Annotated in this window: 83 protein-coding genes (1 of these 83 running past the window's edge); 35 read left to right on the top strand and 48 right to left on the bottom strand. The window is 66.1% G+C overall.

Annotated elements, in window-relative coordinates; genetic code table 11:
* On the top strand, positions 1 to 141 hold a 141-nt coding region (locus AC16HO_RS05965), incomplete at its 5' end, for an ECF-type sigma factor (RefSeq protein WP_484335337.1).
* Between the two features lie 149 nt (positions 142 to 290).
* Here AC16HO_RS05965 and AC16HO_RS05960 read toward each other — a convergent pair.
* The 3 genes from AC16HO_RS05960 to AC16HO_RS05950 form a co-directional block, all read right to left on the bottom strand.
* Positions 291 to 1,649, bottom strand: a complete 1,359-nt coding sequence (locus tag AC16HO_RS05960) for a hypothetical protein (protein WP_395642895.1) — start codon at positions 1,647 to 1,649, stop codon at positions 291 to 293.
* A gap of 155 nt (positions 1,650 to 1,804) precedes the next feature.
* Positions 1,805 to 2,857 carry a hypothetical protein gene (locus AC16HO_RS05955; RefSeq protein WP_395642896.1) on the bottom strand — a complete coding sequence of 351 codons (1,053 nt, stop codon included), beginning with the start codon at positions 2,855 to 2,857 and terminating at the stop codon, positions 1,805 to 1,807.
* Positions 2,854 to 3,588, bottom strand: a complete 735-nt coding sequence (locus tag AC16HO_RS05950) for a CsgG/HfaB family protein (RefSeq protein ID WP_395642897.1) — start codon at positions 3,586 to 3,588, stop codon at positions 2,854 to 2,856. The genes AC16HO_RS05955 and AC16HO_RS05950 overlap by 4 nt, the downstream gene beginning before the upstream one ends.
* 327 nt (positions 3,589 to 3,915) lie before the next feature.
* Between AC16HO_RS05950 and AC16HO_RS05945 the strand changes: the two genes are divergently transcribed.
* From AC16HO_RS05945 to dbpA, 3 genes are read left to right on the top strand one after another with little or no spacing between them, the layout of a single operon-like run.
* Positions 3,916 to 6,510: a serine/threonine protein kinase gene (locus AC16HO_RS05945; RefSeq protein WP_395642898.1), complete on the top strand. Its 2,595-nt coding sequence runs from the start codon at positions 3,916 to 3,918 to the stop codon at positions 6,508 to 6,510.
* 54 nt (positions 6,511 to 6,564) lie between these two features.
* The gene (locus tag AC16HO_RS05940; RefSeq protein ID WP_395642899.1) at positions 6,565 to 7,422 is read left to right on the top strand and encodes an SDR family NAD(P)-dependent oxidoreductase; all 858 of its coding nucleotides are present in this window, start codon (positions 6,565 to 6,567) and stop codon (positions 7,420 to 7,422) included.
* A 3-nt stretch (positions 7,423 to 7,425) separates the two neighbouring features.
* The gene (gene dbpA, locus AC16HO_RS05935) at positions 7,426 to 8,814 is read left to right on the top strand and encodes an ATP-dependent RNA helicase DbpA (RefSeq protein ID WP_395642900.1); all 1,389 of its coding nucleotides are present in this window, start codon (positions 7,426 to 7,428) and stop codon (positions 8,812 to 8,814) included.
* 44 nt (positions 8,815 to 8,858) lie between these two features.
* Here dbpA and AC16HO_RS05930 read toward each other — a convergent pair whose 3' ends face one another.
* On the bottom strand, positions 8,859 to 9,347 hold the full coding sequence (locus AC16HO_RS05930; protein ID WP_395642901.1) for an FKBP-type peptidyl-prolyl cis-trans isomerase: 489 nt from the start codon (positions 9,345 to 9,347) through the stop codon (positions 8,859 to 8,861).
* Between the two features lie 125 nt (positions 9,348 to 9,472).
* Between AC16HO_RS05930 and AC16HO_RS05925 the strand changes: the two genes are divergently transcribed.
* Positions 9,473 to 9,964, top strand: coding sequence for a C40 family peptidase (locus AC16HO_RS05925; RefSeq protein ID WP_395642902.1), 492 nt, complete (start codon positions 9,473 to 9,475; stop codon positions 9,962 to 9,964).
* Between the two features lie 2 nt (positions 9,965 to 9,966).
* Here AC16HO_RS05925 and AC16HO_RS05920 read toward each other — a convergent pair whose 3' ends face one another.
* Complete coding sequence (locus tag AC16HO_RS05920; RefSeq protein ID WP_395642903.1) at positions 9,967 to 10,479, bottom strand: YkvA family protein; 513 nt, start codon at positions 10,477 to 10,479, stop codon at positions 9,967 to 9,969.
* A 477-nt stretch (positions 10,480 to 10,956) separates the two neighbouring features.
* On the opposite strand from AC16HO_RS05920, the gene AC16HO_RS05915 reads away from it, so the two are divergent.
* A complete protein-coding gene (locus AC16HO_RS05915) occupies positions 10,957 to 12,279 on the top strand; it encodes a DEAD/DEAH box helicase (RefSeq protein ID WP_395642904.1) in 1,323 nt (440 codons plus the stop codon).
* Between the two features lie 137 nt (positions 12,280 to 12,416).
* Here the strand turns inward: AC16HO_RS05915 and AC16HO_RS05910 are convergent, their stop codons facing one another.
* The 5 genes from AC16HO_RS05910 to AC16HO_RS05890 all read right to left on the bottom strand — a co-directional run bounded on the left by AC16HO_RS05910 (position 12,417) and on the right by AC16HO_RS05890 (position 18,493).
* Complete coding sequence (locus tag AC16HO_RS05910; protein WP_395642905.1) at positions 12,417 to 12,944, bottom strand: hypothetical protein; 528 nt, start codon at positions 12,942 to 12,944, stop codon at positions 12,417 to 12,419.
* 55 nt (positions 12,945 to 12,999) lie between these two features.
* The gene (locus AC16HO_RS05905) at positions 13,000 to 13,602 is read right to left on the bottom strand and encodes a class I SAM-dependent DNA methyltransferase (RefSeq protein ID WP_395642906.1); all 603 of its coding nucleotides are present in this window, start codon (positions 13,600 to 13,602) and stop codon (positions 13,000 to 13,002) included.
* 159 nt (positions 13,603 to 13,761) lie between these two features.
* A complete protein-coding gene (locus tag AC16HO_RS05900) occupies positions 13,762 to 14,817 on the bottom strand; it encodes a 2-oxoacid:ferredoxin oxidoreductase subunit beta (RefSeq protein ID WP_395642907.1) in 1,056 nt (351 codons plus the stop codon).
* The gene (locus AC16HO_RS05895; protein ID WP_395642908.1) at positions 14,814 to 16,667 is read right to left on the bottom strand and encodes a 2-oxoacid:acceptor oxidoreductase subunit alpha; all 1,854 of its coding nucleotides are present in this window, start codon (positions 16,665 to 16,667) and stop codon (positions 14,814 to 14,816) included. The genes AC16HO_RS05900 and AC16HO_RS05895 overlap by 4 nt, the downstream gene beginning before the upstream one ends.
* Entirely contained in the window at positions 16,664 to 18,493 is a 1,830-nt protein-coding gene (locus tag AC16HO_RS05890; protein ID WP_395642909.1) for an FAD-dependent oxidoreductase, read from the bottom strand. Before AC16HO_RS05890 ends, AC16HO_RS05895 begins: the two co-directional genes overlap by 4 nt.
* 337 nt (positions 18,494 to 18,830) lie before the next feature.
* On the opposite strand from AC16HO_RS05890, the gene AC16HO_RS05885 reads away from it, so the two are divergent.
* The 4 genes from AC16HO_RS05885 (at position 18,831) to AC16HO_RS05870 (ending at position 24,077) form a co-directional block, all read left to right on the top strand.
* Complete coding sequence (locus tag AC16HO_RS05885; protein WP_395642910.1) at positions 18,831 to 20,081, top strand: polyhydroxyalkanoate depolymerase; 1,251 nt, start codon at positions 18,831 to 18,833, stop codon at positions 20,079 to 20,081.
* A gap of 75 nt (positions 20,082 to 20,156) precedes the next feature.
* On the top strand, positions 20,157 to 22,265 hold the full coding sequence (locus AC16HO_RS05880) for an FUSC family protein (RefSeq protein ID WP_395642911.1): 2,109 nt from the start codon (positions 20,157 to 20,159) through the stop codon (positions 22,263 to 22,265).
* 46 nt (positions 22,266 to 22,311) lie between these two features.
* A complete protein-coding gene (locus AC16HO_RS05875; RefSeq protein ID WP_395642912.1) occupies positions 22,312 to 22,863 on the top strand; it encodes a hypothetical protein in 552 nt (183 codons plus the stop codon).
* Positions 22,864 to 22,997: 134 nt separating this feature from the next.
* Positions 22,998 to 24,077, top strand: a complete 1,080-nt coding sequence (locus tag AC16HO_RS05870) for a redoxin domain-containing protein (RefSeq protein WP_484335336.1) — start codon at positions 22,998 to 23,000, stop codon at positions 24,075 to 24,077.
* 8 nt (positions 24,078 to 24,085) lie between these two features.
* On the opposite strand, the gene folP is transcribed toward AC16HO_RS05870, so the two are convergent.
* From folP to rlmE, 5 genes are all read right to left on the bottom strand, one after another.
* Positions 24,086 to 24,988 carry a dihydropteroate synthase gene (gene folP, locus AC16HO_RS05865; protein ID WP_395642914.1) on the bottom strand — a complete coding sequence of 301 codons (903 nt, stop codon included), beginning with the start codon at positions 24,986 to 24,988 and terminating at the stop codon, positions 24,086 to 24,088.
* A gap of 9 nt (positions 24,989 to 24,997) precedes the next feature.
* Positions 24,998 to 26,773 carry a hypothetical protein gene (locus AC16HO_RS05860; protein WP_395642915.1) on the bottom strand — a complete coding sequence of 592 codons (1,776 nt, stop codon included), beginning with the start codon at positions 26,771 to 26,773 and terminating at the stop codon, positions 24,998 to 25,000.
* Positions 26,770 to 27,573, bottom strand: a complete 804-nt coding sequence (locus tag AC16HO_RS05855; RefSeq protein ID WP_395642916.1) for a DUF6090 family protein — start codon at positions 27,571 to 27,573, stop codon at positions 26,770 to 26,772. The genes AC16HO_RS05860 and AC16HO_RS05855 overlap by 4 nt, the downstream gene beginning before the upstream one ends.
* Before the next feature lie 206 nt (positions 27,574 to 27,779).
* Positions 27,780 to 29,705, bottom strand: a complete 1,926-nt coding sequence (gene ftsH / locus AC16HO_RS05850; RefSeq protein WP_395642917.1) for an ATP-dependent zinc metalloprotease FtsH — start codon at positions 29,703 to 29,705, stop codon at positions 27,780 to 27,782.
* Positions 29,706 to 29,783: 78 nt separating this feature from the next.
* Positions 29,784 to 30,404: a 23S rRNA (uridine(2552)-2'-O)-methyltransferase RlmE gene (gene rlmE / locus AC16HO_RS05845; protein WP_395643049.1), complete on the bottom strand. Its 621-nt coding sequence runs from the start codon at positions 30,402 to 30,404 to the stop codon at positions 29,784 to 29,786.
* Positions 30,405 to 30,463: 59 nt separating this feature from the next.
* On the opposite strand from rlmE, the gene yhbY reads away from it, so the two are divergent.
* On the top strand, positions 30,464 to 30,760 hold the full coding sequence (gene yhbY / locus AC16HO_RS05840) for a ribosome assembly RNA-binding protein YhbY (protein WP_395642918.1): 297 nt from the start codon (positions 30,464 to 30,466) through the stop codon (positions 30,758 to 30,760).
* Between the two features lie 9 nt (positions 30,761 to 30,769).
* Complete coding sequence (locus AC16HO_RS05835; protein WP_395642919.1) at positions 30,770 to 31,144, top strand: Mth938-like domain-containing protein; 375 nt, start codon at positions 30,770 to 30,772, stop codon at positions 31,142 to 31,144.
* Between the two features lie 12 nt (positions 31,145 to 31,156).
* On the opposite strand, the gene AC16HO_RS05830 is transcribed toward AC16HO_RS05835, so the two are convergent.
* The 13 genes from AC16HO_RS05830 to leuS all read right to left on the bottom strand — a co-directional run bounded on the left by AC16HO_RS05830 (position 31,157) and on the right by leuS (position 50,133).
* Positions 31,157 to 31,798: a response regulator gene (locus AC16HO_RS05830; RefSeq protein ID WP_395642920.1), complete on the bottom strand. Its 642-nt coding sequence runs from the start codon at positions 31,796 to 31,798 to the stop codon at positions 31,157 to 31,159.
* Positions 31,795 to 33,129, bottom strand: coding sequence for an ATP-binding protein (locus tag AC16HO_RS05825; RefSeq protein ID WP_395642921.1), 1,335 nt, complete (start codon positions 33,127 to 33,129; stop codon positions 31,795 to 31,797). The genes AC16HO_RS05830 and AC16HO_RS05825 overlap by 4 nt, the downstream gene beginning before the upstream one ends.
* Positions 33,130 to 33,328: 199 nt before the next feature.
* Positions 33,329 to 36,121 (bottom strand): reprolysin-like metallopeptidase, encoded by a 2,793-nt coding sequence (locus tag AC16HO_RS05820; RefSeq protein WP_395642922.1) that lies wholly within the window; start codon positions 36,119 to 36,121, stop codon positions 33,329 to 33,331.
* A gap of 240 nt (positions 36,122 to 36,361) precedes the next feature.
* Positions 36,362 to 40,306 (bottom strand): YhdP family protein, encoded by a 3,945-nt coding sequence (locus tag AC16HO_RS05815; protein ID WP_395642923.1) that lies wholly within the window; start codon positions 40,304 to 40,306, stop codon positions 36,362 to 36,364.
* 105 nt (positions 40,307 to 40,411) lie between these two features.
* A complete protein-coding gene (gene rng / locus AC16HO_RS05810; RefSeq protein ID WP_395642924.1) occupies positions 40,412 to 41,944 on the bottom strand; it encodes a ribonuclease G in 1,533 nt (510 codons plus the stop codon).
* A gap of 84 nt (positions 41,945 to 42,028) precedes the next feature.
* On the bottom strand, positions 42,029 to 42,601 hold the full coding sequence (locus AC16HO_RS05805) for a Maf family protein (RefSeq protein ID WP_395642925.1): 573 nt from the start codon (positions 42,599 to 42,601) through the stop codon (positions 42,029 to 42,031).
* Between the two features lie 13 nt (positions 42,602 to 42,614).
* Entirely contained in the window at positions 42,615 to 43,943 is a 1,329-nt protein-coding gene (locus tag AC16HO_RS05800) for an NAD(P)/FAD-dependent oxidoreductase (RefSeq protein ID WP_395642926.1), read from the bottom strand.
* A gap of 67 nt (positions 43,944 to 44,010) precedes the next feature.
* The gene (gene rlmH / locus AC16HO_RS05795; protein WP_395642927.1) at positions 44,011 to 44,481 is read right to left on the bottom strand and encodes a 23S rRNA (pseudouridine(1915)-N(3))-methyltransferase RlmH; all 471 of its coding nucleotides are present in this window, start codon (positions 44,479 to 44,481) and stop codon (positions 44,011 to 44,013) included.
* Between the two features lie 58 nt (positions 44,482 to 44,539).
* On the bottom strand, positions 44,540 to 44,881 hold the full coding sequence (rsfS, locus tag AC16HO_RS05790; protein WP_395643050.1) for a ribosome silencing factor: 342 nt from the start codon (positions 44,879 to 44,881) through the stop codon (positions 44,540 to 44,542).
* Positions 44,882 to 45,217: 336 nt separating this feature from the next.
* Positions 45,218 to 45,865 carry a nicotinate-nucleotide adenylyltransferase gene (gene nadD, locus AC16HO_RS05785; RefSeq protein WP_395642928.1) on the bottom strand — a complete coding sequence of 216 codons (648 nt, stop codon included), beginning with the start codon at positions 45,863 to 45,865 and terminating at the stop codon, positions 45,218 to 45,220.
* A complete protein-coding gene (gene holA, locus AC16HO_RS05780) occupies positions 45,862 to 46,884 on the bottom strand; it encodes a DNA polymerase III subunit delta (protein WP_395642929.1) in 1,023 nt (340 codons plus the stop codon). The genes nadD and holA overlap by 4 nt, the downstream gene beginning before the upstream one ends.
* Before the next feature lie 16 nt (positions 46,885 to 46,900).
* On the bottom strand, positions 46,901 to 47,404 hold the full coding sequence (locus AC16HO_RS05775; protein WP_395642930.1) for an LPS-assembly lipoprotein LptE: 504 nt from the start codon (positions 47,402 to 47,404) through the stop codon (positions 46,901 to 46,903).
* A gap of 5 nt (positions 47,405 to 47,409) precedes the next feature.
* Positions 47,410 to 50,133 carry a leucine--tRNA ligase gene (leuS, locus tag AC16HO_RS05770; protein ID WP_395643051.1) on the bottom strand — a complete coding sequence of 908 codons (2,724 nt, stop codon included), beginning with the start codon at positions 50,131 to 50,133 and terminating at the stop codon, positions 47,410 to 47,412.
* Between the two features lie 193 nt (positions 50,134 to 50,326).
* On the opposite strand from leuS, the gene AC16HO_RS05765 reads away from it, so the two are divergent.
* Positions 50,327 to 51,388, top strand: a complete 1,062-nt coding sequence (locus AC16HO_RS05765) for a glycerophosphodiester phosphodiesterase (RefSeq protein WP_484335335.1) — start codon at positions 50,327 to 50,329, stop codon at positions 51,386 to 51,388.
* A 277-nt stretch (positions 51,389 to 51,665) separates the two neighbouring features.
* Positions 51,666 to 52,004, top strand: coding sequence for a hypothetical protein (locus tag AC16HO_RS05760; RefSeq protein ID WP_484335334.1), 339 nt, complete (start codon positions 51,666 to 51,668; stop codon positions 52,002 to 52,004).
* Here AC16HO_RS05760 and AC16HO_RS05755 read toward each other — a convergent pair.
* Positions 51,994 to 55,497, bottom strand: coding sequence for a protein kinase domain-containing protein (locus tag AC16HO_RS05755; protein WP_395642933.1), 3,504 nt, complete (start codon positions 55,495 to 55,497; stop codon positions 51,994 to 51,996). The genes AC16HO_RS05760 and AC16HO_RS05755 overlap by 11 nt on opposite strands.
* A 245-nt stretch (positions 55,498 to 55,742) precedes the next feature.
* Between AC16HO_RS05755 and AC16HO_RS05750 the strand changes: the two genes are divergently transcribed.
* From AC16HO_RS05750 to AC16HO_RS05710, 9 genes are all read left to right on the top strand, one after another.
* The gene (locus AC16HO_RS05750) at positions 55,743 to 57,053 is read left to right on the top strand and encodes a metal-dependent hydrolase family protein (protein ID WP_395642935.1); all 1,311 of its coding nucleotides are present in this window, start codon (positions 55,743 to 55,745) and stop codon (positions 57,051 to 57,053) included.
* Between the two features lie 169 nt (positions 57,054 to 57,222).
* Positions 57,223 to 57,729 (top strand): hypothetical protein, encoded by a 507-nt coding sequence (locus AC16HO_RS05745; RefSeq protein ID WP_395642936.1) that lies wholly within the window; start codon positions 57,223 to 57,225, stop codon positions 57,727 to 57,729.
* A 182-nt stretch (positions 57,730 to 57,911) separates the two neighbouring features.
* Positions 57,912 to 58,259 carry a hypothetical protein gene (locus AC16HO_RS05740; RefSeq protein WP_395642937.1) on the top strand — a complete coding sequence of 116 codons (348 nt, stop codon included), beginning with the start codon at positions 57,912 to 57,914 and terminating at the stop codon, positions 58,257 to 58,259.
* A gap of 28 nt (positions 58,260 to 58,287) precedes the next feature.
* A complete protein-coding gene (locus AC16HO_RS05735; protein WP_395642938.1) occupies positions 58,288 to 58,920 on the top strand; it encodes a hypothetical protein in 633 nt (210 codons plus the stop codon).
* 9 nt (positions 58,921 to 58,929) lie between these two features.
* Positions 58,930 to 59,772 carry a hypothetical protein gene (locus tag AC16HO_RS05730; protein WP_395642939.1) on the top strand — a complete coding sequence of 281 codons (843 nt, stop codon included), beginning with the start codon at positions 58,930 to 58,932 and terminating at the stop codon, positions 59,770 to 59,772.
* Positions 59,769 to 61,340 carry a hypothetical protein gene (locus tag AC16HO_RS05725; RefSeq protein ID WP_395642940.1) on the top strand — a complete coding sequence of 524 codons (1,572 nt, stop codon included), beginning with the start codon at positions 59,769 to 59,771 and terminating at the stop codon, positions 61,338 to 61,340. Before AC16HO_RS05730 ends, AC16HO_RS05725 begins: the two co-directional genes overlap by 4 nt.
* Before the next feature lie 115 nt (positions 61,341 to 61,455).
* On the top strand, positions 61,456 to 62,703 hold the full coding sequence (locus tag AC16HO_RS05720) for a hypothetical protein (protein WP_395642941.1): 1,248 nt from the start codon (positions 61,456 to 61,458) through the stop codon (positions 62,701 to 62,703).
* Positions 62,700 to 64,382: a hypothetical protein gene (locus AC16HO_RS05715; protein WP_395642942.1), complete on the top strand. Its 1,683-nt coding sequence runs from the start codon at positions 62,700 to 62,702 to the stop codon at positions 64,380 to 64,382. The genes AC16HO_RS05720 and AC16HO_RS05715 overlap by 4 nt, the downstream gene beginning before the upstream one ends.
* Positions 64,383 to 64,490: 108 nt before the next feature.
* Positions 64,491 to 65,486, top strand: a complete 996-nt coding sequence (locus AC16HO_RS05710) for a hypothetical protein (protein WP_395642943.1) — start codon at positions 64,491 to 64,493, stop codon at positions 65,484 to 65,486.
* Between the two features lie 234 nt (positions 65,487 to 65,720).
* Here the strand turns inward: AC16HO_RS05710 and AC16HO_RS05705 are convergent, their stop codons facing one another.
* Entirely contained in the window at positions 65,721 to 68,675 is a 2,955-nt protein-coding gene (locus AC16HO_RS05705; RefSeq protein WP_395642944.1) for a serine/threonine-protein kinase, read from the bottom strand.
* Positions 68,672 to 69,214 carry an ECF-type sigma factor gene (locus AC16HO_RS05700; RefSeq protein WP_395642945.1) on the bottom strand — a complete coding sequence of 181 codons (543 nt, stop codon included), beginning with the start codon at positions 69,212 to 69,214 and terminating at the stop codon, positions 68,672 to 68,674. The genes AC16HO_RS05705 and AC16HO_RS05700 overlap by 4 nt, the downstream gene beginning before the upstream one ends.
* Before the next feature lie 188 nt (positions 69,215 to 69,402).
* Here AC16HO_RS05700 and trxA point away from each other — a divergent pair, with 188 nt between their 5' ends.
* On the top strand, positions 69,403 to 70,269 hold the full coding sequence (gene trxA / locus AC16HO_RS05695; protein ID WP_395642946.1) for a thioredoxin: 867 nt from the start codon (positions 69,403 to 69,405) through the stop codon (positions 70,267 to 70,269).
* Positions 70,270 to 70,297: 28 nt separating this feature from the next.
* Here trxA and AC16HO_RS05690 read toward each other — a convergent pair whose 3' ends face one another.
* A complete protein-coding gene (locus tag AC16HO_RS05690; RefSeq protein ID WP_395642947.1) occupies positions 70,298 to 71,554 on the bottom strand; it encodes an MFS transporter in 1,257 nt (418 codons plus the stop codon).
* Positions 71,555 to 71,933: 379 nt separating this feature from the next.
* On the opposite strand from AC16HO_RS05690, the gene AC16HO_RS05685 reads away from it, so the two are divergent.
* The gene (locus tag AC16HO_RS05685; RefSeq protein ID WP_395642948.1) at positions 71,934 to 72,485 is read left to right on the top strand and encodes a (2Fe-2S)-binding protein; all 552 of its coding nucleotides are present in this window, start codon (positions 71,934 to 71,936) and stop codon (positions 72,483 to 72,485) included.
* Complete coding sequence (locus tag AC16HO_RS05680) at positions 72,482 to 74,752, top strand: xanthine dehydrogenase family protein molybdopterin-binding subunit (RefSeq protein ID WP_395642949.1); 2,271 nt, start codon at positions 72,482 to 72,484, stop codon at positions 74,750 to 74,752. Before AC16HO_RS05685 ends, AC16HO_RS05680 begins: the two co-directional genes overlap by 4 nt.
* Positions 74,753 to 74,868: 116 nt before the next feature.
* Here the strand turns inward: AC16HO_RS05680 and AC16HO_RS05675 are convergent, their stop codons facing one another.
* The gene (locus AC16HO_RS05675; RefSeq protein WP_395642950.1) at positions 74,869 to 75,639 is read right to left on the bottom strand and encodes a hypothetical protein; all 771 of its coding nucleotides are present in this window, start codon (positions 75,637 to 75,639) and stop codon (positions 74,869 to 74,871) included.
* A gap of 163 nt (positions 75,640 to 75,802) precedes the next feature.
* Positions 75,803 to 76,570 (bottom strand): hypothetical protein, encoded by a 768-nt coding sequence (locus tag AC16HO_RS05670; RefSeq protein WP_395642951.1) that lies wholly within the window; start codon positions 76,568 to 76,570, stop codon positions 75,803 to 75,805.
* 184 nt (positions 76,571 to 76,754) lie between these two features.
* Here AC16HO_RS05670 and AC16HO_RS05665 point away from each other — a divergent pair, with 184 nt between their 5' ends.
* Together AC16HO_RS05665 and fusA are read left to right on the top strand one after the other, a co-directional pair.
* Positions 76,755 to 77,813: an NADH:flavin oxidoreductase/NADH oxidase gene (locus AC16HO_RS05665; RefSeq protein WP_395642952.1), complete on the top strand. Its 1,059-nt coding sequence runs from the start codon at positions 76,755 to 76,757 to the stop codon at positions 77,811 to 77,813.
* 114 nt (positions 77,814 to 77,927) lie between these two features.
* A complete protein-coding gene (gene fusA, locus AC16HO_RS05660) occupies positions 77,928 to 79,985 on the top strand; it encodes an elongation factor G (protein ID WP_395642953.1) in 2,058 nt (685 codons plus the stop codon).
* Positions 79,986 to 80,083: 98 nt separating this feature from the next.
* On the opposite strand, the gene AC16HO_RS05655 is transcribed toward fusA, so the two are convergent.
* A complete protein-coding gene (locus AC16HO_RS05655; protein ID WP_395642954.1) occupies positions 80,084 to 80,971 on the bottom strand; it encodes a TIGR01777 family oxidoreductase in 888 nt (295 codons plus the stop codon).
* 79 nt (positions 80,972 to 81,050) lie between these two features.
* Between AC16HO_RS05655 and AC16HO_RS05650 the strand changes: the two genes are divergently transcribed.
* Both AC16HO_RS05650 and AC16HO_RS05645 read left to right on the top strand, forming a co-directional pair.
* Positions 81,051 to 81,722 (top strand): YceH family protein, encoded by a 672-nt coding sequence (locus tag AC16HO_RS05650; RefSeq protein ID WP_395642955.1) that lies wholly within the window; start codon positions 81,051 to 81,053, stop codon positions 81,720 to 81,722.
* 11 nt (positions 81,723 to 81,733) lie between these two features.
* A complete protein-coding gene (locus tag AC16HO_RS05645; RefSeq protein ID WP_395642956.1) occupies positions 81,734 to 82,858 on the top strand; it encodes a prephenate dehydrogenase in 1,125 nt (374 codons plus the stop codon).
* Between the two features lie 162 nt (positions 82,859 to 83,020).
* Here AC16HO_RS05645 and AC16HO_RS05640 read toward each other — a convergent pair whose 3' ends face one another.
* Entirely contained in the window at positions 83,021 to 84,478 is a 1,458-nt protein-coding gene (locus AC16HO_RS05640; protein WP_395642957.1) for an MFS transporter, read from the bottom strand.
* 288 nt (positions 84,479 to 84,766) lie between these two features.
* Positions 84,767 to 85,234 (bottom strand): SET domain-containing protein, encoded by a 468-nt coding sequence (locus AC16HO_RS05635; RefSeq protein ID WP_395642958.1) that lies wholly within the window; start codon positions 85,232 to 85,234, stop codon positions 84,767 to 84,769.
* A 153-nt stretch (positions 85,235 to 85,387) separates the two neighbouring features.
* On the opposite strand from AC16HO_RS05635, the gene AC16HO_RS05630 reads away from it, so the two are divergent.
* Entirely contained in the window at positions 85,388 to 86,077 is a 690-nt protein-coding gene (locus AC16HO_RS05630) for a ribonuclease T2 family protein (RefSeq protein ID WP_395642959.1), read from the top strand.
* A gap of 456 nt (positions 86,078 to 86,533) precedes the next feature.
* On the opposite strand, the gene pgm is transcribed toward AC16HO_RS05630, so the two are convergent.
* From pgm to grxD, 8 genes are all read right to left on the bottom strand, one after another.
* Positions 86,534 to 88,171 (bottom strand): phosphoglucomutase (alpha-D-glucose-1,6-bisphosphate-dependent), encoded by a 1,638-nt coding sequence (gene pgm / locus AC16HO_RS05625; protein WP_395642960.1) that lies wholly within the window; start codon positions 88,169 to 88,171, stop codon positions 86,534 to 86,536.
* A gap of 57 nt (positions 88,172 to 88,228) precedes the next feature.
* The gene (tal, locus tag AC16HO_RS05620; protein WP_395642961.1) at positions 88,229 to 89,308 is read right to left on the bottom strand and encodes a transaldolase; all 1,080 of its coding nucleotides are present in this window, start codon (positions 89,306 to 89,308) and stop codon (positions 88,229 to 88,231) included.
* A gap of 142 nt (positions 89,309 to 89,450) precedes the next feature.
* Positions 89,451 to 90,821 carry a nucleotide 5'-monophosphate nucleosidase PpnN gene (ppnN, locus tag AC16HO_RS05615; protein ID WP_395642962.1) on the bottom strand — a complete coding sequence of 457 codons (1,371 nt, stop codon included), beginning with the start codon at positions 90,819 to 90,821 and terminating at the stop codon, positions 89,451 to 89,453.
* 188 nt (positions 90,822 to 91,009) lie between these two features.
* Positions 91,010 to 94,453 (bottom strand): TonB-dependent receptor, encoded by a 3,444-nt coding sequence (locus AC16HO_RS05610; protein ID WP_395642963.1) that lies wholly within the window; start codon positions 94,451 to 94,453, stop codon positions 91,010 to 91,012.
* Positions 94,454 to 94,708: 255 nt separating this feature from the next.
* Positions 94,709 to 96,421 (bottom strand): bifunctional ornithine lipid synthase OlsF, encoded by a 1,713-nt coding sequence (olsF, locus tag AC16HO_RS05605; RefSeq protein ID WP_395642964.1) that lies wholly within the window; start codon positions 96,419 to 96,421, stop codon positions 94,709 to 94,711.
* 100 nt (positions 96,422 to 96,521) lie between these two features.
* Positions 96,522 to 97,124, bottom strand: coding sequence for a YhgN family NAAT transporter (locus AC16HO_RS05600; protein ID WP_395642965.1), 603 nt, complete (start codon positions 97,122 to 97,124; stop codon positions 96,522 to 96,524).
* Between the two features lie 190 nt (positions 97,125 to 97,314).
* On the bottom strand, positions 97,315 to 98,097 hold the full coding sequence (locus AC16HO_RS05595) for an SDR family NAD(P)-dependent oxidoreductase (RefSeq protein ID WP_395642966.1): 783 nt from the start codon (positions 98,095 to 98,097) through the stop codon (positions 97,315 to 97,317).
* Positions 98,094 to 98,414 carry a Grx4 family monothiol glutaredoxin gene (grxD, locus tag AC16HO_RS05590; protein ID WP_395642967.1) on the bottom strand — a complete coding sequence of 107 codons (321 nt, stop codon included), beginning with the start codon at positions 98,412 to 98,414 and terminating at the stop codon, positions 98,094 to 98,096. Before grxD ends, AC16HO_RS05595 begins: the two co-directional genes overlap by 4 nt.
* 134 nt (positions 98,415 to 98,548) lie before the next feature.
* Here grxD and AC16HO_RS05585 point away from each other — a divergent pair, with 134 nt between their 5' ends.
* Positions 98,549 to 99,127 (top strand): superoxide dismutase, encoded by a 579-nt coding sequence (locus AC16HO_RS05585; RefSeq protein WP_395642968.1) that lies wholly within the window; start codon positions 98,549 to 98,551, stop codon positions 99,125 to 99,127.
* Positions 99,128 to 99,230: 103 nt separating this feature from the next.
* Here the strand turns inward: AC16HO_RS05585 and AC16HO_RS05580 are convergent, their stop codons facing one another.
* Positions 99,231 to 100,370 carry a 5-(carboxyamino)imidazole ribonucleotide synthase gene (locus AC16HO_RS05580; RefSeq protein WP_484335333.1) on the bottom strand — a complete coding sequence of 380 codons (1,140 nt, stop codon included), beginning with the start codon at positions 100,368 to 100,370 and terminating at the stop codon, positions 99,231 to 99,233.
* A 13-nt stretch (positions 100,371 to 100,383) separates the two neighbouring features.
* Entirely contained in the window at positions 100,384 to 100,887 is a 504-nt protein-coding gene (gene purE, locus AC16HO_RS05575; RefSeq protein WP_395642970.1) for a 5-(carboxyamino)imidazole ribonucleotide mutase, read from the bottom strand.
* A gap of 62 nt (positions 100,888 to 100,949) precedes the next feature.
* Between purE and AC16HO_RS05570 the strand changes: the two genes are divergently transcribed.
* Complete coding sequence (locus AC16HO_RS05570; protein WP_395642971.1) at positions 100,950 to 101,216, top strand: Trm112 family protein; 267 nt, start codon at positions 100,950 to 100,952, stop codon at positions 101,214 to 101,216.
* A 7-nt stretch (positions 101,217 to 101,223) separates the two neighbouring features.
* Positions 101,224 to 102,084, top strand: coding sequence for a carboxylating nicotinate-nucleotide diphosphorylase (gene nadC / locus AC16HO_RS05565; RefSeq protein WP_395642972.1), 861 nt, complete (start codon positions 101,224 to 101,226; stop codon positions 102,082 to 102,084).
* Between the two features lie 16 nt (positions 102,085 to 102,100).
* Here the strand turns inward: nadC and AC16HO_RS05560 are convergent, their stop codons facing one another.
* Complete coding sequence (locus AC16HO_RS05560) at positions 102,101 to 103,552, bottom strand: hypothetical protein (protein WP_395642973.1); 1,452 nt, start codon at positions 103,550 to 103,552, stop codon at positions 102,101 to 102,103.
* Positions 103,553 to 103,622: 70 nt separating this feature from the next.
* Between AC16HO_RS05560 and uvrD the strand changes: the two genes are divergently transcribed.
* Positions 103,623 to 105,529 carry the 5' portion of a DNA helicase II gene (gene uvrD, locus AC16HO_RS05555; RefSeq protein ID WP_395642974.1) on the top strand. 286 nt of this gene lie beyond the right edge of the window, so only the first 1,907 of its 2,193 coding nucleotides appear in the window; it begins with the start codon at positions 103,623 to 103,625; its stop codon lies off the right edge, out of view.

The following is a 105,529-nucleotide window of genomic DNA, read 5'->3' as shown; positions in this document are numbered from 1 at the left end:
CGCTACTTCGGCGGCCTCGCCATCGAGGAAGTCGCGCAGGCGCTGGGCCTTTCGCCGGCCACGGTCAAGCGCGACTGGACCATGGCTCGGCTGTTCCTGCGCCGCGAACTCGATGCGGCGCAGGTCGGCCCACCGGTCTGAGCGCGGCTGCTGCACGGGTTACGGCGGCACCGACATCCGCCATGCGCCTCGAGCGGCGTCTGCGGCAGCGCTTCGCTCGAATGAATTCGCATTCCCGGCTGGTCGCAACGCATCAGGCAGGTGGACGGCATGCCCGTGCGGCTGCGGCCTCAGTGCCCGAACAGACCCTTGAGCGCGTCGACCGGACCTTTCTTCTCGCCACGCTTGCCGCGGTCCTCCCCGTCGCCGTCGCGGCCAGCGTCTTCGTCGCGACTGCGGCCACTCATCGATGCGGCGCTCTCACCGAGCATGTTCATCGCCACCGACTTGTTGCGCACGCGTGCGACCCAGTCCGGCGACCAAGTTGCGGGCGCACTCGCCGGCTTCGGCGGATACGAGAAGTTCGCTTCGTTGCCGTAGGCGATGCCCTGCAGCATCGCGGTCCCGGCCTTGGCGAAGATGCCGGCCGGCACCGCACACTCGGTCTGCGTCGGCGCAAGCAGGACCTTCTCGCGCAACCACTTGTCGACGTTCGCGTTCGAGGCATAGTTCATCAGGCCCGTGCCCGGATCGGGCAGCTCGGACGAACTCCACAGGACGAGATCGGGCGCACCGGACTTGTCCTCGCTCGCGCTCGTGGCGGTGAGCAGATAGGCGCGCGCTTGCGCAATCGATGGCCAGTGCACGCGGATCGAATCAGCGAGTTTTCCGCCCGAATCGAGCTTGAGGCTTGGCATGAAATCCTGGTCGCGCGACAGGGTGAATTTCAGGTTGTCCGGCACCCCGTCACCGCGGACGACATGCTCGCCGACGAGCGAAGCGTCGCGCGCGACGCGTGAGTTCTCGCGGTCGTTCGGCCAGATCGCATAGCCCGGTTCGGCACGCGCGCCGCGGTCAGTCACGCCGCGACCCTGCATGAAACCGGCGTACTCCTGCGTGGAGAACTTGCCCATGTCGATCACGCGCGGCTGGCCCGGTTTTACCGTCGCGCTGCAGCCCCAGTAGAACAGGATGCGACCGCGCGGGCGCTCGGGCCAGGACGCCTCTTCGCCGCCGCCGCTGTTGCCTTCGCGCGGCGGCGTGACCAGATGCAACGGTTCCGCACCGACATCGGCACGCTCCGGTGTCTGCTGCGTCGCGCTCGTGCCGGCCGGCTTGTTCGCGGTGTACAGCGCGATATCGATTTGCCTGCCCGGCATGCCAGCGTACTTGGTCATGCCGAAGTTGCCGACGCCCTTGGCGTGACGCCCGTCGCGCCCCGGCGCGGCACGTGTGCCCATCATGCCGCTCATCATGCTGCCGGCGATGCCGCCCATCTGCGGCATCTCGTCCATGCCCATCAGGTTGTAGGTGGCCAGATCCATCCAGTACTGCGCGACAGGGCCGCGCGCTGCGGAAGGCTTCGGCGCGTCGGCGGCACCGGCTGCGCTGGTGACGGCGAGCGCGACCGCAGCGCCCAGCGTGCGCAGGCGGCGCCCCGGCGTACGCGTGGTGCCGGCGGATGGGAAAGCGGACGATGCGTGGGACATGGCGGTTTCCTTATCGGTTAGCGATCCCGAATGGGCTCGCTGCAATCCTCTGAGCGTAGAAAAGGGAAAATCGGCTCATCGGCATTCGCCATGGCCACAGCGGCGTCGGCTTGAGCCATCCCAGGCGTTGGGGTGACTGGCCGACGTTGTGCGCCTCAACGCTGCAGCGAACCGGACGGTTGCAACAAATCGAGCTGTTGCGTCGGCGCGGTATCACTGGGGCGCGCCATCTGCATCGGCGCATAGCCCGGGGGCAATTCGAAGATGCTGGCGTCGATCGCGGTATCCGTGCGAATGCGCAGGCGCGCATGACCACTGACCGCACCATCGCGATGACAGATTCGTTCGATACTGATCGCCGGGGGCCCGACGCGATCCATCTCTGCCTGCGGATACAGACTGGCGACGCCTGCACTCATGCCTTTGCCGACTGCGGCAATGCGCTTGAGCCGACGCTGCGCGCGCGGGTCCAGCCCGAGCGAGTCCACCGCGGCCATGCAGTCCTCCCGAAGCACGACGTCGCCGCGCATGATCCGCTCACGCATGCAGGCATGCGCATCGACGGTTTCGGATGCATCCGCGCGCCGGACCGTGGTCGTCGACCATTTCACCGCTGCGCCGGCACCCTTCGCGGCAGATGCGGCGGGGCGGCCTTCGCGCTGCCTGAGCCGCTGCGCAATCGCCTGGCGGCGATCCACGCCTGCGGCTGCGGGTGCACTTGCCATTTTTTCCGCGCAGAGTTGCGCCGCATCCGCGTAGTCGGGGTCGGAGAAACCGATTCCGGCCATCTCCGGGCACGCGGCAACCTGCATGTCGCGGAACACGGCCATGGCTTGCGCATTGTCCATACCGGTAACCGCTTTCGTCTGCTTTTCGGCGTACAGCGACACGCTGCGGCCGACATCGCTGGTGAAATCGATGGCATCGTCGTCGGACTCCACCGTCATGTACGTGCGCGTTTCGTGCATCAGCTGGTGCATGATCTGCTCACCATCGTCGAACAGGGTCGACATCGGCATCCCTTCCATGCGCATGTCCACGCGCGCACGCAGGCCGTCGATCGCCATGCGTTCGAATTCCGTCGCGCAGTCGCCATCGTGCGCGTATTCCAGCACGGTGGCCGCGTCGGCCGTACCCCAGGCGAGCAGCACGGCAGCGAGCAGTCGCGCCGGTGCAGCATGCAGGCGTCGTGAGCGGGTGATGTTCATCGGTTGCCTCCGTCGAATTTGATTGCCTTGCGCGTACCTTCGATACGGCGCTGTTCCTTGTCCGCGTAAACCGCGATGCAGGCGTCGCGCCTGACCATCGTGCATTCGAGGTAGTCGATGACTTCGATGATCGCCGCACGCACGACTTTGGCCAGTGCCTCGTTGTGCAGCGTTTCGTAGCCAAAGCTGGCGATGCCCGCATCGATGCCGACCGACGATGCGGTCCTGGTCGTACGCCCTTCGATGGTCCGGGCCTGCGCGATTTCGCCGGTGGTCGTATCGACCACGCGCAGGTCGATCGCCAGATACGCCGTGCTCGATTCGCGCGAACCGCCGATGCCGCGGAAGGAACCGCGCGCGCTTTTCTTCTCGACGCCCTCCTCGAACGCGGTGACGGTGCCCATGACCAGGTACTGCGCGCCGGTCAGTTCGCCGATGCGCGCTCCATCGCCCGGGCGCAGGCGACCGGACGTACCGAGATCCTGCTCTTCCAGGATCGCCTGCAGACGCCGGCGCTCGACCACGGTGAAGCCTGGCCGCGCCGCCATTTCGTTGGCGAGAATGTTGGTCAGCACACGTCCGATGCCGCCCTGGAACGGCAGTGCGCCGGTTTCATCCTGGAATTTGAGAACACCGAATACGGGCTTGCCGTCGCTCCCCGCGGAACCTCGCGCAGGAAATAGCAGCAGCAGCGCACAGGCCAGCAGCAGGCGCGCGATCAGAGCCGGCACGGTATGCCCACGGCACCGGTTGCGCTGCAACGATCGATTAAGGAAACTGGAACAATTGGTTTGCGAACACGCCATAAGGAAGTCATTCCGCCATTGGAAACATGGCAACGCCAGGTTGCCTGACAAAGAAGCGAACCTCGTCGGCCGCTTGCCGATGCCTGAAAGTCGCGCAGCCGCTCGTTGCTCCAGGCGCTTCAATTCGAGTTTGCGGCTGCGGATGAGATTCGCTGCAATCGTTTGAGCGTAGAATCACGCCAATCGGTTCATCGGGGTCCGCGGGGGAGTGCGGGGTGAGCCGCTTTGGGTCGCTTTCCGCTTTGGGGAATCATGAATTCCGTACGCTGGCAGAAGCTCACCGACATCGTCGGTGAATGTCTGGACTTGCCGGTCGCCGAGCGCGACGCGCGCGCGCGCGCGCGCTGCGGCAGCGATGAGGCGCTGTGCCGCGAGGCGCTGGCGTGGATCGCGAGTGCCGCGGATGGTGACGATTTCCTCCAGCAACCGCCGCAAGTCGACACCCGCCTGCTGCAGTCCGCCGCGGCCGCGGGCATGAGGTCGAACTGGGTCGGCCGCCGCTTCGGCCCCTACCGCATCGTCGGCGAAGTCGCGCGCGGTGGCATGGGCAGCGTGTTCAAGGCCGTGCGCGACGACGACGAATACCGCAAGGAAGTTGCGATCAAATTGATCCGCTCCGACCTCGGCGGCGAAGCGGTCGCTGCGCGCTTCCGCTTGGAGCGCCAGATCCTTGCAGGCCTCGACCATCCGAACATCGCGCGCCTGATCGACGGCGGCAGCAGCGAGGACGGCCTGCCTTATCTGGTCATGGACTACGTCGACGGCGAACCGATCGACCGCTACTGCGCGCGGCGCGCGCTCGGCGTGCGCGAACGCCTGGAGCTGTTCTGCGAAGTCTGCGCGGCGGTGCAGTTCGCACACCAGCGTCTGGTCGTGCATCGCGACCTCAAGCCGAGCAACATCCTCATCGACCGCGAAGGCATGGTGAAGCTGCTCGATTTCGGCATCGCCCGCCTCGTCGAACCCGGCGCCGACGGCAGGGACGGGACGACCACGATCCACGCCTTCACGCCCGAATACGCCAGCCCCGAACAGGTCAAGGGCGAGACGATCACGACCGCGAGCGATGTGTACTCGCTCGGCGTGCTGCTCTACCGCCTGCTCGCCGGGCGCAGTCCGTACCGCTCGGACAACTCGCAGTTGCACGCCCTCGTGCGCGAGATCGTCAGCACCGATCCGCTGCGGCCGAGCGCGACGGCCGAGTCCAGGCGCGATCCGGCGGCGACCGCGCCGACGCTGGATGCCGAACGTCTGCGCCGCGCGCTGCGCGGCGACCTCGACATGATCGTGCTCATGGCGCTGCGCAAGGAACCGGCGCGGCGCTATGCCTCGGTCGAGCAGTTCGCCGACGATGTGCGCCGCCATCTCGCCAACCGCCCGGTGCGCGCGCGCGACGGTGCCCTCGCCTATCGCGCGCGCAAGTTCCTGGTGCGCCACTGCCTCGGCGTCGCCCTCGGCACGCTCGCCGTCGCCAGCCTGCTCACGCTGTCGGCCTATGCCCTGCAGCAGGCGCGCAGCGCGCGTGCGGAGAAGGCGCGCGCCGAACGGCATTTCGACAGCGTGCGCGGCCTGGCCAACCGCTTCATCGGCGATGTGTTCCTGCAGATCGTCGACGTGCCCGGCACGGCGAAGGCACAGCAGATCCTGCTCGACACCGGCATCGAGTACCTCAACCGGCTCGGCGCGGACGCGGACAACAACCGCGCGCTGCTGCTCGAGATCGCGAGCAGCTACATCAAGCTTGCGCAGATGCAGGAGCGCGCGTACGTGCCACCGGCGCAACGCTCCGATGCTGCGGGCCGCGCCCTCGCTTCGATCAAGCAGGCCGAGGCGCTGGCGCCGCCGGATGCAGCATCGCGGCAACGTCGCATCATGGCGCAAACCCTGCTCGCCGGCAGCGAAGCCGACGCGCAGAAATTCGATGTGGCGAAAGTCCACTTCGAGATGGCCGCCGCGTTGGCGCGCGAAGCGCCCGACGCCGGTGAGCCATCGTCGCTGACCCACGCGCGCGCGACGGCCCTAGCCGAATTCGCCAAATCGCCCGGTATCGATATCCCCGTGAGCCAGCGCCTCGCCCTGCTCAGGGAAGCCCTCGCGGGCTACATAGCCGCGCAACGCACGGCCCGCGACGACAAGGAACGCGACGACACCGGCAACTCGCTGGCGACGACATCGCTCTATCTCGCACGCGCCCAGCTCGAGGACCACGACGACCCGCAACGCCGGGCGAAAGCCCTGGCGTATGCGCAAGACTCGATCCGCCAGCAGGAAGCCCTCTACGCGACGGATCCGCGCGACATCAAGAACCTGGTCAACCTCGTGCTCGAATCGAGCACCGCCGCCACGATCGCGGCGCATTCGGGCGACTTCGACGCGGCACGCGCCTACTATCGCAAGGCACGCGTCTACGACGATGAGATGCAGCGCCAGGACCCGGGCCAGCCGACCGCGATGGTCAACCGCATCGCCATGCGCCTGGAACAGGTGGAAATGGAATTGCGTGCGAATGCGTCGCCGCGCGCGCAACTCGAAGAACTCGCCGCGATCGAACGGGTAGTGCAACAACTGCCCGGCTATCTTTCCGGGCAGCGCCAGATGATCGCGGTACGCGCGTGGATCGACGCGCTCAAGGCCGAATTCGGCTTGCGCCGCAGCGCGGAAGTCGATCTGTTGCTGGCCGAGCGCATCGCGCTCCAGCGCGAAGCGATCGCGCTGTTCGAAAACTCGAACACGCTGGTCACGCAGATTCCGGAAATGATCGACGAGGAAAACCAGGACATCGTCGAACTCGTCCGTACCGGCGCCGCGCGTGCGCGCGGCGCGCTGGCAAAATTGCAGGCGCATTGACGACGGCACGCAGCGCGCGGGGCGATCGCGTGGGATAGCTGATATTCTGCGGAGATGACGAACAACGGTCCCGATCCTGCTGCTGTATCCAACCCACGCCGCGCGCTGGTCACCGGCGCCTCGGCCGGCATCGGCGCGGAATTCGCGCGCCAGCTCGCCGCATCCGGCCACGCCCTCGTGCTGACCGCGCGCCGCGCCGATCGCCTCGCCGCGCTCGCCGCGGAGTTGAAGGCCGCGCACGGTGCGCAGGTCGATTGCATAACCGCCGACCTCGCCGATCCGCACGCGCCGGCGATGCTGTGCGACGAACTCGCGCGGCGCGACCTCGCCGTCGACGTGCTGATCAACAACGCCGGCTACGGCGTGCCCGGCTCGCTGATCTCGCAACCGTGGCAGACCCACGCCGATTTCATCCAGGTGTTGATGACCGCGCCGACCGAACTGGCCTGGCGCCTGTTGCCCGGCATGCGCGAGCGGCACTACGGCCGCATCGTCAACCTCGCCTCGCTCGCCGGGCATGTGCCCGCGCCCGCGGGGCACACGTTGTATGCGGCGAGCAAGGCCTACCTGATCAAGTTCTCGCAGGCGCTCGCGCTCGAAAATCGCGGCCGGAACGTCCACGTCTGCGCGCTCTGTCCCGGCTTCACCCGGTCCGAGTTCCACGACGTCACCGGTTCGCGTGCGCTCGTCGCGCAAATGCCGAAATGGTTGTGGATGCCGGCCGACCGCGTCGTGCGCGAAGGTCTTGGCGCCGTCGAACGCGGCGAGGCGGTCTACATTCCCGGCCGCATCAACCGTGCGATCAAGGCGCTGAACAAGCTGCTGCCCGATCGCCTCGCCCTGCGCATGGCGGCGCGACAGGGCCGGAAATTCCGCGTAGTGGACGCGCCTTCGCTCAATCCCAGTCCCTGACCCATGCCCGACTTCTCCGCGCTCCCGCTTGCCGCGCCGCTGCTCAAGGCGCTGACGACGCTGGACTTCACGACAATGACGCCGGTGCAGGCACAGGCCTTGCCGGCCATGCTCGCCGGCCGCGACCTGATTGCGCAGGCGCCGACCGGCAGCGGCAAAACGATCGCGTTCGGCCTCGGCCTGCTTCAGCGTCTCGATCCGGCCCTGGTCAAACCGCAGGCGCTGGTGCTCTGTCCTACGCGCGAACTCGCCGACCAGGTGGCATCGGTGATACGCCGCCTTGCCTTCGACATCGCCAACCTCAAGGTGCTGACCCTGACCGGCGGCATCGCCCTCGCACCGCAGCTTGCCAGCCTGCGCAAGGATTCGCACGTCATCGTCGGCACGCCCGGGCGCGTGCAGGAGATGCTGCGCAAGCACGCGCTCAGTCTCGTCAAGCTGCGCACGCTCGTACTCGACGAGGCCGACCGCATGCTCGACATGGGCTTCGAGGAGGCGATCCGCGAGATCGTGGGCAAGACGCCGCCGTCGCGGCAAAGCTTGCTGTTCTCGGCGACATTTCCCGAACCGATCCGCGAGATCGCACGCAAAACGCTGCGCGCCCCGTTCGAGGTGACGATTGCCGACGCCGTCGAACGCCCGGCCATCGACGAACATTTTTTCGAAATCGATCTCGCGCGCAAACCGGCCGCGCTCGCCGCACTGCTGCTGCATCACCGGCCCGAGTCCAGCGTCGTGTTCTGCAATACGCGCAGGGATGTGGATGACGTGGTCGAGGCGCTAGGCGGCCATGGCATCGCCGCACTTGCACTGCACGGCGACATCGACCAGCGCGATCGCGACGAGGTACTCGTGCGCTTCGCCAACCGTTCCTGCCGCGTGCTCGTCGCCAGCGACGTCGCGGCGCGCGGGCTGGACATCAAGGACCTGGCCGCGGTGGTCAACTACGAGTTGCCACCCGATATCGACATCTACCGCCACCGCATCGGCCGCACCGCACGCGCGGGCAAGACCGGGCTCGCGCTGAACCTGGTCACGCCGCGCGAAATGCACCGCGCGCACGAACTGGAAAAACGCGAGCTGGAACGATACCCCGACGCCAGGCTGCAATGGTCGAAACTGCCCGCGCCGAACGCGAAGGCGAAGGACGGCCTGCCGGCCACGATGGCGACACTGCGCATCGACGGCGGCAAGACCGACAAGCTGCGCGCCGGCGACATCCTCGGCGCGCTGACCGGCGACGCCGGCCTCGCCGCCGATGCGATCGGCAAGATCGACATCTTCCCGACACGCTCCTACGTCGCCATCGCGCGCGGTGTCGCCGACAAGGCGCTGAACCGGTTGCGCGCAAGCGGTATCAAGGGTCGCAGGTTTCGCACCGCGCGCATTTGAACAAACGCTACTGCGCGCGGCCGGGCGCCGGGGTCGGTGCCGGCTCAGTGGTGGTGCCCGCCCTCGCCGTGCACATGCCCGTGCTCGACCTCTTCGGGCGTGGCGTCGCGCACGTCGGTGACCTCGACGTCGAACTTCAAGGTCTTGCCGGCCATCGGATGGTTGAGATCCACGTCGATCACGCTGGAGCCGACCTTGAGCACAACGACCTGGCGATAGCCGCCCCCCTGTACGCTGAGCACAGTCGCATCGCCCGACTTGAGATGGTCGGCGTCTCGGAAGTATTTCTTCGGCACGCGCTGGGTGAAATCCTCGCGACGCTCGCCATAGCCGTGTTCGGGTGGCACGCTCACGTCGAACTTGTCGCCCGCCTCGTGGCCTTCCATCGCCTGCTCGAGGCCGGGGATGATCTGGCCGTGACCGAACAGGATCGTCAGCGGCTCGGCGCGATCATGCGAGGAATCGACCTTCGTTCCGGTCTCGTCGGTGAGGTGATAGTGAAAGGTAACGACCTTGTTTTTTTCCGCCTTCATCGCTTTTCCTTGAATGGAATCATTGTCTGCAAAGTGCGCGATTATACAGGCAGGCTGAACGCCCATTCGGTGCGGGGACGCAAACGATTGACAAGGCCTCGGGTTTTGCCGGAACGTGCGCGGCGATGCGCTGCCTTCGTTCCCTCCCGCTGATCCTGGCGATCGTGTTGCTCGCGGCCTGTGCAGGGCCGCGCACGCGCCCCGCTCCCGCCCCACCACCCGCACCGCGCGGGATCGCAAGCCCGAACGACATCCTGTTCCGCGCGATCGGCCTCGTCGGCACGCCGTACCATTGGGGTGGCAACACGCCCGAGAGCGGTTTCGATTGCTCCGGCCTCGTCGTCTACGTGTTCCGCACGATTGCGGGAGTCGCGCTGCCACGGACCACGCAGGACATGTACGCGCTCGACCTCGCCGACGTGCGCCGCGACCGGCTGCAGGGTGGCGACCTGGTTTTTTTCAACACGTCCGGCCGCGACATTAGCCATGTCGGCATCTATGTCGGCCAGGACCGTTTCGTGCACGCGCCGAACGAAGGCGGCACGGTGCGGCTGGACTATCTGAGCAACGTCTACTGGAACAAGCACTACAGCGGTGCGCGGCGCGTACGCCTGTAACCCTACGCCGCGCGCCGGCTTCGGCCAAGCCTCGCGCGCAACGCGTCGCGCTTGCGCGCGAGGCTCGCCGCATACTCATGCCGCGTCGCGGGTCGCGTCGCGGCGAGTTCGTCGCGGAACTTGCAGAAATCGGCGTAGGCGCGCAGCACGGGGGCAAGCTTGCGCAGCAGCAGTTCGAGCATGATCGCATCGTCGAGCAGGCCGATCACCTCGATGTCGTCGGGAATCAGGTCTTCGGGGTCACTGAAATACACCAGCGCCTCGAGCACGTCGATGCGGCACGGCGCCGGCAGCGCCCAGGCGTCGTCCTCGAGCATCGTGATCAGACGTTGCACGCCGCCGATGCGTTTGCGCACATAGGTCGGCGCAGTGGCCAGCGGCGCCGAATCCAGCGCCTGCTTCGCCGCATCGAGAATATCCGCCTCGTCGGCTTCCTGCGCCACATGGCGCGAGCGCTTCAGCGACTGGTGGAAGCGCGCAAGGTCCTTCGTTTCGATTTCGATCGTGATGCGCATGATGCCGTGAACGATTCCGTGCTTATCCGATCAGTTGCCAAAAGCAGAAGAGCCTCGGCCGTGAAGGACACGAAGAAAGGCTGCAAATCAATGTTTTTCTGGCTTCGTGTTCTTCGTGGTTCGATCTTTTCATCCGCGAATTGCCGACTGATCGCACGGGCATGGATTATTCCACGACTCCGCCTTGCCGGAGCAGCCACGGACCGCCAGCTGGAGGACGCGGCTACCTGCCCCGCTCGCGGCCATTGCGGCAGATTGACCGCTGCGGTATACTTTATCCACTGCGTCGCTTCTCTTTCCGTTTCGGGCTCGACTCGAGTCCGCATCCTCCGGCTACGACGCCCTTGCGGCAGGCACCTGGATTCGTCCGGCCCGCCGCCCAGCCCACGGCGCGGCTTATCGGAAACGCTGAGGATTTTTTTATCGGTCCGCATTGCGGGCCGATCGCGCTTGTGCGCGAATTTTAGGAACTGAAACATGTCATTCGAAGCCCTGGGCCTCTCGCCCGCCATCCTGCGCGCTCTCGCCGAACAAGGCTACGACGCGCCGACGCCGATCCAGCAGGCCGCCATCCCGCTCGTGCTCGAAGGCCGCGACCTGCTCGCCGGCGCGCAGACCGGCACCGGCAAGACCGCCGCGTTCACCCTGCCGCTGCTGCAGCGCCTGTTCGCCGACGCCGCGCCGGTCGGCGGCAAGCGTCGCCCGCGCGTGCTCATCCTCACCCCGACGCGCGAGCTCGCCGCGCAGATCCACGAGAACGTGCGCGCCTACGCCAAGCACCTGCGCGTGTTCGCGACGACGATCTTCGGCGGCGTCGGCATGGGGCCGCAGATCGACGCGCTGCGCCGCGGCGTCGACATCCTCATCGCCACGCCGGGCCGCCTGATCGACCACCTCGAACGGCGCACGGTCGACGTCTCGGGCATCGAAATCCTCGTCCTCGACGAGGCCGACCGCATGCTCGACATGGGCTTCCTGCCGCAGATGAAGCGCGTGCTCAATGCGCTGCCGAAGCAGAATCGCCAGACGTTGCTGTTCTCGGCCACGTTCGCCGACCAGATCAAGGCGCTCGCGCGCGAGTTCATGCGCGATCCGGCCGAAGTGCAGATCGCCGCGCGCAACAGCGTCGTCGCGACGGTTACGCATCGCGTGCATCCGGTCGACGCGTCGCGCAAGCGCGACCTGCTGCTTGAGCTGCTCAGCCGCGACAGCCGCCGCCAGACGCTCGTGTTCGGCCGCACCAAACACGGTTCGGACAAGCTCGCCAAGTTCCTCGATCAGCACGGCCTGCGCACCGCCGCGATCCACGGCAACAAGAGCCAGAACGCGCGCACGCGCGCACTCGCCGATTTCAAGAACGGCAAGATCACCGTACTCGTCGCCACCGATATCGCCGCGCGCGGTATCGACATCGACCAGTTGCCTCTCGTGATCAACTTCGACCTGCCGATGGTTGCCGAGGACTACGTCCACCGCATCGGCCGCACCGGTCGCGCCGGCGCCGAAGGCCTCGCCGTCTCGCTCGTCTCGCACGACGAAGCGCGCCTGCTGCGCGACATCCGCCGCCTGCTCAAGCAGGACATCGCGATCGAGAATGTCGAAGGTTTCGAGCCGAGTTCACCGCTGCGCCTCGACGGCAACGGCGGTGGCGGACAGCCGAAGCCTAACCAAGCTGCGCGCAAGCCGAATCATGCGCGTCGTCCGCATGCACAGGGGCCGAAAGGCCAGCAGCCAAAGCCGCATGCGGCGGCTAACAAGCAGCGCAGCTGGCGCGGCGGGCGCGACGCGCGGAAGGCTTGATGCTCAAAGCCCTCCCCTTCAAGGGGAGGGTTGGGTGGGGATGGTTTGACTCCAACGCAATTTGCAAACGAAGCAGAGTGGTGAGCGCATAGCTCATGCCAGGCGATCGAGAATGATGCTAGGTTTTGCAGCCGGTCTTAGCGCTCCGAAATATCCACCTCGATAGAAACCTCCGGATAACCCACGTAGAACGAGGCACCGTCGCACGTCAGTTCCCGGTTGTACCCGTTCGGACGATAGCCGATGAGGATGTTGTAGATACCGGACGTTTCAATTCCAAGTTCAGATACGGCTATGGGATTCACTTTTTCCACCGTCTGTCCAGGCTCCAAATTGCGCATATCGTCACATTCTCTGCCCGGCAAGGACGGTGGCAGCCGCATTTCGCGAATAGGGTTGGCAACCAATCCTTTGCCAGACGAATCTTCGGCGTAGAGAGAAGTAGTTGCGATCCAAGCATTCGGGATGAGAACCGGCTTCTTCCCTATGTTCTTCAGACTGATCGTAACCGGGAGATTCTCGTGAATCTGATGTTTCCCCGAGGGTATTCTCGCAGCGAGGCGTACATCGCCTTCTTGCCTATCGAGTTTGCGAAGGTGAGCAGTTCCCATAGAACTGCAAGCGTTTAAGGCGAATGCAAGAACGAACACAACAAACAGCCGCATCACTCCTCCTCGAGATTGGCGTGGTAGCGTGCGCGAAACGCACGCTGAGGACGCCTTATCGAATTGACATTTCCAACGCAGCGACCGACGCTTCGAGCTTCGGCCCGAGATAGCAGTGCGAGCCGCAAGCAGTCAGCCCTGCTTGCGAAAATGTGGACAAATACCATTTCGGCGAGCGCGCGATGAAACCGTGCTTGTCGCCGTCGAGCGCGTCCTTCGACGTGAACAACTCCAGGAATGCGACGCCGGCAAGCATGTCGGCGATGCCGACGAGTCCACGGCGCAGTTCGGCCGACGGCAGGTAGTGGATCACGTCGGAGCAGACGACCAGATCGAAGTCGTCGCCGAAGCGCAGTTCGGCGAGCTGGCCGAAACCGACCAGGCGCAGGTTGCGTGCACGACCGTAGCGCGCGATCGCGTATTCGCTCGAATCGATGCCGAGATAGTCGATCTTCGGCCGCAACTTTTTCAGCGGCGCGCGCCAGGCGCCTTCGCCGCAGCCGACGTCGAGCACGTTGCGCACGCGCCGGCCGAGGTAGTACTCGGCGACGGCAATCGCCAGCGCGGCCTTGCGTTCGAGCAGCGCGGGCGTATTGACCGAATGCTGAGAGTGGCGATACCAGCGGTCGAAATAAGCGCGGTCGTAGAGTTTGGTCATTGCGTTCGATTTGGATTCCCTTCCCCCATCGGGAGAAGTCGCGTCACTGAAGCGCCGGACGAGGGGCAAGCGTTTCGGTCTAACTACGCGCGCGAATATTGGAGCGCCTTTCCCTCATTCGCCCTTCGGGCATCTTCTCCCGGCGGGAGAAGGGAAGCTTCACCGCAGTGAGTTGTTGATCTTCGCCAGCACCTCCGCGCCCGGACTCAGCTCCTTCGCACCGAGGCGATTGATCGGCACTTCGGTCGTGTTGAAGTGCTCGTGCAGGTCATGCGCGTCGGGATCGACGTAGAGCAGGCCGGTGACGACTTCGCCCTTGGCCTGATGCGCGTGCACGTAGTTCATCGCGGCGACGCGATCGTGCGTGTTGAAGTCGGCGCGCAGTTTGCGCAGGCGGATGATGTTGCCGTCGTGCTGGGTCACGTCGACGATCTCGCCTTCGGCATAGTCGACCGTGATCTCGGCGCGCACGTCGATGAAATCCAGGCGATTCACCGCCTCGTTGTGCTCGCGCACGTATTCGTAACTCTTCGTGCTGCCGGCATGGTTGTTGAACGCGACGCAGGGACTGATCACGTCGATGAAGGCCGCGCCCTTGTGCGCGATCGCGGCCTTGATCAGCGGCACGAGCTGTTTCTTGTCGCCGGAGAATCCGCGCGCGACGAAGGTGGCGCCGAGCTGCATCGCGAGGCCGACGAGGTCGAGCGGGCTGTCGGTGTTGACCACGCCCTTCTTCGACTTCGAGCCCTGGTCGGCGGTCGCCGAGAACTGGCCCTTGGTCAGACCATAGACGCCGTTGTTCTCGACGATGTAGACCATGTTCACGCCACGCCGGATCGCGTGCACGAACTGGCCGATGCCGATCGAAGCCGAGTCGCCATCGCCAGATACGCCAAGATAGAGCAGGTCGCGATTGGCGAGGTTCGCGCCGGTCAGCACCGAGGGCATGCGCCCGTGCACCGTGTTGAAGCCGTGCGACTGGCCGAGGAAATAATCCGGCGTCTTCGAGCTGCAGCCGATGCCGCTCAGCTTGGCGACGCGGTGCGGTTCGATGTCGAGCTCCCAACAGGCCTGGATGATCGAGGCAGAAATCGAGTCGTGGCCGCAGCCGGCGCACAGCGTCGAAATCTTGCCTTCGTAGTCGCGGCGGGTGAAGCCGATCGCGTTGCAGGCGAGCGTGGGGTGGTGGAGTTTGGGTTTGGCGATGTAGGTCACGCCATTTTCTCCTTCGCCTTGGTCGGCCGGATCTGCGCCGCGATGGCAGCGGCGATTGACCGCGCCGTGATCGGTGTGCCGTCGTAGTGCAGGATCGCCACGAGCCGCGCCGGGTCGATGCCGAATTCGTTGATCAAGAGCGTGCGCAGCTGGCCGTCACGATTCTGTTCGACGACGAAGACGCGCTCGTGCCGGCGGATGAATTCGCCGACGCTGTCGGGGAACGGGAACGCGCGTACGCGCAGCGTGTCGAGCACGAGGCTTTGCTTGCCGAGCAGCTCGATCGCTTCGGCCATCGAAGGACTGGTCGAACCGTAGAAAATCACGCCGTCCTGGGCTTCGCCGCCGGTACTGCGCAGGATCGGCTGCGGCACCAATGATTTGGCTGTCTCCCATTTTCGCAGCAGGCGCTCCATGTTGTAGATGTAGTCCGGTCCGCGCTCGGAATAACGTGCGTACGGATCGCGCGACGTGCCGCGCGTGAAGTAGGCACCACGCTCGGCGTGCGTGCCGGGATAGGTGCGGTACGGGATGCCGTCGCCGTCGACGTCCTTGTAGCGACCGAAATCGCGGCCCGCTTCGAGTTCTTCCGCAGTCATCACCTTGCCGCGGTCATACTCGCGCGTATCGTTCCACGCGAACGGCGCGGTCAGGCGCTGGTTCATGCCGATGTCGAGATCGGTGAGCACGAAAATAGGCGTCTGCAGGCGATCGGCGAGATCGAATGCCTGCGCCGAAAACTCGAAGCACTCGTGCGGGTCTTCGGGCAGCAGCAGCACGTGCTTGGTGTCGCCGTGCGAGGCGTAGGCGCAGGCGAGCACGTCGGACTGCTGCGTGCGCGTCGGCATGCCGGTCGACGGGCCACCGCGCTGCACGTCGATGATCGTGATCGGGATCTCGGCGAAGTAGGCAAGGCCGATGAACTCGTTCATCAGCGAGATGCCCGGCCCGGCGGTCGTGGTGAACGCACGCGCGCCGTTCCAGCCCGCGCCGACGCACATGCCGATCGAGGCGATCTCGTCCTCGGCCTGCACGATCGCGAAGCGGTTGCGCCCGGTCTCGGCATCGACGCGATACTTCATGCAGTATTTCTGGAACGCCTCGGCCAGCGACGATGACGGCGTGATCGGATACCAGGCGCAGACCGTGGCGCCGCCGTAGACGCAGCCGAGCGCGGCGGCGACGTTGCCATCGACGAAGATCTTGTCGCCGACGTTGTCCGCGCGCTGCACGTGCAGGCCGATCGGATCGAGATGCTGCGCGGCGTGTTCGCGGCCGAGTTCCAGCGCCTGCACGTTCGAATCGAGCAGCTTCTCCTTGCCCTTGTACTGCTCGGCGAACAGACGCTTGATCTCGCGTGCGTCGATGTCGAGCAGGATCGACAGCGCGCCGAGATACATGATGTTCTTGAACAACTGGCGCTGACGCGCGTCGGCGTAGGTACGGTTGCAGATCGCGGTCAGCGGCATGCCGATGACGTGGATGTCGTCGCGGAACTTCGACGCCGGCAGCGGCCGCGTCGAATCATAGAACAGGTAACCGCCAGGCTCGATCTCCTTGAGGTCCGCATCCCAGGTCTGCGGATTCATCGCGACCATCAGATCGACACCGCCGCGCCGACCGAGCCAGCCGCGCTCGCTGACGCGCACTTCGTACCAGGTCGGCAGGCCCTGGATGTTCGACGGGAAGATGTTGCGCGGACTGACCGGCACGCCCATGCGCAGGATCGCGCGCGCGAACAGTTCGTTCGCGGAGGCCGAACCGGAGCCGTTGACGTTGGCGAACTTGACCACGAAATCGTTGGTCGCTTCGATGCGCGGATGCCGCCTGGTTTCGATTTGCGCGTTCATGCCGCCGTCCTCTGCGCCGCGCGCTTGTGGCAGCCGGGGCCAGCCTGGGTGGTTTCGAGCAGGAACTTGCGCATGTCCCACGCGCCGGTCGGGCAGCGTTCGGCGCAGAGACCGCAGTGCAGGCAGACATCTTCGTCCTTGACCATCACCCTGCCCGTCTTCAGCGCGTCGGACACGTACAGCGATTGCGCCAGGTTCAGCGCCGGCGCGGTCAGGTGCGTGCGCAGCCCGGCCTCGTCGTCGTTGCCGGTGAAGCTGATGCAGTCCATCGGGCAGATGTCGACACAGGCATCGCATTCGATGCAGGCATCCTTGGTGAACACGGTCTGCACGTCGCAATTGAGGCAACGTTGCGCCTCCTGTACCGCAGTCGCCGCATCGAAACCGAGCTCGACTTCCACTTTTATACTTTTCAGCGTCGCGGCTTTCTCGCGCCACGGCACGGCGTAACGCTGGTCGTTGGAAATGTCGTTGTCGTAGCTCCATTCGTGGATGCCCATCTTCTGCGAGATCAGGCTGACCGCGGGCTCGGGGCGCTCGCGGATGTCTTCGCCGTTGAGCATCCTGTCGATCGACACCGCGGCTTCGTGGCCATGCGCGACCGCCCAGATGATGTTCTTCGGACCGAACGCCGCATCGCCGCCGAAGAACACGCCCGGCAGCGTCGACTGCATCGTCGCCTTGTCGACCTGCGGCATTCCCCACTCGTCGAAGGCGATGCCGAGGTCGCGCTCGATCCACGGGAATGCGTTTTCCTGGCCGACCGCGATCAGTACCTCGTCGCAGCCGAAGAACGCGTCGGGTTCGCCGGTCGGCACGAGCTGGCGGCGGCCTTTCGCGTCGCGCTCGGCGCGTACCTTCTCGAACGTCATGCCAACGAGTTTCCCGCCGCGATGTTCGAACGTCTTCGGCACGAGGTAGTTGAGGATCGGGATGCCCTCGTGCATCGCGTCCTCCTTCTCCCACGGCGAGGCTTTCATCTCCTCGAAGCCCGAGCGCACGATCACTTTCACGTCCTCGCCGCCGAGCCGGCGCGAGGACCGGCAGCAGTCCATCGCCGTATTGCCGCCGCCGAGCACGATCACGCGCTTGCCGATGCTCTTGATGTGCTCGAAATAGACCGAGGCGAGCCAGTCGAGACCGATATGGATGTTGGCCGCGGCCTCTTTGCGCCCCGGCAGATCGAGATCGCGGCCGCGCGGCGCGCCGCTGCCGACGAAGATGGCGTCGTAGTTCTGCGCAAGCAGGTCGCGCATCGACTCGATGCGCGCGCCGCCGCGGAATTCGACGCCGAGATCGAGCACGTAGCCGACCTCCTCGTCGATCACTTCCTCGGGCAGCCGGAACCGCGGCACCTGCGTGCGCATGAAACCGCCACCCTTCTTCTCCGCCTCGAATACGGTGACGTGGTAGCCAAGCGGCGCGAGATCGCGCGCGACGGTCAGCGCCGATGGCCCCGCGCCGACACAGGCGATGCGCCTGCCATTCTTCTTCGCCGCCGGCTTCGGCATGCGCGCGCGCACCGCGGCGCGGTCCTTGTTGTCCGCGGCGACGCGCTTCAGGCGGCAGATCGCGACCGGCTCGGGCTTGTTGCCGGCATCCTCGACGCGCCCGCGCCGACAGGCCGGCTCGCAGGGGCGATCGCAGGTGCGGCCGAGAATGCCGGGGAAGACGTTCGATTTCCAATTGACGAGATAGGCATCGTCATGCCGGCCCGCGGCGATCAGTCGGATGTACTCGGGGACCGGGGTGTGGGCCGGGCAGGCCCACTGACAATCGACGACTTTGTGGAAATAGTCGGGTACGCGAATATCTGTCGCTTTCACCAACACCCTCCGCGATGCGGTCTTGACCCGGTCGGGGTTCCGGTTTGCCGCTTGAGCCGGAGTCTACTCGCGTGAAACATTCCTGAAAAGAACGTTCAAAAGCATGAGCCTGACCACGAAGACACGGAGCGCACAGGGGGGTCACGAAGAAGAGTCAAGGATGAGGATGAAACCTGCACCGCAAACAAGCACCTTCACCCTTCTTCGTGGCTTTTCCGCCGTGATCTTCATGGCTTCGTGGCGGTGTTCCGATTTGGGTGCGTCTCCGGTCATGATTGTTGCGGTGCAGCGCGATGCGGACTAGCATAGCGTTTTCGCGTGCCGGACCCCCCAAGCGATGACGATGTTTCTGTACCAACTGCACGAACTCAACCGCGCGCTGCTCAATCCGCTGATCACGTTCTCCGAGAGCAGCGCACGCATGTTTTCGTCGAAGGAAAGCTGGCTGTCGAAGCTGCCCGGCGCCAGTCGCGCGGCGGCGAACTACGAGCTGCTCTATCGCCTTGGCAAGGACTACGAAAAGCCCGCGTTCAACATCAACACGGTGCAGGCACACGGCAACGCCGTACCCATCGTCGAGCAGCTCGCGCTGGCCAGGCCGTTCTGCAACCTGATCCGGTTCAAGCGCTACAGCGACGAGATCGCCACGCTGCAGCAGTTGAAGAACGATCCCGCCGTGCTCGTCGTCGCCCCACTGTCCGGGCACCATTCGACGCTGCTGCGCGACACGGTGCGCACGCTGCTGCAAGACCACAAGGTCTACGTCACCGACTGGATCGACGCACGCATGGTGCCGGCCGAAGCCGGTCCGTTCCATCTCGACGACTACATCGCCTACATTCAGGAATTCATTCGCCACATAGGCGCGAAGAACCTGCACGTCATCTCGGTCTGCCAGCCGACCGTACCCGTGCTCGCCGCGATCTCGTTGATGGCGTCGGCCGGCGAAACCACGCCGCGCACGATGACGATGATGGGCGGCCCGATCGACACGCGCAAGAATCCGACCAAGGTCAACGACCTCGCCACTACGCAGCCGATCGAGTGGTTCCGGACCAACGTGATCAACCCGGTGCCGAACAACTATCCAGGCAAGGGCCGCAAGGTCTATCCGGGCTTCCTCCAGCATGCCGGTTTCGTCGCGATGAACCCGAGCCGGCATTTCTCCTCGCACTGGGATTTCTATCAGGACCTGCTGCGCGGCGACCTCGACGACGCCGACGCGCATCGCGAGTTCTACAACGAATACAACGCCGTGCTCGACATGCCGGCGGAGTACTACCTCGACACCGTGCGCACCGTGTTCCAGGAGCATGCGCTGCCGCGCGGCACGTGGAAGGTCAAGGGCAATCTGGTCAAGCCGGCCGACATCAAGCGCACCGCGCTGCTGACGATCGAGGGCGAGCTCGACGATATCTCCGGCGTCGGCCAGACCCAGGCCGCGCACGACCTGTGCAAGGGCATTCGCGCCGCCGACCGCCAGCACCTCACCGTCAAGGGCGCAGGCCACTACGGCATCTTCTCGGGACGGCGCTGGCGTGAGAGCGTCTATCCCGAAGTGCGTTCCTTCATCCGCCAGTATTCGTAAGCGACTCGTCGCATCCGCTTGCGGCCGCGCCCCCGGGGTGGCCGGTGTCGTGCGCACCTGGCTTAGAATCACGCCATGCTCCGCACCCTGATCCAGCTCAAGCCGCGAGATGTGCCATTCGGCGTCGCGCTGCGCAATACCGCGGGCCTGGTGCTGCCGCTCGGCATCGGCATTGCCACGGGACATGTGGTGATCGGGTTAGGCATCGCATCGGGCGCGCTGAACACGATGTTCCTCGATCAGCCGGGACCGTACCGGCTGCGCATGCAGCGCATGTTGTTGGGTGCGCTCGTTGCGGGCCTGTCGGGATTCGCCGGAAGCCTGCTCGGCGCAAATGCGGTCGCAATGGCGATTGCCGCGCTGATCTGCGGCATCGCGGGCGGCATGCTCGTGGCGCTCGGCCCGAACGCCGGACGCGCCGGCCTGACCAGCATCATCCTCGTGCTGGTCATGGGCGCCGACCCCCAGGACTTCAAAGGCGCTGCGAGCACCGGCCTGCTGATCTTCGCCGGCGGCCTGATCGAGATGCTCCTGGCGCTCGCCGCCTGGCCGCTGCAACGCTATCGCCCCGAACGCACCGCACTCGCGCGCGTCTATCGCGAGCTTGCCGCAATCACCCACCGCCCGTTCTCCAGCAACCGGCTCGAAAAGCCGCCACCGGTTACCCAAGGCCTGCTCGACGTCGAACAACTGCTCAACGGCGCGCATCGTGCGCGCGGCGCCGAAATGGAACGTTTCCGCGTCCTTGCACGAATCGTCGAGCGCGTACGCCTCGAACTGCTGGCGTTCGGCGATGCGATCGACGCCCTGCCCGAAGGCGACGCACGCCACACCTTGCTGCGCCTGCGCGAATACGCGTCGCGCACGCTCGACGGCATCGGCGAAGCGCTCGAGCAAGGCACCACGGCCGAAGCGACGAGCGGCTCGATCGAAGGCTTCGATGCAGCTCTGGCTTCACTCGACGATCTGGGTTCGCACGCCGATCCGTCGCACCGGCGCACGCTGACGGTTGCGCTGGCGCGTGCGCAGGCGTTGGGCGGACAACTGCGCGCCGCAATCCGCAATGCGGGCTTCGCCGGTTCACGCGGCGAGATCGAAGCCGAAGCGGAGGAAACGCGCCTGCCTGCGACGCTGCGTACGCTGAGCCCGCTTGCGACGTTGCGCGCCAACCTGCACCTGCAGTCGGTCGCGTTTCGCCACGCGCTGCGTCTCGGCGTCTGCGTCTGCCTCGCCGTGGTCGGCGAGCGCTTGTCGGGCTATGCGCACGGGTTCTGGGTTCCGATGACGACGGCGATCGTGCTCAAGCCCGATTTCGCCGGTACCTTCAGTTTCGGCCTGCTGCGCGTCGCCGGCACGCTGGCGGGCCTGGTGCTGACCACGGCACTCGTGCACTACGCACTCAGCAACGTTTGGGCGCAGCTGGCCTTTCTCGCCTTGCTCAGCATCGGTTTCCGCATGCTGACGACGATGAACTACGGCCTCGGCGTGATGATGCTGACGGGCTTGATCGTCCTTCTGCTCGCGTTCTACGGCATCGCTCCCGGAGACACGATGTTCGTGCGCGGCATCGCAACGACGATCGGCTGCACGTTCGCACTGACCGCCTACGCGCTATGGCCGACATGGGAACAACTGCGCCCTTCGCTCGCGACGCTGATCGAATCCTATGGAGTGTACTTCGCCACCCTGCTCGACGGCGACGCCACTGCGCGGCGCGAAGCGCGCACCGTCTCGCGCAGCGCCCGCACCAATGCGCAGGCCTCGCTCGATCGCTCGCGTGGCGAACCGAAGCCGGACCTCGAACTGATCGCCCTTGCCGAAAGCGTGTTCGCCAACGCGAACCGCTTCGTGCGCGCGAGCATGGCGCTCGAGGCGGTGCTCCAGGACAGCCGCGAACGACCCGCGCATGCACAGGTCATCGCATTCGCGCAGCGCGTCGATGCCGCGCTCGACGACATCGCCGATGGCCTGCGCCACGACCACCCCGTACTTGTCGAAGGCCTGCGCACCTGCGAACGAGAGCTAGCCAGGACCCTGGCTGCCGTCCCGCCGGACGCCGCCGCGCATGCCGTCGCTCTGGCCATCGCCGATGCCTGCGACCGCGCCACCGATTCTGTCAACACGCTCGCACATCTGCTCGATCGCAAGGCGGCAACCCATACCGGCAGCAGCGAAGTCGGCTAGACTGCGCGCCGGCTCCTTGCCTACGTCGCATCGCTCATCGATCGCAATGACATCCCGAACGAGAATTCTCATCGCCTGCGTCCTGCTGGCCGCTCTGCCCGTTTGCGCGGCCGCCGCACAGCAAGGCAAAGCCGGCGACCCCGGCACGGTTTACGCGTTGTACGAAGGCATGGTCAAATTCTCCGCCCCGCCGAACTGGCCCGCGATCATGCAGAAGACCGAAGGCACGCCACAGTTCATCGCCTTCCTGATCAAGGACCCGGCCGAGCCCGGCAGCGGCGAAGCCGCCCAGGTATCGGTCGAAGCGAAATTGCTCAACGACGCCGCGGTATTTCCGGCCCTCGTCAACGCGGGCATCAACAAAGCCAGGCAATCTCCGGGCTACGAAGCTCGCACCGAGGGCGGAACCGACGCCGCTCACTACGTCGCGCTCGACGGCAAGCAGCGTTACGAATACCGCGAAGCCTGGTATCTCGCCTCGAAGATCCTCATCCACGTACGCTGCGCTCGCCCGCTGCTCGCGACGACGAGCGCGGACTGGACCGCAGCCTACGAAACCGGCTGCGCCCAGGTTTTGCATACGGCCAAACCGCACTGAGCCCCTCTTCGACTCGGTCGCCGATCGGTTCGGGTGGCAGCAGATTGGCACTATAAAAAACTGAAAAATCGGATCGTGCGCAGAACCAAATGTCGCGTAGCCTGAGCGTGCCCGCACCGACCGACGCCGCCGCCATGCCCGCCCTTGTTCGCCGCCTTCTCATCCACCTTCCGCGCCTGACCGCTCTGCTCCTCGCTGCCACCATGTCGGGCACCGGCCTTCCCGCTCGCGCCGAAACCGGACAGGATTTCGCCGCCGAGGCCGGTGGCCGCCTGGTCGGCCAGATGGCGCCCGCGGTCAGGCTGGGCACGATCGATGGCAAGACGATCGATCTCGCCGCATTGCGCGGACACAAGGCCGTCTATCTCAAGTTCTGGGCGACCTGGTGCGTGCCCTGCCGCGAGCAGATGCCGCATTTCGAGAATGCCTACCGCCATGCCGGCGCCGATCTCGAAGTCGTCGCGATCAACATCGGCTTCGACGACACGCTGGAGCAGATCCGTGAATACCGCCGCAAGCTCGGGATCACGATGCCGATCGTGCGCGACGACGACGGCCGCCTCGGCGAACTGTTCGGCCTGCGCGTGACGCCACAGCACGTGATCATCGACCGCGCCGGACGCATCGCCTATGTCGGCCACCTCGCCGACGCGCGCCTGGACGCGGCGCTCGCGCAAGCGCGCCAAGGCATCGCCGCCGCTCCGGCAAAAACGCGGTTGGCGGTCGAAACCTCTGCGCAGTCCGCGGCGAAAGCGAAGACGCTGGACGGCGGCCAGATCGCACTGGCTGACCCGGATGGCAGGCGCCGCACCGTGCTCGCCTTTCTCTCGCCGTGGTGCGAGAGCTACTTCGAGAAGTCGCGTCCCAAATCGTCCGCCCGGTGCAAGGCCGTACGCGAGCAACTGGTCGCGCACGGCGGCGATGCGAGCGTGCGCTGGATCGGCATCGCCGCCGGGCTATGGGCCTCCGCGCAGGACCTGCGCGACTACCGCGACGAATACGCCGTGAAGGTACCGCTCGTGCTCGATGGCGACGGCGCGCTGTTCCGCCGCTACGGCGTGCGCCAACTGCCGGCCGTGATCGTGCTCGACGCAAACGGCCGCGTGCTGCGCCGGCTCGATCCCGACGCGCTGCAAGGCGCCAGCCTGGTCGATGCGGCGCGCGCCTCCAATGCGCGATCGCAGCCTTCGAATCCGCCCGAGAGGCGCCGCTGAGCGCGCGCTCAGTCGTCGTCGTCGAAGCGCTGCGAGCCGAACTGCTTTTGCGCCTTCTTCGCCGGAACCGTGCCACTGACAACACCGTGCCAGATCGCGAGCGCGTCGCGCGTCGCGGCAACGTCGTGCACGCGCACGATCAGCGCGCCTTTCTGCACGGCGATCAGCGCCGCAGCGGCGGAACCGGCGGCGCGGTATTCGACATCGCGGCCGGTCAGCGCGCCGATCATGCCCTTGCGCGACAGCCCGGCGAGCAGCGGCACGCCGAGCGCGGCGAGCTGATCGAGTCCACGCAGCAAGGCGAGATTGTGCTCCAGGGTCTTGCCGAAGCCGAAGCCCGGATCGACGACGATGCGCTTTCTGTCGATACCGCTCATCTCGCAGGCGAAGATGCGGCCGGCGAGGAAATTCTTCACCTCGCCGACGACATCGTCGTAGTGCGGCGCATCCTGCATCGTGCGCGGTTCACCCTGCATGTGCATCAGGCACACCGGCACCTTCAATTCCGCCGCGGCATCGAGCGCGCCGTCACGACGCAGCGCGTACACATCGTTGATCATGCCCGCGCCCGCGGCAACCGCTGCGCGCATTACTTCGGGTTTGCTCGTGTCGATCGAGATCGGCACCTCGACGCGCTTCGCCAAGGCTTCGATCACCGGCACGACGCGTGCGATTTCCTCATCTGCCGAAACCTCGCCCGCACCGGGCCGCGTCGACTCCGCGCCAACATCGAGCAGGTCCGCACCCCGCTCCACCATCGCCACGCCCTGCGCGACGGCGGCATCGATGTCGCCGCGCAAACCGTCGCCGGAAAACGAATCGCCGGTCAGATTGAGGATGCCGGCAATGCGCGCGCGATCGAGTTTCAGCGCGCGGCCGGCGCAGTCGAGGATGGGAGTGGTATCGAACATGCGTGAAGCTTACGGCATCGTCTTTGCGTCAGCGACGGGCGGCAACCCGATCTTCTTCGCGAAGGCGACGAAACGCGGATCGGCGCTGTAATCCATGACGAATGCGGCATAGCGCAGCGTCGGCACGCCCGGATCGCGCACGGAGAGCCCGCGATCGAGCCATTCGAACATCTTGTCCGACTCCTTACGCAGCGCGTAGACCTGCGCGATCTGGAACGCGCCGCTGTCGCCGTACTTGTCGATCAGCCCCTCGAGCCCGGCATCGGCTTCGGCTTGGTCGCCGTGGGAGAAATGAGCGAGAGTCAGCGCAAAACTACGCCAAAACGGATCGGTTTCGCGCTGCGCGAGGTCGATGGCAGCGGCCGCGTTGCCGCGCAGGATTTGCAGGATCGCCAGCTCGCACCCGGTTTGCGCCCCCATCGGATTGATTTCGAGCGCCTTGCGCAGGGTGGATTCGACTTCGTCGTAGCGACCGAGCGCACGCAGTGTGCGTGCGAGATAAACGTAGTTGATGCTGCTCAACGGATCGAGCGCGACCGCCTGCCGCCCGAACATCGCCGCTTCGGCAAGACGACCGAACGATGCATTCACGATGCCGAGCGAAAACACGTTGCCGGCGTCTTGCGGCGCGAGTTCGGCGGCGCGCCGGTATTCGGTTTCCGCCCCGATCAGATCGAGATCGCCGACTTGCAAGATGAACGCACGCGACTGATGCGCGCGCCCGAGATCCGGCTGCAGCGCCAATGCGGTCGCCACCGCCGCACGCGCCTTCGTGATCAACGCATCCCGCTCATTGCGATCCGTTACCGAGAAGACGGTCGGCAGCGTCATCTCGGCCCGCGCCAACATGGCATAAGCCAGCGCATAGTGCGGATCGAGGCGGATTGCTTCCTCGTAGTGCGCGATGGCCTCGCGCATGCCCGCGTCGGTGTTGCGTCTGGCAACGAAGACGCCCTGCAGATAGGCGTTGTACGCATCGAGGTTGCCGCTGGGCGGACGATCGCTTTGCGCATTGGTGGCGGTACCTTCGAGCAATTTCGTTTTCAACGCCTCGGCGACTTGCCGGGTGATGTCGTCCTGCAATGCGAACAGATCGGTGTACGGCCGGTCGTAACGCTGCGACCACAGCGTGCGGCTGTCCGCGGCATTCACCAGTTCCGCCGTGACCCGCACCATGTCGCCGACGCGCCGCACGCTACCTTCCAGCAGATGCGCCACACCGAGTTTTGTGCCGATGGTCCGGCTGTCGTCGCGGCTGTCGCGAAACTGGAACGAAGAGTTGCGGCTAATGACCTTCAGGCCCGTGAATTGCGACAGCGCGTTGATCAAGTCCTCCGACAAACCATCGGAAAAATACTGCTGATCCTTGTCGCCGCTGTCGTTGGCCAGCGGCAGCACGGCGATGGACTTGTCAGCAATCGCGGCAGCAGCATCGCTCTTGCGCATCGCGAAACGATCCGTCAACAACAGAATCACCGCGACCGCGAGCACGCCGATGATCCAGAAATCCAGCTTGCGTCCGGTCGAGCGCGTGATCGATGCGTCCGCGGCGATTTCACTCTCGCGCTTGAGCCCTTGCGGCGTCCACTCGTAGAACCACGCGAACGCGAGCCAGAACGGAAAGCCGATCACGGCGGCAACCACGAACCCGCGTACGAGCCATTCCGGTGCACCGAACGACGGCCCCAGTTGCGCGATGCCCTGCGCCAACGCCCACACCGCGCCGATGTAAAGCACGCCCGCGCGCAGCACATTGCGGCGCTTGAGTTCGGCGAACAACCTCACCGCTTTTCCTTCGCCAGCCGCTGCAGCGGTTCGCGCAAATTCTGCAAAGGCCCGCGCATGTATGGCGCGAAATAGTCCGTCATGTTGCCCAAGTCCGTTGCTATATCGGCCATGCGCAATTGCAGCAGCTCCACGAACTTGGGGTCCTTGCGCAGAGTGGCGGCGCCGGCGGCGATGGCGTCCGGCGCAAGCCCGGTCGAGCAGGGATAATCGAGCGCTGTCGCGATACCCGCGTAGTCGCCGACCAGCACGTTGTGGTCGCCGCACTTTTCGGCCAGTGCGCGCTGGATTTCGTAGGCAAATGCCATGCGGAACGCACGACGATATTCGGACTGCCGACCATCCCGCTCGATCTGGTCGACCACCGGCAGGGTGTAGACATCTATGGCGAGCGTGCGCAGCCCCTGATCTCGGATCAGACTGATCTCGCCAGTCGAGGTCAGTTCATCATAGGTGGCGCGGCGGCGCGAGTTGACGTTGAGCTGCGTGGCGCGATAGGCAGCAATCAGCAGAGCTTCGTCGGCAAGCGGCGCCTTGCCGGTCAGTGCGTCGACCGCGCGCTGCGCATTGGCCAGCACTTGTTTGTTGTACTCAATCTGGAACTCGTAATTCCAGGCCTCCACGCGCAGATCGTCCTTGAGCCGCGCGGTGAACTCGACGGACTTCCGGTCTTTCTCGCGATCCTCGTTCCAGTTCGCTGCCTGCACGCCGAGGAACACGCCGATGACGACGACCGCCAGTTCGACGACAACGGCCGTCCAGTCCTGGCGACGGATATTCGCGACGACACGACGCAACATTCTGCTGCCCCCCGGCGGATTCACGGCATCGGCGATGCTCGCCGCCGCCACTCCGACATCGCGTGGACACGATGCTGCACAGTGTCGTGTTCACGCCGTACCTTGACGTTCGTGGCGAGTTTCGGCAATTCGTCGCCGCGGCGCAAGCAACAGCAACAAAAAAAGCCGCCCGGAGGCGGCTTTCAAATCGATCTGCCGGCAAACGTTCAGTGCTGCGCTGCGGTGCCGCCGATCGGTGCGGCCGGCTTGCTGCCGGCATTCGAGGCGGAGCCGGAACCGGTACCGCCGTCGTTCGATTTCTGCCAGTCCTTTGGCGGTCCGGGCTCGCGACCTTCCATGATCGCGGTGATCTGCTCGCTGTCGATCGTTTCGTACTGAAGCAGCGTCTTCGCCATCGCGTGCAGCTTGTCGATGTTCTCGGTCAGCAGGCGCGTGGCGTCCGCGTAGGCCTTGTCGAGGATGTTGCGCACGACTTCGTCGATCTTGCGCGCCGTCTCGTTGGACACGTTCTTGTGCTGCGTCACCGAGCGACCGAGAAACACTTCGTCTTCCTGCTCGCCGTAGGTGATCGGGCCCAGTTCCTCGGACAGACCCCACTTGGTGGCCATGTTGCGCGCCATCTGCGTGGCGCGCTCGATGTCATTCGATGCGCCCGTGGTCACCTTGTCGCTGCCGAAGACCAGCTCCTCGGCGACACGTCCCCCGTACAGCGAGCACAGGTTGCTGTGGATGTAGGTGCGGTTGATGCTGTAGCGGTCGGCTTCGGGCAGGAACAGGGTCACGCCCAGCGCGCGACCGCGCGGAATGATCGTCACCTTGTGCACGGGGTCGTGCTCGGGCATCAGGCGCCCGACGATGGCATGGCCGGCTTCGTGGTAGGCGGTGTTGCGCTTCTCGTCCTCGCTCATGACCATCGAACGGCGCTCGCTGCCCATCATGATCTTGTCCTTGGCGCGCTCGAAGTGGTCCATGGTCACATCGCGCGAGTTGCCTCGCGCGGCAAAGAGCGCAGCTTCATTGACCAGGTTGGCAAGGTCTGCACCCGAGAAGCCCGGCGTACCACGCGCGATCACGATCGGATCGACGTCGGCCGACAGCGGCACCTTGCGCATGTGGACTTTCAGGATCTGCTCGCGGCCGCGCAGGTCGGGCAGCGGCACGACGACCTGACGGTCGAAGCGGCCCGGGCGCAGCAGCGCGGGATCGAGCACGTCGGGGCGGTTGGTCGCGGCGATGACGATGATGCCTTCGTTGCCCTCGAAGCCGTCCATCTCGACGAGCAACTGGTTCAGCGTCTGCTCGCGCTCGTCGTGACCGCCGCCGAGGCCGGCGCCGCGATGGCGGCCGACCGCGTCGATTTCGTCGATGAAGATGATGCACGGCGCGTGTTTCTTCGCCTGCTCGAACATGTCGCGCACGCGCGAAGCGCCGACGCCGACGAACATCTCGACGAAATCGGAACCGGAAATCGTGAAGAACGGTACCTTGGCCTCGCCGGCGATCGCCTTGGCGAGCAAGGTCTTGCCGGTACCGGGCGAGCCGACCATCAGCACGCCGCGCGGGATGCGTCCGCCGAGTTTCTGGAACTTCGACGGATCGCGCAGAAATTCGACCAGCTCCTGCACTTCGTCCTTGGCCTCGTCCACGCCGGCGACGTCGGCAAAGGTGATCTTGACCTGGTCCTCGCCCTGCAGGCGCGCGCGCGAACGGCCGAAGCTCATCGCCCCGCGTCCGCCGGCACCGGCCTGCATCTGGCGCATGAAGTAGACGATGACGCCGAAGAACAGCAGGATCGGCACCCAGTCGATCAACAGACGCGTGATCAGGCCGCTGTTGTCCTTGGCCTCGACCGTGAACTTCACGCCCTGCTTGTCGAGGATCTTGTCGAGCGAGCCGTCGGTCGGCACGATCGTCGTATTGAGTTTCTGCCCGTCCTTGAGCTTGGCGTTGACGGTCTGCAGGTCGTTGCGCAGCACGACCTCGCTGACGTTGCCGTTGTTGACCTGGGCCATGAAGTCCGAATACGGCACGGTGCTCGGTTCGGCGCCGCCGAACTTGAAGCTCTGCACCACCGTGATCAGCACCACCGCGATGACCACCCAGATCACAAGATTCTTGATCATTTCGTTCATTTGCCTTGACTCATCGTGCGGCCGACTGCCGCTTTGCTTCCCGTCATTCCGGCTTGCGCCGGAATGACGGCAAAAAACCTACTTCTTTCCCGTCGCCAGCGCGTAAACCTCGGGGCTGCGCGCGCGTGACGCCTTCGGCTTCCGAATGCTGACGCGCTCATAGCCCTGGCGCAAGCTTTTCAGGTACGCGTCGTAGTCGCGCCCCTGGAAAAGCTTTATCAAAAACGCACCGCCGGGTTTCAAGTGGACGGACGCAAAATCTCTAGCTAACTCAGATAGATGCATGGCCCGCGCCTGATCGGCCACGGTTACACCACTCATATTGGGCGCCATGTCGCTCAAGACAAGGTCCACCGGCGCGCCGTTCAGCAAGACCTCGAGCTGGCGAAGCACACCCTGCTCGCGAAAATCGCCCTCGATGACATCGACGCCGGCGATGCCCTGCATCGGCAGGATGTCGAGCGCGACCACGCGCCCGCGCTCGCCCAGCTTCTCGCGCACCATCTGCGACCAGCCGCCCGGCGCGGCCCCGAGATCGACCACGACCATGCCCGGCTTGAGGATCGCATCGCGCTGCAGCAGCTCTTCGAGCTTGAACACGGCACGCGAACGCCAACCCTCGGCCTGGGCACGCTTGACGTAAGGATCGCTGAAGTGCTCCTTCAGCCAACGGGCACTGGATTTGCTGCGGGAGGCCATAAATTCGGTGCGCATGATACCCTGTGCGCCTGCGCGACGCTTTGATTTTCCATCATTCCATGGCCTTGACCAATTCCCAGATCCGCTACCTGCGCGGCCTCGCGCACGACCTCAATCCGGTCATCCTCGTCGGCAACAAGGGCGTCACGCCTGCGCTGGTCAAGGAATTCGGCGCGGCGCTCGACCAGCACGAACTGGTCAAGGTGAAGATCGCCGGCGACGACCGTGAAGCGCGCAAGCGGCAGATCGACGAACTTGCCGGACAAGCCGGGGCCGAAGTCGTGCAGCGCATCGGCCATGTCGCAAGTTATTTCCGCCGCAATGCGGATGCGCCGAAGATCGCGCTGCCGCGCTGAATCTTTTCCATGCAGTTGACCGAACAACGCAACGAACAACAACTGTTCGTGCGCAAGGCCGATGCCACGAACGTAGTCGTCATCGATCGCGCCTTCACCACCAGCCTGCTGTTGAGCAGCAGCGAAGCGGTCACGGATTTTCCGCCGCGCACGGTCGACCAGCTCGATGCGACGGCGATCGACACCATCCTTGCCCTGAAACCCGAAGTCGTGCTGCTCGGCACCGGCATGCGCGCCGTGTTTCCGGCGCAGGCGGTGCTCGGCGAATTTCTCCGGCGCGGCATCGGCCTCGAAACGATGGACAACGCCGCCGCCGCGCGTACCTTCAACGTACTCGCCGGCGAGGGGCGCAGGGTCGTGGCGGTCTTTCTCCTTCCGGGCTGAGCCCTCACGCGCTCAGGCGTCGATCAGGCCATTGCGCAACGCGATCAAGGTCAACTCGGCCTGGTTGCCCGCGCCGAGCTTCTGCTTGATGTTGTACAGGTGCGTGCCGACCGTGTTCGGCGACAACGACAGCACCTGCGCGATCGTCTGCACCGATTCGCCGTGCGCGAGCTTGAGGAATACGCTGAATTCCCGCTCCGACAGGCCTTCGAGCGCGTTGCCGGCTCCGATCCCGCCCGCTGCCAGCTTGCGCGCGATTTCGGCGTCGACGTAGATGCGCCCGGCCGCGACCGCACGCAGCGCGTCGATCAACTCCTCGGGCGCGCTGCGCTTGGACAGGTAGCCGAGCGCACCAGCCTTGAACACGCGCTGCGGATGCGTCGTGTCCTCGTGCGCCGACAGCACGAGGATGCGCGCCTGGTCGCGCAGGACGAGGCGGCGCACCGCTTCGATGCCGCCCATGCCCGGCATCGACAAATCCATGATCACGACGTCCGGTGCGACCTGCGCGAACTCGCGATACGCCGCTTCGCCGCTCTCGGCTTCGCCGACCACCTCGACCTCGCCACCGGTCTCGAGCAGCATGCGAAAGCCGACGCGCACGACGGCATGGTCGTCGACGAGCATCACGCGGATTCTGCGTTGCGTGTTCATCGCCGCAGTGGAATCTCCACCTCGATCGACGCACCGCGCGGCTCGCGATTGCCTATGCGTGCCTCGCCGCCGAGTGCCTGCGCACGCTCGACGATGCCGCGCAAGCCGTAGTGGCCGGCCAGGCGCCAGTCGACAGGCAAGCCGATGCCGTCGTCACTGACGCGCAGACACAACGCGGAAGATCCGGCTTCCAGCGTGATGCCGATGTGCCTGGCATCGGCATGGCGCAGGGCGTTGGTCACCGCTTCCTGGGCGATGCGATAAACAGCGACCGTCGCCGTCTCGCCCAGCGCCGGCAACAGCCCGAGGTCGAGCGCGATCTCGACTGCCGGATGCCGCCGTCGCCAGTCGCCGACCTGCTCGCGCAATGCATCGGCGAGACCAAGCGAATCCAGGGTCAGCGGACGCAGGCGCGGGATCAGGCCGTGCATCGCCGCGTACAGCTTGCCGGCCGTGTCGGCGATCAGCTGCGCGGCACCGCGCGTCGTCTCGTCGCTGTCCGTGCGGCGCACCAGCGCGAGCGCGAGCGATTTGATCGCGGTGACGCTCTGCCCGGTTTCGTCGTGCAGCTCGCGCGCGATTTCGCGGCGCTCATCCTCGATGCGCGCGCGCACGGTGTCGGCCAACTCCCGATTCTGTTCGAGGCGCAATTGGGCCTCGAGCGCCTGTTGGCGCGCGTCGATATTCTCCTCGATCGTTCGCGTCATGCGGTTGAACGCAAGCGCGATCGTGCCCGCCTCTGCGCGCCAGTACGCGGGCAAGCGCGCGCGCAGGTCTCCGCGCTGCACCTCGTCGAGGCCGCGCACGATGCGCGCGAACGGCTGGGTCGCGCGCCACACCAGCCAGTAAACCAGCAGGTTGCCGAGCACGAAGATCACCGCACCGAACTGGAACATGTGCAGCGCGCCGTCCCAGCCGTCGCGGACCGCGCTGGTCGGATCGGCGTCGATGTCGAGCACGCCTTCGGGCGTCTGGAAGCTGCGATGCACGGGCTCGGGCGCAACCATGTCCGCATACCAACGCGGCGGCTCGCGCCCGGGCTTGCGTACGTCGGGCGGTGAGGCGTAGATCAGGCCGCCGTTGCGGTCGTGCAGGCGGATCATCGTCGCTCGGACATGGCCGAGGCGCGAGAGGAATTCGCCGAAGCCGCGCCCGTTCACGCCGTCGTCGGGAACGAGGTTGGCGAACAATTGCGTGGCGACGCGGTTGCCCGCCTCGACCTCGGCACGCACGCTGCTGCGCGTCGTTTCCAGATGCATCGCCAACAGGGCGACGACGAAGATCGCCGTCATCGCCGCGACGAGCAGGTTGAGCTGCATGCGCAGGCTCATCGTGCCGGCACGCCCGATACCACGCGCTGGCGCGAAAAGAGCCGCGATGCCGGGGACGGAGCGGGAGCGCCCATGCGCCTGATGCTAGCCGAAATCCCCCAGCTTCGCGCGGGCGACGACACGGCAAAATGGCCCCCGCCCGCCCCGCCGCTGTTTGATCGCCTGCGCGTCGCAAACAGCAACGGCCGCACGACCCTCCTCACTGTCCCGCGAACCAGCCCACCACATCGACCACCACCTGGGTTGACCCCGCACTGCCCACGTACAGGGCGACCTTGCCGCCCGCGCCGACCTTGGCGATGACGAGGTTCGGGACGCTTTGCCCGGCAACGAAGTTGATATTCGATGCCAGTGGTTGGCCGCTGCCGCTCGGCCACACGGTCAGGTAACCCGGCGCGGTCGGGCCGGTCACGGTCACGTTCAGCACCACGGAATCGACTCCGCTCGCCGGCACGCCGCCCCGATTCGACACGGTCAGGTTCGTGGTGCTGCCACCGGCCAGCGCACCGATGCCGGCAAATGCGTGGTCGATCGTGTCGAACCCCGGCCGCGTATCCATCAGCCGCGCCGGTTGCAGCGGCGTCAGTTGCGAGGCGGTCGGAAACCAGCCGGCCACGTCCGCGATGACATCGGTCTGGCCGGCCGAATTGAAGATCGCGATCTTGCCGGCGCCGCCGAGCTTGCCGATCACCAGGTTCGGGACCACGTCGCCTGGCATGAAGTTGAGGTTCGAGGCCACCGGCTGGGCCGTACCGCTGGGCCACAGGGTCAGATACCCCGGCGCGCTGGGCTGCACCGCGGTCACGTTGAGAATCGCCGCGCCGACGCCGCTGGCGGGAATGCCGTAGCGGCCGGCAACGGTCAAATCCAGCCGCACGCCGGGACCGAGCGCACCGCCGCCCTTGAACTGGTTGTCGACCGTACTGCCGATGGCGCGCGTGTCCAGCAGGCGACCGGGACTCAGCGGCACGAGGTCCGCCGCGCTGCCGAAGTAACCAGCCACGTCGGCGATGAGCTGGGTGTTGCCGCTCGAGTTGTACAACGACACCTTGCCGTTCGTGCCGAGCTTGGCGATGACCGTGTTGGCGATGGTCTGCCCGGCGCTGAAGTTGAGATTGGAGGCGAGCGGCTGCGCGCTGCCGCTCGGCCACACGCTGACATATCCGCCTGTGGTCGAGCCGGTCGCGGTCACGTTCAGCACCACCGCGCTGATCGCACTGGCCGGCATGCCGCCACGGCCGGCGATGGTGAGATCGAGCTTGGCACCCGCGCCCAGGGCGCCGCCGGCCGCGAACTGGCCGTCGACCGTGCTGCCGATCGCACGCGTATCGAGCAGGCGCACAGGGTTGATCGAGACGAAGCCCGCCGGCAGTGAGAAACTCGCGATCACCGTGCAATTGCCGCTGACCGGGTTGGTCGTGTACGTCGTGCCGCTGAGATAGCCACCGCAGGTTCCGCCCACGCTCGCGACATATCCGCCGTTGGCAGCCACGGTGAAGGTGGCGCGCGCGCCGCCGGACACCGGCTGCGGCGTGTTTGGGGAGATGCTGCCGTTCGCGCCGGCGCTCGGCGTCACCGTGTAGCTGGCGGCACTGGCGCGATACGCCGCGATGTACGGCGCGTTGGCGTTGATCGCGGTGGCGCTGTCTGCACCGGTGGCCGAATACGTCGTGCCGGATACGTTGACGGAATACGTCGTGCCGATCGGTACGCCGCAGGAGCCGCCGTTGCACGAAGCCGGCAGCGCCGGATTGGAAAAATACGGCACGATCGGCGCGCAACCGGGGCTGCTCGAATAGGCCATGACGGTGCCGGCCGAGCCGTTGCAGTAGCCGCGGTTGTAGGCGGGGTTGCCGTCCGGACTGCCATGCCCCAACCCGGCTGCGGTGGTGGTGTACAAGTCATGTGCGGCGCCCATGTTGTGACCCAATTCGTGGGTCGGCGCCGTATCGCCCGCGCTCGTGGCTCCGCCGTCGCACGCGGCGGCTCCGCTCGAGCGGACGTCCGAGACGAGCGAAAACGCATACGCGCCGATCGCGTCCTGCGACGGGTCGTCCAACCACGCCAGACCGCAACTGGGATCGTTCGAGTAGTAGACGCGCAACATGTTGACCATGTCCGCACCGCTGTTGTCGCGCAACGCGGCAATTGCGGTGCTGGTGCTGTTCGGTGTCGGATTGCCGGAGCTATCCACCCCGGTAATCTCACGCAATGCGGTGGAGTTGGTCTTCCCGTTGGCATCGGCATAGCTGAAGGAAGTGACTGCCACCGCACGCAGCATGACGTTGATGCCGCTGTTGATGTAGACGTTGTTGCTCGTGGCGATCAGCACGTTCACGCGCGCGATCGCGGCGCTGTCTCCGCCGAGGGCGCTGGCGAAACCCGGCGTGTACAGTTCGAGCACGTCGATTTGCGCCGGCCCCGCGCTCGCGACGACCGGCGCCGGTCCGACGCCGCCGGCCGGAGCGCCGACCTGCTGCCCCGGAGGCACCAGCTCGTCGTCCACGCTCGGCACGACCTCCTCCTCGCCGGCGGCACGCGCGTCGATCAGTTGCGCATGCTGCACGTCACCGCGCAGGCGATGCTTGCCCTGCGGCGTCGCGATCGTGCCGTCGACCTTGCCGCGGTAGGTGGAAATCAGTACCGGATAGCTCTTGCCGAAGTCCGTGAGATACCCCACCCAGACCTTGCCGCCGTCGTAACCCGCTTCGGTTCTCTCGTAGGTCAACGTGTAGGCCGTGCCCGACGGGGTCACGATCCTGGCCTTGTCGCCGCCCTGCATGGCCGCCATGGCGCCCGTATCGAGCGCGATGATCCTGGTCGCGCCCGTGGCGGCAGCCGTGTCGATGCCCCGCGAGGCCTTGTCGGCATCGGCGTCGCGAAACAACTCCACCGCGTCCCGGGGCGGGTGTCCCTGTGCCAATGCGGAAGCCTGCCAGACACAATGCAGACACGTCGAAACGATCAACAAGCACTTCCACGAGATTCGCATGATCGCCGCCTGTTCTGGTGGAGGGAAAGCCGCGCCCCGACCGAGGCGTGTATGGATTATTGCGTATTCGGAACTTGAAGCGAGTAGTTCCCGGGAAACCCGAAAATTCCGGGTGCGGCTGAGCGCATCCGCATCGATCTATCCGCGCCGGGGAGAATGCAAGGATTCACGCTCCTTTGTCGATAGATTGCCATGTATCGGCTCGCCGCCCGGGCAACCGGATGCACAAAGGCATCTGCATCACCGAGTCGTCGGCTTCGCCTTCTCGCCCGCCGACGCCCGCGGCTCGACGCGCCGGCTGCCGAGCTTGACGATCTCGGGCTTGTCCCAGCTGCCACTGACCTTGTATTCGCTCTGCGTCGCCTGGTTGATCGCCTTGCCGAGCACGCCGCCGACCAGCGCACCGGCCGCCGCGCCGACCGGGCCGCCGACCAGCGCGCCGGCACCGGCAAACACGGTCGCACCGACATGCGGAGTCACTTCGACGCGCATGTTCCATTCGCTGGTCTTCAGGCCGATCGCGCCCTGGATGCGCATGTCCGCAGTCGGACTCTTCACCTCGAAACCGTCGGTGTAGGCGTAGCCGTCGGTCATCGTGAACACGCCCTGGGCGAGGTCGAAGCTGAAGCCTTTGTTGAACAGATCGCCGAAGTCGAACGCCAGACGGCGTGGCAGCGCGGCGAGGTTGAGCAAGCCGGCGAGCCGGCCCGCGCCGGGTTCGAGATTCGGGATGCGCCCGTCGGCGATCTTCATGTGCAGCGCACCGCCGTTGATCCGGTTGAGCGCGAATGCCGACGGCGTCCCGGCCCAGCTCGCGTCGATCGAGGCGGTGATTTCGCCGCCGGCGAGTTTGCCACCGTAGCCGAGCGCGTCGAGCATCGCGCCGAAGTCGCGCGCCTTGAGTTCGATGCCGAAGGTGGATCGGTGATAGCCGTTCTTGCGCGTCCACACGCCGTGCGCCTGCATGTCGATGTCTTTCGAATGCGAATTGACCTTGTCCAGGCTCATGCCGTCGGCCATCGGCCGCGTCTCCACCGAAGCCGCGCCGTAGCTGGCCTTGCCGAGGCGGAAGTCGCCGATGTCGATGCGCAGCGGCGGGATCGCCGCCGGATTGAGCGCGTCGTCGCGCACCGCGCCGATCGGCGTGGCGTTTGCTGGCGGTTCCGGCGCCTCGGGCCAGTGCAGGCGCTTGAAGTCGGCGACGATCGTGGCGGTGCGCAGGTTGTTCTTCGGTACGCTCAGGCTGCCCTCGATGCGCGCACCGTCGAAATCGACGCGCACCGCGTCCGCGCCGAGGCCGACGCGCACCTTGGCTTCGCCCAAGTCGCGGTCCCAGGCGACGAGCGAACTGGTGCGCAGGTCCACGCCCTGGAGCACGTCGCTGCCGCCATCACTGCTGCCGTCGGCGACGAAATTCATCCAGCCGGAAAGGTCGATCGCGCGTGCCACGCCGCCGATCGCGATGCCGGCCTTCGGCAGCACGCCGGTCGCCTCGCCGCCGAAGATCACGTTCGCGGCGAATGGCGCGGTCGGCGTCGGCAGCTTGCCGCGCAGATTGAGGATGTCGCCGAGGTTCGCGTCGATATTCGCGCCGACGGGCGGCAGGCCGACCGTGAGCTTGAACGACAGTGCACTGTCGGCGGATTTCTGCAGCGGCACGGGCAGATCGATGGCAACGCCGCGCAAATCGGAAGTCAGGGTCAAACGCTGGCCGTTGTCGACCGCGTTGCCCTTGTCCGGATCGCGGTCGACGCTGAACTGCGCGTTCCAGTTCGTCTCGCCCGAAAGGTATTTTTTGTAACCCTTGAGCGCCGAGGCGTAGCTGTCGATCACCGCGCCCACCGGCAGGCGCGTATCGACCTTGCCTTCGACCACGTGCTTCGCATCGCCGACGTAGTCGCCGATCGCGAGCGAGAGCTTCGCCGGCTTGCCCTTGAACGTGGTCGCAAGCGCGTCGGCGGAGAAGCCGCTGCGGTTGAAACGCAGCGGTCCGGAAGCCTTGTCGAATTTCAGATCGTACTTCGCGTCGGCGAGGTCGGCATCGGCGAGCTGCACCTTGCCGTCGATCTGGAAATTCTCGATCGGTTTCATCGGCGCGCGCAGGGCGAAGTCGACCTTGCCCTGGCCGCCGACGTCGACGCCCTGCAGAGGCGCTGCGAACTGCGTGCCCAGCGGCGATGCCTTGACGAAGCCGAGCAACTCGCGGCCGCCGCCCTGCGCGTTGGCCGAAACCTCGAGCGTGCCTTCGCCATAGTCGCTGATTTCGACGCCGGCCTTGTTCACTTTTACGCCCTGGATACTCCCGCCGTCGGTGTCGGCATGCAGGCCGGCGTTGACGAAATCGACGAGCGCATGCGTATGCTCGACTGCCGGCCAGTCGCCGAGATAGCGGAAGCGCAGGTCGGCGACTTCGGCGCTCGCTTCGAAGCGCCCGGCGTTGTTGCGGAACGGCCAGTCGGCAAGGTTGCCGCGGAACACCGCACGCCCACCGATCACCTCGCCCGCATCGAGCGCGCGATCCAGCCATTCGATCGCGTGCGGCGACATCACCGCGATCGGCCAGAAACGCTTGGCCGCCACCACGTCGGCATGGTTGACGACCGCGGCGAGGTCGAGCGCGGGTTTGCCGCCGGCATCGAAGATCTCGACACCGCCACGCAGTTCGCCGCCATAGCTCTTGCCCGGCGTCGTGTTCTCGAAATGCAGCGCACCGGTCTCGATGCGCCAGGCATCGTCGGCATGATACGCGCTGACGCTGCCGTCGAATTCGGCGAAGCTCAACGGTTCACGGAATACCTTGGGCAGCAGCACGGCGAACGGGTTGTGCTGCGGCAGGTCGAACGTGATCGCATCCTGGTCCGCGAACAGCAGGCCGGAAAGCCCGCTCACTCCGGGGACCTTGCCGAACGCGTGCACGTCCAGCCGGTCGAGCCGCGCGGCGGCATCGAAATCCTTCGCGCCGGCGAAGCGCAGCGTCGCACGTGCAAGCGTGCCCGCAGGGTTGCCGGCATACAGCCAACGGCGCAGGTCGGCCGGCAGCGTGTCGACGAGCATGGCCGTGCTGGCGACGGTGCCGAGATCGAGCGCGCCGATGGCGATCGTGTGCTCGGGCGTCGCATGGTAGTCACCCTCGGGATAGCGTCGGCGCAGATGCAGTTCCGACGACGCCAGCGGATCGCCCTGGCGCACGATCTTCAGGTCGGCGACGTCGGCGCTGAACCCGTCTTGCTCGCGCCGCCAGCGCATGCCGAAGGCGAGGCGATCGATGCCGACATGCGGCAGGAAATCGTGCCTGTCGTCGAGCTTGATCGAGGTATGCGTGGTCAGCACGAGACTGGAGAGATCGACTTCGGCGCGCACTTCGCTGATTTCGCCGTTCTTGAGCCAGGCCCAGACCTGCAGTTTGCCGCCGCCGCGCTCGACGACGAGTCCGTTCAGTGGATAGTTGCGCAGCACCGCCGCGAGGTCGACATCGGCGCCGCCCGCGTAGGCACGGCCTTCGCGTCGGCCGCGGTCGTACTCGACCACGGCGTTGACGGGCGCAGAGTCATTCTCGAGATTCCTCACGCGCGCGAGCACGCGCAGGAAGTCGCCGCGCGCGATCAGGCGCAGCTCGTCCGCGCCGAGCTTGAAGTGTTTGTCATTCGGCAGGTCGTCGATGTTGAGCGTGGCCTCGCGCACGACGACGGTGCCGAGGCTGAACGGCACATTGTCGTCCACGGCGGAATTGGACGCCGCGTTGCCGGTGTCGAGCCCGCGCAGGTGCCACTCGCCCTGCGCGTTGCGCACCAGATCGAGCTCGATGCCGGACAGGCGAATCTCGGTCCAGCTCGCGCCCGGTCGCGCCCAGGCGAAGAAGTTGATCTTCAACCCGGCGCTGGCGAGATTCAGCATCTGCTCCGGCGCCGCCTGCGCATCCCCTGCCGGCGAGGCGCCCAGATGCACGCCGGTCAGATTGAGCAATGGTCCGGTGCGCTCCCAGCGCGCGTCGAGCTGGTCGATCGTGACCGCGCGTTGCAGTGCTTCGGCAAGCTTCGCGCTGACCCATTGCGGATGGTCCGTCAGCCACGGCAGCACGACGAGCTGGGTCAGGCTGCTCGCGATCGCCATGAGGATCGCGAAGGCCGCCAGCAGCCCGAACAGCCACCATTGCGCACGGTGCAGATGGCGGCGCCAGGGAGTCATGGAATACGGGACTCGGGGCCCGCGACGCGGGATTCGGAAAGATCAAAAATGCACGGAAACCCGGCTCCCGCCGAGTCCCGGGCCCCGAGTCCCGAATCCCGGCTCTTACAGCAGCACCACATCGTACTGTTCCTGCGCGTAGTGTTCCTCGGCCTGGAAGCGGATCGTCTTGCCGGTGAATTCCTCGAGTTCCGCGACCGACGCCGACTCCTCGTCGAGGATGCGCGTGACCACCTTCTGCGCCGCGAGCACGAGCAGACTCGACGCCTCGAACTGGCGCACCGCGCGCGTGATCTCGCGGAAGATCTCGTAGGTAACCGTTTCGGCGGTCTTGACGCTGCCGCGGCCGTCGCAGGCCGGGCACGGCTCGCACAACTGGCGCTCGAGGCTTTCGGTGGTGCGCTTGCGCGTCATCTCGACGAGGCCCAGGCCCGACATCTCGTACACGGTCGTCTTCGCGTGATCGTGGGCAAGCGACTTCTCGAGCATGCGCAACACCTGACGCTTGTGTTCGGCATCGATCATGTCGATGAAGTCGATGATGATGATGCCGCCCAGATTGCGCAGGCGCAATTGGCGCGCGGCTGCCTGCGCCGCCTCGAGGTTGGTCTTGTACACCGTCTCCTCGAGGTTGCGGTGGCCGAGAAACGCGCCGGTGTTGACGTCGATCGTGGTCATCGCCTCGGTCTGGTCGACTATCAGATAGCCGCCCGACTTCAATGGCACTTCCTTCTTGAGCGCACGCTGAATCTCATCCTCGACGCCGTAGAGGTCGAAGATCGGGCGCTCGCCGGAATACAACTCGATACGTTCGGCCAACACGGGCATGAATTTGTGCGTGAATGCGATGGTCTTGTCGTAGGTCTCGCGCGAGTCCACGCGCACCTTCTCCACGTCCTCGCGCAGCAGGTCGCGCAGTGCGCGCAGCGGCAGCGCAAGTTCCTCATAGATGCGCGCGCGCGGCTCTGCGCGACGCATGTTCTCCTGAACCACGCGCCAGACGCGGCCGAGGTAGGCGACGTCGGCGGCGAGCGCCTCGCGCGACGCGCCCTCCGCGTTGGTGCGCACGATGTAGCCAAGCTGAGGGCTGACCGCCGAGGGCTGAGGGCCGGAATCCGTCGGCTGCGGAACGGTCAGTTCCTGCATGATTTCCTTCAACCGCACGCGCTCGGCCTCGTCCTCGATGCGCACCGACACGCCGATCATCTTCGCGTACGGCAGCAGCACGAGATGGCGCGAAGGTATCGACAGATGCGTGGTCAGGCGCGCGCCCTTGCTGCTGATCGGATCCTTGACCACCTGGACGATGATGTCCTGACCTTCGTGCACGAGTTCGCTGATCGGCGGGGTCGGCGGTGCGGCAATGTCGCCGTTCTCGCCTTCGTGGCCGTCGCCGTTGCCTGCCGGCGCGGAGCGGACGATGTCGTTCGCGTGCAGGAACGCCGCGCGCTCCAGCCCGACCTCGACGAACGCCGCCTGCATGCCCGGCATGACCCGACTGACCCGGCCGCGGTAGATATTGCCGACGTAGCCTCGCTTCAGCGCGCGCTCGACATGCACTTCCTGCAGTACGCCGTTTTCCACCACCCCGACGCGGGTCTCGCGCGGGGTGACGTTGATCAGGATTTCCTCAGACAAGGCCGCAGCTTCCGCAATTTTCCTCAGCGTGGTTATAGCTTGGCAGGCGGGGCTTGTCGATCTTGCATTCGCCCGCGGGGCCGGTCAGCCCGCGGAAATACCGAAGCGCCGCAGCAAGGCCGAGGTTTCGAATAGTGGCAGGCCCATCACGCCCGAGTAGCTGCCGTCGATGCGGCTGACGAAGGCTGCGGCACGGCCCTGGATCGCGTAGGCGCCGGCACGACCCATCGGTTCGCCGCTGGCGACGTAGGCGGCGATGGCCACCTCCTCGAGTGCGGCGAACGTGACCCGAGTGCGCGATAGCGCATGCTCCTCGCGTCCCGCGCTGACCAGCCAGACCGCAGAGATCGCCTCATGTGTGCGCCCGGCCAGCTTGCGCAGCATCGCAATCGCGTGTTCGTGGTCCGCGGGTTTGCCGAATACCTCGTCGTCGAGCACGACCTCGGTGTCGCCGCCGAGCACGACCGCGTCTCTCACTCCGGACAGCTTGAGCAAGCCCGCGCCGGCCTTCTCGCGCGCGACGCGGCTGACGTAGTCCGCGGGCGGCTCGCCCGGCGCGCGCACCTCGGGCAGGTCGAGTTGAATGGTGCCGAAGTGCACGCCGATCTGCTCGAGCAGTTCGCGGCGGCGTGGGGATTGCGAAGCGAGATAGAGCATGCCTGCGCCGGCTTCAGGCCGGATCAACCGGCGTATCGCCGCCGCTGAACGCGACCCGCGCCTGACGCCGGCGCGTGCGCCACTCGCCAATCCAGCGGCGCGCATCGGCCAGGCCGACGGCGGCATAGATCAGCTTGAACGCGGCGATGCGGCGCATCACCGACGCGTTGTCGAACACATCGCCGGCGAGCAACGAGACGACGCCGTCCTCGATGCGCCAGGTGTTGCGCGGGCTGGCGAACATCTGCCGCATCACCGGCGAATTGAAGCGGTAGATGAACCAGGAGAACACGCGCAGTCCGCGCTGGAAGCGCCTGGCGTATCGTGCCTGCAACGCCGCCTCGCGCTGTGGTTGCGCGAGGGCGGCGTCGATCATCACGGCGGCGCGCTCGGCACTTTCCATGGCCAGATAGACGCCCGAGGAAAACACCGGATCGACGAAGGCGTAGGCATCGCCGACCATGACCCAGCCCGGCCCGCTCATCTGCGTGCACGAATACGAATAGTTGCCGGTGACGCGGATATCGGACACGCGCTCGGCTTGCGCCACGCGTTCCCACGCCTGCGGCATCGAACGCAGCGTCGCGTCGAGAAAGCCGGCGTTGTCGCCGCGGCGCTGCCTGAGGTGTTCGGGCCAGCAGACGCAACCGACGCTGGCCAGACCGTCGCGCAGCGGAATGATCCAGCACCAACCCTGCTCGAAGCGGTAGATGCTGATGTTGCCGGCGTCCTCGCCCGCGCGCAACCGCACGCCGCGATAGTGGGCGAAGATCGCCGCGCTCTGGTGCTTGTCGTTCTTGCGCTTGAGCTTGAGCTGGTTGGCGAGCAGCGTGTCGCGCCCGCTCGCATCGACGAGATATTTCGCGCGCACGGTCAGCTCACCGCCGTCGCCGTCGCGCGCATGGGCGCTTACCTGGCCGATACCGTCCACGTCGACGCGCTCGACCTTGACGCCCTCGCGCGCGTCAACGCCGCCGGCGCGCGCGTGCTCGAACAGCATCTGGTCGAATTCCGCGCGCGTGACCTGATAGGCGTGCGGCGGCGTCGCCCCCAGCGCGTTGCGGAAGCGAAAGGTCTGGTGGCCGCCGCTGCCATCGGGAAAGTCGGCACCGGCCTTGTACACGCCGAGCGCGCGCACCTTGTCGGCAACGCCGAGCCGCTCGAAGATCGGCAGGTTCGCAGGCAGCAACGACTCGCCGATGTGGAAGCGCGGGTGTCGCTCCTTCTCCAGCAGGATCACGCGTCGACCTGTGCGTTGCAGCAGCGCCGCGGCGGTCGAGCCGCCAGGTCCGCCGCCGATCACCAGCACATCACATTCCCACTCCTGCCCGCCCACCGTCATGCCCGCTCCCCGGAATTCACGGCTGCGATGGTAGCAGTTGCGGCGGCCTCATCGCGCCGCGCGGGTCTCAGCCACGATGGTAGGGGTGGTTGCCGAGCAGACTCGCCGCACGATAAAGCTGCTCGGCGATCAGGATGCGCACGAGCGGATGCGGCAGCGTCGCCGGACCGAGCGACCAGCACTGGTTCGCGCGCTCCCGCACGGCGGGCGCAAGCCCCTCGGGACCGCCGACGAGAAAGGCGATATCGCGCCCGCCCATGCGCCAGCGCGCGAGCTGCTCGGCCAATTGTTCGCTGCTGTATTGCTTGCCGCGGCCGTCGAGCGCGATCGCGTTGACGCCTTTGGCTAGCGCCGCGAGCATCAGCGTACCCTCGTCGGCGATCACGCGCGCCGCGTCGTTCGTGCGCCCGCGCAATTTGCTCGTGACCTCCACGAGCTGCAGCGGCAACTCGTGGGAGAGGCGTTTGACATATTCGTTGTAGCCCGCGGTGACCCACGAAGGCATCTTCTCGCCGACGGCGATCAGGGTGGCGCGCATGGCTGCTCCGCTGGATGCGGCGCGCTGCCCGTCATTCGCCCAGGCCCGGCAACCCGGCTCAACCGGCGATCGCCGCCCGCGTCATGTCGTCGCCCACCGTCCACAACCGCTCCAGGCCGTAGAACTCGCGCACGCGCGGCAGCATGACATGGACGACGATATCGCCGAGATCGACGAGCACCCATTCGGCCTCGCGCTGGCCCTCGACGCCGAGCGGCGGCATGCCGGCCAGCTTGGCGAACTTGACCACTTCATCGGCCAGCGACTTGACGTGGCGCGTCGAAGTGCCGCTCGCGACGATCAGATGATCGGCGATCGAGGTCTTGCCGCGCACGTCGATCTCCTGCACGTTCTGCGCCTTGAGGTTGTCGAGCGCATCGAGCACGCGCACACGCAACAATTCGACGGGGTCGGTGGGAAGCTGGGGCTTTTTCGGTTTCGGTGCCGAAACTTTTTTCGGCTTCGCCGCGGCGACTTTCTTCGCGGGCTTCTTCACCACCTTGCTCGTCGTTTTCACGGCGGCTTTTTTTGCGGTGGATTTCGCTGCGGCGCGTTTCGCCGCGGGTTTCGCGCCAGCCGTCTTGCGCGGCGCGCGGGTCGCTGGAGTTTTGGTCGGAGTAGGCAAAAACGTGTCACCTCGGTCGAATGCACAGGCGGCACGAAGGTCCGCGCGGCCAGAATATACGCCGATTTGGCGGCGAGGGAAGTGTCGGCCGGACGACGGTCCGGCAGGGGTTCAGCCCTTGCGTCGATACGGGGCAAGGATGGCCGGATCGGCCAGCAACGCCTCGGGAACCAGCCAGCGCGGCTCGCGTCCAGCGGCGAGCAGCGCGCGCACCTGGCTCGCGGAAATGTCCAGCGGCGTGACCGGAATGCTGAGCACCTTGCCGGCCGGCACCGCCTGCAACTCGCGTGGCGAACGCGCACGGCGCGGCACCGCTTCGCCGATCAGTTCGCCCGACCAAGGCTCGGTACGGCCGGGCCGGGTCAACATGACGATGTGTGCGAGGCGGAACAGCTGGCGCCATTCGCGCCAGGTCGGCAGTGAGCCAAACGCGTCGGCACCGACGAGCAGGACCAGCGGCTGCGCCTCGCCGAACTCGGCGCGCAGGCCACGCAGCGTGTCGACCGTGTACGAGGCACCTTCGCGGCGCAGCTCGCGCGTGTCGACGACGAGGCGCGGTTGGCCCGCGAGCGCGCGCTCGAGCATGTCCACGCGCTGCGTGGCCGTGGCGAGCGGCGCGGGTTTGTGCGGCGGCACGTGCGCGGGCATCAGGCGCACCTGCGCATCGAGCGTCTCGGCCGCCTCCCAGGCAACGCGCAGGTGGCCGTTGTGCACGGGGTCGAATGTGCCGCCGAGGATGGCGATCGGCCTGCCGTTCATCCGATCTTCGCCAGCAGCCCGGCGCGCGGCTGCGCGATCGCGACGAGCAGGCGTTCGAGTTCGAGCCAGGCATCGCCGGCACCGCGGCCCTTGCCGATGCGGTCGACGCGACCGGCCTGGATCAGGCACGCATCCCAGTGCCTGCGTTCGGCACGCGACAACGCTTTTTTGTAGATCGCCTCGCGCGCCGGCCAGATACGTTCGGCCTTGAACGCGGCGGCCTGATTGCCACGCGCGTTCGCCAAACGCGTGAGCAGTTGCAACTGGTTGAGCAGCCAGCCGAGCAGGCCGACGACCTGTTCGCCTTCGGCACGCAGCCCGGCGAGGATGCGCAGCGCACGCGCGGCATCGCCCGCGAGCGCCGCGTCGGCGAGCTTGAACACGTCGAAGCGCGCGCTGTCGGCGACGAGATCCTCAAGCGTGGCCGCATCCAGCGGCTTGTCGCCCTGGAGCAGGGTGAGCTTGTCGATTTCCTGCGCGGCGGCGAGCAGGTTGCCCTCAATGCGTTCGGCCAGCGCCTCGATCGCCTCGCGCGTGGGTTTGAGCCCGCGCGCGGCCATGCGCTGCGCGATCCAGTCGGGCAATTCGTTCGGCTTGAGCGGCCACAGCGGCACGAACACGCCAGCCTTCTCGGCCGCGGCAACCCAACTCGTTTCGTGCGCCTTCGACCATTGCGTCGCGGTGATCAGCAGCACCGTGTCGGGCGGCGGGTTTTCGCAGTACTCGATGATCGCGGCGCTGCCTTCCTTGCCGGGTTTGCCGGTCGGAATGCGCAGGTCGATCAGCTTGCGCGTGGCGAACAGACTCATCGCGCTCGCGCTTTGCACAAGCTGGTTCCAGTCGAAATTCGCGTCTGCGTCGAGCACCTCGCGCTCGACGTAGCCCAGCTCGCGCGCGCGCGCGCGCAGCGCGTCGGCGGCTTCGAGCAGAAGCAGATGTTCTTCGCCCGCGAGCAGGTAGACGGGCTTGAGTTCGCCCGTCGCGAGTTGCTTGCGCAGCGCCGGCGGCGGTGTGGGCATGTTCCCGGGCGCGAAACTACTTCGCCAGACGCCGCTCGACCGAATCGATCTTGCGCATCACGGCCTGGGCCATGTCGCGCTCCATCTCGCGGCGGATCACGTCCTGCTGCGCGCCTGCGCCGGCAGCCTGGGTCTGGTCGAAGGTGTAGCTGCGCGTCTGCTCGATCGGCTGCTTTTCGAGCACGGTCTTGCCTGTTCCATCGACGATCTCGAGATCGACGTGGTAGACCATGTTGAACTCGTTCACGCGTGCGTTGGCACCGACCGAGCCAACCAGGGTCTGTACGCCGACCTGGGTCATGCGGATTTCACCGACACCCTCGCCGGGTGCGGGCGCGATCGTGGCTCCGGCGCGCCGCATCGCATCCTCGACGCTGTGCCTGAGCGGGCCGGTATCGGAGCTGGTCACGACCACGCGCTGCAGGCTCGGCGCGAGCTTGACTTCGCCGCGCAGGTGGAAGCCGCAGGCGGCAAGCAAAGCCGCGGCGAATACGGCGAAGAAACGAACGATCCTCTGCATGCGCTTCATCCTACGACAATATTCACGATCTTGCCCGGCACGATGATGATCTTCTTCACCGCCTGCCCGGCGACAAACCTGGCCACGCCCTCATCGGCAAGAGCCGCTTTTTCGATTTCCTCGCGCGCCGCGTTGACCGCGACTTCGATCTGGCCGCGCAGCTTGCCGCTAACCTGGACCGCAAGCGTGACCGCGTCCTTCGTCAACGCGGCGGGGTCGGCCTTCGGCCACGCCGCGTTGATGACCGCTCCGGTCCGGCCGAGCGCGCTCCACATCGCATGACAGATGTGCGGCGTGATCGGGTTGAGCATCAGCACGATCGCCTCGAACGCCTCGTGGCGCACGGCGCGACCCTGATCGCTTGCGTCGTCGAACTTGCCGAGCGCGTTGAGCAGCTCCATCAGCGCCGCAATGGCGGTGTTGAACGAAAGGCGGCGGCCGTAGTCGTCGCCGACCTTGGCAATCGTCTCGTGGACCTGCCGGCGCAGCGTTTTTTGCGCGGCATCGAGCGCGGCCGGGTTGACCTCGGGATGATCGGGCCGGGCAACGTGCGCGTGCAGGTCACGCCACAGGCGGCGCAGGAAACGCGCCATGCCCTCGACGCCGGCCTCGCTCCAGACCATCGACTGCTCGGGCGGCGCGGCGAACATCGAGAACAGACGCACCGTGTCTGCGCCGTACTTCGACACCATGATCTGCGGATCGACACCGTTGTTCTTCGACTTCGACATCTTCTCGACGCCGCCGATCGACACCGGCTTGCCGTCGGCCTTGAGGACCGCGCCGACGATGCGCGCCTTGTCGTCGCGCTGCACTTCGACGTCGGCGGGGTTGAACCAGTGCTTGCCGCTCGCGTCCTCGCGGTAGAACGTCTCGGCAATCACCATGCCCTGGCTGAGCTGGTGCACGACCGGTTCGTCACTGACGAGCATGCCTTCGTCGCGCATCAGGCGGTGATAGAAACGGAAGTACAGCAGGTGCAGGATCGCATGCTCGATGCCGCCGATGTACATGTCGACCGGCAGCCAATGGTTCGCGCGCCCGTCGACCATCGTCGTCGCCTGCGGCGAGGTATAGCGCGCGTAGTACCAGCTCGACTCCATGAAGGTGTCGAACGTGTCGGTCTCGCGCTCGGCCGGGCCGCCGCATTGCGGGCAACTGGTTTTGCGCCACTGCGGATCGGCCTTGATCGGCGATTGCACGCCCATGAACTGCACGTCTTCGGGCAGCACCACCGGCAGTTGATCCTCCGGCACCGGCACCGCATCGCACTTCGCGCAGTAGACGATCGGGATCGGACAGCCCCAGTAGCGCTGGCGCGAGACGCCCCAGTCGCGCAGGCGGTAGTTGATGCGCTTGGTGCCCTTGCCTTCGCGCGACAACTTGTCGGCGAGCCAGTCGAACGCCTCGCGGTAGTTCTTGCCGTCGAGTTCGCCGGAGTTCACCACCGTACCGTATTCGGTGTACGCGCCTTCGGTGATGATCCTGTTTTCGAATTCCTCGACGATGGAAAGCGCGCTCGGCGCTTCGACCACGTCGATCGCGCGGCTTTGGCCGAGCGCGGCGGACATGGGATCCTGGTTGCCTTCGGCTTCGCGGCCGAGTTCACGGATCGCATCGCGCACAGCGTCGCTGACGATGACCATCTTGATCAGCAGGTCGTACTTGGTCGCGAATTCCCAATCGCGTTCGTCGTGACCCGGCACGGCCATCACCGCGCCGGTGCCATAGCCCATCAGCACGAAGTTCGCCGCCCAGATCGGCAGCTTCTCGCCGCTGAGCGGATGGATCGCATGCAGACCGGTGTCCACGCCCTTCTTCTCGGCGGTTTCGACTACAGCCTCGGAGGCGGCAACGTGGCGGCATTCCTCGATGAACGCCGCCAGCTTCGGATTGTTCTTCGCCGCCTTCAGCGCAAGCGGGTGTTCGGGCGCGATCGAGACGAAGCTGACGCCCATCAGCGTGTCGGGACGCGTCGTGAACACGGTCAAGGGCTCGCTCTCGCCGTCGACGCCGAAGTGGATTTCCAGGCCTTCCGAGCGCCCGATCCAGTTGCGTTGCATGGTCTTGACCGCATCGGGCCAGCCGGGCAGCGTGTCCAGGCCGCCGAGCAGTTGATCGGCGTAATCGGTGATCTTGAGGAACCACTGTGGAATCTCGCGCCGTTCGACCAGGGCGCCCGTGCGCCAACCACGGCCATCGATGACCTGTTCGTTGGCGAGCACCGTCTGGTCGACCGGATCCCAGTTCACGACGGAATTCTTGCGGTAGGCCAGGCCCTTCTTGAACAGACGCACGAACATGCGCTGCTCGTGCACGTAGTAGTCCGGACGGCAGGTGGCGAATTCGCGCGACCAGTCGATCGCGTAGCCCATCGTCTGCAACTGCGCGCGCATGTGCTCGATGTTGGCGTAGGTCCACTTCGCCGGCGCGGTATTGTTCTTGATCGCCGCGTTTTCCGCCGGCAGACCGAACGCGTCCCAGCCCATCGGCTGCAGTACGTTCTTGCCAAGCATGCGCTGGTAGCGGCTGATCACGTCGCCGATCGTGTAGTTGCGCACATGGCCCATGTGCAGCGCGCCCGACGGATACGGCAGCATCGACAGGCAGAAATACTTCGGCCTGGCCGGATCTTCCTTGACCTCGAACGCCTTCGTCTCGTTCCAGTATTTCTGCGCGGCGGCTTCGACGGCAGCGGGATCGTAGATGTTTTCTTGTTCTTGCATGATCAATCGCGGGAAAGGCGCGTGCACGCGCCGTTGGGAGACCGCGCAGGGTAGCGCACAGAGACGCCGGGCGCCATTGCCGACGATGCGTCCGCCCCGGCCGCGGCGATCGTGTCGATGTCGATTTTTCGCGTTTGCGCGCTATTCTGGCGTTATGCTGAACCTGCGACTGCCCGCCCTGATCGCTCTTGCCTGCATGGCCGCCACCAACGCCACCGCCGAGCCGCCCGCGAAACCGCTCGCCGAAAAGATAGTCGTGCTCGGCCATCGCGGTGCGAGCGCGCTGCGCCCGGAACACACCCTTGCCTCCTATGGTCAGGCGATCGCGGACGGCGCCGATTTCGTCGAACCCGACCTGGTCATGACCCGCGACGGCGTCCTCATCGCCCGTCACGAGAACGAGATTTCGGGGACAACCGACGTTGCCAAGCATGCCGAATTCGCCGCGCGCGCGACAACCAGGATCATCGACGGCCAGCCCATCACCGGTTGGTTCACCGAAGACTTCACCCTAGCCGAACTGAAAACCCTGCGCGCACGCGAACGCCTGCCCGAGCTGCGCCCCGGCAATGTGAAGTTCGACGGCCGATTCACCGTGCCGACCTTCGACGAGATCATCGACTTCGTCGCCGCCGAAGCGAAAAAGCGCGGCCGCCTCGTCGGCATCTATCCCGAGATCAAGCATTCGACCTACTTCCGCGGCATCGGCCTGCCGATGGAAGACGCCGTGCTCGCCGCGATCCGCAAGCACGCCTACGCCGCGAAGACCGCACCGCTGTTCGTCCAGTCGTTCGAGATCGGCAACCTCAAGTACCTGCGCGGCAAGCTCGGCGACCTGCCGAACGTCAAGTTGATCCAGTTGCTCGGCGAGGCGAAGGAACGGCCCTACGACGCCGTGGCCGCCGGACAAGCGCTGACCTACGCGCAGATGATGCAGCCACAGGGCCTGGCCGAAATCGCTAAATACGCCGACGCGATCGGCCCGAACAAACTGTCGGTGATTCCGCGCACGGCCGACGGCAGGCTCGGCACGCCGACCACGCTCGTCGCCGACGCGCACGCGGCGAAGCTGCTCGTCCACCCCTGGACGTTCCGCCCCGAGAACCATTTCCTGCCGACCAACCTGCGCGCACCGGGCACCCCGGCCACGCGCAACGATGCCGGCCTCATCGCCGAGATCCGCGCCTACCTCAACGCCGGCATCGACGGTTTCTTCACCGACGATCCGGCCCTGGGGCGCAGGGCGTTGAAAGGGTGAGTAGTTGCGCTCTGGCGGCGTAACGCGCTCTGCGCACCCCCACGCCTTCTTCTTGACCCACGAACGCAGCATTCCCGGTCGATTCAATACGGCATGGCGCTTGCTTGAGGGAAATACCGCGGGCGACCGGCAAATACCTCCGCGGGCAGTGCCGACCGAAAGTCTTGTCTTGTAATCATTGCCAGGCTTTCCGGAAGCGTTGTATATGACGTCGGGCGACGCTCGTTTTCCGGCCCGTTTTGCGCAATCCCACCACCAACCGAAGAGGGCATCTGCAATGTCAACAACGATAGTAACGACTTGCAACTGTGGCGGCACCCGCGTCATGGACAGCGGCGGGCATGATGGCGGCGGCACCCACGTCATGGACAGCGGCGGCCACGACGGGGGCGGAACACACGTCGAGCTCGACGTGGCTTCGCTTCTGGCTTTGGGGGCCGACAAGGACGCCGTATTGGCCTCTGCCAAAGCGCTGGCGGCACTCGCTGCTGGAGAGGCTTACCTCAATGCATCGATGCGGTTCGGACAAAGGCATCAAGAGCTGAAGCAGAAATTGGAGGCCATTGGCCTGGGGCTTATCCAGGAAGCCGCAAACGCGGGCCGCATCAGGTTCTAGGTGCGCCGACTTGCAAACGCGCAAGTATCCAGCCGAACTTCATCTTTCGCGCCGCCCGTTCGAGATTCGCACGCGCCCCGGCAACTGTCGGGGCGCCGACAACCTCCTGGGCTTGCAGTTGCGTCAATTGCGCTTCGAGAACATAGGCACCCCAATGCCGTCTTTCCGCATCGGCGCCAAGATCCTTGGCCTTGTCCGCCGCTTGGCGCGGCGACAACGATAGTCTCGCCAACGTAAGGTCGGTCAAGAAGATTTCACGCTGCACGTTGACTCTTTCTTTCGATTTCAGCACCTCGGCAAGCAATTGATCGCGTTCTCGCGTGCGGCCAAGCTGTGAATAACAATCCGCAAGAATTGTGCGTACATTGATCTCGGTCGTGGCGCTCATGCCGCTATCCGCGGCCGCTACGGTTTTGCCCAATCGATCTACCGCTGCCTGACAATTGCCCTGGACCAGTTCGATTTTCGCCAACTCGCCATCGATCTGCACAGACAAATCGTAGTTGTTGTGCGCAAGAGGCTTTGCCTCGTTGAAAATGGCGACGGCTTCCGCCACCTGACCAAGCCCAAGAACAATCCGCGCACACGAAACCAGAGCACTGGCGGAAACGAACGGGTCGCTCAGCGCCTTCAATTTCCCGCGAACCTCCGTGCAGAGCGCGGCGGCCTGCTCGATGTCGCCGCGCACGTACAAAGCGGTGGCATAGTCGGACTGGGCGCGGACCTCCTGCGTGGCAGCACCCATGCGCCGGTCCAATTCGATTGCATGACGAAAGTGCTCCAGCACCTCGTCGTCCGCATTTTGATCCAGCAGGTAGCTGGCAAGAGCAGCTTCACTCCAACCCTCGCCCTTCACGTCGCCGGTTTCCCTGCGGATACGCAACGACTGGCGCGCCGCGACTTCGGCCGCATCCCTGTCGCCATCATTCCACAGCAACACGCCCAGGTTCGCGTATACCAGGGCAATTCCACGTTGGTCACCTATGCGTTTATACAAATTCAGGGCACGCGTGTATTCCGCCCGCGCCTCTTCGCGATGATTGATGTCGTCCTCGATATTCGCCAAGTTCAACCTAGCCCGCGCTTCTGTGCGCGGGTTGTTCAATTTCTGAACTTCCGGCATGAGTTCTTTCAGGCTGGCTATCGCCTCGTCGTTCTTGCCAAGAATGTTTTTTGCACTCGCCAGGAGGATTTCGGCTTCGACAGCCAGCGCCGGGTGATTGTGCACCCGTGCCAGCTTCAGGCTGCTCTCGGCAAACGCGGCCTGACTCTGCGCGTCACCCTTCCGATACGCGATGTTGGCAGCCTCGATGTCGATGCGTGGATTTTCCGCGTTTCCCGGGAATCTTCGCCAATCGGCGAGAACTGCTTCCGCTCTGGCGAGGTCCCCGGCCTGCTCCAGATCGGTAATCTGCGCGAAGAGATGTTCGGGGTCCGCAGGTTCGAGGGCCACGATCTTGTCGTCGAACTCCAGAGCAGCTTTCCAGTCCCCTTTCTGGATGGCCACTTCCCGGCCTATCCGCAATCGGAGCACCTCGGGGAGACCTTCGCTGTTCGCCGCAGCCTGCTCGGCCGCGGAGAGAGCCTTGGCGTCGTATCCAAGCGCTTTCCAGGCCTGTGCGAGATACAGACGAGCGGGCGCATAACCCGGCGCTTGAGCAATCGCCACGAGCAGAACGTCGCGTGCGCGCGCTGGATCGCTTTCGCGAAGCGCCTGCAGCGCTTGGCCCATCAACTTGGCGATATCCGTACTCTGGGGCAACGCCTTGGCTGTCTGCGCCTGCTCCACCGCCGGCACCGCGCCCAAATCGAGCTGGGCACGCAGCTTTTCGCTGGCGCTGCTGATGAGACCCGGCAGATCCGCGAGCACACCCGACTGGACGCTGCGTGCACGGGCAACGCCGCTGCGCGCATCCTGTACGGTTATGTCCAGGCGCAATGCGGAGTCGTTGGAATTGCCGTTGACGAAGTATCTGCCGCTGAGAACATAGTCCGCGTTGAGCCGTTGGCGCAGGGTGGCGAGCGTGGCCGGTGTGTAACCGCCTGCCCCTGGATCGGACAAATCCGCGCTCGCGCTGCGCACCAACCCGTCCGGCAGGATATGCAGCTGACCACCGAGACCCAGTTCGGTGGCGAGCATTTGCGCAAGCGCCGGTGAAACCCAGGCGGCATCCTTGTTCTGTGTCAGATTGTTGAAATCGACAATGGCCAATGTGGCATCGGTGACGGCGACGGAACGCCATCTGCGCTCATGGACGACGAATGCGACCGCGGCCAGAGCAACCAAAGCCGCAGCGACGATCACCGTTGCATTGAAGCGATGCCGGCGCAGGAATTTGTAACCACGATAAAACACATGATCGCGGCGCGCCGCGATCGGCTTGCCGTCGAGATAGTTGCGCACGTCGGCAGCGAATGCGGCGACGTCGGCGTAGCGCCGCTCGGGCTGCGCGCGCAGCGCGGTCAGCATGATCGTGTCGAGGTCGCCGCGCAGACTGCCGCGCGGAACCGGCAGCGTTGCCGGAGCGAGGCGGCTGGGCGTGGCCGGATCGGTCGCACGGATGATGCCGAGCACCGCGCCGGCATCCGGCGCGGTGGAGAAGTCATGGGCCAGGCGCCCGGTCAGCAGTTCGTAGAGCACGCCACCGAGCGCGTACACATCGGCCGCAGGCGTGACGGGTTCACCCGCAATCTGCTCGGGCGCGGCGTAGGCCGGCGTCATCGGCCTGCCGCCTCCGGCGCGGGTCAGCGTGACCACGGGTTCTTCGTCGTGCTGCAGCACCTTGGCGATGCCGAAGTCGAGCAATTTGACCGTGCCGGCCGCGGTCACGAGCACGTTCGACGGCTTCAGGTCGCGATGCACGACGTGGCGTTCGTGCGCGAATTGCACCGCCGCACAGATCTCCAGGAACAGGCGTAACCGCGTCTCCAGATCCGCGTTCGACTGGCTGCAGTAGTCGAGTAGCGGCTGGCCCTCGACGTGCTCCATCGCGAAGTACGGCCGCCCATCCGCGGTAATGCCGCCGTCGAGCAAGTGCGCGATGTTCGAATGGTCGAGGCGGGCGAGAATCTGCCGCTCGCGCAGGAAACGCTGCAGGACGGCTTCGGTATCCATGCCGCGCTTGATCAGTTTCAACGCCGCGCTCTGGTGGAATTGGCCGTCGGCCCGCTCGGCCAACCAGACCACGCCCATTCCACCGGCGCCAAGGCGCCTGACCAGTCGCCAGGGCCCGATACGGCTATCGATGGCTTCGCTGTCGCGCTCGAGCGCCGCGCGAGCCGCGGCGAATTGCTTCTGCGCGACCGTCTTCGCATCGAGCGCGCCGGCCCCGGGACGGCCGGACTCCTGCGAATCGAGCATCGAAACAACGACGCCGCGCAGTTCGGCATCGTCGCCGCAGAGAGTACTCAGCAGCGGTTCGCGCTCCGACGTCGGCACATCGAGCAGCTGCTCGAAAATATCGCCCGCGAGTTGCCAGCGCCGGGTGTCCATCGATGTCATCCGCAACGCCATGAAAACGCTGCCCGCAAAGCCTGCACGCGTTCGCGCAGGCCATCGCCACAGCGGGCAAAAGCGGATGAAGCCCCCATCGTCACGGCACCCGATGCAGTATCCTCGCCGCGACTATAGAACCGGCATCGACGACTCTCAAGAGACAGGCGCGGCAGATGCGGCGGTGCAGATGGATTGCCTCGGCAACAACCGCTAGCATGCCGCGACATTCCTGGAGCCCCCCCATGCGCCTGTTGCCGATCGCCGCCGCCATCGCGTCCACGCTTGCCCTTTGCCCTCCCGTCGCCGCAACCGACCCGGCCGCAGCGGCGCCCGAGATCCGAACGATCCACTGCGCCCGCCTGATCGACACCGACGCGGGCAAGCTGCTCGGCGAATCGACCATCGTGGTCGAAGGCGCGCGCATCAAGGCAGTGCGCTCAGGCAACGCCGACGTGGCCGGCGCGAAACAGCGCATCGACCTGCCGACGAGCACCTGCCTGCCCGGCCTGATCGACAGCCACGTGCACCTGACGATGGAATTCGGCCCGACCACCTACAGCGACAAGTTCCGCCTCAACATCGCCGACTTCGCGATCCGCGGCACGGTGTACGCGAAGCGCACGCTCGACGCCGGCTTCACCACCGTGCGCAATCTCGCCGACATCGACGGCGAGTCGATCGCGCTGCGCAATGCGGTCAACGCCGGCACCATTCCCGGTCCGCGCATCTTCACCGCGGGCAAGGCGATCGGATCCACCGGCGGCCATGCCGATCCCACCGACGGCTATCGCAACGACCTCGCCGGCGATCCTGGCCCGAAGGACGGCATCATCAATTCGCCGGAAGATGCGTGGAAAGCCGTGCGCCAGCATTACAAGGACGGCGCCGACGCGATCAAGATCATGCCCTCGGGAGGCGTGCTCGACGAAAGCACCAGCGTCGACAACGCGCAAATGACGATCGAGGAGATCAAGGCCGTGGTCGCCGCCGCGCACGACTACGGCTTCACCGTTGCCGCGCATGCGCACGGTGCCGAGGCAATTCGTCGCGCGATCCTCGGCGGCGTCGACTCGATCGAGCACGGCACCTACATGGACGACGCCGACATGAAGCTGATGAAGGAGCACGGCACCTGGCTCGTGCCGACGATCATCGCCGGCAAGACCGCCGAGGAACAGGCGAAAATTCCCGGTCGTTATCCGCCGCAGGTCGCGACCAAGGCGCTGCTCGTCGGACCGATCATCCAGACCACGGCGGGCAAGGCGTACAAGGCCGGTGTCAAGATCGCCTTCGGCACCGACGCCGGGGTGTATCCGCACGGCCAGAACGCCCGCGAGTTCCAGTACATGGTCGATGCCGGCATGCCGCCGATGTTCGTGATCCAGGCGGCAACCACGCACGCGGCGCGGTTGCTGAAGAAGGAGAAGGATCTCGGCAGCATCACGCCCGGAAAATTCGCCGACGTGATCGCAGTCGATGGCAACCCGCTCGACGACGTCGCGCTGCTGCAGAAAGTCCGCTTCGTGATGAAGGCGGGCGAACAGTTCAAGTAACACGCCCAAAGCAGACGCGGACCCCGCTCCGGTTGTTCCGCCCGCATCGCGCTTGTCGGCGCCGACCGCGAACAGGATCTGTCAGTCCGCCGCACCAAACGACGTAACTCCCGGAACAGGCAATCGGGTCGATCTGTCCGTCGACCCTCACCAACCCGGAGAGACTCGCGTGAGCATTTCCATCCCGACACCCGAAACATCCAGACAATCCTGGCGCAACGCCTTGCTCGCCGCTGTCGCGAGCGCCGTGCTGGGCACTGTGTCCGCCCATGCGGAAGGCGGCTGCCCGCCCGGCTACCGGCCGGACCCGAACTACAACCCCAATTCTCCCGTCGCTCACACACACCCGCAGCGTTGCGTTCAGGCGCCCCTGCCGACGGCGAAATTCGCCGGCACGCCCAATCCCGCCTTCGACCATGCAAGAAAACCGCCTGTGTCGAAGCCGCACTACGAAGTCGCGCCGCACGTGGGACCCATCGGCCCCGGACCGATCGAATCCTCCGGTGGTGTCAGCAGCGGAGCCCACGCCTTCCGGCCGACCGGAACGGCGGCGATCAATTCGCAACCAAATCCATCCGCAAAGGTCGCGTTGAACCCGCAACCGATCCCGCCGGGGCGCACGCTGCGACGCGTGCCACAACCGGGGGCCCCGATCGAGAAGACGATCGGCCACTGACCCGTTTCGCTCGCGGCGCAGAAATCCACCATCGCGCCTGCGCGGGAAGTCCGCACCGCACGCTCCGGCGTCACCGTGCGGCCGCGCAGCGCGTGCGCCGGGACATGTCCCGCCGCGGTGTCAGCAACTCGCGCCGGACGACGTAACCATGGATACAGTTTCAAAACCCGATGGAGAAACCGATGCTGCACAAATTCCTGTCTTCGCTCGCCCCGCTTCTGCTTGCATCGAGCGTTGCGCTCCTCGCGCCGCCGGCAAGCGCCGCCGTTGCCGTGCCGAGCTATCCCAACGCCGTCAACAAGAACCCGGAACTACCGCGCGGCTCGCCGATGTTCCAGCTGGAAACCGCCGATGCGGCAAGCGCGGTCGATGCCTGGTACGGCGCGCACCTGCCGAAAAGCTGCACGCACCAGACCGCGCAAGGCGGCGCGAAGTATGCCTGCCCGAACGCGAGCATCATGATCACGCCACACGACGGCAAGACGTTGATCACGCACATGTCGCCGATGGGCGGCATGTTCGGCCACTGAATCCCGACACCTGCCGCGAGGACACACCATGATACCGAAACGTCTGCTCGTCGCCCTGGCACTGGCTGCAACTCTTGTTGCGGGCTGCTCGAAAAGTCCGGCGATTGCCGTCCCGGCAGCGGCGAACGCCCACCCGACCGTAGCCGAGACGGCGCGGGACGGCGCCGTGGCAAACGCCGCCAAAGGCGGCGCGCCGACCCCGTGCGAGACCGATTTTTCCGCACGCGATGCCGCCGAGATTCTCACCGGCTCCACGGCGCTGAACCGCTATTCGATGAGCGCGGCGCTTGGCGAACCCGAAAACGGTTGCGAGATGGGCGACGAAAACGCCCTGATCGATTTTTCGATACGTACGCGCCCGCAGCTCACGCGCGGCGGCAACCAAGCCCTGTTCGAGTCGGAGACGAAATACGGCAAGGGCGTACATGCCTGTGCGGGTGTCGGCGACCGCTGCGCTTGGTTCGACGTGACCGACTCCAATATCCCCGGCAGAAGCGAGTTCCGAACCATCGCACTCAAAGGCGAAATGTTGTGCATGGTGGAACTGCACTTCAAGCAGGGTCCGCAAGGCGATAAAGCGATCACGCCCGCGCGCGGCGAGGAGTTGGCGAAAAAGCTCGGCATGTTGTGCAACAAGTCGTTCGCCGTGCGCGGCGGCTGAGCGCCGGACATGACCCGCTCCGCCCGCCGCATCGCGATGGTTCTTGCCGTATTGCTCGCGACTCCGCTCGCGGCGCGCGCCGATGTTTCCGTCGGCGCAGGTTCGACCCTGCATTTCGCTGACGCCAAGGTCGATTTCGGCTGCGGCAGGCTCGGCGTCAACGGCACCGCCGACGCCACCGCTGCCACGCTCTCCGACCTTGCGAGTTTCTCGCTCGTCGGCGGCACGTTCGCGCTCGGTTCCGGCACGCTCTCGCTCGGCGGCGATTTTTCCAATGCCGGCGCGTTCGCGGCGGACACCGGCACCGTCGCCGTCGGCGACGCCTGTGCCGGCGGCAGTTCGATCTTCAACGGCGCGAATACGTTCTACGCGCTCTCGATCGCAACGAGCGCCGGCAAGCAGGTGATCTTTCCGGTCGGTCTCGCGCAAAGCGTCGAGCATGCGCTGATTCTGCAAGGCGCCCCCGGCCGGCTACTGCGCATCACCAGCGCGAGCGCGGGCCGGCAAGGCGTGCTCGCGCTCGCCGCGGGTGCGACGCAGACCGTCGCCTATGTCGATGCACGCGACAACCTCGCCAGCGTGACGCCGATCGCACCGGGCGCGCCGTCGCTGTACCAGTCGATCGACGGCGGCGATCTCACCCACTGGTTCGACGCCGTCGGCGGCGGAGCGGCGGGCGGCACCGCCGTGCCCGCACCCTTGCTCGGCCGCTGCGCTCTGCTGCTGCTCGCCGCGCTGCTCGCCGCATCCGACGCGCGACGGCGCATCGCCCAGGCCGCAACGAACCGAGATCGACGACCGCAGCGCCGCAGTGCCGATCCGCTCGACATCGACGACAGGAAAATCCCATGACCTTGCGCACCCGTCCATTCGCGTTCGCCATCGCCGCGTTTCTCGCCGCAGACGCAACGGTCGCGCTTGCCGCCGATGTGATCGTGCAACCCGCCGCCGGCAGCGGCTTCGTCGTCACCGACGCGAGCGGTACGAACGAACGCCTGCGCGTGCAGGAATCCGGTGCGGTCACGCTGCCGGGCGTACCCGGCGCGACCACACAATCCACGGCGCTGTGCATGAACGGCACCGGTTTGCTCGGACCGTGCACTGGCGGCGGTTCGCCCGCGGGCTATTCCGCCGGCACGGGGCTGGCGTTGTCGGGCTCCACGTTCTCCGTCGCACCGACATACCAGTTACCCCAGACCTGCGCGACGAACCAGGTGCCCCAGTGGAGCGGCGCCGCTTGGGGTTGCGTCGCGCTGCCGGGCGCGGGAAGCGCATTCACGTTGCCCTACGCGGCAACGATCAGCGACGGCGCGGCAGCCTTCGCGATCACGAATGACGGCGGCGATGCGCTCGACGGCTTCACCAGCCAACTGCACAACAGCGGCGTGTATGGCCTCAACACCGGCGGCGGCAAGGGCGTGTTCGGCGTCGGCAATTCCGGCAACGGCGTCGAAGGCGCCAGCACGAGCGGCAGCGGCGTGAAGGGCGTCGCGGCGGGCAGGAGCGGGCAATCGGGCGCCGCCGGCGTGTGGGGCGACAGCCACGACTACTATGGCGTATGGGGTACGAGTGCAACCTTCCACGGCGTGCACGGCGACAGCGATTCGCAGTCCGGCGTGTTCGGTGGCAGCAACACCGGCGCGGGCGTGTGGGGCGAAAGCAAAAACTACGACGCCATCCACGGCCATACCAGCAATCCTGCCGGCACCACCAGCGGCGTGGCCGGGTTCGGCGACGGCAAGAACAACGGCGTCGCCGGCATCAGCACGAGCGGCAGCGGCGTATTCGGCACCAGCGCCGGCGCCGGCATCTGGGGCGAGAGCACCGGCTACGACGCCATCCACGGCCACACCAGCAATCCCGCCGGCAACACCAGCGGCGTGGCCGGATTCGGCGACGGCTACAACAACGGCATCGCCGGCATCAGCGCGAACGGCAACGGGGTATTCGGCACGACCCAGACCGGACCCGGCATTTACGGGCACAGCGACTCCGGCTACGGCATGGCGACGGACGGCCCGGTGCAGCAGGCGCGCAGCCAGAACGGCTGGGTCAAGGCGATGGTGCACGCAAAACCGGTCAATCTCGGCGGCAGCGGCATCATCAGCTGTTTCAATTCGCAGTTGCCGGCAGACCAGGCCAGCGTCCCGCCTTGCGGTTTCACTTACGGCGAGCCGACCACCGGACTCGTCACCATCGACTTCGGCTTCCGCGTCGACGACCGGTTCTATGCGGCCACCCCGATGACTCAGGACTACTCGGTCGCGGTAGGCCCGCAATCGACCAACGTGATCGGCCTGTCCTTCAGCCATTACGTGCTCAATTGCACCACCGACTACAGCAAGTATCCGCCGAAGACGACGTGCTCCATCGACAACATCGGCCGCGACGACGGCGAGTTCGACCTGATCGTGTTCTGAAAACCGGGTTCCACACACTTAACGACAAGCGGAGAGCCGGCATGGTCCAAATCGACATTCGCCCGCGGCGATCGATCGCACCGAGCTGTGCGAACAGCCAACGCGAGACCTTCCCATGAACACCGCCGCACCCGCACCGGCTTCGCGCCCGCCTTCGACCCTCAAGCGCGACCTGGTCTGGCTGATCGCGCTCGTGCTCGCCTTCCTGCTCGGTTATCTGGTCGCGCTGCTGATGCGGCCGCCGCTCACGCCGCCGCTATGTCCGCCGCCGGCAGCGGGAGCATCGCCTGCGGGCAGCGGCGGAGCAGGCGGGGGAGCCGGGGGCGCAGGCGGCGGCAGTCCGGGCGCGCCGGGCAGCCCCGCGAAACTCGGCGCCAAGGGCGGCGGCGACGGCAGCGTGATCGGCACGGCCGGCACGACGAGCGGCGGCGGCGCACCGGCGAAAATCGGCGGCAGCGGCAACGGCAACGGCGAAGTCTCTGGCGGAGGCAATCTCAGCGCGAGCGGCACCACGGTTTCGAGCGGCGGCGACGGCAGCGTTTCCGGCGGTGGCGGCGATCTCGACCTGAGCGGTGGCGGCGGCGGCAAGCTCAAGCTCCCCACCGACCCGGACCGAACTGCCACCGACGCCGACAAAGCCAAACCCATCGCCGGCAACGGCGCCGTGCCGCCGGGCGGCGAAGCCGGCGACGAGGCACTCGACGACATGCCCGACATGAAACTGCCACCGGGCCAACCCGGCAGCCGCATGCTCGCCGCGCGCGATTTCCGCTACGACCGCAGCAACCTGCCGCATTACGCGGGCGGCGTCGACAAGATCGCGAGCGCAATGGCAATTCCGCCCGGCGGTACAGTCGCCGACGGCAACACCACCGTCGCCGAGATCGTGACGAACGATGCGCCCGAAGCGGTCGCCGCGTGGTATCGCGCGCAATTGCCGCAGGACCAGTGGCAGATGCAGGCCGCGCCGTCCGCGGCGGAAGTCGATCAGAACATCGCGCAGACCGACAAGCCCGCCGCCGACTTCGACCAGCTCGCGAAAGACATGGAGAAGACCCAACAACCCGGCGGCGGCGGCCAGGCGGCGGCAATGGCAATCCTGATGAAAGGCATGATGGCCGGCCAGCATAGTGCGAACGGCGATGCCGGCATCCAGGGCACGCCGCTCGACAGCATGTTCGGCAAGATCGCCAACATGCAGTTGCGCGGCGCGCAGGAAGGTTTGAACAGGATGCGCGAAGCGCATCTGACGATGTTCCAGTCGACCGACCGCGCGCACGACTCGCGCATGATCCTGATCCTGCGCGATGCGAAAACCGGCAAGACCGCCGTGGTCATCATGAAGAAGGCGACGCAGGCGTGAACGCCGGCGTGTCGACGCAACCGCGCCGGGCGCAGCGCGTTGTGCGAATCGCCGGTGCATTCGCAGCGACGCTGTGCGTGCTGGCGGGATGCGGCTCGCACGCGCCTGCGCCGCCGGGCGCAGCTACGCAGGCAGCGCAGGCCGCGGCCGCGTGGGACGGCTTTGTCGCGGGCGCGCCGGTCGTCGTCGGACATGCGCTCAAGCTCGGCGATCTTTCGCCGACCGAGTTGAAATACGGCATCGCGCCGAAGCGCGTGCCCGGTGTCGTCTACCAGGACAATATCGTCCTGCTCGAAAACGGCGACAAGCTCGTGCGCGCCGCCGCGAGCGACGGCATCGGCTGGACGCTCGACGCGAGTGATGCGCACGTCGCCGCGCTCAAGACCGGCGACGTCGTCTTCGCCACGAGCCGCTGTGTCGGCCGCGTACTGTCGGTCGCGCGCGAAGGCAACGAAGTGAAATTGCTGCTCGGACCGGTGCAGATCACCGACCTCGTCAAGCAGGGCAATTTCAGCTACGAGCAGCCGCTCGACCTGCATTCGCTCGTGGTCTATTCGGTGCCGGACTATCCCGGCGCGCCGAACTCGGCCGCGGCCAACCAGATGTCCCAGGACGGACAAACCGCGATCGGCGACGCCGGCATGTGGCGGCATGCCGACTACTACGTGGTCGAACCGAACGGCGCCTGGACGCCGTTGCCGGCGATCGGACGGGACGGCACCGCGGCGCGCTTTATCCACACCGACGTACCGGTGCCCGGCGTGCCGGGCACGGCCTTTCCGGGCGCGCCGCCCGGCTTCGGCGACATCGCCGCGCAGGCACCGCCGCCGACGGTCGACATGGTCAACGGCATGCAGATGTACGCGTGCTCGTTCGATTGCGGCGGCCTCGGCCTGAAGCTGTACCAGAAGAAGGCCGGCGTGCAGGTATGGATCAACGCGATCTTCCACCTGCAAAGCCCGACACTGGTTTTTCATCTGAGCATCAACTCGGGCGCGGTCAACGCGCATGTCGAATTGCGCGGCGGCGTCGGCTTCTCGCTCGGCTTCGATGCGCTGGCCGCGCAGGACATGCAGGCCAACCTCAAGGAGATCGGCGTCGTGCCGGTCGACCTCACGATTCCGCTCGGCGGCATGGGCGTGCCGCTGACCGCGATGTTCCAGCAGAGCCTCAACCTCGGCAGCGGCTTCAGCGCGAAGACTTCCGTGCTGCACGCGGTCGGCGACTTCAGCGCGAGCGGCGCGATCCTGATGGACTACGTCAACGGCCGCTGGAACATCCCGCCGCTGCAGATGACGCTGAAGAACAACCTCGCCGCGGCGGTCAGCGGTGTCTCGGTCGGCATCAACTCGCTCGTGTTCGCGATCGACCAGCGCCTGCTCGTCGGCGTCGGTGCGCTCGGCTTCGCGGCCGGTCCTTACGTCAACCTGGTCTCGAGCATCACCGCGCTGAAGCAGGCATCGCAGGCGGTCGACTGCCGCCAGGGCACGTTCGGCATGCAGCTCGGCGGCGGCATCGGCTATGCGATTCCGAAGGTCGTTGCCAAGGTGATCAATTTCTTCCTCGGTCTCGTGCACGTCGATCCGGTGCCCGCTTCGGGCTTCATCGTGCGCCTCAAGGACATGATCCCGCTGGTCGACCTGAGACAGCAGATTCCCGAGGGTTGCGCCGGAAAATGACCGTCCATTCCTTGTCACGCCCCGGCGCCATTCGACGTAACCTTGGATGACGCCGACATCGCAAGCATTGCAGCACGGCACAGCCTCCGTCTCCATCGGGTGATCCACATGATCGATTTCAGAACAGGACAAATCCTCGGCCTGCTCGCGCGTACGACACCGTTCCTGCTCCTGCGCCTCGTCGTCTACATCGGCATCACGCTCGCCTACATCCTCGCGGTCGGCGTCGGCGGCGGCCTCGGCGCGCTGTTCGGCAAGATCGGCGGCAGCGGCGCGGGCGGCGGCGCGTTCGGCGGTCTGCTCGGCTTCGGCATCGTCAGCGGCCTGCTGTGGTGGGCGCGCGAATACCTGCTCTACCTGGTCAAGGCCGGGCACATCGCCGTGCTCGTCGAATTGATGGACGGCAAGCCGGTTCCCGGCGGCAAGGGTCAGATCGACTACGCGAGCGGCATCGTCAAGCAACACTTCACCACGTCGTCGATGCTGTTCGGCTTGAACCAGCTGATCCGCGGCATCCTGAAAGCGTTCAACCGATTGACGTTGAGCATCGCATCGATGCTGCCGATTCCCGGCCTCGATGCCGTGGTCAAACTCATCGACGCGATCATCAACACCGGCTTGAGCCATCTCGACCAGGTCATCCTTGCGCAGATCCTGCGCGCGCGCGACGGCAACCCATGGGCGGTCGCGCGCGACTGCACCGTGCTCTATGCGCAGAACGCGAAGGGCGCCCTCAAGAATGCCGTGTTCCTGACCTTCCTGGTCTGGGGCCTGACCCTGCTGATTCTCTTCCTCGTCGCCGCGCCGATCGCCACTGCAGTCGGCCTGTTCCACGTGCACGCCGGATTCGTCACCTTTCTGCTCGCCGTGATCGCCGCGCTGAGCCTGAAGGCTGCGCTGATCGATCCATTCGCCACCGTCGCGCTGATCCAGGTCTACGACAAGATCACGCAAGGGCAGACGCCGAATCCCCAATGGAGCGCGAAACTCGAATCGATGTCGGCGAAGTTCCGCGAGCTGACGCAGAAGGCGCGCGAATTCGGCGCGCCGGCCACGCCGGCCGATGCCGCCTTGCCGCCGCCCGCCGCGGCGGACCGGGGCTGATCCGGGACTTCATCGCCCGATGCGGGCGGCTCGCGCCGGTGCACGTATCGATCACGGACCGATGCGACCTTCGTCGAAGCGCGCGATCGAAGCGGGATGGCCAGCCGCCCACGACGCCGCGGCACAAGGGACGACTCGATGCCGTGCGCGCGGCAGCCGGCCGTTCGCCGACGACCTCGTCGAAGCGCCCGCGGGCAACCCAGATACGTCGCCGGCGCGCAGGCATCGATTCGGCTACGGCGAGGCAGCTTTCAGGTAGCGCGACGTGGCCGGACCGGTATCGATGTCGGCGCCGGGGATTGCGTGCAGTCTCGCCAGCGCGACGGCGACGGACTTCGCCGCGCCCGCGTTCGCGGTATCGGCTTCTGCTTCGCACAGGCTCGTCAAGAAGATCGCTTCCGCCTTGTTGATGTCCTTCGATTCGTTCACTTTCGCAAGTTCGGCGAGGGACAGAGCGATCGACGGCGCCGCTTCCGCGCAGCGATGCCGGCCGACGAGAAAGTCGGCCCAGGCCAGGTGCCAGTTGAAGCGGTCGATGCCATGCGTCGCCGAAATGTAGTCGCCCAGAGCGAGGCTCGCGCGGAAATCGGATTCCGCCGCGTCGGCGTCGCCTGCGACTTCTTCGGCAAAGCCCAGCGAGCGCAATGCGATCGCCAGGTTGGCCGACGCTCCGGCCCGCGCCGCCTGCAGCGCCACGGCCTTGCGCGCCCAGGTCACCGCTTCCGCACCACGCCCCTGCATGCACAGGACGGTCGCCAGATTCTGCGCTGCCGTCGAATCGGCGCCCTGGCCATTGTCCGCGCCGGTTCGGGAAAGCACGTCGCGCAGCAGGTGTTCGGCCTCGTCGTAGCGATGATCGTGCAACAGGACGGCCGCAAGGTTGTTCGTGATCGTCAGCGTGTCCGGATGGTTTTCGCCGAGCGTCTTGCGCGAGCGCAGCAGCAGTTCGCGATACGAAGCAACGGCGCCCGCGATGTCGCCGCGCTCGTACTGGAAACTCGCCAACATGTTGATCGCCTCGCTGATCTTCTGATGTTCCTGCGGCAGGCTGCGGCGGAAGATCGCGAGCGCGCGCTCGGCGAGGTCCAGCGCGCGTTGTGCCTGCTGGTCCCCGTCGCAGGCATCCGCCAGCGCGAGCATGCTGATCGCGGTCAGCGGGTGCTCCGCGCCGTAGATGCGCGCGCGAATCGCCTGCGCGCGTTCGAGCAATGCAACCGACCTGGGGTAGTCACCATCCTGATCCAGATGCACGCCGAGGTTCTGCAGCGATACGGCGGCCTCCGCGGAATCGGCCCCGAACCGCTTCTCGCGTATCGCCAGAGCGCGGCGATACGCCGCTTCCGCGTCCGGCCGCCGACCCAGGTCGTCGAGGTTGGTCGCGTAGTCGTCGAGGCGGCGTGCGTGCTCGGCGGAGTCTTCGCCGAAGCGCCGCGCGCTCGCGTCGAGCGCCTGCCGGTAGAGCGGATCGGCGGCGGCGAAATCGCCGCGATCCTGGAGCAACAAGGCGACATTGCCCAGGCTGGCGATGACCGCGGGATCGTCCGATGCCAGTTTTCCGCGGCGCGTTTGCAGCGCTTCGCGCAACAAGGGTTCGGCCCGGTCGTAATCGCCTTTGGCGAGCTGGATCATGCCGAGTTCGTCCGCGCTTTCCGCCGTGTCCACGGCAGTGCCGCCGGATTGTCCGCGGCGCAGGGCGAGAGCCTGCTCTTCCAACGGCGCGGCGCGGTCGTAGACCCCCAGCGCCGAATACGTGTGCGCGATCGTATGCAGCAGGCGTGCCCGCACGTCCGGCCCGATATCTGTCTGCGCGTTCAATTTTTCCGTACCCTGGTCGAGCAGATCCTGCGCGCTCGGCCTGGAACCCCGGGCCAGCTCGGGATCGGCACCGGCGAACAGGCCGGCGAGGAAGTTCGTCACTTCCTGCGCCTCGCGTGCCTCGTCCGCTTTCTGCCGTGCCTGCCACAACGCGAACACCGCGCTCGCGAACAGGAGCACGACCGCCGCGGCGGACGCAACCACGCCGGCGCGGTGCCGGCCGACGAACTTTCCTGCGCGATAAGCCGTATTGTCGCGCCGCGCGGAGATGGGAAGGCCGTGCAGATACCGATACAAATCCGATGCAAGCGCCTCGACCGTCACGTAGCGCCGTACCGGATCGCGATGCAGCGCCTTGAGCACGATCGTGTCCAGGTCGCCGCGCAGTGCTTTCGCCGGTACCGGCGCATCGTGCGCCGCGACGGTACTCGGCGCACGCGGCGCGGTCACCGCGAGCAACTTCTGCAGCTCGTCGAGCGTGGGCATATCGCCGACGTCGAACGCGCGCCGCCCGGCAAGCAGTTCGTACAGCACGCAGCCGAGGCCGTGCACGTCGGTCGCGACGGTGACCGGGTCGCCACGAATCTGCTCCGGCGCCGCGTACGCCGGGGTCAGCGGGCGATCACGCCACAATGCCGTCGCCGTGGCGTTGCCGCCCTGCCCGATCGCCTTGGCGATGCCGAAGTCGAGCAGCCTGGCCTCGCCCGCCGGCGTGATCAGGATGTTCGACGGCTTGATGTCGCGATGCACGACGAGCTGGCTGTGCGCGAATTGCACCGCGGCGCAGACCTCGAGGAACAGGGCGATGCGCTGGTCCAGCTTTGTGCCGTGGGTGCGGCACCAGTCCAACAGCGGCTCGCCCGCAACGTACTCCATCGCGAAGTACGGCCGGCCGTCGCCGGCGATGCCACCGTCGAGCAGGCGCGCGATATGCGGATGTTCGAGCCGCGCGAGGATCTGCCGCTCGCGCAGGAAGCGCGCGAGGATGGCCTCGCTGTCCATGCCGCGCTTGATCAGCTTGAGCGCCGCCTGCTGTTCGTACTGGCCGTCCGCGCGCTCGGCGAGCAGGACGACGCCCATGCCGCCGCGGCCGATCTCGCGCACGACGCGCCACGGACCGACGCGCCGTCCCGCGGTTTCGCTCTCGGCTTCGTCGTGCCAGGCGCGCGCCGCCGCGCCGCGCGCGGAGTCGATGCCGTCGTCGAATCCTGCGGCGGCGGCGTCCGCGCGCAGCAAGGCCCCAACCTCGGCGCGCAACGCGGCATCGGCGCCGCACAGTTCGTCGAGCAACGACTCCCGCCGTTCCGGCGGCGCATCGGCGACGCGATCGAACACCTCGCCGACCTGCCGCCAACGCTGCCCGCCCGTACTCATATCGCCGCGTCGACGAGGCCGAGACGCTGGATTAGGAAGGCGCGTGCACGCCGCCAGTCGCGAAACACCGTGCGCTCGGCCAGATTCTGCAGGCGCGCGATATCGGCGATTTCCAGACCCGAGAAAATGCGCCATTCGACGATGCGGCCGGCGCGCGGATCGAATTCGGCGAGGTCGTTCAGCGCCGCATCGAGCGCGACCAGATCGACGACCTCGTCCGCGCAACCGACCTCGCCGCTGAGCCCGGTGATGACGCAGCCGCCACCGCGCTTGAGCCGGGAGCGGCTGCGCGCGTGGTCGACCAGGATCTGGCGCATGGCGCGCGCCGCGAGCGACAGGAAATGCACGCGGTCCATGCCGCGCGCCGCGTCGCTCGCCGCGAGCTTCAGGTAGGCCTCGTGCACGAGCGCCGTCGTGTCGAGCGTCGATGCGCCGCCGCGACGCTGGCTGCGTGCGATGCGACGCAGTTCCTCGTAGACGATCGCGAACAGATCGTCGTCGGCAACGCCCGGATTCGACACGCTGGACTCGCTGCCCATGACAGAACCCTTTCGCTCCCGGCTTCGTTGCTCTCGCAAGCGACTGCACCACTATAGAATCCGCGACGCGCGGCAACAAGCACGCGCGTGCCGGCACGGCACGCCGCGCGGCCTCCGCGGGTTGCAATCGCGCGCGGCGCCGCCATCTTCCGCTATTCTTGCGCCCCCTGCCGCAGCGTGAACAGATCATGATTGCACCCGCCCACACATTCGATGCCACCGAAACGAACTTCGAAACCGACGTCATCCAGGCTTCGCTGAGCACGCCCGTGCTGGTGGATTTCTGGGCCGAATGGTGCGGCCCGTGCAAGTCGCTCGGGCCGATTCTCGAGAAGGTCGTCGACAGCTACGGCGGCAAGCTCAGGCTCGCCAAGGTCGATACCGACAAGGAGCAGCAGCTCGCCGCAGTGTTCGGCATCCGCAGCCTGCCGACGGTCGTTCTGGTCAAGGACGGGCAGATGGTCGATGGTTTCATGGGCGCGCTGCCGGAGTCGGGCGTGCGTGCATTCGTGGAAAAGCATCTCGGCAAGGCGCAGGCGGCCGCCGAGCCGGAACCCGCCGTAAGCGAAGTGCCGGCGAACGAAACGCCGCAGCAGGCCGTCGTGCGCCTGCGCGAGGAAATCGCGGCGAACGCGGACAAGCCCGAACTCAAGCTCGACCTCGCCGCGGCGCTCGCGGGCGCGGGCGAGGCCGACGCGGCGCAGGCGCAGCTCGATGCGCTGCCGCCGAACCTGGCAAGCGATGCGAAAGCCCGGCGCGTCACCGCGCAACTCGATTTGTCGCGCGCGCTGAAAGACGCGCCCGATGTCGCCGCGCTGCGCGCGCGCCTCGCGCAGGACCCCGCGGACCACGCGGCGCGCGACCTGCTCGGCGTGCGCTTGCTGCTCGGCGACGAGCCCGCGCAAGGCCTCGACGAGTTCCTCACCCTGCTGCGCAACGCGCGCGACTGGAACGAGGGACAGGCGAAGAAGCGTCTGATCGCTGCGTTCAACGTGCTCGATGACGAGGAACTGGTGGGCGCCTACCGGCGCAGAATGTCATCGCTGCTGTTCTGAGGAAACGACAGACGAGACAAGAGGCGGGTCAGGGCGCGGATCGGCGAAAGCCGAGCTGCAGCAACAATCCGATCACCACGAACAACGCCGCCGCGCTCAATGCCAGCGAGGCGTGGATGCCGATGCGTGCGCCGGCGATGCCCACGGTGACGCCACTGAACATGCGCATGCCCATCGCGAACATGCTGAACACGCCAATCGCCCGGCCGCGCATGTCCGGTGGCGCTTCGAGCTGCACCAACGTCTGCGCCATCGAGTTGAACGAGAGTTCGACGAAACCCGCGACAAACAACACCACCAGAGCGAGCGGGTAGCTCGAGGTCAGCGCGAAACTCGCCAGCGCGATGCACCAGATCATCGCCAGCACACAGGCCGTTTGCGCGCGCGGCGGCAGCAGGCCGCGGCTTTCGAGCACGAAGCCCGCGGTCAGCGCACCGGCTGCATCGGCGCCGAGCAGCATGCTGTAGAAGAAATCCGCCCGCTGCTGGCCGAAATCATGCGCGAATCCCGGCATCTGCGCCTGATAGGCGTTGCCGATGAACAGCGAAGCGCAACCGGCGAGTGCCGTCATCGCGAGGATGACGCGGTGGTGCGCGATCTCCTTCATCGCGCGCCAGATGTCGCCGAGGCTGCGCACCGCGCGCACTGCGGCCGTGGCACCGGCCGCGCGAAACTTCGGCCCGTACGGCGCGACGGCCAGCCAGAGGACGAACGGCAGGTACAGCAGCGCGTTGGCGAAGATGCCGAGGTTCGGGCCGAGCCAGAGCAGCAAGGCGCCGCCCACGCCGGGGCCCATCAGCATGCCGAGCTGGCGCGCGGTCGAGTTCAGGCGCACCGCGCTCTGCAAGTGCTCGCGTCCGACGATGTCGTGCAGCAGCAGCTGCGACGGCGGCCCCCAGAGCACGCCGGCCACGCCATGCGCGATCAGCAACGCGCAGGCATGCCAGACCTGCAACGTGCCGCTGACGAACAGCACGCCCCAGGTAGCCGACACGGCCATGAACAGCGCCATGCCGAGCTGGATCATGCGGCGCGGATCGAACTTGTCGGCCAGCGCCCCCGAGTACACCGAGAACAGCAGGAACGGCAGCCAATGCGAAACGACGGCAAAGCCGCCCAGCGCGGGCGAGTTGAACTTGCCGAACATCACCCAGTAGCTGATCACATGCTCGATGTTGTCGGCCATCATCGCCAACGCCGAGAGCAGGAAATAGGCACGGAAGCCGCGGTGACGCAAGGCAGCGAAGGCAACGTGGGAAGCGCTGCCGTAAGGTGCGGCGGTCATGGATGTCCTGTGGTCGAGGTCAAGCGAAAGCGCCTCGTGTATCGCGTTGCCGACGGCGCCGCGATCCGGCAATCCGCAGACGGTGGGCGCGTCGGTTGACGTGAACGCTTGCGGCGGCCACGTGTTCGTGGCGCGGGCGAATCATACGGGCGGCCAAGTCGGCGTGGCAAGGTCGCAAGGTCGATCTTGCTTCACGCAGCCGCCGGCGACGCGATCGCACGCGTGGGCGAGCAAATTTGCCTGCGGCACAAGCGTGCGACGCAGAGTCGCAAAAGCACCGCCGCGCCCCGCCATGGTTCCGGTTTCGGCCTTTGATCCCGGCAGGTATGCGCAACGCGCCAGTAATGCGAAAATGGCCGCCTCCGATGCGAGGCGATCCATGCAAGCCACTCCGATTCATCCTGCCAAGCCGCCCGTGGCGCCAACCGCGGCCAAAGCCGACGACGACAAGACGGTACCGCTGCGCATCAACGGCCGCGCCTACAGTTTCGACGGCGACGAGACAATGCCGCTGCTCTGGTATCTGCGCGACGTGCTGCGCCTGACCGGCACCAAGTTCGGCTGCGGCATCGGCGCCTGCGGTGCCTGCACGGTGCTCGTCGACGGCAAGGCGCAGCGCGCCTGCCTGACGCCGATGAAGGCGCTCGCCAAGCGCGAGGTGACGACGATCGAAGGTCTCGCCGGCAGCGAACTGCATCCGCTGCAGCAGGCCTGGGTCGAGATCGACGTGCCGCAGTGCGGCTACTGCCAGGCCGGGCAGATCATCGCCGCCGCCGATCTGCTCAAGCGCACGCCGAACCCGAACGACGACGAGATCGGCAAAATTTCCAACCTGTGCCGCTGCGGCACCTATCCGCGCATCCGCAAGGCGATCAAGCGCGCGGCGGAAATCACCAGGGAGCGCGCCGCGCGCGAAGGCAGCAAGTCGTGAGCAAAGATAGGACCATCGCCAATCCTTCGCGGCGCAGATTCCTCGTCGTCGGGGCCGCGGCGTCGGGCGCGCTGATCGTCGGTTGGCGCACGGTGCAGGCGCAACAGGCGTTGCCTTACCTCGGCGCACGCTTCGAGCCGGTCTCGCTCGGCGTTTTCGTGCGTATCGAGAAGGATGGCGAGGTGATCATCGGCGCGCGTGGTTGCGAAATCGGCCAGGGCGTGAAAACCTCGCTGCCGATGCTGATCGCCGAAGAACTCGACATCGACTGGACCCGCGTGCGCGTCGAGCAGTTGCCCTACGGCTACATCGACACCGACAAGGGCCCGTCCGACAAGTACGGCGACCAGGGTGCCGGCGGCAGCACCAGCATTCCGACCGCGTGGAAAGATCTGCGCCAGGCCGGCGCCGCCGCACGTTGGCTGCTGCTCGTCGCCGCGTCGGCGAAGCTCGACATTCCCGCGGGACAGTTGCGCACGGAGTCGGGCAGCGTCATCGCACCGGACGGCACGAGAACTCTTTACGGCGACCTTGTCGATGCCGCCTCCAAGCTCGATCCGCCGACCGAACCGCGCACGTTGAAGAAACCGGAAGAGTTCAAGGTCGTCGGCAAGCCGGCGCCGACGGTCGACGCGCGCGAAATTGTCACCGGTCAGACGCAGTACGGCATCGATGCGTATCTCGCCGAAACGCTGATCGCAGTCGTCGCACGCTCGCCGTGGATCGATGGCGAAATCACCAGCCTCGACGATGCGGAAGCGCGCAGGGTGCCCGGGGTTAAGGACATCGTGCGCATCACCGGCCCCAAGCCCGGCGATGCCATCGACGGCGCGCTCGCCGACGGCGTGGCCGTGCTCGCGACGAGCACATGGGCTGCGCTCAAGGGCCGCGAGAAACTCAAGATCGAGTGGAAGCCCGGCGCGTTTGCCGAGGAATCGACCGAGTCCCTGCGCAGACAGGCGGACGAACTGCTCAAGCCCGCGAATGCGGACAAGGCCGTCGCCGTGCGCCGCGACGGCGACGTCGACAAGGCGCGCAAGGCCGCGCGCAAGACGATCGAGGCGCGCTACGGCGTGCCGTTCCTCGCGCACGCGACGATGGAGCCGCCGGCCGCACTGATCCATGTCGAGAAGGACAAGGTCCTGCTGATCGCTTCGCTGCAGGACCCGAACGGCGCTTCCGAAGTCATCAACGCAGTCACTGGCATCGCACGCAGCAAGATCGAGATCCGCATGCCGCGCGCGGGCGGCGGTTTCGGCCGACGTCTGAAGAACGACTACATCGCCGAGGCCGCGCTGATCGCCAGGCAGGCCGACAAGCCAGTCAAGCTGCTGTGGACGCGCGAAGACGATATCCGCCACGACTTCTACCGCCCATTCTGCGTGTTCCAGATGGCGGCGAGCCTCGACCGCAAGAACGAAGTCAGCGCCTGGTCCGCGCATTGCGCGGCGACGCCACGCAACCATCGCGACAGGGGGATGAAGGAACGCCCGCTGTGGAATGGCACGCTCGCGCCCGACGATTTTCCTGCGGGCCTCGTGCCCAACTTCGACCTGTCGCTGCTGCCGCTGGAATCGGGCCAGCCGCGCGGCTGGTGGCGCGCGCCGGTGAGCAACGCAACCGCATTTGCCGTGCAGAGCTTCATCGACGAGATCGCCGTCGCGCTGAAGCAGGACCCGCTCGCGCTGCGCCTGAAACTGCTCGGCGAGCCGCGCGAGCTGCCCTACCACGGCCACGGCGGCCCGGTGTTCGACACCGGCCGCATGGCAGCCGTGCTCAATGCCGCGGCGGAAAGGATCGGCTGGAAGCGCAAGCCGGAGAGAGACCGCGGCCTCGGCATCGCCGGCCACTTCACCTTCGGCGGCTATGCCGCGCACGCGTTCGAAGTCTCGGCAATCGACGGCAACGTAGTCGTCCATCGTGCGGTCTGCGCAATCGACGTCGGCCATGTGGTCAATCCGCTCGGTCTCGAGGCGCAGATGATCGGCGGCACGATCGACGGCCTGTCGACCGCGCTCAACCTGGGCATCACGCTGAAGGATGGAAAAGTACAACAATCCAATTTTGGCGATTATCCACTTTTGCGCATGGCTCAGGCGCCGATCGACGTCGAAGTGGTCATCATCGATTCGGGCAAGGAACCGTCCGGCGCCGGCGAGATGGGGCTGCCCAGCGCGCTGCCCGCGTTGACCAACGCGATCTACGCCGCGACGCGGGTTCGCATCCGCGAGCTGCCGATCGGCGATCAGTTGCGCAAAATTCTGTAGGCGCGCGCTCCGTTTCCCGTCCGGTGCGAATGTGATGTTCCCGGAGCTGGCGACTCCGGCCTCCGCCGGCTCGCCCCCCCGCTCCGTCCATCTCGCCGCGCGAAAGAGCGGAGTGGCTATTTCTCGTCCAGCACCGTAGCCGGTTTCCATTTTTCCTCCGGCGGCTCGTAGGGTTTCGGCGGAACATCCACGCAACCACCACCAGCCATGACGATCATGAAAGCCGCCTTGCACTTGACCTTGCCCAGAGGCGTGTTGAATTCCTTTTCGACGCTGAGGTTCTTGTCGACAAACTCGGCCGTCTTGCGCAATGCTGCGCCGAGCAGATTTTCGCTCTCCGGTGCCTTCCATGCGCCGGCGAAATGGTTGGGACGGATCTTCACCGGCCGCTTCAGCGTCATCAGCGGCGACGGCTGCGTCGATCCGGGAATGAAACGCGACGGCGGTGCGGCGTCGAACTGGTCTGCGACTTCAGCGGGAATGTCGATGCTGCCGTCAATGTTGAAGATGTGCGGCGGTGCGGTCGGCTCGACCGACGCAGCGGAGGTGACGACAGGCGGATGTCGCGCGGCTGGCGCGCGCTGAGTCGCCACGGCAGCCGATGTCAGTGGAGGCGGCCGTACCGACGGCGGTTCCGGCAACACGGGTTCCGCAGGCGCTGCATCGAGCAGACGCACTTCGATGCGATTTTCATCCAGTGTCGGATGCGGTTGCATCAGCAGGTAAAGACCCCCCGCCGCTAGCAAGTGCAGGAGAATGGCTGTGGCGGTGGCGAGCACGTGCAGCGAACGCGGTCCGCTCCCTTCTCGCATGCGCGCGTGCGAGAGGGCGCGCGCGCGGATGCCTTCACTGCGATCGTCCGTGAGATCTCCTTCGGATGGCAGCATGCCAGGTGCGCCTGTGGCTGAACTCATGGACCGCAAAGAGCAAATCGGTCGCGCGACCTTATCGCGTCCGACCTAAATCGGGACGGAACGCGCAGCCGTCATAGCAACAGCAAGGACGAAACATTCCGGCGGAACCGAAGGGTTCGCCAGCCTCGTCGTCCGTCTACCGCGGCGTACGCGGCTCACGCGCCTTCGGCGGCGGCCGGCGATAGAACGCATCGTCGCAATCCTGACCGATCATCGTCAGATTCTCGATCGTCGAGTCGGACGAATAGGCCGCATCGATATCGACCTGCGACTCGCGTTGCGCCGGGACTTCCCAGGACCGCGACGTCGCGAATGCGAGCAGGCGCGTAACTCGCGCCGCCTTGGCCGCACGCTCGTTTATCGTCGGCCCGGACGATTCGACCAGCGTGCCGCGCGCGCAGCGCAACACGTTGTGGCCGCGCGCCAGCAACTCGCGCGCGCGCTCGATGCCCTCCTCGTGTGGCGTCCGCGGGGGGGCCGGGGGCAAACGTACCGAACCGTCGGAATTGAACAAGCGAGCGGACGAAATCGCGGCGGGCGGGGCCTCCCGCGCGGCCGGTGCGTTCGTCATCTCCGGCGGCGTCGACGTCATCGCGGGCATCGCCGGCTCAATCGGCGCGCGTACTACGGCATTCGCCTGCACCGGCGGTTCCGGCAGGCTCGGCTCCGGCGCCGCGGCGTCGAGCAAGCGGACTTCGATACGGCCTTCATCGGGCATCGGATGTGGCCGCATCAGCAGGTACAGGCACAGCACCGCAATCAGGTGAAGGAGAATTGCAGCGGAGATCGCTGCAATGCGCAACGGACTCGACCCGCGCACTCCGCGCATGCGCACATGCGCGAGGGCGCGCGCACGAATGCCATCACTCCAGTCGTCCACGGCCCGCCTTTCGGATTGCAGCATGTCGGGCATACCTGTGACTGGGCTCATCTGCGGGAAAGCGGCAAATCGGTCCGCGACCTTATCGCGACCGGCCTAAATCAACGCTGAGCGCGACTTGCCGTTACGTGGAGCCGGCCGACTCTTGAGTTCCGGAAAACCCTGCCCCACCTCGCATGACTCCGGATTTCCGACAGGACGAAACTCCATGGCTCTGTTCACGCCTCTCACGATCGGCGACGCCACGCTGCGCAACCGCATCGCCATCTCGCCGATGTGCGAATACTCGGCCATCGACGGGGTTCCGAACGACTGGCATCTCGTCCATCTCGGCAGCCGCGCCGTCGGCGGCGCCGGGCTGGTTTTCACCGAAGCCTCCGCGATCTCGCCCGAGGGGCGCATTTCGGCGGCCGACACCGGCATATGGAACGAAGCGCAGCAGGCGGCCTGGGCGCGCATCGTGCGATTCATCCAGACGCAAGGCGCCGCCGCCGGCATCCAGCTCGCCCATGCCGGACGCAAGGCGTCCACCGACCTGCCGTGGCGCGGCGGCAAGCCGCTGGTTGGCGTGAGCGGCGCGTGGACGCCGCTGGCGCCGAGCGCGATCGCGTTCGATGCCAACTACGCCGTGCCGACCGCGCTCGACGAGGCCGGACTGCGCAAGGTCGTCGCCGATTTCGCTGCCGCGGCCACGCGCGCGCGCGACGCCGGATTCGACGTCGTCGAAATCCACGCGGCCCACGGCTACCTGTTGCACGAATTCCTGTCGCCGCTGTCGAACCGGCGCACCGATGCCTACGGCGGCCCGCTGGAGAACCGCGCACGCCTGCTGCGCGAAGTCGTCGCCGCCGTGCGCGGCGTGTGGCCGCAGCCGCGGCCGCTGTTCGTGCGCGTCTCGGCCACCGACTGGGCCGACGGCGGCTGGGACATCGACGAATGCGTCGAACTCGCGCGCTGGCTCAAGGCCGACGGCACCAATCTGATTGACACATCTTCGGGCGGTAACCTCGCGCACGTGAGAATTCCCGTGGGACCGGGATTCCAGGTGCCGTTCGCGGCACGCATCCGCCGCGAGGCGGGCATCGCCACCGGCGCGGTCGGGCTGATCACGACGCCATCGCAGGCAGAGCAGATCATCGAACGCGGCGACGCCGATCTCGTCCTCATCGCGCGCGAGTCGCTGCGCGACCCCTACTTCCCGCGCCGTGCCGCGGCGGAGCTGGGCGCGAGCATCCCGGCACCCGAGCAATATCTGCGCGCCTGGTAGAAACGCAGGCGCCATTGCCGCGGCAAGGTCCTGCGGCGGCGCCCCTTGACCGGCGCGGACAAAAGGAGAAACCTGACGCCCCGGCTCGACGCCGGCACATCGAGGAGGAGCGTCGTGGCATACACCACCGAAGGCATCCGAAACATCGCGCTCGTCGGCCACTCCGCCGCGGGCAAGACCACGCTGTTCGAAGCCCTGCTGCACGCGGGCGGCGCGATCCAGAGTCCCGGCACGATAGAGCGCGGCACCACGGTTTCCGACCACGATCCGCTCGAAAAACAACGACAACATTCGCTCAACGCGAGCATCGCCTCGATCACGATCACCGATCAGAGCCGCGGCGACTGCCACATCAATCTCCTCGACACACCCGGCTCACAGGATTTCCGCGGGCCGACCCTGACCGCGCTCGCTGCGGTCGAGACCTGCGCCGTCGTCGTCAACGCGCACGCCGGCATCGAGTACGGCACGCAGCGCATGATGCACCACGCCAGACAGCGCGGCCTCGCGCGCATGATCGTGGTCAACAAGATCGACGGCGGCAACCCGCGTGCGCTGGTGGAACAGTTGCGCGAGACCTTCGGCCCGGAATGCCTGCCGATCAACCTGCCGGCGCAGGGCGGAAAAGCGGTGGTCGACTGCTTCTTCAAACCCGACGGCGTCGCCGACTTCGACAGTGTCGCCGCCGCGCACCAACGCATCATCGACCAGGTCGTCGAGATCAACGAGACGGTGATGGGCCACTATCTCGACGCCGGCGAGGAATCGCTCAGCGGCGCCGAACTGCACGACGCGTTCGAGCAGTGCCTGCGCGAGGGCCATCTGGTTCCGATCTGCTTCGTCTCCGCACGCACGGGCGCGGGCGTGCGCGAGCTGCTGCGTATCATCGAACGACTGCTGCCCAATCCGCTCGAAGGCAACCCGCCACCATTCGTCAAGGGTACCGGCGCGACCGCGACGCCGATCGAAGCGAAACCCGATCCTGCAGCGCATGTGATCGCCGACGTGTTCAAGATCATCAACGATCCGTTCGTCGGCAAGCTCAGCGTGTTCCGCGTCTATCAGGGCACGATCAAGAAGGATTCGCAGCTGTTCATCGACGACGGCAAAAAACCGTTCAAGGTCGGCCATCTGTTCAAGCTTCGCGGCAAGGACTACGTCGAGATCGAGCAGGCGATTCCGGGCGACATCGCCGCGGTTGCCAAGGTCGAGGAGATCCATTTCGACGCGGTGTTGCACGACTCGCACGACGAGGACCAGATCCATCTCACCCCGCTCGCGTTCCCGCAGCCGATGTTCGGCCTCGCGGTCGAGCCCGCGCACAAGGGCCACGAACAGAAGCTCGCCGCGTCACTGCACAAGCTCGCCGAGGAAGATCCTTGTTTCCGCTACGAGCACAACAAGGAATTGAACGAGTCGGTGATCCGCGGTCTTTCCGACCTGCACCTGCGTTTGATGATCGAACGCCTGAAGGAGCGCTACGGCGTCGAGGTGAAGACGCGACCGCCACGCATCGCCTACCGCGAGACCGTCGGCGTCAAGGCCGAAGGCCACCACCGGCACAAGAAACAGACCGGCGGCGCGGGGCAGTTCGGCGAAGTCTACCTGCGCATCGAACCGCTGCCGCGCGGCACGGGCTTCGAGTTCGTCGACGAAGTGAAAGGCGGCACGATCCCCGGCCAGTTCCTGCCCGCCGTGGAAAAAGGCGTGCGCCAGGTGCTCGAGCACGGCGCCGTCGCCGGCTACCAGATGCAGGACCTGCGCGTCATCGTCTACGACGGCAAGTACCACACCGTCGATTCGAAGGAAGTCGCCTTCGTCGCCGCGGGCAAGAAGGCGTTCCTCGACGCGGTCGCCAAGGCGCAGCCGCAGGTGCTCGAACCGATCGTCAACCTCGAGGTGTTCGTGCCCGATGCGCACGTCGGCGACGTCACCGGCGGCCTCGCCGGCAAGCGCGCGCAGATCAGCGGCACCGATACGCTGGGCAGCGGCGAACTCGTCATCCGCGCGCTGGCGCCGCTCGCCGAAGTCGCCGACTACCAGACCGAACTGAAATCGATGACCGGCGGCAAGGGTCGCTACGCGATCGAATTCAGTCACTACGACCCGGTGCCGGCACAGGTGCAGAAGAAGCTGATCGAGGCGTACAAGCCGAAGGTGGAGGAAGATTGAGCACCCGTCGAGCACGAAAGTCGTAGGATACGGTGGGTAACGCGACCCGTATCCATTGCGAACGACGCGGCTCACTGCGACCGCATCCTTCTGCGGCGCTACCCCAGAATCGCGTTCAACGTCGCCGCCAGATCGCGGTGGCGAAACGCAAAACCTTGCGCCTGCGCGCGCACCGGCAATACGCGCTGGCCGGTCAGCAACAGGTCGGCCATCTCGCCAAGCATCGCACGCAGCGCAAACGCGGGCATCGGCAGCAACGCCGGGCGATGCAGGGCGGCGCCGAGCATGCGCGTGAAGTCGGCATTGATCGCCGGTTGGGGCGCGGTCGCGTTGTAGGCGCCCTGCGCGGCGGCGGTATCGATCAACCAGCGGATCAAATCGACAAGGTCGCTGCGCGCGATCCAGCTCATCCACTGCCGGCCATCGCCGAGGCGGCCGCCGACACCGAGGCGGAATGGCAGCAGCATCTTCGCCAGCGCGCCGCCACCGGTGTCGAGCACGACGCCGGTACGGATGCGGCAGACGCGCACGCCGAGCGCACCCGCCTTTTCCGCCTCGGCTTCCCAGTCGCGGCAGAGCCGCGCCGCGAAATCCTCGCCGGGCCTCGCCTCCTCGTCGAGTTCCTCATCGCCGCACGCACCGTACCAGCCGATGGCCGAGCCGGAGACGAGTGCGCGCGGCTTGTTCGATTGCGCTGCCATCCATTCGATGAGCGCGCGCGTGGTACCGATGCGCGAAGCGCGGATAGCCTGCTTGCGCGTCTCGGTCCAACGCCGCTCGGCCAGGTTTTCGCCGGCGAGATTGACCACGGCATCGACTTCGCCCGCCTCGCCCAGCCGTTCGATCAGCGCGACCTGCTCCGGCAGGCGCGACCGGGCGCGCTGCGCGTTGCGCGTCAGCACGACCACGTCTGCATCGTCGGCGACCAGCGAGCGGCACAGCGCGCTGCCGATGAAGCCACTGCCGCCGGTGATCAGGATGCGCATGCGTTTGCTCCCGCCCGCCACATCTATTGTGTCAGTCTACGCCCTTGCGGCAAGCTTGCAGCCTGCCGAGAGTCCAGACATGATCGATCCGACCGCCCAGAATGCCGCCGAAATTGCCCCCTTCCCCGCCTTGAACGAGATCGAGGCGCGCATTCTCGGCAGCCTGATCGAAAAGGCCGCGATCACGCCCGACGTGTATCCGCTCACGGTCAACGCGATCGCGCAGGCATGCAACCAGAAGACCAGCCGCGAGCCGGTGATGCATCTGCAAACGGGTGAAGTCGGCCATGCCTTGCGCGAGATGGAGGCGAAGGGCCTGGTCAAAGCAGATCCGTTCGCGCAGCGCGTGGCGCGCTATGCGCATTGCTTCGACGCGGTCTACGCCGTGATGCCGCGCCAACGTGCGTTGCTCTGTGTGATGCTGCTGCGCGGCCCGCAGACGCTCGGCGAACTGCTGACCCGCTGCGAGCGGCTCGCCGATTTTCCCGACCTCGCCGACGTGCGCGATTCGCTGGATCGCCTGCTCGCACGCGCGCCCGCCCTGGTCGTGCGCATTGCGCGCAGCAGCGGCCAGCGTGAGGATCGCTACATGCACCTGCTCGGCGGCCCGGTCGACATCGAAGCCTATGCCACGGCAGCGGTCGCCGCGCAAGCCGCAACCACGATCGACGGCGATCTGGTCGAGCGCGTGGCCCGGCTCGAAGCCGAAGTCGCCACGCTCAAGGAGCAGCTCGCGCTGCTGACCGGTTGATCGCGAAGCGCATGGCCTCGACCCCGATTCCCGAACGGCCCGTCATCGGCATCGTCGGCAGCGCCGGCGCGTTCGGGCGCTGGCTGCGGCAGTTCTTCGAACAACGCATGGGCCTTGCGGTGATCGGCCGCGATCCGAACGGCGACGAGGCCTTGTCGCCACTCGACCTGATCGAACGCGCCGACGTGCTGATCTTCTCCGCCCCGATCCGCGCGACGGCAGCACTGATCGCGGAATACACCGCGCTCGCCGCAGGCCGCGAGCGCGGCAAGCTCTGGCTCGACTTGACCTCGATCAAGGCCGCGCCGGTCGCCGCGATGCTGCGCTCGCAGGCGGAAGTCGCCGGCCTGCATCCGATGACCGCGCCGCCGAAGACGCCGACACTCAAGGGCCGCGTGCTCGTCGTCTGCGCGGCGCGCATCGACGCGTGGCGCGCGTGGCTGGAGCAATTCCTCGCCGCCACCGAAGCCGACTGCGTGAGCGCGCAGCCCGAGCTGCACGACCGCATCATGGCCGTCGTGCAAGGCATGACCCACGCCACGCACATGGCGCAAGCGGCGACGCTACGCGAACTTGCACCGGCCCTCGGTGGCCTCGATGCGATCCATCCGTTCCGCACGATAGGCTACGAACTCGACGGCGTGGTCACGCGGCGCATGCTCGCGAGCAATCCGGCGATCTACGAGGACATCCAGTTCGAGAACGCGCACATCGGCGCGATGCTCGAACGCCTCGCGGCGCATATCGATTTCCTGCGCGACCGCGTGCGCGAGGGCGGCGATGCGGCGCGCGCGGCCATGCGCGAAAGGCTGCTCGTGCAGCCGCGCGAGTTCCACGGCGGCAAGCTGCTCGCCGAGGGCAGCTACGGTTTCGAGCGGCTCGGCTACCTGCTGTCGGACCTCGTCTCGCCTGCGCACATCAGCGTGTTCCTGCCGCTGGACCAACCTGGCTCGCTGCGCGCGCTATTGCAGGTGTTCGAGACGCACGCGATCAACCTCGACTCGATCCACTCCTCGCGCACGCCCGAGGGCGAGCTGCATTTCCGCATCGGCTACGATCCGGCCAGCGATGCGGGGAAAGTGCAGGCCGCGATCGTGGCGATAAACGAGCGCGGTATCGGCCGCGTGCTGATATAGAGATAGTGTCTTGACGCAGATAAAAGCGGATAACAACGGATAAGAGCGGATCAAGAAATTTTCATGAATCCGCTTTTATCAGCTCTCAATCGGCTTTTATCCGCGTTTAGATCGCTTTGGATTTCGCCGCCGCGACGATTCGCGGCGGCGCAGATGCAGACGTCAGTGGCCCGCGCCCGCGGCTAGCTGGTCGAGATCAATGCCCTGCTTTTTCAGGATCGCCGTGCTGCGCCAGGCGTAGAACGCAAGGTAGGCAAAGCAGGCGACGCCGACGATGTAGCTTGCGTGGATACCGATCGCCTCGGACACGAAGCCCTGGAACCAGCTGACGAAGCCGCCGCCGCAAATCATCATGATCAGGAAGCTCGAACCTTCGTTCGTGTTCTTGCCGAGGCCGGCGATCGCGAGTGCGAAAATGCACGGCCACATGACGCTGCAGAACAAACCCGCGGCAGTGAACGCGAACACCGACACCATGCCGCTGCTTGCCATGCCGATGACCAGCGAAAGAATTCCGCCCGCAGCGAAGTTGAACAGCATGCGCGCCGGATTGCCGCGGGCCAGCAGGCCGGCGACGATCATCGCGACAATGACGCCGGCGTAGACGAGGAACAGGCGCACGTCGTGTTGCGCGATCGTGTTGACGATCAGGAATACGCCGAACGCGAGATACGGCAGCACGAAAGTCAGAATTTTCTTCGCCGACGCACTCACATCGAACGCACCGGCGGCACCCGACCAGCGGCCGATCATCAGACTCGCCCAGTACAGCGACACGAACGGCGCAATGTGCGCGGTTTGCATGCCCAAGCCCTGCTCGAGATAGGCCGGCAGGTTCGCTACCGTGGAAACCTCGACGCCGACGTAGACGAAGATCGCAATCATGCCGAGCACGAGCTGTGGATACTTGAACGCAGCGAACATGGAGTTGCTGTGGATCAGCTTGGTGCTGTCCCCGGCTTCGTCGGCGGCGACGTGTTCGAGGTCGATCTTGTTCGGCACCGGCGAGAAATACAGAAACAATGCGACGAGGATGAACACGATGCCGAGCACGAGATACGGCGTCTTCACGTTCTCGATGCTGGCCTCGGTGCCGCCTGCGGCGACCGCGCCGAAGATCGCGATGCTGACGATCAGCGGGCCGATCGTCGTGCCGAGGTTGTTGACGCCGCCGGCCATGGTCAGGCGCTGCGCGCCGGTGCTCGGATCGCCCATGACGATCGCGAGCGGATTGGCCGCGATCTGCTGCAGCGAGAAGCCGAGGCCGACCACGAACAGGCCCGAGATCATCAGCGTGAACGAGCCGAGATTCGCCGCTGGATAGAACAGCAGCGTGCCGAGCGCCGAGATCACCAGGCCCACGCAGATGCCGTTCTTGTAGCCGATGCGGTTGAGTACATCGGCACCGGTGGCCTTGGAAACGAGGAAATAGATGATCGAGCCTACCGTGTAGGCGACGTAGAACGCCACCGAAACGAGCTGGCTTTGCGCCTGGCTCAGGCTGAACGCCTTCTTGAACACCGGGATGAGGATGTCGTTGCTCGCCGCGACGAATCCCCAGAAGAAGAATACGGTGATCAGGGCGCCAAACTGCGACCACCGGGTTTGTTGTGTCGTCATGAAAATATCCGCCGTAATGAGAATTGCCCGGCATGCCGGGGCGTGCGCGGATTGCGGGCCACAAGACGTCTCCGGCGTGCCCGGCGGATGACGCCGCTGGGCTATCGTGCTTCGGGGCGGGCGGCGATTCTTGTGTGGCGATCGCCTGCCGGGGTGCGCCGTTGCGCGAATACAACCATCTTGCCGCCCACGAATCCCTCCCTCGTGGAACTTGCGGACTCTAACATCCGTCGGCGCCGCTGCAAACGTTTACCTCCCGTCGGCGGCAATCCCGCGCTGGCGGCGGGTTCAGCGTTTGGGCTTGAGCAAGGTGCCGGTGCAGTTCTTCGCCCCGCAACGGCAGGCCCAGATCGCCTTGAGGCGCGCGGTATGGCGCTCCTCGAGCTTGATGCCGTAATCATAGGTCAGCTCCTCGCCGGCCTTGATCGCGCGCCGGGTCTCGATGACGACCTTGTCGCGACGCTTGTCGCCGCCATCGTCCTCTACCATCCACGCCTCGCAGTTCGGCGCACAGCTGTGGTTGAGCCAGCGCGCGTCGTTGCCGCCATCGCCGCCGTCGATCAGGTACTTCTCGTTGAGCGTGAACAGGAAGGTGTGGCCCGAATCGCTGTCGTTCGCGTACGTCTTGTTCGCCTGCGCGTGGGTCAGCAGGCGTCCCTTGTACTCGATGACGCGCACGCCCTTGGCGAGGTCCTGCGCGGCGAACACGCCGTTGCCGTGGATCGGGGAAGAACGGCGGACAAAACGTTTGGCCATGCGACGACTCGATGTTCGCGAAAAAGGGAAGCGCGAATGATAGCGCGATCGCTGCATTCGCGCGCCGGTTCGCGCCGGCGAATTGCCGCTGCGCGGCCCTGCGCTTATCATCTGCTGCGTCACTCCAACAGGCGCGTCCGCGCAAGGAACACCATGCTGCCCAAGTCCCGGCTCACCTCGTTCTGCATCGTCGCGATCGGACTGCTGCTCGCATTCGCCGCCGCGACCGGAGCGGACGCTCGCGGCAAGGGCAAGCACGCCAACTCCGGCGAGGGTCGGCCCGGTCGTTTCGACTACTACGTCGTCTCGCTGTCGTGGTCACCGAGCTATTGCGCGGTACATCCCGGCGAGACACAGCAATGCGGCAAGGGCTACGGCTTCGTCCTGCACGGCCTGTGGCCGCAGTACCGCAGCGGCGGCTGGCCGCAGAACTGCTCGACCAGCCGCGAACCCGATGAAGCCACGGTCACGCAGATGCTGCCGATCATGCCGAGCCGGCACCTGGTCGAGCACGAATGGCAGACCCACGGCGCTTGTTCCGGCCTGGACCCGAAGGGTTATTTCGCCTTGGCCGAAGACGCGTTCTCGCGCGTGACGATCCCGCAGGCGCTGAAGACGCCGGCCACGTCACCATCGCTGAGCGCCGACGATGTGGCCAAGGCCTTCATCGACGTCAATCCCGGCCTGGAAGACAACATGATCAGCGTCCAGTGCAAGGACGGCGGCACGCTCGAGGAAGTGCGCATCTGCGTGGACAAGGACAATCTTTCGGTGAAGTCCTGCGGCGGGCGCGTGCGCAATTCCTGTCGTGCGGGGAAGTTGACGATACCGGCGGTACGCTGACGTCGTTTTGCTCGTCATTCCGGCAGGGACTGCCGGAATCCGACATATTCGCACATGCCGGCAAAGCCGGCATTCCATTTATCTTTTTTTATCTCTCTGACCGCATCCATTCGCCTTTCCGCTCGTATCCCGCGCGCGGGTCACTTTCTCGTCAGCAGCGACGAGAAAGTAACCACTGCGCCGCAGGAGCGGCGCGAACGGCGGAGCCGGCCGCGAAGCGGCGAAGGGCAGGATGCCCGGAGTCAAGAAACGCCGCCCCGGATGCCGCGCCCTCCGCGCTTCGCGCTCCGGGTGCGCAAGGTCATGCCGGGGTTCGTTGACTGAACTTCCCTGTCCAGGCAACGAACTCGCGCGCAGCGTGCGCGCGATCCTGCGGACATTTCACGGCATGCCCTCGCCGCGGCAAACGGGGCCCCGAAGATCGAAAGCCGGATCAAAAGCGAGGTTGCGTGAGCCTCAGGCCCCAATGGTCTTGTCAACCACCGCCTGCGCCTCGGCGAGCAGGCGTTTCAGATGCGCCTCGTCGATGAAGCTTTCGGCGTAGATCTTGTAGATGTCTTCGGTGCCCGAGGGGCGTGCGGCGAACCAGCCGTTCGCTGCGATCACCTTGATGCCGCCGATGCGGCCGCCATTGCCGGGGGCACGGTCGAGCACGTGTTCGACCTTCTCGCCGGCCAGTTCGCTGATCTCGATTTTGTCGGGCGTGAGCTGGGCGAGCTTCTTCTTCTGCGCCGCGTTGGCGCGCGCGTCGACGCGGTTCGACAGCGGCTCACCGTATTTCTGCGTCAGATCGCGGTAACACTCGCCGGGGTCGCGCCCGCTGCGCGCGGTGATCTCGGCGGAAAGCAGCGCCGCGGCGATGCCGTCCTTGTCGGTGGTCCACACGCTGCCGTCGATGCGGCTGAAGGTGGCGCCGGCGCTTTCCTCGCCGCCGAAGCCGAGCGAGCCGTCGAGCAGCCCGGCGACGAACCACTTCAGGCCGACCGGGGTTTCGTAGAGGCGGCGTCCGAGGCCGTTGGCGACGCGGTCGATCATTGCGCTCGACACGACCGTCTTGCCGACACCCGCGTCGGCGCGCCAGCGCGGGCGATGACGAAACAGGTAGTCGATCATCACGCTGAGGTAATGGTTGGATGGCATCAACCCCGAGCTGCGCGCGACGATGCCGTGGCGGTCGTGGTCGGTGTCGCAGGCGAAGGCGACGTCGTACTTGTCCCTGAGGCGGATCAGGTGCTGCATCGCGAACTTCGACGACGGATCCATGCGGATGCGGCCGTCCCAGTCCAGGGTCATGAAGCGGAAGGTCGGATCGACCGTTTCGTTGACGATGTCGAGATCGAAGCGGTACGTGTCCGCGATGCGCCGCCAGTAGTGCACGCCGGCGCCGCCGAGCGGATCGACGCCGAGCTTCAAGCCGGCGCCGCGAATCGCGTCGAAGTCGATCGCGTTGCCGAGGTCGGCGACGTAGGCGCCTAGGAAATCGTGCGCGTGCGTGCTCGCCGCGGCGCGCGCGCGCGCGTACGGCATGCGTTTCCCTTCGGCAAGACCGCCCTCGATGAGGCGGTTCGCCTCCTGTTCGATCCAGCCGGTCACCTCGGTGTCCGCCGGGCCGCCGTTCGGCGGGTTGTACTTGAATCCCCCGTCCTCGGGCGGATTGTGCGAGGGCGTGACGACGATGCCGTCGGCAAGGCCGCGCGTGCGGCCGCGATTGTGGACGAGGATCGCGTGCGACACGGCCGGCGTCGGCGTGTATTCGCCGCCCGCCGAGATCATCGTCTCGACGCCGTTCGCGGCGAGCACCTCGAGCGCGCTCGCAAACGCCGGTTCGGACAGCGCATGCGTGTCGATGCCGAGGAACAGCGGGCCATCGATGCCCCTGGCTTTGCGATACGTGCATACGGCTTGGGTGACGGCGAGGATATGCGTCTCGTTGAAGCTCGCGCGCAGCGAGGAGCCACGATGCCCGGAGGTGCCGAAGGCGACGCGCTGGGTCGGCTCGGCCGGATCCGGGATCAGCCCGAAATACGCGGTAACGAGGCGTGGAATGTTTTCGAGCAGGGATGCCGGCGGAAGTTGGCCTGGAACGGCGGTCATTTGGGCTTCGTCCTTCAATTCCGTCATTCCAGCGAAAGCCGGAATGACCGGCAAAAGTTAGGCGGCAGCGAGCGCCGCGCTCTTCGTCGCGATGCGCCGCATCAGTTCGTTCCAGGAATCGACGAAGGCCTTGGCGCCGTCGACCTGCAGCTTCGTGGCGAGGGCATCGACGTCGACTCCGGCGCGCGCGTATTGGGCGAGCAGCGCTTCGGCGTCGCCGCCATCCGCGGCCATCGCCGCGCCGACCTTGCCGTCCTTCGCGAACGCGAGCAGGGTTTTCTCCGGCATCGTGTCGACCGTACCTGGCGCAGCGAGTGCCTCGACGTAGAAGTTCGCCGAGAGTTTCGGATCCTTGGTGCCCGTGCTGGCCCAGAGCAGGCGCTGCGCATGCGCGCCTTGCGCCGCGAGTTTCTTCCAGCGATCCGAGGCAAGCAGATCGAGATAGGCGCGGTAGGTAAGCGCGCTTGTCGCAGTGCCGAGCCGGTTGTGCAGTTCGGCCGGCACCTCGGCGCCGAGCGCGCGGTCCCAGCGGCTGACGAACACCGAGGCCACCGATTCGACGACCGCATCGAGGCCTGCGGCGAGGCGCCGCTCGATGCCGCGCAGGTAGGCTTCGGCCGCGGCGAGATACTGCTCACGCGAGAACAGCAGGGTGACGTTGACCGGCACACCTTTGAGGATCGCTTCCTCGATCGCCGGAATGCCTTCGGGCGTGCCCGGAATCTTGACGAACAGGTTGCGTCGCTGCGCGGCCGCGAAAATATCCTTCGCGGCCGCGATCGTGCCGGCGGTGTCGGCAGCGAGCAGCGGCGAGACTTCCATCGATACCCAGCCGTCGACGCCGCCGGTCTTCGCGTGAATCGGTGCGAACAGGTCGGCCGCGCGACGCAGGTCTTCCAGCGCGATGTCGATGAACAGTGCCTCGCCGGCCTTGCCGGCCTTCGCCTTCGCACGAATCGCGGCGTCATAGTAGCCGCTGCCGATCGCCTCGTTGAAGATCGTCGGATTCGAGGTCAGACCGGTCACCGACAGCTCGGCGATGTGGCGCTGCAAGGTGCCGTTGTCGAGGATCTCGCGCGTGATGTTGTCGAGCCAGAGGCTCTGGCCGAGATCGTGGAGTTGTTGTGTCGCTTTCATCCGGTGTCTCGCACTTCTATGCAGAAATTTTAACGCAGATAACAGCCGATCAAGACGGATCAGAGCGGATGGATCACGACGAGAAACATCTTCATCCGCTTATATCCATCTGGATCCGCTCTGATCTGCGTTGAACACTATTTCAAGTCTTCACGCGATAGCACGGCACGTAGGCCGTGCCCGGCAGCTTCATGCGCTGCTGCTCGACGAAACTCGTGAGCATCTTGTCGAGCGCGCGCATGATCTCGGGATCGCCGTCGATCACGAACGGGCCGTGCTCGGCGATCGCGCGCGTGCCCTCCTCCTTGACGTTGCCGGCGACGATACCGGAGAACGCGCGACGCAGATCGGCCGCAAGCAGGTGCTTGGGCTGCTCGCGATGCAGGTTGAGCGCGGCCATGTCCGCATGGGTCGGCCGGAACGGCTGCTGGAACGGCAGCTCGATGTGCAGACCCCAGTTGAAGAAGAATGCATCCTGGCTCTCGATGCGGTATTCGCGCACCTTGTCGATGCCGCGCGCGATCTGCTTGGCGGTTTCCAGCGGATTGTCGATGACGATGCGGTACCGTTGCGCGACGTCGTCGCCGAGCGCGAGACGCAGGAACGCATCGATCTGCTCGAAATACGCGGCCGACTCCCTGGGCCCGGCGAACACGAGCGGGAACGGCAGGTTCGCGTTCTGCGGATGCAGGAGAATGCCGAGCAGATAGAGGATTTCCTCGGCCGTGCCGACGCCGCCCGGAAACACGATGATGCCGTGGCCGAGGCGCACGAACGCCTCGAGGCGCTTCTCGATGTCCGGCATGATCACCAGTTCATTGACGATCGGGTTCGGCGATTCCGAGGCGATGATGCCCGGCTCGGTGATGCCGATGTAGCGCTTGCGGCGCAGACGCTGCTTGTCGTGCGCGATCGTCGCACCCTTCATCGGCCCCTTCATCGCGCCCGGGCCGCAGCCGGTGCAGATGTCGAGTCCGCGCAGGCCGAGGTCGTAGCCGACCATCTTCGTGTACTTGTACTCGGTGCGGTTGATCGAATGGCCGCCCCAGCAGACGACGAGATTCGGATCGGTGTTCGAGCGCAGCACGCGCGCGTTGCGCAGGATCTCGAACACGGCGTGGGTGATGCCATACGAGTCGCCGAGACGGAAGCGCCCCGCATCCATCTGCGTCGCGACGTAGGCGATGTCGCGCACGACCGCGAACAGCAGCTCGTTGATGCCACGGATGATCCTGCCTTCGACGAAGGCGCGCGCCGGCGCGTTCTTGAGTTCGAGCTTGACGCCGCGATCCTGTTGCAGCACCTGGATGTCGAAGTCGGGATAGCGCTCGAAGATGCTGCGCGGGTCGTCGCCGATCTGCTCCCCCGACACGAGCACCGCCAGCGCGCAACGCTGCAGCAGGGTATGCAGCCCCCCCTGGCTGGCGTCGCGCAGGCGCGTGACCTCGTCGCGCGAAAGTACGTCCATGCCCGCGACCGGGGAAATGCGCGCGTTTACCGTGAGCTGTGCCATCGTGTTTTTTCCTAGAACTGAACTTTACGCCCGCGCGACCGGCGAGGCGATCGAACCGTCGCGAAACGGCGGAGCGACTTCGTAGTATCTGGGCGTGCGCGGCGACGCGCAAGTTTCGCCAATGAAAAAGGCCGGCGCCCTTGCGGACGCCGGCCTGCCTTCTCAACGTGTTCTGCGTACGCGGACGGTCAGAACGTGTACTTCGCCGTCATCATCACCGACCAGCGCTGGCTCGGGATCGACGTGCCGCCGCCACCGGTTTCGTTGACGAGCAGCGACTGCGGCTTGTAGTTGCCGTTGGCGTCCTTGTACTGCGCGCCGGTGATGTCGTAGATGTATTTGCCGGTCGCCGGATCGATGCCGGAAACGTTCGCGAGTTGGCGGAACAGCGGGAATTGCGCGCGCTTCTCCACGCCCCACTTGCTGTTGAGCAGGTTGCCGAAGTTGAAGAAGTCGAAGCGTAGTTCACCCTTGTTGCCCTCGAAGATGCCGGGGATTTCCTGCTTGAACGACAGGTCGATCTGGTTGACCCAGGGCGAACGCACGGCGTTGCGGCCGGCGATCTGGCCCATGTGCTCGCTCAGATACGGATTGCCCTGCACGTAGCTCATGAACTGCTGGATCTGCGTGGCCGTCGTGCCCGCCTTCCAGGCCACGTCGGTCGCCGACTTCGGAATGTAGATCAGATCGCGCGAATAGCCGTCGCCGTTCATGTCGTTGCCGGCAATCCAGCTGTACGGCGCGCCCGAATGCAGATCGGCGAACATGCTGATCTGGGTCTTGTAGTCGCCGAAGAACTTGTGCTGCCAGGTCCCGCCGGCGATGAAGCGCTTGGGCACGTCGTAGTTCGACGTCGCGATGCTGTCCTGGTTCGGGTTGACCCACATGTTGGCCTGGATGTTCGAGTTGGCCACGCTCGACGCACCCGCGTTCGCGTCGGTCGAATGACCCACACGGAACGCCATCATCGCGCTCCAGTCGTCGGCCATCGGCTTGGTGAACGACCAGGTCAGCGAGGTGGACTGGCCGGCGTGCGAATTGGTCAGTTGGGTCACCGTGCCGAATGCCGAGTTCGCATTGGCCCTGGACGTCGCGAACGTGCCGGAGATCGTCTTGTAGTACAGATTGCGACCGTCCGGGCCGACACCGGTCGGCGCACCGTAGTTGAGCATCTTGTACAGGATTTCGTCGTTGGTCTTGGTGTAGTTCAATTCCACCGAACTGATGATGCTCATCCACGGCAGTTCGCGATCGAAAGCGAGCGCGATCTGTGTGGTGCGCGGCATCTTGAAGTTCGGATCGATCGTATCGACCGCCATCTGCGCGCCGCTGGCGCCCGGAGCCGCGGGAGTCGTGCCGCCCGGAATCAACGGATTGGCCGCGCTGTAGGATGGCGCCTGCTTGACGTAGGGAATCTGGCCAGTCGGGCAGGTCGCTCCTGCCGCCTTGGTGAACGAGGTGCCGTTCGCACTGCACAGCAGCGTACCGACCGGATTGCTGCTCAGATCGGTGATGCTGTAGGTGACCGCGGTGAGGCCGGAGTTGCCGAACGAGTTCGAGTACCACACCGTCGGCACATCGGAGACGAACACGCCGACGCCGCCGCGCAACTGCGTCTTGTATTCGCTGTCGAAATCGTAGTTGAACGACACGCGCGGCTGGAACATCGGTGCGGTGGTCGGCAGCGTGTTGTTGGCGTAGCCGAAGCCGCCCCGGGCCGCGGTACACAGCGTCGAGCCGTTCGAGTTCTTCGCGGTGAACGCCGTACCCGGTGCGGAGGCGAAACACGGGTTGTAGAGCGGGCTCGCCGGGAAACGCGGAGCGTCCAGACGCAGGCCGTAGGTCAGCGAGAGGCGATCGGTCGCCTGCCAGGTGTCCTGCAGGAACGCGCCGTACTGCTGCTTCTTGAAGTTCGCCTGCGAACCAGGGAGATCGAAGCCCGGCGCCGGCTGCTTGATCGAATAGGCTTCCCACGCGCCGTTGGCGAAATTGTCGATCGAACCGTTGCTTGGCGCCCAATACGTGTAGCTGCCGTAGTAGCCCTGCATGAAGGCGTTGTAGACCTTGTCCTGCGCGCCGTTGATGCCGGCCTTGACCGTATGCTCACCCAGATGCCAGGTACCGGCGAAGTATCCGGAAACCTGCTTGATGTCGAGCGCATTGACCTGGCTGGAAAATTCGGTGCCGAGAGTGACGTTCGGCGTGGAGGAAGTCGTCGAGTTGGATACCGCAACCGAGGGCTGGTAACCGCCGACCAGCGGCCCGCGCGAGGTCACGATCTTGGTGAACTGCAAATTGGCCTCGGTCGAGAACACGTCGCTCCAGTCGCTGAACAACTGGCCGAGGTAGCTCTTGATGTTGCGGTTGTTGTAGTACCAGTTGCTGTTCGCGGTGACGCTGGTCGCGCTGCCGGTCGTCACCGGCTGGAATTCCTTGGTTTCGCTGTAGCGGAACACTGCACGGTGCTGGTCGTTGATGTTCCAGTCCACTTTGGCGAGGTAGCGCTTGTTGGTCAGGTTGGCGAGCGAGCGATCACCCGGGTTGAGGCCCAGGCTCTGCGCCTTGCTGAGCACGCTGTTGTAGAACGCGCTGTTGATGCCCTGCACGGGCGAGGTGCCGGCACTGGTCGCATCGCTCGGCCCGGACGATGGGCCGTAGCCGATGCGCTTGCTTTGCTCGTAGCTCAGGAAGAAGAACAGCCTGTCCTTGACGATCGGACCGCCGACGTTGAAACCCGACGTCCACTCGCGCTTCCAACCCAGGTACGGGCTGTCCACGTCGCTGCCGACCGGGGCGATCTCGCCCATGAACCCGTCTTTGGCCGTGCGATAGCCGTAATAGACCTCGCCGTGATACTCGTTGGTGCCGCTCTTGGACACCATGTTGACGTTGGCGCCGACGCAACCGCGCTGCGACACGTCGAAGTTCGAGGTCGAAACCTGCACCGAGTCGATCGCGTTCATCGAAATCGGCGAGCCCGTGATCGTCGCCAGGCCGTTGCCGTTCAGGCCGAACGGATCGCCGGCGTTGACGTTGTCGACCGTGATGCAGTTGTAGCGGTAGTTCTTGCCGTTCGCGGAGACGTTGCCCGAGTCGCGGTCGGTGACCGAAACGCGCGGATCCATGCGCGCGATGTTCTGGAACGAACGGTCCGCGTTGACCGCGGCTTCGAGCTGCGCGTGCGAAATGTTGGTCGAGAGACCCTTGTTGTCCGAGTTGAACACGGCGATCTGCGCGGCGTTGGCCGTGACGGTGACTCCTTCGAGCTGTGCGGCAGCCGCGGCGGGCTCGGCCAGATTGACCGTGGAGACCTGACCCAGGTTGAGGAATACGTTGTCGGCATCGGCTTCCTTGGCGATGTCGCCGCCGGTCGCTTCGATGTGGTACGGGCCGCCGACGCGCAGGCCCTGCGCGACGTAACGGCCATTCGCGTCCGTCGTGGCGCTCGAGGTGGTGCCCGACGGCACGTGCACGATCTTCACCTTCGCGCCGGCGACAGGTGCACCCTTGGCATCGACCACGCGGCCGGTCAGGCCCGAAGTGGTGTCCTGTGCGTACACGGGCAGCGCAACGACCAGCGCGGACGCAATCACGCCCGCCAACAGCTTCACTCTCAACGGATTCTTCATCATCTTGATTTTCTCCCGAACTGTTACAGCTCTGTTCTCTCAACCGAAAAGCTACCCACAGCGCACACGCACGCTGCCTGAATTTCGCCATTACCCCGAAGTGGTTTGCAAACCGACGCTCGGCCGGTTCGATGTCTATCGCACACTGTCTGCGACGCGCGCATGACGTGTTAACACGAGCTTAACTACACTTTATGACAGTTCTCTAACGTTTGCCAGTTCTGCCGCAACTTTTACAAACATGAACTGGGCCAAGGCTCAAGCCGCTTCGAGATATCGAGAACGCTTGGCCGCACGCAAAAAACCGAGATCGAGCCGGATCAGGCCGTCAACGCAGTGACTGAAGGCCGGGTCGGTGCCGAAGGCGAGGAAGCGCACGCCTTCCGGCTCGCACAGATCGACGTAGTGCTTGTACAGGGTCGGCATCGTGCAATCCGACTGCGCAAGTTGACGCTTGAGAAGCATCAGGCCGGCCTTGGCGCCCTTGTCGGCCCATGCCTGCGCAGCGGCGGCCTCGACGTGCGGCGAGATTTTCAGCGGATTGCGCGGCACGGCCAGACCCTCACCGTCGCCGAAATAGTGGCGATGGCAATGCACGATCCATTCGCGCGCCGCCGGTGGCAGCGACGCACTGATCGACACGGGACCGAACAGGTAGCGCAGGTCGGGACGATGGCGCAGGTAGGCGCCGATACCCTGCCACAGGTAATCCAGACTGCGCGAGTTCCAGTACGCCGGCTGGACGAAGCTGCGGCCAAGCTCGACGCCTTGCGCGATGAATTCGCGCGCCGAAGGCGCATAGTCGAACAGGGTTGAGGAATACAGGCCGGACACGCCCCGCGCGGCGAGAATGCGCGCGCCTTCGCCGAGCCGATACGCGCCGACGATCGCCAGTGCCGGCTCGTCCCAGAGCACGAGATGACGGTAGTGCGCGTCGAAGCGGTCGAGGTCGCGACGCAAGCCCGAGCCCTCGCCGACGCGGCGGAACGACAGCTCGCGCAGGCGGCCGATTTCGCGCAGTATCGGGCAGTCGGGCTGCGCGTCGATCAACAGGATGCGCTTGCCGTCCTGGGTCGCGCCGAGTTCCTGCGCGCGCCTGAGCGCCCGGCGGATCGCCAGCGGCGATTCCGGATGCGCAATCGTGCGCGACGTAGCGAACACGGTCGGCCTGTGCCTGGCGAGCTGATAGACGTGGCGGCGCATCGCCCGCGCGACCGACTCGGCCTGATCCGCTCCGAGTTCGGTTGCTGCAACTTGCTCGCCGACGCTGATGCCGAGCTGCGCCTGTGGCACGAACATCTCGCGCGCGAGCAGCAGCGAGGACAACGGCCTCGCCAGCATCGACACGCCATAGAACGTCGGCGAGTTGTGCGCGGCGATATGCACCGGCAGCACGGGCGCCCGCATGCGCCGCGCCATTCGCACGAACCCGCAGGACCAGCGCCCATCGCGCACGCCGCCAGGCCCCATGCGCGAGACTTCGCCCGACGGAAACACGATCAGCGCCTGTTCGTGGTCAAGCGTGCGGTAAGCGTCGCGCAGGCGTCCGGCCGACGCGCCGTTGCCACCGAACACATTGATCGGCAGCAGCAGCGAGTCCAGTTGCGAGAACTGCGCGAGCACGTCGTTGGCAAGGATGCGCACGTCGCGGCGCACGCTGCCGACGAGGTGCAGCAGGACCAGCGCATCGAACGCGCCGAGCGGATGATTGGCGACGACGACGAGGCGGCCTTCCGCCGGAATATTCTCGCGGTCGGTGTGCGCGATGCGATAGCTGACCCCGAATTTCGCCAGCGCCTGCTCGACGAAATCGAAACCGGCCAGTGGCGCAAACTCGGCCAGCGTGCGGTTGATCCGATCCTCGCAGGCAACTTTGCGCAACAGCTCGACGACCGGTTGCGAGAAGCTGCGCGCACGACCCACGGCCAGGCGTGGAAACTTCTCGAAAAAACTGCGTTCGACGCTGATCATGGTGTCGCCCTCTCCCTTGGCGACACGCTAGCGGCGGTTTGTTACAGACCGGAGAATCCTGTGTTTCCCTCATCCCGGCGGGAGGAGTGAAGCAAGGCCGTCAGCTCCATTTCATGTAGGTCGCAACACCGTCGAGAAACATCTGCACCGACAGCGCCACGAGCAACATGCCGACCAGCCGTTCGATCGCCGACAGCACGCTTTGGCCGAGCAGGCGAAACAGCCAGGTCGAGGCGAGCAGGATCAGCGCGGTGGCGAGCCAGGCGCAGAACAGGGCGATGCTCCAATCCGCGGTGCGGCCGGGTTGCGAATTGGCCATCAGCATCAGCGCGGCCATCGCCGATGGGCCTGCGACACCCGGTATCGCCATCGGCACGATGAACGGCTCGCCGCCTTCCGCATCGCCGAACACGCCGCCCTCGCGCGGGAAAACCATCCTCACGCCGATCAGGAACAACACGATGCCGCCGGCGATGCTGACCGACTCGATGCGCAGTTGCATCAGCCTGAGCACGGTACTGCCGCAGAACAGGATGCCGAACAGGGTGATCAGCGCGATCACGAGTTCGCGCACGAGCACGTAGCGACGTCGCTGCGGCGCAACGTTCTTGAGCAGGCTCAGGAAAATCGGAATGTTGCCGAGCGGATCGAGGATCAGGAACAACATGATCCCTGCCGATAACGTGGTGATGCTGGTGCCCATGGGTTCCCCTTGCTCGTCATTTCCGCGCGCTTCTGGCGGGGCCTTCAACAGCCGCAGGGCTGGCCACCCAACGGCTTTCGCTCTTCATTCTGCCGCGCGCCTTTCAAGCCGTTCGCGGCGCGAATGTCCGCTTCGGCATCCATGCCTGCGCCGTCCCGCCAAGAACATGCAGAAACGACGAGCAAAAACATCAACGCAAATCCAACACCTTGCCGCGCGCCTGCGCGCCATCGTCGCCGAGCAGATAAACCACGGCCTGCGCCGCGCCGTCCGCCGGCGGCAGCTCCAGCGTATTCTCGCCGAAGTAGGCCATGCGGCGCAGCGCGCTGCGCATCGGCGCGGGCAGCAGCGCATGCACGCGCGCGCGGCTGGTTTCCCACTCCTGGTGCAGGGTCGAGGCGAAGCCGATCAACGCATGCTTGGCCGTGCCGTAGCCGCCCCAGAATGCCTTGCCGACACGCGCCGGATCATCCAGCACGAACACCACGCTGGCGTTCGCGCCGTCCGCCGATTCGCGCAGCAGCAGCTCATCGCAGGCCTGCACGATCAGGAACGGTGCGCTGAGATTCACATGCAGCGTCTTCAACCACGCCTCCGCTTTCGCGTCGACCGCCGGCTGCAGGCCGTCGAACTGCGCGGCCGCGAAAACGATGCCGTCGAGTCGACCGAACTCGCGTTCAATCGTCGCGGCGAGATCGTCGTAGTCCTTCGGCGAGGCGCCGGCGAGGTCGAGCGGATAGATCGCGGCCGCGCCCGGATGCTCCGCCTCGATCTCGTCGTAGAGTTTCTCCAGCGGGCGCACCTTGCGCCCGAGCAGGATCACCGTAGCCCCCGCCTGCGCCGCGGCCTTCGCGCTCGCGCTGCCGAGCGCCCCGGCGGCACCGACGACCAGCACGACGCGATTGCGCAGGGACCCGGATTTCGCCGCCCAGTCCGCGGGCAGGCGCGCGGTGTCGCGCAGTTCGATCCTCATGCCGCTTTCTGCGCTTCCTTGACCATGCGCGCGAGCTCGCCGCTTTCCTGCAGCTCGAGCGTGATGTCGCAGCCGCCGATCAGCTCGCCGTTGATGAACAACTGCGGGAATGTCGGCCAATTCGAATAGCGCGGCAGATTGGCGCGCACGTCGGGATCCTCGAGCACGTTGACCGAGGCGAATTGCGCTCCGCAGGACTTCAGCGCCTGTATCGCGCGCTGCGAAAATCCACACATCGGGAACTGCGGCGTGCCTTTCATGAAAAGCACGATCGGGTTGTCGTGCACAGTCTTGCGGATGCGTTCTTCGATGTCCATGACTTTCGTATTTCGCCCAACTACTGGCGCCGCGGCGCGATGCGTCATTGTAGCAGGCGCAGCCCGGTTTCCTCGTTCGCCGACCCAATTCCCTTATACTCGATATCCCTTCAAGCCCAAGCCAGGAGACGACGATGGCGATTGAACTTCCCCCGCTTCCGTACGCACGCGACGCGCTCGCGCCGCACATTTCCGCCGAAACGCTCGACTACCACTATGGCAAGCATCATCAGGCCTACGTCACCAACCTCAACAACCTGATCAAGGGCACCGAGAACGAGAACCTCGACCTCGAGACGCTCGTCAAGAAATCGCAGGGCGGCATGTTCAACAACGCGGCGCAGATCTGGAACCACACCTTCTACTGGAACTCGCTCTCGCCCAAGGGCGGCGGCGACCCGTCCGGCAAACTCGCCGATGCGATCGTGAAGACGTTCGGCGGCATCAATCAGTTCAAGGACGAGTTCACCAAGACCGCGGTCGGCACGTTCGGCTCCGGCTGGGCCTGGCTCGTGCAGCGCGCCGACGGCGGCCTCGGCCTCGCCTCGACCAGCAATGCGGCGACGCCGATCACCGGCAGCGATCGCCCGCTGCTGACCTGCGACGTGTGGGAGCACGCCTACTACATCGACTACCGCAACGCGCGGCCGAAGTACGTCGAGGCGTTCTGGAACCTGGTCAATTGGGAATTCGCGGCCTCGCAACTCGCGTAAGCCTGTCTTTAGCCCCCGCCTTCAACGGGGATTTGGAGGGGATGGTGTTCGCCACCACCCCCTCAACAATCCTCCCCCCTCGAAGGGGGGAGGGGCTCAAGCGTCATAGCGCGGCCAGCACCGGCGCGGCCTGCGCGTCGCGCCCGAGAGCGCGCGCGACGCGCATCAGGCGCTCGCGCATTTCCGCAGTCGTGTTCGCGCACAAGGTGGCGTGGCCGACCTTGCGTCCCGCGCGCGGGGATTTTCCGTAGTCGTGCCAATGCGCGCGCGGCTCGGCGAGCACCGGCAGCGCTGCGGGCAGCTCGCCGATGAAGTTGAGCATCACTGCCGTGCCGAGCACGGAGGTGTCGCCGAGCGGCAGGCCGAGCACGGCGCGCACGTGGTTCTCGAATTGGCTGCACGGTGCGCCTTCGATCGTCCAGTGTCCTGAGTTGTGCACGCGCGGCGCCATCTCGTTGCCGAGCAGTTGACCGTCCTTGACGAACAGCTCCAGCGCGAACGTGCCGACGTAGTCGAGATGCTCGGCGATCGCGCGCGCGTGGCGCGCGGCCGGCTCGGCCAACGCCTCGGCGGCGGGCGCCGGCGCGAGCGTGGCCGAGAGAATGCCGTCTTCGTGCCAGTTCTGTACAAGTGGATAAGTGGAAAATTCTGCATCACGACCGGCACCACCGCGGCCGCGCACGGCGACGAGCGAGACTTCGCGCTCGAACGCGATCCACGCTTCGAGAATCAACGCCGCGCCGCCGAGTGCCGCCCAGGCCGCGTCGATGTCGGCGGACGTCCTGATCCGGAACTGACCCTTGCCGTCGTAGCCGAGCCGGCGCGTCTTGAGTACCGCCGGACAGCCGATATCGGCCAGCGCACGTTCGAGATCGGCGCGACTGTCGACCGCGGCGAACGCGGGCGTGGCCAGGCCAAGCTCGCGGAACAGCGTCTTCTCGACGAGCCGGTCCTGGGTCGCGGCGAGTGCGCGCGGATTCGGGAACACGGCGACGCGCTCGGCCAGCCAGTGCGCGGTGTCGGCCGGCACATTCTCGAAATCGAACGTGGCCACGTCGATGCGTCTGGCGAATTCTTCGAGCGCGGCGAAATCGCGCCAGTCGGCGGAAATCTGCGGCGCGACCTGCCCCGCGCAGGCGTCGGCCACGTTATCGACGACGAGAAAGCGCGCGCCGAGCGGCGCGCCGGCGAGGGCGATCATGCGTGCGAGCTGGCCGCCGCCGAGGATACCGATGGTTTTCATGGCCATGCCGTTTTCATGCGCGCGGATCGGGCTTCGCCAGCACGGCTTGCGTCTGCGCGGTGCGGAACGCATGCAGGGCCTTGGCAATCGCCGGATCGTCGAGCGCAAGCAGGCTTGCCGCGAACAGCGCCGCGTTCGTCGCGCCGGCCTTGCCGATCGCGAACGTGGCCACGGGAATCCCGGCCGGCATCTGCACGATCGAGAGCAGCGAGTCCATGCCGTTGAGCGCGTGTGACTGCACCGGCACACCGAGCACGGGCAGCGCGGTCTTCGCCGCGAGCATGCCCGGCAGATGCGCAGCGCCGCCGGCGCCGGCGATGATCGCCTTCAGGCCTCGCGCGGCCGCGTTCGCCGCGTAGTCGAACAACAGGTCCGGCGTGCGGTGTGCGGAGACGACCTGCACTTCGTGCACCACGCCGAGCGTGGCCAGCATCTCGGCTGCGTGACTCATCGTTTCCCAGTCCGAGCGCGAGCCCATGACGATGCCGATGCGCGCTGGCGCAGTGTCTGTGTTCATGGCTTAGCCTGCGCAAAAACGATATTCTACGGGCACTTCGCCAATCACGCACCCTCAAGCGCATGGACAAACGCCTGCTCGACATTCTCTGCGACCCGGTGACCAAGACGCCGGTGAAGCTGCTCAATCGCGGGCAGCTCGACGCGCTCAACCGCGAGATCGCGCAGGATGCGGTGAAAACGGTGACCGGTGCGAACGTCGCCGCGGCGCTCAAGGCCGGCCTGATCACGACCGACGGCAAGGTGATCTACCGCATCGACGACGATATTCCGGTGATGCTCGCCGACGAAGGCATCGGCACGACGCAACTGCGCGATTTTCCAGGGTGAGCCGCGCGTGACCGAACCGCAAGCACCGGATGCCGCCGTCGTTGCCCAGGACGTGGCGCGTGCGCTGGCCGAAGATTTCGGCAACGGCGATGCGACCGCCGACCTGCTGCCCGCCACCGCCACCGCCAGTGCGACCGTGGTCACCCGCGAAGACGCGGTGCTCTGCGGCAGCAACTGGTTCGACGCCTGCTTCCGCGCGCGCGACCCGAATGTTGTCATCGCATGGCGGGCACACGACGGCGACCGCGTCGCCGCGAATGCGATATTGTGCACGTTGCGCGGCAACGCACGCGCGCTGGTCGGCGCCGAGCGCTCGGCGCTGAACTTCCTGCAGACCTTGTCGGCCACGGCTACCGTCGCTGCGCAGTACGCCGACGCCGTGCGCGGCACGCGCACGCGCATCCTCGACACGCGCAAGACGCTGCCCGGCCTGCGCTACGCGCAGAAGTACGCGGTGCGCTGCGGCGGCGCGACGAACCACCGCATCGGCCTGTTCGACGCGATCCTGATCAAGGAAAACCATATCGCCGCGGCAGGCTCGCTCGCCGCCGCCGTTGCCGCCGCGCGCAAGGCGCATCCGAACCTGCTGCTCGAAGTCGAAGTGGAAAATTTCGCCGAGCTCGACCAGGCACTCGCCGCCGGGGTCGATCGCGTCATGCTCGATGAATTCGCGCCCGAGGACCTGCGCCGCGCCGTCGCCCACGTGGCCGGGCGCGTGGCGCTCGAAGTCTCCGGCAGCGTCAGCCTCGACCGCGTGCGCGCCATCGCCGACACCGGCGTCGATTTCATCTCGGTCGGCGCGTTGACCAAGCACGTGCGCGCGATCGATCTGTCGATGCGCGTGCGCATGGAAGCGCACGCGGCTTGAGCGCCGCGCGCGCAGATCACCTCGGCCGCATGATCGTCTCGCGTATCGCCGCGTCGCGTGCGGTGTCGTCGAAACGCAATCGGCCACCGGCTTCGCCGATGCCGAGGTCCGCGTATACCGCTTTCCAATCCGGAAAGCCGCGCATCGCGGCGAACTGGCGATAACGTGCGCCGATCAGCGTCGTGCCGGCCAGCGCGTCGAGCCGTGCGACGAAATCCTCCGGCCGCCATGCGCGATACGCCGGCAGGCAGCAATCGCGGAACCGCGACAGCGCGGTGTCGAGTCCAACCTTGCCGCCACTTTCGCGGCGCAGATCGCGATCGACCGTGAGCCAGAACGCCGCGCCGGCCCAGTACACCCGCTGGTACGCATGCGTGCGCTGCATGTTCGCCGCGGTTTGCTCCAGCGTGCCATCGCTTTTTGCCGCCGCACCGCGGCGGAAGCCCTCGGCGAGCCGGTCCCAACCCTGCGCCGCGGTGAGCAGACCGCCGCGCGCGCGCAACACGTTCTGGTAGTACGTGGCGAGGCCCTCCGCGAGCCACGAGCCGCGGTCGCCGAGATAGGGATGCATGAGGTGGCTCAACTCGTGCACCGCCATCCAGTCGTCGTCGAACTCGGCTTCGGGCCGGCCCGGATCGATCAGCAGTTGCAGTGCGTTGCCCTGTCCGCGCACGGACTGGCCGAACACGACCGCCTGCCCGTGCGTGCGGGTTGCGACCGGCAACATCAGCACCTGCACGTCGGCCAGCGGCAGGCGGCCGTAGGCGCCGAGCACCGCCCGCGCGACGCGGCCGAACCAGCGATCGAGTTTGCCGCGCTGCTCCGCATCGACGCCGCCGAGGATGGCCAGGCGCAACACCCCGCCCGGCAGTTCGATGCGCTTTTCCTCGAAGTGGCCGAACGCGACCGCCGCCGACCAGTCCGCCGGCGTCTGCGGAATGACGAAGTCCCTGGAATATGCTGCCGCGGACGGCGGCTTTCCGGGTCCCGCAGGCGCGGATGATGGCGGCGGGATTTCCGGCCACGGCGCCGAGATCGACCAGCCGCCGGGCAGCTCCACATGGATGCGCGCATCGTCACCCTGCACGTCGGGACGCAGCAACCACAACTGCGGCGCAACGACGATGTCCTCGCCCATGCGCCAGCCGACATCCGACTTGTCCTGCGCCGCGATCGCGGCCAGATCGGCACGCCAACTCAGGCATTCGCCCGCGCGCCAGTCGCGCGCGCTCCAGCCGTCGTCCTCGTCCGCGAGCGGGTGGCCGTCGCCGCGTGCGACATCGGTGACGAAGCGCTTCGCCCAAGACGAATCCGCAGCGAATTCCACTCGTGCGTGCGCCTCGCCGAGACACGCACGCACGCGCATGCTTTTCGTGGCGGCATCGAACACCGCGCGATACTGCGGCCGCCCGCTCGCCGCTGCGAACGCCGGCAGCAACAGCGCGGAAAGCATCAGGCTACGCAGCACGGCATCTCGTCCATCGTCGATTCGATGAAGAACTGACCCGAATGATGCGCGCGCCCTTACAATTGCCGCAATGGATGTTTCTTATCTGCTCGACGATCTCAACCCGGCCCAGCGCGAGGCGGTCAGCGCACCGCCCGGCCACTATCTCGTACTCGCCGGCGCGGGCTCGGGCAAGACGCGCGTACTCACCCATCGCATCGGCTGGCTGCTCGAAGTCGAGCGTGCCTCGCCCTGGTCGGTGCTCGCGGTCACGTTCACCAACAAGGCCGCAGGCGAGATGCGCACGCGCGCGCAGACCCTGCTCGAACATTCGTCGCTGAACAACACGCGCGGGCTCACGGTCGGCACGTTCCACGGCATCGCCCACCGCCTGCTGCGCCAGCACTGGCGCGAGGCCCGGCTGCCGGAGACGTTCCAGATCCTCGACAGCGACGACCAGCAACGCCTCATCAAGCGCACGATCGCCGCGCTCGGCCTCGACGAGTCGCGCTTTCCGCCGCGTCAGGCCACATGGTTCATCAACACGGCCAAGGACGAAGGCAAACGCGTGGCGAGCTTCGAGCACGAAGGCAACCCGCTGACCCGCACGCTGGTCGACATCTACAAGGCCTACGAGGAGCAATGCCAACGTTCGGGCCTGGTCGACTTCGCCGAACTGCTGCTGCGCTCGCACGAACTGTTCCTCACCGACGATGCGCTGCTGGCGCACTATCGCGAGCGCTGGCGGCATCTGCTGATCGACGAGTTCCAGGATACGAACACCTTGCAGTACGCGTGGATCCGCGTGCTCGCCGGCGCCACCGGGCAAGTGTTCGTCGTCGGCGACGACGACCAGGCGATCTACGGCTGGCGCGGCGCGCGCGTGGAGAACGTGCAGCACTTCCTGCGCGACTTCCCGAGCGCGAAGACGATCCGCCTCGAACAGAACTACCGCTCGACCGCGACCATCCTCAAAGCCGCGAACGCGATCATCGCCAACAATCCGCAGCGCCTCGGCAAGCAACTGTGGACTGCGGGCGACGCGGGTCAGCCGATTTCGCTCTACGCCGCCTACAACGAGCAGGACGAGGCGCGCCACGTGATCGAGGCGATCCGCGAACACCTGCGCCAGGGCGGCAGCGCGCGCGACTGCGCGATCCTGTACCGTTCAAACGCGCAATCGCGCAACTTCGAAGAACAGTTGATCCAGCACGATATCCGCTACCGCGTCTACGGCGGCCTGCGTTTCTTCGATCGCGCCGAGATCAAGGACGCCCTCGCCTATCTGCGCCTCGTCGCCAACCGCCACGACGACGCCGCGTTCGAGCGCACGATCAACACGCCGCCGCGCGGCATCGGCGAGCGCACGTTGGACACTTTGCGCCAGCGCGCGCGGCGCGACGCTTGCCCGCTCTGGGACGCAGTGCTTGCCGAATTCATCACCGGCGCGTTGGCCGGGCGCGCGAAGAATGCGCTGCGCTGTTTCGTCGATCTGATCGATGCGCTGGCGCGGGATTGCACCGGCACGCAAGAATCTGCGATGTCGCTGGCCGAGCAAATCGATATCGCGATCCAGAAAACCGGCCTGCGCGACTACTACGAAGCCGACGCACGCGGCAGCGCCGAATCGCGCGTGGAAAACCTCGACGAACTGGTCAACGTCGCCAGCCGCTTCGAGCGCACGCCAGAGGATGTCGAAGCCGGACTTGACGAACTCGCCGCGTTCCTCGCCCACGCCGCGCTCGAAGCCGGCGAATCGCAGGGCGAGGCCTGGGAAGACTGCGTGCAATTGATGACCTTGCACTCGGCCAAGGGACTCGAGTTTCCGATCGTGTTCCTGGTCGGCCTCGAGGACGGCCTGTTCCCGAGTCAGCGCTCGCTCGACGAGCCCGGCCGGCTTGAAGAGGAACGCCGCCTGGCCTACGTCGGCATCACGCGTGCACGCGAAACGCTGATCCTGAGTTACGCCGAATCGCGCCGCCTGCACGGCATGGAAAG

The organism is Rudaea sp. (genome assembly GCF_057139185.1).
Note: the sequence above shows the minus strand (reverse complement) of the source record. Positions and strands in the feature narration are given on the sequence as shown.

What these genes read in the sequence shown, in the direction of transcription:
- AC16HO_RS05955 (WP_395642896.1), bottom strand. Translation starts at nt 2,857, where the DNA reads ATGAACATCACCCGCTCACGACGCCTGCATGCTGCACCGGCGCGACTG.
- AC16HO_RS05690 (WP_395642947.1), bottom strand. Translation starts at nt 71,554, where the DNA reads ATGACCGCCGCACCTTACGGCAGCGCTTCCCACGTTGCCTTCGCTGCC.
- AC16HO_RS05665 (WP_395642952.1), top strand. Translation starts at nt 76,755, where the DNA reads ATGGCTCTGTTCACGCCTCTCACGATCGGCGACGCCACGCTGCGCAAC.
- AC16HO_RS05595 (WP_395642966.1), bottom strand. Translation starts at nt 98,097, where the DNA reads ATGAGGATCGAACTGCGCGACACCGCGCGCCTGCCCGCGGACTGGGCG.
- dbpA (WP_395642900.1), top strand. Translation starts at nt 7,426, where the DNA reads ATGCCCGACTTCTCCGCGCTCCCGCTTGCCGCGCCGCTGCTCAAGGCG.
- AC16HO_RS05700 (WP_395642945.1), bottom strand. Translation starts at nt 69,214, where the DNA reads ATGGGCAGCGAGTCCAGCGTGTCGAATCCGGGCGTTGCCGACGACGAT.
- AC16HO_RS05705 (WP_395642944.1), bottom strand. Translation starts at nt 68,675, where the DNA reads ATGAGTACGGGCGGGCAGCGTTGGCGGCAGGTCGGCGAGGTGTTCGAT.
- AC16HO_RS05775 (WP_395642930.1), bottom strand. Translation starts at nt 47,404, where the DNA reads ATGCAGAGGATCGTTCGTTTCTTCGCCGTATTCGCCGCGGCTTTGCTT.
- AC16HO_RS05570 (WP_395642971.1), top strand. Translation starts at nt 100,950, where the DNA reads ATGGACAAACGCCTGCTCGACATTCTCTGCGACCCGGTGACCAAGACG.
- ftsH (WP_395642917.1), bottom strand. Translation starts at nt 29,705, where the DNA reads ATGAACGAAATGATCAAGAATCTTGTGATCTGGGTGGTCATCGCGGTG.
- AC16HO_RS05905 (WP_395642906.1), bottom strand. Translation starts at nt 13,602, where the DNA reads ATGACCAAACTCTACGACCGCGCTTATTTCGACCGCTGGTATCGCCAC.
- AC16HO_RS05880 (WP_395642911.1), top strand. Translation starts at nt 20,157, where the DNA reads ATGCTCCGCACCCTGATCCAGCTCAAGCCGCGAGATGTGCCATTCGGC.
- AC16HO_RS05710 (WP_395642943.1), top strand. Translation starts at nt 64,491, where the DNA reads ATGATCGATTTCAGAACAGGACAAATCCTCGGCCTGCTCGCGCGTACG.
- AC16HO_RS05640 (WP_395642957.1), bottom strand. Translation starts at nt 84,478, where the DNA reads ATGACGACACAACAAACCCGGTGGTCGCAGTTTGGCGCCCTGATCACC.
- AC16HO_RS05895 (WP_395642908.1), bottom strand. Translation starts at nt 16,667, where the DNA reads ATGAACGCGCAAATCGAAACCAGGCGGCATCCGCGCATCGAAGCGACC.
- tal (WP_395642961.1), bottom strand. Translation starts at nt 89,308, where the DNA reads ATGAAAGCGACACAACAACTCCACGATCTCGGCCAGAGCCTCTGGCTC.
- AC16HO_RS05720 (WP_395642941.1), top strand. Translation starts at nt 61,456, where the DNA reads ATGAACACCGCCGCACCCGCACCGGCTTCGCGCCCGCCTTCGACCCTC.
- AC16HO_RS05925 (WP_395642902.1), top strand. Translation starts at nt 9,473, where the DNA reads ATGCGCTGCCTTCGTTCCCTCCCGCTGATCCTGGCGATCGTGTTGCTC.
- AC16HO_RS05765 (WP_484335335.1), top strand. Translation starts at nt 50,327, where the DNA reads ATGGCCGCCACCAACGCCACCGCCGAGCCGCCCGCGAAACCGCTCGCC.
- AC16HO_RS05930 (WP_395642901.1), bottom strand. Translation starts at nt 9,347, where the DNA reads ATGAAGGCGGAAAAAAACAAGGTCGTTACCTTTCACTATCACCTCACC.
- AC16HO_RS05825 (WP_395642921.1), bottom strand. Translation starts at nt 33,129, where the DNA reads ATGAGCCTGCGCATGCAGCTCAACCTGCTCGTCGCGGCGATGACGGCG.
- holA (WP_395642929.1), bottom strand. Translation starts at nt 46,884, where the DNA reads ATGCCCACACCGCCGCCGGCGCTGCGCAAGCAACTCGCGACGGGCGAA.
- AC16HO_RS05945 (WP_395642898.1), top strand. Translation starts at nt 3,916, where the DNA reads ATGAATTCCGTACGCTGGCAGAAGCTCACCGACATCGTCGGTGAATGT.
- AC16HO_RS05600 (WP_395642965.1), bottom strand. Translation starts at nt 97,124, where the DNA reads ATGGGCACCAGCATCACCACGTTATCGGCAGGGATCATGTTGTTCCTG.
- AC16HO_RS05920 (WP_395642903.1), bottom strand. Translation starts at nt 10,479, where the DNA reads ATGCGCATCACGATCGAAATCGAAACGAAGGACCTTGCGCGCTTCCAC.
- AC16HO_RS05830 (WP_395642920.1), bottom strand. Translation starts at nt 31,798, where the DNA reads ATGAACACGCAACGCAGAATCCGCGTGATGCTCGTCGACGACCATGCC.
- nadD (WP_395642928.1), bottom strand. Translation starts at nt 45,865, where the DNA reads ATGAACGGCAGGCCGATCGCCATCCTCGGCGGCACATTCGACCCCGTG.
- rlmE (WP_395643049.1), bottom strand. Translation starts at nt 30,404, where the DNA reads ATGGCCTCCCGCAGCAAATCCAGTGCCCGTTGGCTGAAGGAGCACTTC.
- AC16HO_RS05805 (WP_395642925.1), bottom strand. Translation starts at nt 42,601, where the DNA reads ATGCTCTATCTCGCTTCGCAATCCCCACGCCGCCGCGAACTGCTCGAG.
- AC16HO_RS05725 (WP_395642940.1), top strand. Translation starts at nt 59,769, where the DNA reads ATGACCTTGCGCACCCGTCCATTCGCGTTCGCCATCGCCGCGTTTCTC.
- AC16HO_RS05735 (WP_395642938.1), top strand. Translation starts at nt 58,288, where the DNA reads ATGATACCGAAACGTCTGCTCGTCGCCCTGGCACTGGCTGCAACTCTT.
- olsF (WP_395642964.1), bottom strand. Translation starts at nt 96,421, where the DNA reads ATGATCAGCGTCGAACGCAGTTTTTTCGAGAAGTTTCCACGCCTGGCC.
- AC16HO_RS05585 (WP_395642968.1), top strand. Translation starts at nt 98,549, where the DNA reads ATGGCGATTGAACTTCCCCCGCTTCCGTACGCACGCGACGCGCTCGCG.
- AC16HO_RS05755 (WP_395642933.1), bottom strand. Translation starts at nt 55,497, where the DNA reads ATGGACACCCGGCGCTGGCAACTCGCGGGCGATATTTTCGAGCAGCTG.
- AC16HO_RS05610 (WP_395642963.1), bottom strand. Translation starts at nt 94,453, where the DNA reads ATGATGAAGAATCCGTTGAGAGTGAAGCTGTTGGCGGGCGTGATTGCG.
- AC16HO_RS05730 (WP_395642939.1), top strand. Translation starts at nt 58,930, where the DNA reads ATGACCCGCTCCGCCCGCCGCATCGCGATGGTTCTTGCCGTATTGCTC.
- AC16HO_RS05960 (WP_395642895.1), bottom strand. Translation starts at nt 1,649, where the DNA reads ATGTCCCACGCATCGTCCGCTTTCCCATCCGCCGGCACCACGCGTACG.
- folP (WP_395642914.1), bottom strand. Translation starts at nt 24,988, where the DNA reads ATGTTCGATACCACTCCCATCCTCGACTGCGCCGGCCGCGCGCTGAAA.
- AC16HO_RS05580 (WP_484335333.1), bottom strand. Translation starts at nt 100,370, where the DNA reads ATGAAAACCATCGGTATCCTCGGCGGCGGCCAGCTCGCACGCATGATC.
- AC16HO_RS05855 (WP_395642916.1), bottom strand. Translation starts at nt 27,573, where the DNA reads ATGTTGCGTCGTGTCGTCGCGAATATCCGTCGCCAGGACTGGACGGCC.
- AC16HO_RS05740 (WP_395642937.1), top strand. Translation starts at nt 57,912, where the DNA reads ATGCTGCACAAATTCCTGTCTTCGCTCGCCCCGCTTCTGCTTGCATCG.
- AC16HO_RS05820 (WP_395642922.1), bottom strand. Translation starts at nt 36,121, where the DNA reads ATGCGAATCTCGTGGAAGTGCTTGTTGATCGTTTCGACGTGTCTGCAT.
- AC16HO_RS05910 (WP_395642905.1), bottom strand. Translation starts at nt 12,944, where the DNA reads ATGCGGCTGTTTGTTGTGTTCGTTCTTGCATTCGCCTTAAACGCTTGC.
- pgm (WP_395642960.1), bottom strand. Translation starts at nt 88,171, where the DNA reads ATGACCGCCGTTCCAGGCCAACTTCCGCCGGCATCCCTGCTCGAAAAC.
- AC16HO_RS05750 (WP_395642935.1), top strand. Translation starts at nt 55,743, where the DNA reads ATGCGCCTGTTGCCGATCGCCGCCGCCATCGCGTCCACGCTTGCCCTT.
- AC16HO_RS05835 (WP_395642919.1), top strand. Translation starts at nt 30,770, where the DNA reads ATGCAGTTGACCGAACAACGCAACGAACAACAACTGTTCGTGCGCAAG.
- AC16HO_RS05670 (WP_395642951.1), bottom strand. Translation starts at nt 76,570, where the DNA reads ATGCTGCAATCCGAAAGGCGGGCCGTGGACGACTGGAGTGATGGCATT.
- AC16HO_RS05675 (WP_395642950.1), bottom strand. Translation starts at nt 75,639, where the DNA reads ATGCTGCCATCCGAAGGAGATCTCACGGACGATCGCAGTGAAGGCATC.
- purE (WP_395642970.1), bottom strand. Translation starts at nt 100,887, where the DNA reads ATGAACACAGACACTGCGCCAGCGCGCATCGGCATCGTCATGGGCTCG.
- AC16HO_RS05940 (WP_395642899.1), top strand. Translation starts at nt 6,565, where the DNA reads ATGACGAACAACGGTCCCGATCCTGCTGCTGTATCCAACCCACGCCGC.
- AC16HO_RS05630 (WP_395642959.1), top strand. Translation starts at nt 85,388, where the DNA reads ATGCTGCCCAAGTCCCGGCTCACCTCGTTCTGCATCGTCGCGATCGGA.
- AC16HO_RS05885 (WP_395642910.1), top strand. Translation starts at nt 18,831, where the DNA reads ATGACGATGTTTCTGTACCAACTGCACGAACTCAACCGCGCGCTGCTC.
- AC16HO_RS05875 (WP_395642912.1), top strand. Translation starts at nt 22,312, where the DNA reads ATGACATCCCGAACGAGAATTCTCATCGCCTGCGTCCTGCTGGCCGCT.
- AC16HO_RS05685 (WP_395642948.1), top strand. Translation starts at nt 71,934, where the DNA reads ATGCAAGCCACTCCGATTCATCCTGCCAAGCCGCCCGTGGCGCCAACC.
- AC16HO_RS05815 (WP_395642923.1), bottom strand. Translation starts at nt 40,306, where the DNA reads ATGACTCCCTGGCGCCGCCATCTGCACCGTGCGCAATGGTGGCTGTTC.
- yhbY (WP_395642918.1), top strand. Translation starts at nt 30,464, where the DNA reads ATGGCCTTGACCAATTCCCAGATCCGCTACCTGCGCGGCCTCGCGCAC.
- grxD (WP_395642967.1), bottom strand. Translation starts at nt 98,414, where the DNA reads ATGGACATCGAAGAACGCATCCGCAAGACTGTGCACGACAACCCGATC.
- ppnN (WP_395642962.1), bottom strand. Translation starts at nt 90,821, where the DNA reads ATGGCACAGCTCACGGTAAACGCGCGCATTTCCCCGGTCGCGGGCATG.
- AC16HO_RS05915 (WP_395642904.1), top strand. Translation starts at nt 10,957, where the DNA reads ATGTCATTCGAAGCCCTGGGCCTCTCGCCCGCCATCCTGCGCGCTCTC.
- AC16HO_RS05645 (WP_395642956.1), top strand. Translation starts at nt 81,734, where the DNA reads ATGGCCTCGACCCCGATTCCCGAACGGCCCGTCATCGGCATCGTCGGC.
- AC16HO_RS05800 (WP_395642926.1), bottom strand. Translation starts at nt 43,943, where the DNA reads ATGACGGTGGGCGGGCAGGAGTGGGAATGTGATGTGCTGGTGATCGGC.
- trxA (WP_395642946.1), top strand. Translation starts at nt 69,403, where the DNA reads ATGATTGCACCCGCCCACACATTCGATGCCACCGAAACGAACTTCGAA.
- AC16HO_RS05650 (WP_395642955.1), top strand. Translation starts at nt 81,051, where the DNA reads ATGATCGATCCGACCGCCCAGAATGCCGCCGAAATTGCCCCCTTCCCC.
- AC16HO_RS05870 (WP_484335336.1), top strand. Translation starts at nt 22,998, where the DNA reads ATGCCCGCCCTTGTTCGCCGCCTTCTCATCCACCTTCCGCGCCTGACC.
- AC16HO_RS05655 (WP_395642954.1), bottom strand. Translation starts at nt 80,971, where the DNA reads ATGCGCATCCTGATCACCGGCGGCAGTGGCTTCATCGGCAGCGCGCTG.
- AC16HO_RS05760 (WP_484335334.1), top strand. Translation starts at nt 51,666, where the DNA reads ATGTCAACAACGATAGTAACGACTTGCAACTGTGGCGGCACCCGCGTC.
- rlmH (WP_395642927.1), bottom strand. Translation starts at nt 44,481, where the DNA reads ATGCGCGCCACCCTGATCGCCGTCGGCGAGAAGATGCCTTCGTGGGTC.
- AC16HO_RS05635 (WP_395642958.1), bottom strand. Translation starts at nt 85,234, where the DNA reads ATGGCCAAACGTTTTGTCCGCCGTTCTTCCCCGATCCACGGCAACGGC.